Raw genomic sequence first — 115,343 nt, 5'->3', positions numbered from 1 at the left:
CGTTAATTCTCCTAAACTATTGATTCTTAGCTTTTTCTGTAAATCTCTCAAGGCTGCTTCACACTCGGCGTGGCGTTCATTATATTTGGAGTCAGCTAATTTTCTTGCTTTATTGGTGTTAATAATCAGGATGACGTGGTTGGATAGATGTATTGGAGCATATTTATACTCCAGGGTGTCACAGTTTAGTAACATGGCGTGGTTTTCCTTACCCATCCCAACTGCAAATTGGTCCATAATCCCACTGTTCACACCGATATAGTGATTTTCCACTTTTTGTCCAAGTTTTATTAATTCCATGCGATTTATCTTCTCTGCATATAATCCTTCAACTAACACTCCGGTTGCCAGTTCAATCGAGGCGGAAGAGGAGAGGCCGGCTCCGTTTGGGATATTTCCGTAATAGAAAATATCGGCGCCACTCGAAATATGAAAACCATTTTCTATTAAGTAAAGAAAGATCCCCTTTGGGTAGTTCGCCCAGTCATGCTTCTCATTAAATGATAAATCGGAAAGATCACATTCTATCATTCCTTTCTCCGGGAAATTCATCGAGTAAAAGCGTAACTTCTGATCTTCCCGCTTTGTCCCGAGGCAATAGGTTCCATAGGAAATGGCGGCGGGGAAAACATGAGCCCCATTATAATCTGTGTGTTCACCTATTAGGTTAATCCGTCCTGGGGCAAAGAAGATTCTTGGTGCCTTTGTTGTATGAAAAATGTTTTGAAAATCTTTTGTAAAATTTTCTGCCGTTTTCATTTTGACCTCCTACTTTTTTTAAAGTATTGATAATTCAATTGATTGATAGTACAATAGTTATTACAAAATAACTTTATTAATTAATTTAATTAAGTTAACCTTAGTTTACTATTATTTTTTTCGTAACGCAACAGGGGGATAATAAATTTAAAAAATGTAGGCGTTATCACTATTGAAAAATATTTAATTGGAGGTTAATATGTCGCATCTAAATGATTTTCAACTATTATCCGTATTAGAAAAGAATCGCTTGAAAGAACGTTCATCCTTTATGTCATACGCAAACAAACAAGATGCACTTACGTACGAAAGAATTCATGCTAATGGTTTTCAACTATTGAATGGACAATGGAAGTTTCATTACGCTGAAACACCAGATACAGCTCCTGTTGATTTTTATGAAGATGATTATGATGTGAGCGGGTGGGAGGATCTACAAGTGCCATCCAACTGGCAAATGAATGGCTATGGAAGGCCGCATTATACGAATGTCTCCTATCCTTTTCCTGTAGATCCGCCATTTATTCCATCTGAAAATCCTACTGGGTCTTATCGCAGAGAGTTTTATGTGACAGAACAGATGCTGCAAGTGTTCACAATTCTTCGCTTTGAAGGAGTGGACAGTGCCTTTCATGTTTGGGTGAATGGTGAATTTGCCGGGTTTAGCATGGGCAGTCGCTTAGCCTCTGAATTTGATGTTACTTCTTTCCTTCGTGAAGGAAAGAACACCATTTCCATTCGGGTATACCAATGGTCGGTCGGGAGCTACCTTGAAGATCAAGATATGTGGTGGCTAAGTGGAATCTTTCGGGATGTTTATTTAATAAGAAAGCCTGATGTGCATGTTTATGATTACTTTGTGAAAACTGCTTTTGACAAAAATTATGAGCATGCGGTACTGCACATAGATACAGAGCTTCATTCACGACTGAAAGATTCTAGTTTCTTTCGCATAGAGTATCAATTATTAGATGCTAGTTTTTCATATATCACAGGGGACAAATTGGAAGGTGTACTGGATAAAAAGGAAGAAACATTATCAGCGAGGATCCCGGTAACAGCTCCGAAAAAATGGACTGCGGAGACACCATATTTATATCATCTGCTCCTTCTGTTAAAGGACGAAAATGATCAAGTGATCGAGGTTATTCCGACAAGAGTTGGATTTAGGCAAGTGGAAATGAAAGATGGGCTTATCCAAGTGAATGGTGTACCTATTTTATTTAAAGGTGTCAATCGTCACGAACATCATCCTGATTTAGGCAGAGCTGTGCCAATCGATTGGATGAGGAAAGATATTGAGTTAATGAAACAGCATAATATTAATGCAGTTCGTACGGCACATTATCCGGATGATCCCCGTTTCTATGATTTATGTGATGAGTACGGATTATACGTTATTGATGAAGCGGATTTGGAAACCCATGGATTTGATCGAGTTGGGAATATTAGTCAATTAAGTGAAGATCCGGATTGGGAGGATGCCTACTTAGATCGTATGAAGCGGATGGTTGAAAGGGATAAAAATCATCCATCCATCATTATTTGGTCCTTGGGTAATGAATCCGGTTTCGGTAAGAACTTAATAAAAATGTCAGAATGGACGAAACAAAGAGATGATACGAGATTAATTCATTATGAAGGCGAGACTCGTTCCATCATGACGAAATTCAATAATGATCCTCGTGAATTAAATATAGCAGCGGACATGTTCTCTACGATGTATAGTTCAGTCGAGCTCCTTGAACAATGGGGTGAAAGAACGGATTTACAACAGCCGCATATTTTATGTGAATTCGGCCATGCGATGGGGAATGGACCAGGTGGATTTAAAGAGTATTTTGAAACATTTTACAAGCATGAACGCCTACAAGGTGGTTTTGTCTGGGAATGGCTGGACCATGGCATACGCCAATATACCCCAGAGGGTGAAGAATACTTCGCGTATGGTGGAGATTTTGGGGAAAAACCACATGACTCCAATTTTGTTATTGACGGAATGGTTATGCCTGATCGAACACCGTCTCCGGCATTGCTAGAGTATAAAAAAGTAATTGAGCCGGTAAAGGTGGAGGCTATTAACTTGGAAGAGGGCACCGTTCGGATTCATAATCGATATGATTTTACCGATTTAAGTCATTTAACAGGTTCTTGGTCGATTCATGCAGATGGTGTATTGGAGAATTCAGGCACGATTAATCTTCCGGTTATAGAGGCTGGAAGATACCAGGATGTCGGACTATCTCTTTCTTTCGATGCAAAGGAAAATACGGATTACTGGTTAACGATAAGTCTAGCGGAAAAGAATGATACAAAATGGGCTAGAGCTGGCCATGAAGTAGCATGGGAGCAGTTCCTGATTCCTGTATCTGCTCAACAATCGGACGTGCCGTCTGCAGTACGTGTAGATGTAACTTCACCGTTAAGTCTTGAATCGTTTTCGAAAACCAACCAGTTACTTGTAAAGGGAGATTCTTTCGAGTTGATGTTCAATCAAAAGAACGGAGAAATCGAATCTTGGAAGTATCATGGTTTAGAGCTACTTGAAAAAGGGCCTTCGATTAATTTCTGGAGGGCACCAACGGATAATGATCGAATTGGCCAGGAAGAATTTAAGACTCGGAGTGAAGAAAAAGCATGGAAAGATAGTGGTGTGCATATGATGCACCAACGACTGGTTGATTTTAACTATGCGCATACCGATGAAAAGGATTCCGTCATCGTTACAGTAAATAAGAAAATATCCCCACCTGGTTCTAATTGGGGATTTGAAACGTCCATTACGTACGAAATTGACAAGACAGGAATCGTTACTGTAAAAGTCGATGGTAAAAAGTTCGGGGAAGGTTCTCTTACATTACCAAAAGTCGGACTACAGCTATATTTGAAAAAAGCTTTCGATCAAGTTGACTGGTATGGACGGGGCCCTGGTGAATCGTATGTGGACAGCAAACAAGCGAATCGGTTCGGAGTATGGTCTAAAACGGTTAAAGAGTTATTTACACCGTATGTTGTCCCACAAGAAAACGGCAACCGTACCGATGTGAAGTGGGTGACGCTGACAAATGAATCAGGTGCTGGTTTATTAGCAGCTGCTGATTTATTCAATTTTAGCAGCCATTATTATACAACTGAAAATCTAGAGAACGCGCGTCATACGACAGATCTAGTGGAACAAGATTTCATCGTATTAAATTTGGATTATCAGCAGAATGGTCTTGGGTCAGCTAGCTGTGGACCCGGTGTACTTGAGAAATATGAATTGAAAAATATCGACTTCCAATTCGCATTCCGTCTTGGCGGTTTTTCGAAGAATGAGATTTCTCCGAGAGTATTGTCGAAAATGGTATAGAACTGGGTCAGCTCCCACTGTCTAAGATGATTGATAAAATTGGTAAAATAACTGTTTATGTTGAAGTTCAGGAACAAGAATGGGAGTTCTTGTTGAACAAGCTTGGATTTGTATTAAAATTCGGGCAACTAATGGGACCCGATGCTTGGATAGAGGTAGGTCGAAATGATGATGATTTGCCATTATCGTTCTTTATTCGAAGTCTGCAATGGAAAAGCTTTGCATGAATCAGACTATGGTAAAGGCAAGTATTCCCTAAATTAAAAAGTCAAAGAGACTGGGAGTTAACCCCGGTAATTAGAAAGAGTGGTACTCGCCAATAAGTTGATGAGTATCACTCTTTTATGACCAAAATAAAAGGACAGCCTCTGATAAAAATAAAGTATCCATTCAAGAATCTGCAAAGGTGCCCCTATGTTTAAACATTCCATCAAAAATCAAGTTGTTTTGCCGTTAGATTTAGAAATGAAATTGCAAAAAATGATATAGCCTATGCGGGATGCTATCGAACTTCTACTCCAGAACCAGTTCATCACAGAGATACCTTCTTTGGTATATTTCTTCACTATATAATAAAAGGGTACCAGAATGATCGAATTGATTAGTGTGGAGAAAGAATTCGAATACCCTGTTTGCTATAATCCTCTATTATATTAGATGGTAGCGAGTTATCCGAAACGATTAGGTCAATATCCTTTAGTGGGCAGATGTTAATATAAGAAGATGTCTCAAACTTGGATGAATCGGCGACCACTACTTTGTACTTGGCCCGCGAAAGAATCGTTCTGATCACCCCGACTTCATGCATTCTAAAATCAGTTAAACCTTGCTCTAGAGATAATCCATTCACGGTGATAAACGCGATATCAATATTAAACTTAGAAATAATTTCTTCACATTGAGTACCATATAACGTGTATTCTTCTGGATTAAAGAAGCCACCAGAGAGAATCACATTGAAATCTTTATTTGCTGAGAGAATGGTTAGAATACGAAGATCGTTTGTAATAATCGTTAATCTCTTAAACTTCTCGACAAGAACTTTTGCAAGTTCAATCGTTGTCGTCCCACCATTTAGTGCAATAGCCTGGCCTTCTTGTATTAGTTCAATGGCTATATAAGATAATTCTTGTTTTTTCTCGAGGTTTTTAACTTCTCTTTCAAAAAAATGCTTGTTAAGCACATTATCATTATTTTCGACGAGAACGGCTCCTCCATGAACTCGTTTTAGTACCTCTTTTTTCTCTAGAGCCTCTAAATCCCTTCGAACTGTATCAATAGAAACTTCCAATAAATTAGCAAGCTCGGAAGCTTTTGCGGCTTTTTGCTGTTTTAAAAAAGATTTGATCATTTCATGTCTTTGCTCCTGTAACACTATTCACCTCTCCCATCTTCCTTTATCGCAGGTTAACTGTCTGTAAGCTCCCCAATGCGTGAAGTTTCACTTTATTTAATAAATACCTAAACTATAACATATCCAAAAATAAATGCAAAACAAAGCAAAAAAAAGCAATTTGTAAAGTAAAAATTGTGTGCTTTTATTGTAAAAAGCGTAAATGTTATGTTAATTAACTGTAAAAGCTATTGCAAAACCGCAAAAAACGGATTAATCTTGCATTGTGAAGCAAAATGGAGCAAAAAAATGAGCGGAAAGAGGAAATCACTCTATGGGAAACTATTACAATCCTGTCAGAATAAAGATAGGTACGTTAGGCGTCTTGGAAGATGTACTAAAGACGATGAAACCGAAATGTGACAAGATGCTCCTTTTACATCGAGGAGGGGACTTTAGAGAAACAGAAGCAGGGCATGCTTTATTTAAGATTCTTGAGGAATATGAAATTGAAGAATTAGCAGTAGAGGTATCCAACCCGGATGTGGAGGACTTGTACCACTTCTATAGAAGAATACAAGACTTTGATTATCAATGCATTATAGGAATTGGTGGCGGTAGTGTACTTGATCTCTCGAAATCATTAGCTGCCTTAAAGAATGTGACAATAGATTCTGTCTCTGCTTTACGTAAGATGATACAACAAAAGCAATATGTAGAAAATCAAAGCATCGTACCATGGATTGGAATTCCTACTACTTCTGGTACTGGTTCTGAAGTAACTTGTTGGGCAACGATCTGGGATCACGCTAACGGAGTGAAACTCTCCGTTGATTCGGAAAGTTTATATGCACATACAGCCATCATTGACCCATCACTAACAACATCATTACCGAAGAGCTTAACGGCTTCGACTGCTCTAGATGCCTTATGTCACGCAACGGAGGCGTATTGGTCAAAAAACTCTAATGAAGTTTCAAGAGTTTATTCAATAGAAGCAATCAAAAAGATCGTAAACCATTTCAAAGAAGTGTTAGATCGGCCAACGGATCCCAGTTTTAGGAAAGAAATTGCTTTAGGAAGCTTATATGCGGGACTAGCTTTCAGCAATACAAGGACAACAGCATGTCATTCGATATCCTATCCTCTTACATTAGAACTAGGGATGGTACACGGAATAGCAGCAAGCATCACGTTAGGTAAAGTAATGGAAAAGAATTTCGACTCTATTATCGAGAGCGGTAAGCTGCTTGGAGCATTTGGAGTAAACAACCCCAACGAGGTGCAGGAGCTGATACAGCATTTTCAACAGATAGCAGGGTTCAGAAGCAAGCTTAGAGATTACAATGCGAATGAAGAAACGATAGAGAAAGTATCTGCAAATGCCTTTACAAAAGGGCGAATGGATAATAACCCAGTTGCTTTAACACAGGAAGATGTCAAAAGAATTCTACTATCAATTTTTTAAGGATGAGGAGTGTAACTTATGAAAACGAAATTAGTATTAGTTCTGCTTTTAGTGTTCACAGTATTGTTAACGGCATGTAGTGGAGGGAATAGCGGATCGGCGAAAGCGGATGATGTGATTAAAATGGTTTGGTATCCAAATGAATCTGGTCAAGATATGAAATCATCTCGTGATGAGATTGGAAGAATGGTTTCGGAAGCGACAGGTAAAGAGGTAGAGCATCAATTAACAACAGATTACTCTATTGCAATTGAAACATTAGTCAACAATAATGCAGACCTTGCATTCACGGGTGCACAAGCTTATGTGGAAGCGAACAAAAGAAATGATGCAGTTAGAACGATCGCTGTAAAAACGGGTGAATCCGGAACATTGGATGATGCGATGTACTATAGCTGGTTAGCAGTGAATAAAGACGAGCAAGATAAGTTTAAAGAAAACGGAGAATTCTCTCTAGATAAGATTGCAGACACAAGATTCTCTTTCGTTTCAAACAGTTCTACATCAGGCTTTAAAGTTCCTGCTGCAAGTATTATTGACCATTTCTCCCAACAGGATGAATATGCAGATCTAACAGAAGTAGATTTAATGGAAAGCGGAACACTGTTCTCTCAAGTATTATTTGGTAACTCCCATCAAGGTTCTGCGGTGAATTTATTATCTGGTAATGCGGATGTTGCCGCATTCTGTGACACTTGTGTGGAAGACTATGTAGAGCTAGCAGATGGGGAAGAAAATACAGAAGGTGCTGTCTATACCGTGAAAGAAGGTGCAGCAGAGCCATTCAATACCGTAGAAGGTAAGGAATTCACATTAATGAACGCTACCCCAGTATTGAATGAACCGTTTGTAGTGAATATGGATGTTATCGGACAAGAGGATTTTGAAAAAGTTCAAGAAGTATTAACTTCAGTTGAATTCGCAAATAATGAAAAAATCTTTGCTCCAGAAGGTTCAGATCAGAACGCTTTATTCACTAAGAGTGGAGATGAAAGACTATTACCAGTAGAAGATGAATGGTATGACCCAATTCGCGAAATGGCTAACTAATACACTTGTTTACGAACAGGGGAGAATAAAAACAGTAAGCGTGTGTGAACGTGATATACGCACGCTTGCTAATAAGCTCTAAGAAGGAGTAGTACACATGGCATTGTTAAAAGTAGAAGGACTTGGAAAATCGTATACAGCTGACAAGAAAATATTAAAGAACATAAGTTTTGAAATAAAAGCAGGAGAACTTGTTTCGATTATCGGTCCTTCTGGTGCTGGTAAATCTACCTTGCTGCGTTGTATCAATCGAATGGTTGAATTTAATGAAGGAAAGATTATTTTTAACAATCAAGAAGTTGGTAATTTGAATAAAAAAGAATTACGTCATTTGCGAGCAAACATTGGAATGGTATTTCAGCACTATAATCTCGTTCCTCGTCTGACCGTGATTGAGAATGTACTGCATGGCCGATTTGGTTATAAAACAACAATGCAGGGACTTCTAGGGAGATACACAGAGAAGGAGAAAGCAGCTGCATTTCATCTGTTGGAAAAGATGGGCATTCATGAGCATGCATACAAACGATGTGATCAATTGAGTGGTGGTCAGCAGCAGCGTGTAGGGATATGCCGAGCGCTTATTCAAGAGCCGAAGCTTATCCTCTGTGATGAACCAATTGCTTCACTTGATCCGAATTCTTCTAAGATTATTATGGACCTTTTAAAATCTATCAGTACTGAAATGGGTATTACTTGTTTGGTGAATCTACATCAAGTGGACGTAGCGCAGTATTATTCAGATCGCATCATCGGCTTGAATAAAGGTGAAATTGTATTTAATGGAAACAGTACTGAGCTACATGAAGACAACATTAACAGAATCTACGGAACGAAAACGGAAGATTTAATAACATCGTAAGGAGACATGACTGTGAATGAAAAAACGATGCGAAAAAGTAGATGGCAGACAGTAATCTTTCTTCTCATCATCATTACCCTAACCTATTTATCATCTATTATTACATCATTTAGCTTTGCAGATGGGTTAGCGACAATTCCTGAAGCGTTAGGGTGGATGACTTCTAATTTGATGGTGACAGGTGAATCCCTTGATAAATTGCCAAACATCCTCGAGAAACTTGCGGAAACGACCTTCATGTCGATCGCAGCAACAACGATAGCAGCTGTAGTTTCACTCTTCCTAGGTGTACTAGGTTCAAAAACGACGAAAGTAAATAACTTTCTAAGTGTATTTGCCCGTTTTATTGCTTCCGTATCAAGAAATATCCCAGTCGTTGCATGGTCTTTGGTTTTGCTCATTTCTTTTGGGCAAAATTCGGTAACAGGCTTTCTTGCTCTATTTGTTGGGACAGTAGGATTTCTAACAAGAGCATTTATTGAAAGTATAGATGAAGCGAGCCAGAGTTCAGTGGAAGCATTAACAGCAACAGGAGCAACCTATTTCCAAATTGTTGGAAAGGCTGTTATTCCACAGTGTTTGCCACAGATGATCAGCTGGGTGCTGTTTATGGTAGAAACCAACATTAGAAATGCTACATTGGTAGGAATTTTAACAGGAACGGGAATTGGCTATACCTTTGATATGTATTATAAGATGTTAGATTATAATGCTGTCGCACTTGTGACATTAACGATTGTCATTACCGTTATTATGGTGGACCTAATTTCAAATTATGTACGGAAGGTGATTCTATAATGGAAGCAACCTATATAAAAACAAAGAAAGACGGCCGTATTGTTATTAAATCAGGCAACAAAGGAGATAGAGTCTTAAAAGGCACCATCGTTGTTCTAAGCATTTTGACAGTGATTTCCTTTTTCTTCTTTAACTATGCAGGACTGGAATTAGGCTCTGCGATTAGGGAAACAGCGTATAACTTGAAAGTGATGTTTCTACAGCCAGCATTAAGTACAATAAGTTTATCGGAAGCTATTTATCAAGTGGGGGTAACCCTTAGCTTAGCATTCTTAGCGACGGTGATTGGCGCAGTGATTGCCTTCTTCCTTTCCTTGATGGCAGCAACCAATTTATCCCCGGTATGGCTAACACGAATTGTGCGTGTATTCGTAGCATTTATTCGAGCTGTGCCAACCGTATTATGGGTGTTAATCTTCGCGATTGCAGCTGGGTTGGGAAGTGAAGCAGCAGTTCTTGGGATGTTATTCCATTCAATCGCTTACTTGGTAAAAGCATTTTCCGAGGCATTTGAAGAAATCGATAAGGGGATTATAGAAGCACTGCAATCTACTGGTGCAGGCTGGTGGCATATCGTCAAAAGTGGTGTCTTACCATCTACTTTTACCTATTTGTTATCTTGGATCTTCTTGCGGTTTGAAATCAACTTCGGGGTAGCAGTAGCAATGGGAGCGGCAGCTGGAGCAGGCGGAATTGGATTTGATTTGTTTATGGCTTCTAGCTTCTACTTCGATATGAGAGAGGTTGGCTTTATCACTTATGCGATTCTTATCGTTGCCTTTCTACTAGAAGTTATATCAACTCGTATGAAAAAACGTTACTTCCCAGCATCTTCTAACTAATGGGGACAAAAGGAGAATAGATGAAGAATATGAATGCTTATAAACTTTTAACACCTGGTCCTTTGACGACGACAAGCAGTGTGAAAGAGGAAATGCTGATGGATCGTTGTACGTGGGACAGTGAGTATAAAAATATGACACAGAAAATAAGAGCGCAACTTCTCCAATTGGCAAAAGTAGATCCAAAAGATTATACAGCGGTTCTCATGCAAGGAAGTGGGACGTTTGCTGTAGAGGCTGTAATGAATACTACTATCTCGGGTAGCGACAAGGCATTGATTATCACCAATGGTGCCTACGGGGAGAGAATAGTTACGATCGCTCAATATATTGGACTAGCTTTTAAAGAATATAGCGTAGCTTATGATGAGCATCCAAAAGAAGAGGAAATTAGGAATTTATTAAAAGAAGACCAAGATATTACGCATATCGTCATGGTTCATTGTGAAACAACAACAGGCATACTAAATCCGATTGAGATGGTTTCTGATTTGTCCAAGGAATTCGGAAAAACGCTAATCATAGATGGTATGAGCAGCTTTGGCGGAATGGAAATCAACGTTTCAGAACTTGGGATAGATTATTTAATCAGCAGTGCGAATAAATGCATTCAAGGCGTTCCTGGTTTTGGTTTTGTCATTGCTAGAACAGAGAAGCTCATCGCTTGTGAAGGAATCTCGCGCAGCTTGTCATTCGATCTATATGATCAATGGAAAGTCATGAACGAGGATGGGAAATGGCGCTACACCTCGCCAACCCATGTTGTAGCGGCTTTCTCTAAAGCGCTAGATGAGTTGGAGGAAGAAGGAGGCATTCCATCAAGGTATTCTCGCTATAAGAATAATAATAGAATCTTAAGAGAGAGACTTAGTAAGCTAGGATTCCAGACTTATATAACAGATGAAAAACAATCACCCATTATAACCACTTTTCTTTTTCCGAATGAAACCTTTTCGTTTGAAGACTTTTATGCCTATGTCAAAGAGAGAGGGTTTGTGCTTTATCCCGGAAAACTAACGGACGTTAACACATTCCGGATAGGAAACATTGGTGAGATTTATGAAGAAGATATAACAACATTGTGCAATGTAATCGAAGAATATTTAGGAGTGATGACAAAATGAACAAAGTTGAAGGAGTAATTTTTGATTGGGCGGGGACAACGGTTGATTTTGGATGTTTTGCACCGGTAAATGCATTTATTAATATTTTTAAAGATGAGGGTATTGAGGTGACAATGGAAGAGGCAAGAGCACCAATGGGACTGCTTAAGATTGATCATATTCGTGCGATGCTGGATATGCCTAGAATTTCCGCTTTATGGAAAGAGAAGTTTGGAAGAGGGTATAATGAACAAGATGTGGAAAAGTTGTATGCTAATTTCGAAAAGGGGCTTATGGCTTCCCTATCAGAGTACACAGATCCTAAGCCGGAGGTTGTTGAGACAATTAACACCTTAAGAAACAATGGGTTGAAAATTGGTTCTACATCCGGATATACGCAAATGATGATGGATGTAGTCGTTCCAGAAGCAGCGAAAAAAGGCTATAGTCCAGACTTCTATATCACACCGGATGATACAGATTCTCTTGGCAGACCATATCCTTATATGATCTATCGAAATATGGAAAAGTTAACATTATCAGCAGCTAAGAACGTTATAAAAGTGGGAGATACTATTCCTGATTTTGGAGAGGCAAACAGTGCCGGTGTTTGGGCAGTAGGCGTTGTGGTTGGCAGCTCGGAAATGGGGCTGAGCTCAGAGGAGTTCGATGCGTTGTCTAAAGAAGAGCAAGAGGCTATTATTGAGACAACAGCACAAACATTTTTACAAAACGGAGCGGATTTTACCATTAATACAATGGGTGAACTGCCACAATTAATAGAGAAAATTAATATCCTTATTGCGGAAGGGAAAAGACATAACGCTAAATAAGTATAAGCTATTCTTCGGTAATTGCAAGTAAGAGCAAACCTTTTGAACTGCCTCTGTCAAATAGACAGCAGAGATAATAAAATTGATATAAGCGACCATAGCCCAGTATTACATGGGACTCTGGTCGTTTTTTTACTTGATATCTATCATGATTGTAAGAGGGAAGGTATTCGTTTGTAACATTGGATAATTCCTTCTATGTATGATCTTCCGTTTTGTAGGATCTTGTTACTTCACAGTTATATCCACGTGGATGTGATTCTTTGGGCATAAAAAAACTCCCCCTAAGGCACAAAACAGATTATTACTTATTAATCTGTTTACCTTAAGGGGATTATATCAGTTCTCACTAAACTTAAACTTAAATTGGCTTTTTGGTAGGAGTCTCCTAGTTTCAATAATACTGGTACTGAAACACTGGAACCTTCTTGTGTCTTTCCAAACTCAGTCACTACAAACAGTACCTAAAAAGGGTGACCAACATAGGTTAATTAACTTAAAGAAATATAAGATTTACTGAAAGTGCCATTCAAAAGCTAGCTTCAAACAAGTTTTTTCCATTATGGATAATTGTGTCATTATAATATTTTCTATAGATAGCAGTACATCTCTTACACAGTCTAAGCTACTCTATTAGAAGGTACTTCAATATCCGTAAGCAAGTTTTCACTGCGATTTTTATTCCCCTTCAGAAGAATAAAGCAGCAATCAGAATGGCCAATGCGATACCACCCATATGAGATACTTGGTAAGATAAGCCAAAACCAAGATCGCTATCATATAAGATATAAGTTAAAATCATATCTGTAATGAATAACGCTGGAACAAGATCGATGACAAAATTTTTCTTCTTTACATAGAGATACACCGCGCCAATCCAAAGGGCAAGTGCTGCTGTACCTTGGTTGGCAAAGGAGAATTAACGCCACAAGATATTAAAATCAATGGTTGTTAGCCAGTATGAGATGACAAACATTGGTATGGCAATCGCTAAACGCTTAACAATTTTGCTTGGGTCCACGTTAATATAATCGGCAACGATATTTCGTGCTGCACGAAAGGCCGTATCACCTGAAGCAATAGGAAGCACCACTGCACCGAGTACAGCAATCGTACCACCAACTGCGCCAAGTAAGGTCATGGAAACCTTATTAACTACTAGGGATGCTGTTCCTTCATTAATTAACCCTTGCAGGCCTTGGCCATCAAATAGACTCATTGCTGGTCTGTTCTATATCAACAAACTAGCCAGTAGAATCAGTCTATAAACGGGTACTAACTAATCTTCAACCGTTCAACTTTTTAAATCTCTGGAGCAACTTTGAGTCGATGATGCTCAAGATTTCAGGGACTCTGATGGACTTTCATTCTAAGTCGATCAACTTGTTGAGATTTCGGAGTAACTTTTAGGAGATTAGGATTAACCTTTATGGAATTAGATCAACTTTCTTCAATATGGTGTACTAGCAGTCAATTAAAAAGAAGGTTCCAATAAAAATTTTAAAAGCCGATACTTTATCGGCTTTTTGCAATCCCGTCCTCTACACATTCTATAAACTGCCTAGAATCATCCATCTTAAAGTAAAGAGAGTCAACCATTTTCCGCTTACCAAAGAATTGATACACTTCAACGGATTTATTAAGTTTAACCACATAAGGAATTTGTTCTTTTTCCAGTCCATGGAGTGCAAGGGAAATACCTTTCTTGTCTTGGTCGACTTCTTTTACGGTCTTTGTATTTTCGCAAATCATTTCCATGTCTTGAAAAGAAATAAATCCATATTGCCGAATTCCCTTTTGGAAACGAATCCCTTCTCGATCTACAATGACTGGAGAGAGGCGAATAGCTTGATAGTCTGCAATGATAAACAACAACGCATAAATATCTATTGCTGTAATAATCCAGGCAAAAACATGGCTAAATTGCAAGACTATGAAGTGAATTGCTATTATTTCAATCAGCATCGCATGAACCAACATAAGAAACACACCCAAATATGCACCATCTTTATGAAAGGTAAAGGATCGAACACTTGCACCTTCTAGAACAGGAGCCTTTCTTCTCCAGCTAAATATACTGTAATAGATTGCTGCGATATCCGTAGCTAAAACACGCAGTAATAGTAGATACTTGTTTAATTTGCTGTTTTTAAATGCAAAGGTTCGCTGAATAGAGGCAGTGAAACTTAATAAGAAGTGATAATGGGTATTTTTCTCTGTTTCGAAGTTGTTTAGAAAGGCAGGCAATTTCCTTAAGATCATAGCAAAAATGAGGACTTCAACCATAATGATGAGTGCCTCGAGAGTAATGATGGAGTAGTTGAAATAACTAAGATAACCGTTCGCTTCACTTGGTATGATCCAATTAGCAAGCAACAGACCTAAGAACATTAGAAAAAATAATACTAGAACCGAACCCCTTTTCCGAGATCCGAAAAAGAAGAGAACAATCGGTAAAACTACAACAAGATCAATCGCAGTACCGAGACCAAGAACATCATTAACTGGGCCGGCAGCTCCGCCTTGCATAATCAGCAGATTGGGAACAAGAATCAGCATAAGGAAAATTAAGATTCTTCCAATGAAAACCTGGTTAATGGAAAATGATGTTGTCATTGCACTCCCTGCTTTCTTTGTATATTTACTATTATTATACTGAAATATAGGGAGCAGGATACGCTTCTGTTTTGATTGTTTGAAATTGTTCACAAATTCATCTGCTAATGAACCTTCAGTGAGTAGGCTGAGTTTATCTCCAATTGTTTATAATATTAATCTTCAAAAACAAAAAGGACACCTTTAGATAAAATTAAGGTACTTACACCTTAACTATCGGAGGTATCCTCTAAAAGTAAAAGAGGAAGGTCTAAGCTGATTAGCTATTAAAATGAAATAACCCCTAGCAAAATTGCGGCAATCGTCATGACGATGCACGACCCATAAGCCCATTTGAAAAGGAATTTTTGATGATCCCCAAAATCTACCCCAACTAATCCAATAAGAACAAAGGTGGCTGGAACTAATGGAGACAATGGAAATCCAACGGTAGAGTGACCTAATAGTGCTGCCCTTCCTATTTCAACTGGATCGATCCCAAAACTTGCTGCTGTTTGACTAATGATAGGAAGAATTCCAAAATAATAGGCATCAGGCGAAAAGACGAAACCAAGTGGAATACTTGTAAGCGCCACGACTAAAGGCAAATGTGCTCCAAGCCATTCCGGAATAACCGAAACAATTGTAGCAGCCATCGCGTCCATCATTCCAGTTCCACTGAATACACCAGTGAATATTCCTGCTGTGAAAACTAGCGTACTAATTAACACAAAGTTATTTGCATGACTTAAAATCATCGCTTGCTGATCTTTTGGTTTAGGGTAGTTTACAAGCAAAGCGATCGCAAACGCAACGGCAAATAAAATTTGAATCGGTAATACTTGCATGACTAACATGGTCATAAGCACAAGCGTTAAACTTAAGTTAAACCAAAACATTTTAGAAACACCCTTACCTGCTTCTGCTGCAGCAGCCATTTCCGGTGATTCCATAAAAGCTTCCGGTTCAATAATTCCTAATCGTTTCCGTTCCTTCATGCCCAGTATATAAGCTGAAAAAAGTGTCCATATGAGTCCAGCAATCATAATCGGGATAAGCGGTATAAATAAATCATAGACTTCTACTTGAAGGCTGGCTGCCGCTCTTACTAACGGTCCACCCCAAGGAATAATATTCATGATTCCAGCAGCTAATGAAACGACACATGCCAATATGAGGCGATTCATCCCCAATCTTTTGTAAAGAGGAAGCATTGCTGAGACGGTAATCATGAATGTGGAGGAACCATCTCCATCCAAGCCAACAACGATAGTAATAATAGCAGTTGCCAAAACAACTTTTAACGGGTCACCCTTCACTAAACGAAGTATTCGCGCAACGATTGGATCAAATAATCCAACATCAATCATCAATCCGAAGTAAAGAATCGCAAAAACGATCATAATGGCTGTAGGTGTAACGGTGATAATACCATCCATCATCATCTGTCCCATTTCTTGGCTAAACCCACTAATTAGGGCAAAAACAACAGCAACAAGGACAAAGGCCACAACAACGGAAAGGCGTTTCGTAATGACTAAAAATAGAAACGTAGCAATCATCAAAAATCCCAGAAAAGACAGCATTAAAATTTCCCCCTTTTAAACAACATAGAAGTTAAATGTTTAGTAGAATAAGTTAAATAATTTCAGTATTCAGATAGACTAAAGAAAAAAGTTTTCTGTCTGTTATCCTCTCCCCTGTTGTTTTATCATCTTTAAATCCCATAATCAGTCACGTTATCTGAAATTTCGATGATTTTAATATTATACATGGAAAAATAAGTTTTTAGTATAGAATATTTTGAGTTTTTTTAAAAGAAGTGATTGACGGTGTTAAATCTTTCTTTCTGAATTACTAGTCTAAATAATATAGACGAAATTTTTTAAAGTAATGAAAGATGATCTAATGGGTTCAGTTAAACTGGTTTACTGTATGTGAGGATCTTCTTATTGAGAAAACAAGGGCAATCATAATCAGTTGCAGAGTGAGCTAGGAGAGTATAGGGTTGTGGCCTGATTTATTGGAACTTGATCTCTGTTTTTATTCTGTTGAGGTACGTAACTGGATCATTTTACCTTTGTGATTATGTGAAATCGCTTAAAAGCTCTGCATAGTCTAAATGCAGAGCTCTTTAAAAAACATATATATTTATCAAAATTAAATATAACGTTCCACTGTCGACGCGGATGATAAGGAAGTATCGAAACGCGATGGATTACGCCGTTTCAATTTTTGCTCTATCTCCTTACTTTGTACGTGAAGCGGATTGTGCTAAGCTATTCGACAAATTTTCTGCAACTTCTTTTTTCTTTACAAACAAGAAATAGGAAGCAATCGTTATACCGACAACTAGCAAAGTAAGTACTGCCTGTAATCGTAATGATTCAATGAAGAACATAGCGATATAGATGCCTGAAATACAGATGATCGTCGCATAGGTAAGATAAGGGAATAGCCACATCTTAATTTCTAATGCCTCAGGGTTCTCAAGTTCGAGTTTCTTTCGCATTCGTAATTGAGAGACGGCAATCACTAGATAAACAAAGAGAGCAACAGCACCTGATGAATTGACAAGAAATAAAAAGATCTTATCTGGTGAAATATAACTGAAGATGACAGCAATATAGGAAAACAATGTACTAAATAGAATCGCTCTAGCAGGTACGCCTTTTTTACTCAATTTCAAGAATGCCTTTGGTGCTTCTCCTTTTTTTGCCATTCCATATAACATACGGGAATTCGCATATAATGCAGAGTTGAGACAAGAAAGGACGGCGGTTAACACAACAAAGTTCATAATCTGTGCGGCTGCTGGTATTCCAATATAATCGAGAACTGCGACAAATGGGCTCACAAGTATATTCGCTGAATTCCAAGGTAATAAAGTAACCACAAGGGCAATAGAACCGATATAGAAAACGAGAATTCTCCAAACGACACTATTGGTCGCAATGCGAACAGATTTTGCCGGTTGCTCTGATTCTCCAGCGGCAATGGCCACAATCTCCGTTCCCATGAAAGAAAAGATAACCACAACAATCCCCATTAGAACGGCGCCAAACCCAGTTGGCAAAAATCCGCCATTGCCTAATAGATTTGAGGTGCCAGGAGCATCCACTCCAGGATACCATCCAAATATAACGGAAAGACCAAGGACAAGAAATAGTCCAATACTAATAACTTTAATAAGTGCAAACCAGTATTCAAATTCTCCAAAGGATTTAACAGAAAATAGATTGGTAATCGTAAGTAAAACAGTTAATATGAGTGCCATTAACCAAAGAGGGAAGTCAGGAATCCAATAGTTCATGATTGCAGCACCAGCAATTGCTTCAATTCCAATAACTACAACCCAAAAGAACCAATATAACCATCCAATGGTAAAACCAGCCCATGGTCCAATGGCTTCGCTCGCATAGGTTGAAAATGAGCCACTTGTAGGATTGGCTGCAGCCATTTCGCCAAGCATTCTCATAACAAAAACGACAATTAATCCTGCAAGTGCATAAGAAAGAATTGCTCCAGGTCCAGAAGAATTTATAATGGCACCACTACCCATAAATAATCCTGCTCCAATAACCCCAGCAATCGAAATCATACTAATATGTCGTATCTTTAAATCTGATTTTAGCTCACCTTGCTGTTCACTCATCAAAACTCCTCCTTGAAATTTACTGTAATTCATCACGGGATTGGGATTTAAGCGCTTACAAAACAGCGAATTAACTTACACTTGTTAAAATTAATCATACCTAAATTATGACAAAAGAGTCTATAGACAAACTGTAATAGAGCAGGAAATAATAGTATACAAAATGTTAAAGAGACATAAGGAGAGTAGTAGAGTTCCTGCTACTCTTAGTAAACTTCGGATATATCATTAAGAAGACGGTCTATGATAGAGGGATCCATCTTTCCATAGTGATAAGACCGGCAACAAGGTCAGTTGCATTTGAAGTATACACCATTCATCAAACTTCTTGAAATAACTCGGTAACAATGGAAATAAACTTTTCCGTTGCATGTGATACGTGACTTCCTGTCGCTAATGCAATCATCCGGTAAGCATCTTCCTCTAAATCCAGTGCTGTTATATTCGATGTACGATTCTTGAGGACAAGCCCAGGTCGAATATTAATCCCTAGGTTAGCCTGAACTAAAGCAAGAATCGATTGATCATCTGAAACCTCGTAAGCAATAACAGGATTAAGATTATGGCTGCTGAAAAAATTTGATATTTCACTGTCCCAGCCAGCTTTTGGTTTAATCAACGGATAATTTTCAATTTGACTTATTTCCATCACTTCTTGTTTACAAAGTGGATTATCATTTGAAACAATGCAATAAAGTTTATCTTTTTGCAGTGGTACATAATCAAGTTGACTTTTGTCTGAAACGATGGAAAAGCAACAGTCTAACTCGCCTGATAACACTGCACTTTCCAAGCTTAGATAATCATCCCCCTCATATATTTTAATAGTAATTCCAGGAAATTCCTCCTTAAAAACTGTAATAATCTCTGGAATCCAGTTCGTGGTAACGCTTGCGAAAGTGCCTACATGAATCGTTCCCTTTTCAACCCCTTTTAGAGCAGCAGCCTCTTGGAGTAAATTATCATAAGCATTCGTTACTAACAGGGAGTGCCTATAAATACTTTCGCCTTCCTTCGTTAGCTTAACACCAGAGCGATTTCGAACTAATAGTTTTACATCTAATTCTTCCTCTAGATTTTTAATGGCATAGCTAATCCCAGATTGAGAAAGATTCAGCTCAGTAGCAGCTTTCGTTATATTTTGTAATTGGACGACCTTGTTTAAAATTTCCAAGCGTTGAATACTCATTTCGTACCTCCAATCATGAATAAATTTGATGGTAAGTATTTGAAATCGTTATTTTACTAATGACGATTTATAATATAGCATAAATATAGAGTTAATTCAAAATAAACTAAAATGTATTCGTTTTCAAAGGTGGAATTTTTTATGGAGAGGGGAGTTTCGAAAAATGCTAAATACAGTTAGCCATGATAAGTCTGTTCTTCGCGATAAGGATTCTGTTGAAAGAATGTACATTAACGGGGAATGGATAGTAAGCACTTCAAGTAAAGAGAGCGAGGTAATCAACCCTGCAAATAATGAAGTTATCGGCAGGGTGACACAAGGTACAGCAGAAGAAGTTGATGCAGCGGTAAAATCTGCAAAGGAAGCTTTTTATAAAAAGGGATGGAAGACCACATATGCAAGAGCGAGGGCAGATTATCTGTTGAAAATTGCAAGCAAGCTAGAAGAACGAAAAGAAGAAATAGCGATGCTTGAGACTTTAAATAATGGGAAAATCTTTAGTGATTCTCTTGTGGATGTGGAGGATGCTATCAATCAATTCCAATACTATGCAGGTCTTGCTACAAAGCCTCATGGTCAGACATATGAAGTACCAGATGAAATTCAGGCGATGGTTATTCGTGAACCGATTGGTGTTGTCGCAATCATTGTCCCATGGAACTACCCACTCGTAATGGCAGCACAAAAAATGTCAGCAGCTTTAGCGGCTGGGTGCACGGTAGTTGTGAAACCTTCAACTCAGACCCCACTTACATTGATTCGACTGTTTGAAATCATCGATGAAGTAGGACTTCCGAATGGTGTTGCGAATTTAGTGCTTGGATCAGGGTCAATGGTTGGAAATGAGTTAATCAATCATCCCGACGTTGAAAAAATCTCGTTCACTGGTGGGACAGCGACAGGGAAGCAAATTATGAAAGATGCTGCAAATACTTTAAAGAAGATCGGCTTAGAGCTTGGTGGAAAATCGCCAAATATTGTCTTTGCTGATGCAGATTTTGAAACAGCAGTAGATTATGCGCTGTTAGGAATATTTGCAGGGCAAGGTCAAGTGTGTTCAGCAGGCTCACGCTTACTCCTTGAAAAGAGCATATACGATAAATTCGTACCAGAGTTAGTTTCCAGAGCAAAAAAGATAAAGATTGGACCAGGATGGGATGAAACAACAGAAATGGGACCACTGATTTCTAAATCACATCTGGAGAACGTGCTAAATTATGTGGAAATCGGCAAAGGAGAAGGCGCGGAGCTTTTATGTGGAGGTAGACAAATCACAGAAGGTGAACTTGAGAAAGGGAACTTTGTGGAACCGACGATTTTCACCAATACAACTCCGGATATGCGTATTGTTCAGGAGGAAATATTTGGACCAGTTCTAGTGATTCAAGTGTTTGAAACGGAAGAAGAAGCAATTGAATTAGCAAATGGTACTGACTTTGGCCTTGCAGCAGCAGTGTTTACCAATGACGGAGCAAAAGCACAACGCGTGATTCGTCAGTTACAAGCAGGAATTACATGGATCAATACGTACCATCCAACCTTTAATGAAGCGCCATGGAGTGGCTACAAACAAAGTGGGATTGGTGGAGACTTAGGAACATACGGGTTTGAAGAATACTTGTATAAAAAGCAGGTTAACATCGCCCTTGAAGTCAAACCTTCTGGATTTTATAAAGGTTAAATAGGTAGGGGAGATTAGCTAAAGAAAGGGGGGAAAACCTCATGAATTTCGATGTGATCGTGATTGGAGCTGGAATTATTGGTTGCAGCACGGCTTATTATCTATCAAAAGCCGGATACAAGGTTGGTTTAGTAGAAAAGGGAGATATTGCTCACGGAACATCAAGTCGCTGTGATGCAGTAGCGCTTATAAGTGATAAAAAACCCGGTATGGATACAGAAATTGGTTATCGAAGTATTGAAATGTATAAAGAATTATCGAAAGAACTATCATTCGACTTTCAATTTGCATCGCGTGGCAGTTTATATGTATGTGAAACAGAACAAGAATTAGAGATCGCGACAGGATATGCAGCCCAGCAAAATCGTGATGGGTATCGATTGCAGATTGTTGATCAGAAGGAACTGCTTGAAATAGAACCAAAATTAGCGAAGGATTTAATTGGTGGAATATGGACAGAAGTGGACTCCACTATGAATCCTTACTTAGTTTGCTACGCCTTCATCGAGGAAGCAAAGAAATACGGTTTAAGTTTATTTACGAATCATGAAGTTCGTGAAATCAGCCGTGGAGTTAAAGGACAGATTGAAAAGGTGATCACGGACAGAGGAATATTCCAAACGGAAAGAATTGTAAACTGTGCTGGTGTTTGGGCCAGTAGGATTGGTGACATGGTTGGAATTGATATTCCTATCCGGCCAAGAAAAGGAATGATTCTTGTCACTGAAAAGACAGATCAGATTGTCAATCAAAAGGTGCATGAGTTTGGTTACATGCTATCTAAATTTGAGGATATCAATTACAAGCGAAACGTTAGCAAACTAGTGGAAGATCATAATATTGCTTTTACGATAGAACCTACAGATGCTGATAACTATTTAGTAGGGGGTCATCGTGCATTTAATGGATACGATATCCGATCAGAAAATCAAGTAGTTAGAGGAATTGCGGAACGAGCGATGCGCTTTTTGCCAGAGTTAAAGAATGTAAGTTGTATTCGAACATATGCAGGTGTTAGACCATGGGTAATTGACCATTTGCCAATCGTTTCTGAAGTAGAAGAAGTCCCTGGGTTCTATATTGCCGGTGGACACGAAGGTGATGGAATTAGTATGGCGCCAATAACAGGGAAAATGATTACACAGTTGATTTCAGGAGAAGAAACGGATTTTGATATCAGTCGTTTAAAATTCTCGCGTTATCAAGAAGCGATTATTTCATAAGAAAAAGGATAGGAGGAATAAATAATGAGTATTGCACCAAAAGGACTTATTGTACCATTAATCACGCCATTTCATGAGGATGAAAGTATTGATTTTCAGGCATATGAGGAAGTAATTGATTTTCAAATTGAAAGTGGAATCCATGGGCTTCTGGTAGGAGGGACTACAGGGGAATATCATGTGATGTCATTAGAGGAACGTAAAAGCTTAATCAAAGCCGGCTGTAAATATGCTGCAGGCAGAGTTCCTGTTATGGCAGGTGTTGGGGGCCCTACTGCCCAGGAGACAATTGAACTTGCCAATTATGCTGCTGAATGTGGTGTAAGATGGGGACTTGTACTCCCTCCATACTATCATCAGACAAGTGAAGAAGGAATCCGTGATTTTTACAAAGAAATAGCAGAAAAGTCAGATATCGGTATTGTTATCTATAATTATCCTGGAGCGACGAATGTTTGCCTTTCACCAGAACTGATTTACGAGTTAAGTCAGGAAGAAAACATTGTAAGTGTAAAAGAATCAGCTGATTTTGGACACTTCTGTCAGGTTTTGGCTCTGACAAAGGATGTTGAAAACTTTACGGTATTTACGGGAGAAGAACCGTTTATCCTTCCTTCTTTATCTATTGGGGGACAGGGGGCATTTGGGATTCTTATTAACTTGCTTCCTAAGGAAATGGTAGAACTTTATGAATTAGTCGTTGAGAAGAGCGATTTACAAGCTGCGCGAGAATTAAATCAAAAACTATCAGGTATTTATGGATTAATGGAAGCGGAAGGAAATCCGTATCCAGGACCGGTAAAAGCAGGCCTTGACTTGGTTGGAATCAAAGGTGGAAAAGTGAGAAAGCCTTTAACACAACCTACTGATGATATCAAATTACGAATTAAAGAAGAACTAACAAAGTTAGGATATAAAGTTAAAGAACAGGATAAATCTGTTATTCCGAGTTAGTGCTTTTCAGATATAAACATAGTAATAGTTTCGGAGAGTGCATATTCTCCGAAACTATAAGGGGGAGCCATCGTTGAATTTAAATACATTAACAAGTGAACATGGGGATTTAGGGAAGGAAAAAGAAAGCAATATTATTACGATGAAAAAAGGCCACTATGTAGCGGGTTATTCAGTTGGAATACTCTATTTAGATGATTGCTGGTACCCTGTTCTGCCAGGAAATGTTGCTAATTTAAGCACTTATGATTTTCCTGTGCGGCTAAAAGTAGTGCCAAATTGCAATCAAGAAAGAATTCATGTAGGAGATCCTACCTTAGTGGACGATATTATAAGGGCAGCAAAAGAGTTTGAGGCAGAAGGAGCACGCGCGATTTGTGCGGCATGTGGATTTTTTGGCAATTTTCAAGAGCAGGTTGCAAATGCTGTTGACATACCTGTCTATCTATCAAGTGTTATTCAGTTACCATGGATAAAGGCAGGGTTAAAAGCAGACCAGGAAGTTGGTATGTTGACCGCGGATATTCATGGAATTACAGATCATTTATTTAGAAGCTGCGGTATAACTAATCCGGATTTTGTTAAAGTCAAAGGGTTAGGAGATTTACCAGAATTTTCGGCTATCATTGAGAGCAGAGGAAGTTTTAATAATGACATTGTTCGAGAGGAAGTTGTTCAAGCTGCCTTGGACCTCTTAAAGAAAAATCCGAATATCGGTGCAATCTTACTAGAGTGTAGTGATTTGCCACCGTATGCCTCTGACATCCAACGTGCAACAGGGCTCCCCGTTTTTGACTTTATTACAATGATAAATTGGGCGCATATGGCAACGACCCAGAAACCTTATCAGGGTTTCATTTAATAGGAGGGTTATGTAATGGCGGGAGAGAAGACAATCGTCTGCAGATGTGAAGAAGTAACGTTAGAGACAATCGTAGACACTATCGAGCAATATTCTTGTTCTTCAAGGGAAGTTAAATTACGTACCAGAGCAGGAATGGGGTATTGTGGTGGAAGAACGTGTCGGAATGTCATTGATCGAATTGTTGCTGCGACAAACGGAGAACCAATTAAAGATGAATTGCAATTGAGCTATCGGTCTCCGATCCGCCCAGCCACTTTTGAAGTACTTGGGGGTGGACATGAGAATGAGAGTTGATCATCATCCAGTTTTAGGGAAACAAACAGATCGAAAACAGGTTACTATCTTCTTCAATGGGAAACCCTATGATGCGTATGAAGGAGATACAATCGCATCCGCAATGATGGCACAAGGTGTATACGCGCTTCGTCAGCACGAAGTAAGTGGAAACGCACGTGGAGTATATTGTAATATCGGTCATTGTTATGAATGCCGGGTAAAAGTAGAGGATAGAAAAGTAGTTCGGGCGTGTCTGACAACTGTCTATCACGGCATGGAAATTGATTCACTATCTGGTTTTAGTGAAGGGAATGAATGAAGGTGTGGAATTTACTGATTGTAGGAGCTGGCCCCGCTGGCTTAAATGCTGCCATTGCAGCTGCTGGAGAAGGCTTGAAGGTGAAAATCATTGACGAGTTTAACAGAATTGGCGGCCGATTACTAGGACAGCTTCATCAAGAACCAAATGGAGAATGGTGGAATGGAATAGATGTAGCGAATCGACTGCATGAAAAAGCAATTACTTTAGGAGTGAAAATAGAATCTGGTGTATCTGTTTATGACTTAGAGCAATCCGAGTTTGGATGGAAGGTCTACACATCAGAGGGAATGGAAAAGACGGAAAAGCTGCTTTTAGCAACAGGAGCGACGGAAGTTCCAACTCCAATTCCTGGTTGGACTATTCCTGGAGTGATGTCGATAGGTGCAGCTCAAGTGATGGGAAATGTACATCGAGTGAAACCTGGCAACACATGTGTCATTATTGGTGCTAACGTTCTTTCGATTGCGATAGCAAACGAATTAAGACTTTGTGGGGTAGAAGTAAAAGAAATTGTTATTTCGCAACCCAACTCTAGTTTGACTCACAGTGGGACTCCTGAAAAAGTAATGGAATCCTTATTGCAGCTTACCCACTTGGCTCCGTCGGTACTGCTACGACAAGCTGGAAGGGTTGCGAAATATATACATCCAAGTCTAGCAGTTAAATTTTATCCTAAAAACGGTATGAATATCTTGGATATTCCAATTAAAATCAAAACGGCTGCAACAGAAATTATAGGGGATAAAAAGGTAAAAGGCGTAAAGACAGTGAATATTAGATCAAACGGGGAAATAATTCCGAATACGGAGAGGATAACTGAAGCTGACTTTGTTTGTATAGCAGGTGGGTTAGCTCCATTACCAGAATTGGCAGCGCTTACTAGTTGTGAATTTAAATTTGTTCATGAGCTGGGGGGGCATATTCCACTTCATAGTGAACGAATGGAGACAAATGAGCCAAATCTCTTTGTCGCAGGGAATATAACTGGAGTTGAAAGTGCAAAAGTGGCAATGGCTCAAGGAACTGTAGCAGGTCTTACCATTGCATCTGAAATAAAAGGTAACAAGAAGCATTCCGATTCTGCTATAGAAGAGGCTTTATTGACAGTAAGAAAGGAAAGGGAAGAGGCTCTGATCCAATTTCAACCGAATATTGCCAGAGCACGGGAATTAATCTATCAGCAGTTCGAATTAGATTGGAAAGCAGAGAGTCCCAAACGATCCATCTCATAGCCAAAGATGGAGAGCTCAAATTTAAAATGAGGTGAAGAAATGAAAATTTTAGTTGTAGGAGCAAGCGGAACAATAGGAAAAGCAGTAGTGAATGAGCTTAAAAGCGAGAAAGTAGAAATTGTTACAGCTAGCCGCAGCAGTTCTGAAGTATCCGTGGATATTACTTCTACCAAAAGCATCAAGCAAATGTTTGAAGAGGTTGGTCAAATCGATGCACTTGTATCTACAACAGGAGCAGCCCATTTTGGATTAGTGGAGGAAATGACTCCTGAACAGAATCTTATTTCAGTAAATAGTAAGTTGTTAGGACAAATAAATCTGGTGCTTCTTGGCTTAGAATATATTCGAGACTATGGAAGTATTACATTAACCACTGGTATCTTGATGGATGATCCACTTGTGAGTGCAGCATCATCCGCTATGGCAAACGGTGGTGTTCGTGCTTTTGTAAAATCAGCCGCAATTGAGCTTCCGAGGGGAATTCGTATTAATAGTGTAAGCCCAAATGTACTTGAAGAATCTATTGAAAAATACGGTTCTTTATTTGTAGGAGCAGAACCTGTTAAATCGAAAAGTGTGGCATTGGCTTTTAAAAAGAGTATTTTAGGAGCGCAAACAGGGCAGAGCTACAATGTTTACTAGATGTGATTATAGTAGCTTTCTAGAGGACATAATCTGACAAACAATCATTAGTCTATTTCATTAATGTACATGAAAAAGATATAACTATCAGATAAATGAAGGATCATATGTGGAATCATGTGATTCCTTTATAAGAGGGGGGCTGAAATTGGAGTATAGTACTGTTGTAATTACTGGCGCTGGAAGCGGCCTAGGTGCATCTTTAGCAAAAAAATTTTCACTGTTGGGTAGTCATGTATGTTTATTAGGCAGAACAAAGAAAAAGCTAACAGTCACGGCTTCAGAATTAAAAGGTGATTATTCCATTTATGAAGTAGATGTGAGATCCAAAAAAAGTGTAAGAAATGTTATGGAAGAGATAAAGCATAATCGTGGCTCCATAGATTGTCTGATTAATAATGCGGGAGTAGGAATCTTTAAGTATTTAGAAGAGCTAAACGAAGAGGAAATTATTCAAATGCTTGATACAAACTTAAAGGGTACCATATTCTGCACACAAGAAGCATTAGTATACATGAGAGAACAAAATAAAGGACAAATAATAAATATTGTCTCAGGGTCAGGAAAAGTAGCGAAGGAAACGGAAAGTGTTTATAGTGCTAGTAAGTTCGGAGTTCGTGGGTTTTCTGATGCAGTTACAGCGGAATTGTCGAATACGAATATTAAAATTCATTCTGCTTATATGGGAAATATGAAAACAGAACTATGGGAAAAAGACATCGATGAGGAAAGGTTGGCACAATTTATAGATCCTGATGATGTGGCTGATATCATTATTGATAGTCTGAAAAACCAAAACAAGATGTATGTAAAGGATATTACCATTCTAAATCATAACTACTAAAACTCTAAATACTGAATACTTATTCAGTTAAAGTAGTATGTAAGGCCAAAGTAAGTTTTATAGAGTAAATACAATTCTAAACGAAATGAAAATATAAAGTGTTAATTTTAGTTATTTCACTAGAGAGAACAGTATACTACCAAAAATTAGAATATTATTAATAATAAAAATGATTAAAGAATTCTAGTTTGAAATGGGTAATCTAAATCATATGTTAATAGGAGGTTATCATGGGAGAATTAGTAGGGTGGATTAGTGGATTAGTCTGGAATCAATATTTCATTTATGCTTTCCTAGCAATCGGATTATTTTTTACCATCATTACCCGCTTCGTACAAGTAACCCATTTTAAAGACATGATTCAATTAATGTTTAACAGAGAGGATTCAAAAAGTGGTGTATCCTCTTTTCAAGCGATATCGATGTCATTAGGAAGTCGAGTAGGAACTGGGAATATTGCTGGGGTCGTAACAGCAATTGCTTTAGGGGGGCCTGGTGCGGTTTTTTGGATGTGGGTGATGTCATTCTTAGGAGCAGCCACTTCATTTATTGAAATCTCCCTAGCACAAATCTATAAGAGTAAAATAGACGGTGAATATCGTGGTGGGCCGCCTTATTATATCGAAAAAGGACTAGGATTTAAAAAGTTAGCTATTGCATACGCGATCCTGACCATTGTAGCAAATGGCTTTCTATTAATGAACATTCAATCGAATACCATTGCAGTATCGATGGAAGGAGCATTTGGAATTCCGCCATTTATTGTAGGCTTGTTTTTAGTTGCAATACTGGCATTGATTGTTTTTGGTGGTACAAAAAGGATAGCGAAAACTGCAGAATTTATTGTACCGATTATGGCTATTGGTTATATCGTTGTTTGTGCCATTGTATTAATCGCAAACTTTACTTTTATCCCTGAAGTATTTCAGTTAATTTTCTCCAGTGCTTTTGGCTTAAACTCTACGTTTGGTGGATTAGTTGGCTCTGCGGTTGCTTGGGGAGTACAGCGAGGATTCTTCTCTAATGCTGCTGGCTCTGGTGGTGAAACCTATGAAGGAGCTGCCGCAGAAGTATCTCACCCTGCCAAACAGGGGCTCGTACAGGCATTGGCGGTATATATCGATACATGGGTTATTTGTTCTGCGACAGCTTTTATGATTCTGATTACAGGTATGTTTAATGTTCATCCAAGCGGTCAAGATGCAGTTGTTACAAATGTTCCGGGTGTAGAAGCTGGCGCTATAAATGTTCAACTTGCTGTTGATAATGTTCTTCCTGGATTCGGCTATCCATTTCTTGCATTTGCTTTACTGTTCTTCTGTTTTACCACAATGGTTTCCTATTATTATAAATCAGAAACATCATTAGCGTATATCATCAGCAAGAAGAAGATAAGTAAACGATGGAGTGGGAGTCTATTAAAGTTTTTAGTGTTAATTTTTGTATTTACTGGATCCATTGTAGCTACAAGTACGGCATGGGCATTAGGTGATATCGGTTTAGGAAGTATGGCATATTTAAATATTTTCGCCATAGTTCTCCTTAGAAAACCAGCGTTGAAGGTTTTAAAAGATTATAAGGAGCAAAGAAAAGCTGGTATAGACCCAGTATTCGATCCGATCAAGCTTAATATTAAAAATGCAGATTTTTGGGAAGAACAGGTGAAAAATAATAATGAGCCCACTGATGAAAAGATCCGAATAATATAAAGGTGGAAAGGAGTAGAGGATGATGCGATTGAAAGATAAAGTAGCAATAATTACGGGGGCTGGCTCTGGTAATGGTGCAGCAATAGCTAAAGGATTCCTCAAAGAAGGAGCGAAAGTTGTATTCGCGGATATCAATATTAGCGGTGCAGAGAGAGAAGCAATCAATTCTGGGTATGAGCAAGAACATTGGCTAGCTGTAGAGGTAGACGTAGCCAAAAAAGACTCGGTTGAAAATTTAATCCAACAAACATTGTATGCGTTTTCCAATGTAGATATCATGGTGGCTAATGCTGGGATTACTATCAGAAAACCATTCTTGGAATTATCTGAAGAGGATTACGAAAAAGTAATGGATGTCAATGCAAAAGGGGTATTCTTATGCAGTCAAGAAGCTGCACGAGTTATGGCTAAACAAGGAAAAGGTTCCATTATTCATGTCTCTTCTACTACTTCTGTATTAGCGGAGCCAAATGCTGTTCAATATGGTGCCTCTAAAGGCGCTGTCGCTTCGATGACGAGGCATATGGCGTATGATTTAGGTGGTTATAATATTAGGGTGAATGCAATAGCACCGGGTACAATCCAAACCAACTTAACGGCAGGGCGTTTACTGGATGAAGAAGTTGCTAGAAAAGAAGCCGCACTTACTATGTTAAATCGCATTGGAAAGCCAAATGATGTGTTGGGTGCTGCCATCTTTTTAGCATCTGATGAATCTTCTTTTATAACGGGTACTCACTTATTTATTGATGGGGGATACTCAGTTAAGTAGTATCTAGCAACAATATTGATTTGGTATACGAGGATAATAGACTAGGCTATCTGTTATGAACAGCGTCAAATCTTTTATAAGTTTTTTATCTTAAGTAAAAGAAATTAGAAGCAAGAGATGGTTGTTTAGTAGCAGATAGCCTTTTATTCCAATAAGATTAGAATTATACCAAGTTTTATTTTTACTTTCGTCCTCTCTTTTTCTAAATTGAACGGTATCAAAGATAAACTTAAAGCTTTCTGATTAAGAGAGAAGAGGTGGAGGTCAAGATGAGAGGACTAAATGAGAATTCATTATGGTTTGTTTGTTCCATCACTCTAAACGCTTTAGGAAATAGCTTTATGATCGTAGCTAATTTAGGAAGTGCACCTTGGGCAACTGCTGGAGAAAATCTAGTGCATATCTTACCGTTTTCCGTTGGAGTATGTATTATTATTTTGAACTTTTTCTCGTTTGTATTAAGTTATTTTATGAAGGTAAAATTTACCTTGGCAATGATTATCAAAAGTATGGCCCTAACTATCGTGTTTGGACTATTAATCGATTTGTTTATCTATATCCATCAACATACATATGTGCCAGGGGAAATGACAATTCGTTACATATACTTAATTATCGGTCTTAACCTTATTGCAGTGGCTTTATGCATTTACTTTCAATCAAGCACTGTATATTTGCCAGCTGATTATTTGCTGAAGGCGTTCGGAAAGCTAATGAACAATTATACAACAGGAACCATCTTGTGTACGGCCATTCCGTTATCCATAAGTCTCGTTATTATTCTTTATCGAAACGATGTTACTGGTCTTGGTCCAGGTACGTTTTTATTTATGGCTGGGATTGGGTTTTTAATTGATCAGTATAATCGTTGGATAGTGATTCCTCGTACTTCTACGCAGAATATGCACTCGACATAAGGTGGTTTTGAGTTTGTTTCGGGGGGTAGAGTGTAGAGAAGATGAGTTCATTGTATTCGGTATTTAAGCTGGTAGCACATTATGGAGTAATAAATCAGAGGAGAACCGGGCTGATTTTTGCTCGGTTCTTCAATCTAAGATCATTGCTTAGTAAATTCACTAAAATTACTATTGTTATTAAGGAGAGCGTAAGCACATGTCGCCATCTCAATCGCCTGCCGTTTCATAGGCTCCATAAAATCTTCTCCTAGTAACTCTTTGATTTTATCTAAACGGTGATAAAGGGTTTGCCGGACAATAAAGAGACGGTCAGCTGTTTCTTTCTTGGAGCCCATTGTCTCGAGGAATACGGAAAGAGTTAATAATAAATTTCCATTCATTTTTTCGTCATATTCCAATAGTGGCCCTAAGTATTCTGCTGCATAGGATTCTAACTCTTCTTGACTAAGCTTAGATAACAGACGATAAACCCCAATTTCTTCATAGAATAGAGCCTTCAAAATCTGCTTTTTCTGTATAAAGAGGACGTTGTTTGCTTCTTTATAACAGCTAGCTACATTTGCGTAATCTTTTTGAAAACTACTAATTCCGATATTGCATTCATTCCCATGAAAAATGTTCTTTTCATAAATATGGTTTATTTCTTTAGACACTAGAATAAAACGATCTGTATCTTTTTGGGCATTGCTGTTCTTATAGAAAGAAGCAATTACTGCAATTTTATTTTTTGTTACAGACATTGCGGGAAAGAAGCCGTATTTCTTAAATAACGATCTTATTATTATAGACTGTTGAAGCTTTATTTCTTCCCAATCATCTTTATTGAAGTATTCTTCATGGGTATGATTTTCAACGAGAATCAACCTGTAATAAAGATTCTTAGCAGGAGCAGGCAGAATCTTATGAGCAATAGATGATTCGTATTCCTCACCGTGTAATAATTTCTGAACGATTTCTTCTTCTTGATTCTGTTTTCTTTCCTCTATTGTTCTGTTTCTAAGGAGAATTTGTGCAATGGCTAAGGAAGCACGATCCAGTACCGAAAATGAAAATTCATCCAAGTTCTCTGATTTCTCTTGTAAACAAAGATTCCCCCATGAATGCCCGAGTCCTTTAATCGGAAAGGCGGTATAATATTCGTTATCCAATAAAAAATCCTTATAGGCTTCTATGTTCATTGATTTGTTCATAAAAGATCGAATCGTTTCCAATCGTTCATTGTTTTGAAGAGGAGAGTAATACGTTTTTTTATCATCGGTAATTAGCAGAACAGTTGTATGAAAATGTTCATGCAGCTTTTTAATTATTTTTAAAACTCCGTTTGGTTCTAGTGATAGTTCGTTAAATTGGTTGGAGAGATGATGAAGCTGTTTCAGCATTTGATGATGCTGGTTAATAATAATAGTATGCAGGTCTTGGGTGATATCTACGAATTTAACAATGTGTGGAAATGTAATGATAGGAAAATGATGTTGATCAGCAGTCTGGATAATTTCAGGGTTGATTTCTTTCACATGCGTTCCTAATTCAATACATATCCCTGCAACATTTTTCTCTATTAATCTTTTAATCTTTGGTATTCCGGCAGGTGAATCAAATGCGATGTTAGATCCTGTGGTTAGAATCAATTCCCCGCCATTAATAAACTCATCAAATTCATCCATCTCTAAAATATGAGTCCATTTAATTTCCCGATGTTTGCCATTTTCCCCAGCTATTAATTTCGCATGTTTAAATATATCCCTCTTTAATATATCATTTACGGTCACTGTCCAAACCTTCATGGAAAGCCCTCCAATGTGTAAAAGAAATAGTGAGATGATTTTACTTTATGTAAAGTGATAATATTCTTAATATAACATAAAATAAGTATGTAATAGCAGTTAAGTGATGTCAAATATAAGAATTGGACCATATGAAATAACGAAAAGACGTTTAAAGGTAGACACTTCGTAAAAAAGCAAATATAAGAATGGAAGGAGCAGGTAGGCATGGAAACTATTGAAATGCAATCACTTGTTGAAAAGGACCGTAAAAATGTATGGCATCATATCTCACCTTATAGTGCAGAGAATCCTCCAATGATCGTGGAGGAAGGAAAAGGTTCTTGGATTACCGATCATAATGGAAACAGGTACCTGGATGGAATGTCTGGATTATGGTGTGTCAATGTTGGCTACGGGCGAGAGGAATTAGCGCAGGCTGCATATGACCAAATTAAAAAAATGGCCTATACTCCAATGACCCAAAGTCATCTTCCAGCAATACAGTTAGCAGAAAAATTAAATGAAATGCTTGATGACAACTATATGATCTTTTATTCCAACAGTGGTTCAGATGCTAATGAAGTAGCCTTTAAGGTCGCACGTCAATATCATCAGCAAAATGGGGATGCCAATCGTATTAAAATTCTTTCCCGCTATCGGGCTTATCACGGCAGTTCCATGGGAGCACTCTCAGCCACAGGGCAAGCATTAAGAAAATATAAATATGAACCACTTTCTTCAGGATTTTTACATGTTGCTCCACCGGATAATTATCGCAAACCAGATAATATATCAGTTGAGGAATATAATTTACAAAGAGCAAGAGAAATAGGAGAAACCATCATTTGGGAGCAAAAGGAAACCATAGCGGCGGTAATTATGGAGCCACTAATCACTGGTGGAGGCATTCTTATTCCACATCCTGTTTATGTACAAGAAGTGGAAAGAATTTGTAAACGCCATGGAGTGCTTCTCATCATTGATGAAGTAATTTGTGGATTTGGCAGAACTGGTAAAACCTTTGGACATCAACACTTTAATATTAAGCCAGATATGATTACCATGGCAAAAGGGTTAACCAGCGCGTATTTGCCTTTATCAGTAACCGCTATTCGAAAGGACATATACGAGACCTTCAAGAGCAAGGAAGAAAATAGCCATTTTCGTCATGTAAATACATTTGGCGGAAATCCAGCCGCATGTGCAGTAGCCTTGAAGAACATTGAGATTATGGAAAAGGAAAATCTAGTTGATCGATCTGCAGAATTAGGGGAACGTCTCTTGAACGAACTAGATGAATTGAAAATTCATCCATATATTGGAGATATCCGTGGGATTGGTTTAGTCGTTGGAATTGAAATTGTCGAGGATAAGCATACCAAGGAACCCGGTTCAAAAGAGCGCGTTGGTAAGCTGATTGCAGATTGTAAGGATAGGGGACTAATTATTGGGAAAAACGGAGATACCGTTTCCGGTTATAATAATATCTTAACGCTTAGCCCTCCATTATCATCTAAAGATGAAGATATTGAATTCATTATTTCAATTTTAAAACAAGTTTTTAACGATAATATGTAGCAAGAAACCTTAAGAATAAGGGGTGTCAAAAAAGGCAAGAACAATGAATCATCCATGGCGATGTTCCTTATCATTGGTTGCAATTTCCTGGGAATTAGAATATTGTGAAGCTAGTAAACTATTTGATTATTAATAGAAATACAAAAGTGCTAGGAGGATTCCAATTGACACAAACAACAGTAAAAGAAGTTAAAAATTATATAGGTGGGAAATGGATAGAAGCTAAAACAGATAGAACGGAACCTGTGTACAATCCGGCAACAGGCGAAGTGATTGCACAAGTACCTATTTCAACACACGAGGATTTAGATCAGGCAGTACAGGTAGCGGCAGAAGCATTCGAGTCTTGGAAAGAAGTAGCTGTACCCCGACGAGCTCGAATTCTATTTAAATACCAGCAACTACTAGTAGACAATTGGGAAGAACTAGCAAAGTTAATTACCATTGAAAACGGAAAAAACTTTACGGAAGCATACGGAGAAGTTCAACGTGGAATTGAAAATGTCGAGTTCGCAGCAGGAGCACCGTCTCTTATGATGGGAGAGCAGCTCCCATCGATTGCAACCGACCTAGAATCTGGTGTATATCGTTATCCAATAGGTGTCATTGGCGGGATTACTCCATTTAACTTCCCAATGATGGTGCCGTGCTGGATGTTCCCGATGGCAATTGCTACAGGAAACACGTTCGTATTAAAGCCATCTGAACGCACGCCACTATTGGCAAATCGCTTAGCAGAATTATTAGAGGAAGCTGGGCTGCCAGCTGGTGTATTTAATATTGTTCACGGAGCACATGACGTTGTGAATGGACTATTAGATCATGAAAAAGTAGCAGCGATTTCCTTCGTAGGATCTCAGCCAGTGGCCGAGTATGTTTACAAACGTGGAACGGAAAACCTAAAACGTGTTCAAGCTCTGGCTGGTGCGAAAAACCATTCCATCGTATTAAGTGATGCCAATCTAGAAAACGCAACGACGCAAATTATGAATGCTGCATTCGGTTCTGCAGGAGAGCGCTGTATGGCAGCATCCGTAGTAGCAGTAGAGGAATCGATTGCTGATGAATTCATTTCATTGCTAACTCAAAAAGCGGATGAAATTGAAATCGGCAATGGGTTAGATGAAGGCATTTTCCTAGGACCAGTCATTCGTGAGCAGCATAAAGAACGGACACTAAGCTATATAGAGTCTGGTGAAAACGAAGGGGCAAAACTGGTCCGAGACGGAAGAAATGATGAAGCAGTTAAACAACAAGGATACTTCGTTGGACCAACGATTTTTGATGGTGTAACAACTGAAATGAAGATTTGGCAGGATGAAATCTTTGCACCAGTATTATCGATTGCACGTGTGAAGAATCTTGACGACGCGATTTCTTTAACCAATCAATCACGTTTTGCAAACGGAGCTTGTATTTTCACAAGAGATGGTGGAAATGTTCGCAAGTTCCGTGAAACAATTGATGCTGGCATGCTCGGTGTTAATATCGGTGTACCCGCACCAATGGCATTCTTCCCATTCTCCGGATGGAAAGATTCCTTCTATGGTGACTTGCATGCTAATGGAAAAGATGGATTGAACTTTTATACACGGAAGAAGGTTATTACGACCAAATGGGTGTAAATTAGTAAATTTGTTGAGGTCATTAAATAAATAGTTAAAAAGATGAGTAGGATTATTAAATCTTACTCATCTTTTAAGTTGTAGCAAACATTGGTAGATTTTATTTATATGGATAATTTATATACCATTTAACTGTTTATAAACCTGATAAACATAGAACAGATATCGATTATGTGAAATTGAATCTTCATTATGGTGTATGATGATAGGTTGAATTTTATGAGTTAGATAACTCCGTGATACTCTCGAGTATTCCCACAGATGTTTAAAAGATGGTCTTGTAACGAAATTTTCCAAATAGGCTGATCGATGACTTCCAGGTCTTCTTACGTCATTTAGAACTTGAATCATTTCTTCAGCTGTTCTTATTCCGAATCCATGTCCAAAATAGGTGCCATCTTCTAGAACAACAGCATTTTCTCCTCTCCACCAAGCAGTTTCCGGATCGAAATCTGGATTATTAAAGTAGACGACATCTCCAGGTAAGAAATGACTCGTTCTATGATTGCGTGTTCCAAGAATTGCATGAGAATGCCAGCTGTATAAATAGAGATTCTGAAATAAATGATTAAATACAGCTTCATCTATACTGTTCAAAACGGCATGGTAATAGATAATCACCATTGCAGTAGCACATTCAAACGCATATTGGGAACTATTGATGAATATGTCTCGAATGGCATCAGATGGTTTTACACCGGGCTTTAATTGGAATCCCCCGATGTCGGTCAATAGCCAATACTGGGGATTACAGCGAGAGTTCTCAAAGATATCAAACTGTGCTTTGCCTTGATTCATAGCTTTTGCACTTAATATGATGTTTTTACGCAACTTAATTTCAAATGATAATTGATCTAGAGATTGATATGAATAAACGGCAGGATCTTCTTGCATTCGTTGAATGAAGATACTTTCCATAGTATCTGGTGGCCACATGTCACTTTGTTGAAAATTTTTTCCCGATACTTGTATCAATAATCTTTACTCCAATCTAACATCAATTTTAATAATATCAGCCTATTCATTTTTCTTTCTAAGGTGTATAACCAACATAAACAAATATGGTGTTGGTTAGGCAGTGAATGGATTGCCATGCTTCCGTTTCCAGCAATACCTTGGATGCCCGCTTCCGAGTTTCGTTAACCTTTTCAGCTAATATGTCCGAACCCCTCCCAAAATTCTATTTACTACTAACCTATTATCTTGTATAATATATAAAACTATCAGAATATTGGTATTATAATGGGGGGTCACGGGTTGAAGATTGAGGCTACTGAGACATATAAGAGAGATCGGGAAACAGTGATTCAATTAACGAAAAAGCTTGTGCAAATTCCTAGTGTATATCGGGAGAATGCCCCCGAAGGAAATGAGTCCAAAGTTGCCACCTATGTCGCTAATTACTTGCAAGAGATTGGAATCGAGACACATATCCAGGAGGTAGTCCCAGGCAGACCAAATGTAATCGGTATCATCGATTCAGGTAAACCAGGAAAAACCTTATTATTTGAGGGCCATACAGATGTTGTTACAGCAGGTAATCCTGATACATGGAAATACGATCCATTTAGCGCTGAAATCGTGGATGGGAGAATGTATGGACGTGGCACCAATGATACAAAGGGGAATCTAGCATGCATGATTACAGCTGTACAATCACTCCTATTAGATAAAGAAGAATTTACAGGTAAAATTATTCTTTGCATTCCATGCGATGAAGAGGGATTGATGATTGGCATCAAGGATTTTATTAAACGCGGATGGGCAGACGGTGTGGATGGTGCCATTATTTGTGAACCGGAGGAAAATCAGGTTTGTATCGCCCAACGAGGAGCAATGCGGGTTCAAGTTGATGTTTTTGGAAAACAAGCCCATGGTGCTATTTCGTGGAGTGGCATTAATCCTAACATTCGCTTAGCAAAGCTCATGGTTGAACTAGAAAACCTAGAAAAAGAAGAACAAGAAAGATATGGCGAAGATCCATACTTAAAATGGCCTTCGATTACTCCGACGATTGTAAGGTCACATGTAAAGGGAGATCCACAAATAAATGTAATCCCTCATCACAGCATGATGACATTAGATATTCGGACCATTCCGGCCCAGAATCATGATGAATTGCTGCGGCGAATACATGGAATTATCGACAAGCTAAAAGAGAAAGATCCAGATTTTCGAGCAGAACTAACAGTCTTAGATAATCGTCCAGCAACCTCAACTTCCAAACAGGACCCTGTTGTACAGGCAGTATATAAAGCGGTTCAAAACGTAACAGGAAAAACACCCAAATATAACGGGGTGCCAGGTGCAACAGACGGAACATTTTTACACGTGCATGGTATACCAATTGTAACCATAGGTGCCGGTGATCGCGATATACCACACCAAATAAATGAATACGTTGACATAGATGAATTAGCAGAAACGACGGCAATTTACCGTGAGGCAGCATTGCAATTTTTAACTAACTTGAGGTGAAAGCATGGAGCAAAAAGAGAAACTTCTGGAGATAAAAGATCTAAGAGTCTACTTTGAAATAGCGCCTAGTAGGATGGCAAAAGCTGTGGACGGGGTTAGTTTTCATTTAAATAGAGGAGAAACCGTTGCATTAGTAGGGGAATCCGGCAGTGGAAAAAGCGTGACCTCTCTTTCTATCATGAAACTCCTCTCCATTCCTCCAGGAAAAATTGTAAGTGGTTCCATTGAATTAGAGGGGAAGGACCTGCTGAGACTCTCCGAGAAAGAGATGCGAAAAGTCCGTGGTGATGATATCGCAATGATTTTCCAAGAACCAATGACTTCTTTGGATCCTGTCTTTAAAATTGGTGATCAAATTATGGAGTCCATCATCCATCATCAACGAATTTCAAAAAAAGAAGCGAAGGAACGTGCACTTGAGTTATTAAAACTCGTCGGAATAGCAAACCCGGAGAAGGTCATTAAGGAGTATCCACATCAATTATCAGGTGGAATGCGGCAGCGGGTCATGATTGCAATCGCGATGTCGAATAATCCAAAAGTTCTTATTGCCGATGAGCCAACTACCGCTCTAGATGTCACCGTGCAGTCCCAAATTTTAAAACTTATGCTTAAAATGCAGGATACGTTTAACTCTTCCATTCTATTAATTACGCATGATATGGGAGTTGTCGCGGAGACGGCTGACCGGGTGCTTGTGATGTACGCTGGTCAAATCGTGGAAGAAGCGGAGGTAAAGGAAGTTTTCTTAAATCCACAGCACCCCTATACGAAAGCATTGCTTAAAACCATGCCCAGTTTGGAAAATAATGTAAGGAGATTGCTGTCCATCCCTGGGAATGTACCGCCTTCACATCAGTTTCCTAAAGGCTGCAGATTCGCGGATCGCTGTGAATTCGCAATGGATATTTGTCGTGATTCCGCACCGGAACTAGAAAGTGTATCAGAAGGTCATCACGTCCGTTGCTATATTCCCTTTAAGAAGGGAGGAGAAGCCGTTGACAAAGAACAAAGAAGTGTTACTAAAAGTTTCTAAGCTGAAAACCTACTTCCCCGTGAAAACAAATAAATTCGGAAAAAAGCCTGTCTTAAAAGCTGTTGATGATATTTCTCTCTTTGTTTATAAGGGGGAGACGCTCGGCATTGTGGGGGAATCGGGCTCAGGAAAATCAACATTAGGCCGGACGATATTAAAGTTAGTCGAGCCGACAGAAGGTGAAATTATTTTCGAAGGCGAGCCCATCCAAGAACAGAAGGGAAGCAAATTACAGCAAACCAGGAACCAAATGCAAATGATCTTTCAAGATCCTTTTGGCTCCTTAAATCCAAGAATGCGCATTGAGAAAATTATTGAAGAGCCAATCAAAATGCATACGAATTTGTCCAAAATCGAGAGAAAAGCTAGAGTGCGAGAATTAATCGGAAAAGTAGGCTTATCAGAAGAAGCACTGAAAAAATTTCCCCATGAGTTTTCTGGAGGCCAAAGACAACGTATTGGTATTGCCCGAGCTCTTGCGATTAATCCGAAATTCATTATTGCTGATGAACCGGTAAGTGCGCTCGATGTTTCGATTCAATCCCAAGTGCTGAATCTGATGATGGATCTACAGGATGAGTTCCGTTTAACCTATTTATTTATCTCTCATGATTTAAGCGTTATTAAGCACATTAGTGACCGAATCGCCGTCATGTATTTAGGAAGAATCGTAGAAATGGGAACGAAAGATGCCCTTTATGAAAATCCATTGCATCCATATACAAAAGCGCTTCTCTCGGCGATCCCAGTCGTTAATTTTGAAAAGAAGCGGGAGGAAATCGAAATTACAGGAGAGCTGCCTAGCCCTGTTGATCCGCCAATCGGCTGCGCCTTTCACACAAGATGCCCATTCGCGATGGACAGATGCAGGCATGAAAGACCACAGCTTAAAAATAGGAATGAAGCCCAACAGGTTGCCTGTTTTTTATATGAGGATAGTGAAGTAAATAAAGAGTCCAGTATTCTGGAAGTTTGAGGGTGATTGGATTTGCGTGAATATAACAATATTACAGACGTTCCAGGCATTAGGGTAGGAAATATAGAAAATCACCAAGCTTTAACAGGATGTACGGTTATTTTGACAGAGAACAGTGCGAGCTGTGGAGTGGATGTCCGTGGTTCTGCTCCAGGCACAAGAGAGACAGATGCACTGGACCCAATCAATGCCATTGGGGAAGTACATGCGATTTGTTTGTCAGGTGGCAGTGCCTATGGTTTGGAAGCAGCATCTGGCGTAATGAAATTTTTAGAGGAACAGGATATCGGGTTTGCAGTTGGAACTGTAAAGGTGCCGATCGTCCCGAGTGCCGTCATTTTTGACCTTCACATTGGCGATCCGAAAGTGCGCCCCGATTTGGAGATGGGCTACAAGGCCGCGAGCCAAGCACGGGCCGGAGACTTTCCACAGGGAAACGTTGGAGCTGGCTGTGGAGCTACAGTTGGAAAAATTCCTGGGCCTGATAAAGCGATGAAATCTGGGTTAGGCAGTACCTCAGTGCAAGGGGCAGATGATTTAGTTGTGGGGGCCATTGTTTCCGTCAATGCAGTAGGTGATGTAAGGGATCCAGAAACAAACAGGATTATTGCCGGGGCAATCCATCAGGAAACGAAAGACTTTATCAATAGTATCGATTACATAAAGAAAAACCCTGTGATAGTAGCACACGCTGGGGCAAATACAACCATAGGTGCTATTGCGATGAATGCAAAATTGACAAAAGCAGAAGCAAAGAAAATTGCAGGACTTGCTCAAAATGCTCTAGCAAGAACCATCTTTCCTGTTCACACAATGGCAGATGGAGACACAATCTTTGTGTTAGGGACAGGCACCAAAAAATATTCAGTGGATTATCTAGGAACGCTCGCTGAAGAAGCCATGGAGAAGGCCATTTTAAAGGCAGTGAAAGCAGCGGAACCTGTTCATGATATGGAAAGCTATTCAAGCTTAAAAATAATAAAGGGGTGAGTAGAGTGTTAAAGAGAAAATATGTCTTATCATTCATTTTAATTATGGTATTGCTTACTATTAGTGCGTGTTCCGGTGGCTCTGAAAGTGAGAGTGGAGAGAATGGGACATCATCGGAGAGCGGTGATGGAACTGTAGCAACGTCAGGCGGTTCATCCAATGGGGCACAGGAGATCACAGTAAGAATTAATGATGATCCAGACTTTTTAGACCCACATCATGCAACCGCATCGATTTCCTTTCAAATGATTCTGAATATGTTTGAAGGATTATTTATACCGCAAACAGATGGTTCTCTGACAGAGGGACTAGCAGAAAGCTATGAAGTATCAGAAGATGGTTTAACTTATACTTTTAACATTCGCCAAGGCGTGAGATTCCATAATGGTGAAGAGTTAACAATGGATGATGTGGTGTATACATTTGAACGTTTAATGGGGCTAAATGGAGGAGAAAAATTATCCAATAACTTTGATAATGTAGAATCCATTGAAGCAGCAGATGATACGACATTTGTAATGACATTAAAGGAGCCAAACTCGAACTTTTTATATTCCTTAACAGCATTACAATCTGCCATTGTACCGAAGAGCAATGATGGAAAACATAATGAAAGTCCGATTGGAACAGGACCATTTGCCTTCGTGAACTATGCACCAGGAGTAAATTTAGAATTGAAAAAGCATGAAGAATACTGGGAAGATGGACTGCCTTACTTGGATAAAGTAACATTCGCCTTTCAATCAGATGACCAAGCGGCAGTGATGAACCTTTTAGCAGATGAAGTTGATTTGACAGGTGTTCCTGGACATCGTGTTCCAGAAGTAGAAGGGACCTATAATGTCACACATCAGAATAACAACTCATCTTTAATAATTACATTTAATGAAGAGAAAGAGCCATTTAATGATGTGAAAGTCCGCCAAGCGATCAGCTATGCCATCAATAAACAGGATGTTATTGATTCCGTATTCTTTGGCTATGCGACGCCAACAGGTTCCAATATGAGTCCTGCCATGGGCGATTATTATCTTGATGGGCTTCAGGATGTTTACAAGCGAGATGTGGAAAAGGCAAAGGAATTACTGACTGAAGCAGGTTATCCCGATGGTTTTAAAACCAAAATCACCGTGTCTTCCCATAACGATATCTACTCCAGTATTGCTCAAATTGCTGTGGAAAACTTGAAAGAAATTGGCATCGATGTAGAGATTGAAGTTGTCGAATGGGGAATTTGGCTAGAACGTGTTTACTTTGGCCGTGATTATGAAATGACAGCGATTGATTTAACGGGTCGTCCATCTGCATATGAAGTGCTAAATGACTATGTATCGACCAATGATGCTGAAAACTTCTTCCTATTTAAGAACGAAGAATTCGACCAAGTAATGGCTGATGTTCTCCGTGAAACAGATCGCGAGAAACAAATAGAGTACTATCACCGCGCTCAAGAAATTCTCAATGAGCAAGCGGCAGCGGTTTACATTGCCGACTATCAAATCCTCTGGGGATCGAAACAAAATATTACGGGACTGAAAAGTTATCCATTCTGGTTCCATGATATGAAGGAAGTTAAATTCGAATAGTAAAGGGCTGGTACGATGTTCTATTATCTCCGTCGCATCTTTTTACTCGTCATAACGGTAGCACTTGTGTCGGTCATTACGTTTGCAGTTTTTCAAATATTACCAGGTGATCCAGTGCGAACGATGCTTGGAACAGAGGCGGATGAGACGCAAATTGAGAATTTAAGAAATGAGTTAGGCTTAAACCGGCCTTTATATCAACAGTATTTCGATTGGATAGGTGGATTATTTACAGGAGATTTAGGGAATTCTATTCGTTTTTCCATGCCAGTAAGTGATTTGCTGATGGAGAGATTGCCTGTAACGTTATCTGTAGCGAGTATGGCACTAGTGATTGTTGTACTCGTTGCCCTTCCTTTAGGGATATTTGTAGCAAGACGGCAAAATAAAGTGAGTGATGTCGTATTATCATCGGTTACACAACTGGGGATGGCAATTCCTTCCTTCTGGCTCGGAATGATTCTCATTTTGTATATAGGTATGAATGTCGACTTTTTCAGAATTAATGGATATATTCCATGGTCAGAAAGTATAAAAGGGGCATTAAGTACCTTGGTTTTACCAGCGCTAACCATCGCTATCCCGCAAATAGCGGTGAAGTTTCGGTATGTCCGTACGGCTATTTTAGAGCAAATGGAGCTCGATTATGTGCGGACAATCCGAAGTAAGGGGTTACCGGAGAAACTTATCGTCTATAAACACATTCTAAAAAATGCGCTCATTCCAATTCTTACAATCTTTGGTTTAATTACGGCAGAAGTGGTAGCAGGAACAATCATTGTGGAACAGGTTTTTGCCTTACCAGGGGTAGGTCAACTGTTAATCACATCGATTAGTTATCGCGACTTTCCGTTAGTACAAGGAATTGTCATGTACATTACCATTACCGTCGTTTTGATCAATTTTATAGTGGATATGTTATATTCTGTCATTGATCCACGAATCCGGTTACGTTAGGAAGTGAATCATGCAAAAATATAAGAAAAACATAAATCTCCTATTAGGAGCTGGTATCCTTCTGCTGTTTTTTGGAATGATGGTTGTCAGTTACTTTTATACTCCTTACGATGTCAATTCGATGGACATACCTAATAAACTGCAAGAGCCAAGTAAGACGCATATTTTCGGCACCGATGAATTCGGACGCGATATTTTCAGTCGGATTCTTAAAGGGAGCCAGACTGCATTTATAGTTGGCTTGCTAACGGTTGCAATTGGTGCATTTTTCGGTGTGTTAATCGGGGGAATTGCAGGTTATGCAGGAGGCCTCCTTGATGAAGTGTTCATGAGGATTATGGATGCACTCATGGCCTTTCCGGGAATTATCTTAGCTCTAATGCTTGTTGCTGTTTTCGGACCAGGAATTATCAATACGTCGATTGCTCTCGGAATCATCGCGATACCAAGTATAGCGCGGGTTACAAGGAGTGGCTTTGTACAGCAGAAGGAATCTGAATATGTGACCGCGGCAAAATTAATCGGGGTAAAACCTTATAAAATTATGTTCAAGCATATTTTGCCTAATATTTCATCGCAAATTATTGTTGCTTTATCGATTGCCTTTGCGATTGCCATGCTCGCAGAAGCAGCACTGAGTTATTTAGGCCTTGGAGTCCAGCCGCCAGACCCTAGCTGGGGCAGAATGCTAAAAGATGCTCAAAGCTTTTTAATCAGCTCACCATGGTACACCTATGCTCCAGGGGGCGCGATTACATTGTTGGTGTTAGGATTATATCTCCTTAGCAATGCAATCAGAGATATCATGGACCCTCGGTCAAAGTAATTGGTTAAGAAAATACGTCAAAAAATAATAGAACCGCATGCAATCAAAATTTGATTTCATGCGGTTTATAATTTGGAAAGGGCTGAAGTAATCCATTCGTAAATTAGCTTATATAATTTGATAAACGCTTATATATTCAGTAAAGCGCTTATATATCCGGAAAACCGCTCATAAATTCATAAAACCGCTCATATATCCAGAAGATCGCCCATATCCCATATCCATTCCATCATTAGGATTTTGCTTTACATTAGACACTTTAATCCCTGCCATATTTCACTGCAATATTTTTTAACTGTACATAATTACGCAGTGCTTCAAATCCTTTTTCTCTCCCAATACCACTCTTCTTATAGCCTCCGAACGGCATTTGAATGCCTCCACCTGCTCCGTAATTATTGATGAAAACTTGGCCTGCCCTCACTCGCGAAGCAGTATAGTGAGCTGTATCAATATCCTGCGACCAAACCCCGGCAACTAACCCATAATCCGTGCCATTTGCGAGTTTAATTGCTTCTTCGATATCATGAAACGTGAATATCGTTAAAACTGGGCCAAAGATTTCTTCTTGTGCCAGCTTGCTGTCTGGGCTTAGACCGTCAATAATGGTTGGGGTAATATAATTTCCGCCTTCTGCATTTTCTACATTAGCGGCTGATCCACCGAAAAGAATGCTTCCTTCCTTTTTCCCGATTTCTAAATAGGCTAGGATTCTTTCATATTGACGTTTATTGAGAATCGGGCCAATGTCAGGGTCATCGATACCTTGGCCAATGGTCAGCCTTGCAAATTTCTCTACTAACTTATTTAAAAATGGTTCCCTTACTCCATCGTGTACGAGTAGTCTTGAACCTGCCGAGCATGTTTGACCGGCATTTTGAATAATGGCATTCACAACGCCTGTGGCAGCTTTATCAAGATCCGCATCGTTGAATACGATGTTCGGAGACTTTCCACCCAGCTCCAGCGTTACTGGTGTGACGTTGGCAGCCGCAGCTTGCATCACGGATATTCCGGTGTTTACGGACCCGGTAAAAGTTATTTGATCGATATCTTTATGGGAAACGAGATAGCTGCCTGGCTTTGCACCTAACCCGGTTACATGTTGAAAAATCCCCTTAGGCAACTTGCTCTCAGCAAACCATTTCGCTAAAAAATTGGTTGTCAGTGGTGTATCCTCTGCACTCTTCACAATCACAGCATTCCCTGTCGCAATTGCTGCTGCAACACTGCGAGCCGTAATCTGAATCGGATAATTCCACGGGATAATATGGGCGGTTACCCCCATCGGCTCATAGACCGTTACATCAAGCAGCCCATTTTCAATTGGGATGCTATCACCCATTAGCTTATCAGCCGCTCCCGCATAAAATTCAAAGTACCGAGCTGCTGCTTCGATATCGTTCCGAGCTTGGGATATCGGTTTTCCGACATCAAGACATTCCAGTTCTGCTAGCTCTTCCTTATTTTCACGAATATAGTTTGCAAGCTCCATTAGCAATTGTCCACGCTCATATGGTTTAAAATCCTGCCATTCTTTGCTTTCAAATGCTGCACGAGCAGCTGAAACTGCCAAATCAATGTGCTCATGCTCAGCATTAACAATTTCAGTAAGCTTTTCTCCGTTGGAAGGATTATATACCTCTATCCATTCCGAATTAAAGTCTCCAACCCATTCGCCATTGATTAGCATTTTTACTCTTTCCATTTCTCTCCCGCCTTCTCTATAAACTTCTGCCGCCATCAACATGTAGTGTTGTTCCAGTTACCATTTTCGCACCATCCGATAATAAATAATGGACTGCTTCCGCAATATCGGTTGGCTGGATTAAGTTACCAAGTGGCACGCTTTGCGTGAAATCTTTCCTGCTTAAGCCGCCAGCTTGCTGTTTCTCTGATGAAAATTGCGGTAACATCTTGGTTTCTGCTGGTCCTGGATGAAGAACATTTACTCGTATATTATCTGGAGCACCCTCAATGGCAAGTGCTCTAGAGAATGCTTCTACTGCTCCTTTTGATGCAATGTACGATTGAAGGCCAGGTCGAGGTCTTGCAACCGAAACAGAACCAACGTTAATGATTGATCCACCGCCCCCCTTTTTCATATACGAAACTGCTTCTTTGCTTGTCAGAAATACTGCTGTTGCATTGATTCCAATCACTTTATTCCAAAAATCCAGCGAAACATCTGAGATAGGCATTGAGGACTGAGCAATCCCAGCAATATTAACAAGTCCGTCGATCTTGCCAAATTCCTCATAAACTTGTTTGAAAAGTTCCTTTACCCGAGCCTCATCTAAAAGATTAGCTTCCTCTTTACGAAAATTATCATCTGAAATATGGCTCATCCCATCCAGTGAAATATCAATCCCGACTACTTTCGCGCCTTCTGTAAGCAGTTTAGAAGCTACTTCACTTCCCATGCCACCGCCTGCACCAGTTATCACATATACTTTTCCCTGATGGTTCATACTTCCACTCCTTTTAAGATCTCACTGACAATGGCATCACCAAACGCATCTGTTGTCCCATTTCCGCCTAAATCGGGTGTTAATGCCTCTCCTTTTTCTATCGCTTTTTCAATGGCAGCCATGATTACAGAAGCCAGATCTGAATAACCTAAATGTTCAAGCATGAGACCAACACTCCAAATTTGAGCAATTGGATTTGCAATTCCTTTCCCCGTAATGTCTGGCGCCGACCCGTGAATCGGCTCAAACATCGATGGATAATCTCCTTCTGGGTTGATATTTCCTGAAGGTGCAATCCCGATGCCACCTGCAACCGCAGCCCCTAAGTCTGTAAGGATATCGCCAAATAGATTGCTTCCGACGACAACTTCAAATTCCTCTGGCTTTAATACGAAAAACGCTGCAAGGGCATCGATATGATAAAGATGGAATGGAATGTTTGGATAATCACGGGAAATCTCACGAACAATATCATCCCAAAATGGCATCGAATAGTTCATGGCATTGGATTTGGTCGCGACAGAAAGCTTGCTTTTTCCTTTTTGCTTTGCATATTGGAAGGCATATTTCACAATTCTTTCTGTACCAAATCTAGTGAAAACACTGTTTTGGATAACTGTTTCATGGGGAGTGTTCTCATGCAGCTTCCCACCGCTATTGGAATATTCTCCTTCTGTGTTTTCACGAATAACAATAAAATCGATATCTTTCTCCGTTTTATTGCGGAGGGGACTTTCTATTCCTTTTAATAGTTTAATGGGACGTAAATTAACATACTGCTGAAAGGCTCTGCGAATTGGTAAAATCAGCTGCCAGACGGAAATATGATCCGGAACTTCTGGTGCTCCTACAGCACCGAAAAGAATAGAATCATAGTCTTTGAGAATATCCAGACCATTATCTGGCATCATTGTCCCTGTCTTTATGTATCTTGTACAGTTCCAGTCAAATTCCTCTATCTTAAATGAGAGACCCCCATGCAAATTCTCCATGGCTTTCAATACTTTATAGCCCTCATTCATCACCTCTGGGCCGATGCCGTCGCCAGGAATAGAAGCAATATTGAAATAATTCATCTTTTAAAACCCCCTTCTTCAGATAAATTAGATGTATTATGTATATGGTATAAGACAGGTTAGTAATTGTAAACAGAAATATTAAAAAATTCATTGAACTATATAGAAGAGAGAGTTATATAGAAACATCACTAGTATGCCAATTAGGACTGCTAATTGCTCTCTAATACTCCATTTCTCTCAATCTTTTTTCATAGACAGTTCTACAACTATATTCTTTATGACAAATCTATTTGTGCCATTTTAATAACTCTTTCCATATAAATTGCTATCGAGATAATTTCTCTACCCACTTCTTTCCTCTCTAGTTTTCATATGATAAATAAACAGAAGAAAGGAGAAAGCAAAATGGATTCTAGTTATTCAAAGAAAATGTATGATTTTATAGTTGTTGGAACTGGACCAGCTGGTGCAGTTCTAGCTAAAACTCTAACAGATAATAAAAAAACTTCAGTTTTAGTCCTTGAGGCAGGAGAAAACAATGATAGAGACCGACCAATTCGAGATTCTAGATTTGCTCTCGAATTAGAAGACGAATTTTTTCCAGAATATTTTTGGCAAGGGGAAGGAGTACCTCAACCAGAGGTAAATGATCGAACTTTTGAATGGACTACGGGGCGGCTCTCTGGGGGAGGATCTTCCATAAATGGTGAACAATATGTTAGACCCACACCAGCTGTTTTAAAAGAATGGGACCGGCTTTTAGGTTCCATGTGGTCACCTGAACAAGCAATACGTAGCTTTAAACAGTTAGAAAATTTCCATGGTATAACAAATAGTCTTGAATTCCATGGATTTAATGGTCGATTAAATATCAGGCAAGCTCCTAACAATCCACCAGATATGACAAAAAAATTAGTTCTAGCGATGGAACAAGCGACAGGTTTTAATCGAATTCTAGACTATAACGATCCAAGAACTCCGATTGGACCTTTCACTCGATGGCAACTATTTCAAAAAAATAATGGACAGCGTGAAAGTTCTTCTACTGCATTTTTATCTTCAGACATTATAACTCCTGAAGGACATGGGGTGAATGGACGTAAATTAATGGTGATTTATAAGTCAACGGCTCTTCGTCTTTTATTTAGGGAGAAAACGGCAATAGGGATCGAATTTTTAAAAGAAGGTAGAAAGGTTAAAGCTTTTGCCCGTAACAGAGTAATTATATCAGCAGGTATAAACAGTGCCCACCTGTTAATGTTATCTGGAGTCGGACCATCACATGACCTGCGTCAGGCCGGTATTCCTGTTGTTATTAACAATCCAAATGTAGGGAAATATTTGACGAATCACACCCTAAACACCGCTACGTTTTCCGTTAATCAAAAGGATCTTCCACAGCTTCAAAATGATCCATTTTCCCTTTATACAGGAGGTGCCTTTTTACCAAATCCATTTAATAGGAATAATAATCGTCGACGAGGAGTTCAACTAGTTGGGATTGTATCGGAAGGCAAATTAAATATTGTTATTATATTTTTGCAACCAAAAAGTCGAGGATCGATTAAAATACAAAATAATGATCCATTGAAAATAGTCCTCGCAGATGAAGGCTTCTTAGAAAATGACTATGACTTAGAAGCAATAAAAGCCATTTACAGAGTTTATATTAAAGGTATTGCGGAGCAACTTTCAAAAATTGACAAAAATTATCAGCTTGTCAATCCAACATTTGAAACCATTGAAAATGATGAAGAACTTGAAAACTTTATTAAGGAAAATTTTGATCATAATCACCATCAACAAAGCTCTCTTCGTATGGCTCCCATTCATCATGGCGGTGTAGTAGATCGGTATGGCAATGTCCATGGAGTCCATCATTTAATGGTTGCTGATGCACAGATTATACCTTTTACAGTTGATGGTAACACGTCTGCAACTGCATTCCTTATTGGGCATATTATTGCAAGACATTTAATTAGGGAGTATCGTCTAGAATAATAAAATATTAGTTTAGTTTTGGAATATAAGGGGGGTTGCCTTCGGTGACTCGTCTACACTTGTCTAACATCTCCGAATACACTATCTAGTAAAAAGGAGGTGGTTTAAGTGAATAAAAGAGAATCAGATCACAGGTTCGATTCTCGTTCAACTTGTCAAAGACTTGCAGATATTATTGGCGGTGAAGTTGTCCAATCGAATCCTTGTACGATTATACGTCTTCGAGATATCCAAGCAACTATTTTAGGTCGTCGCACTGTATCTCCACTTGCTCTTCCATTTTTGTTATCCTTTGAAAGAAATGGACTTAATCTAGGTGAAACGGTCCTCCTTCAAAAAGAGGCAGATCCAATGATGGATGCATTACGAAGAAGAGGACTTATCGTAACAGCACTTCATAATCATTGGCTGTTTGAACAACCCCGGTTAATGTATATGCACTGGGAAAACGTTGGAATGAGTCCATTCGAATTTGCTAGAAAAAGTTTTGAAGCAGCAAAAGAGGCAGGCCTTAGATTTGTATAATATATTATTTAAGGCCAGTTAAAAGTCGATAAATATCGACTTTTTTATAGTCTAAGAAATGATAAAAATGAATGACCTGTGGATAATTCTTATGATAAAAAAATCCACGTCCAGCTCCAGCGCCTTTGTTCTATCGTATGATTTGTACCGAAAAGACAGATAAAAGGGGTTCTGCCATCGGTAACTCGTCTACACTTGTCTATCATCTCCGAATACACTATCTAGTGAAAAGGAGGTGGTTTAAGTGAGCGGAAGAGAATTTGAAAGAGAGCCTCGTTCAAATTGTCAAAGACTTGCAGATATTATCGGTGGTGAAGTTATTCAATCGAATCCTTGCGTAGTTATGCGTCTTAGAGATATCCATGCAACCATTTTAGGTCGTCGCACTTTATCTCCATTAGCACTTCCATTTATGTTGTCCTTTGAAAATAATGGACTAAACTTAGGTGAATCGGTACTCCTTCAAAAAGAAGTTAATCCAATGCTTGATGCTTTACGTAAAAGAGGACTTATCGTAACAGCATTTCATAACCATTGGCTGTTTGAACAACCAAGGTTAATGTACATGCATTGGGAAAATGTTGGATTGAGTCCGTTTGAGTTTGCTAGAAGAAGTATTGATGCAGCAAGAGAAGTAGGGCTCAGATTCTTCTAAAGAACAGATAAGGCCTTTCTAAATGATGAAGGCCTTTTTTATTGTCCAGGCAAGTGCATAATTCGATCACTTCTTTGGGGAAGTAAAGCATGTAAAAAAATGGCAAGAGTATAGCCACCTCAATCTATTCTTTGAATTTCCAACTACTTCCCTTATACTTTTTCTAACAATACATATAAAGGACTGAATATCTATTTTGTGAATAAGCAGGTCGATTTAGCGATTTAGAAGGGACATTACCATCTCTATAAAAATATATTTTTAACTCACTTTCCACATTCTATTGACTACAAGATATGGTTTTAGGATAAAATTAGGATGGTAATATTTGAAAATGTGCGAATAGAGGGGGATGTTATGACTATAATTGACAAATTAAATCTGAAAAAATATGAAAACATGGCTGTTCTTCATCAGCCGAGTGATTATCATATATTTACTGATTACGGAACGGCGTTGTCAGGAGCTCACGATGCGATATTTATCTTTGTAGAAACGGTTAATGACATGGTCAGCCATACGGAAAGAATCATTCAAGGAGACCACTTACTTGAAAAAGGCTACCTATTTTTTGCCTATCCTAAAAAAGGGAATAAGCGGTACAGCACTTTTGTTCATCGAGATGAAATCTTTCCAGCCATGAAAGTCGGTGAAGATGGCTATGTGGGAGAGAGCAGTTTGAAGTTTTCCCGCATGGTGAGTATGGATGACGTCTTCACAGTAGTTGGCTTAAAGCGGGAAAAAAGGAAGCCTCAAAAGTCCTCGCCGGCGAGTCAGCGTGTAGCTGATTATGAGGATCGGGTAGCAGATATTGAAAGCTTGCTTATAGACTATCCAAATGAGCTCCAATTTTATAAAGAATTAACATCAGGGTATCAAAAAGGCTGGGCCCGTTACGTATTTTCTGCAAAGCAACCAAAAACAAGAGAAAAAAGACAGGCACAAATGATAGATATTTTGTCACAAGGCTATAAAAGCCTTGATTTATATCGTCAGAAAAAGAAATAGAGTGCTTCATGTGATCGATTGCGAAACAAAATTAAAAAGTATTTTCTCGAATAAGGAAACCTTGGGAAGCCCCCAAGGTTTTCTTAATCTCTTTCTCTCGCTCTCTGCGTATCTCTTATATTTTTCTGAACGGTGATTGCAGCAAATAAGCTGAGAACAAACGCCATTCCGTAAAAACCCTTTTCACTTAAAACGATACTTCCTGCATTGTATAGTCCAATTCCCATTAATGAAATAGATATGATAAGTGCTAACCAACTAATGCCATAATAAATACTAGTAACTGGAACTCCTTCCTCTTTGTCTCTTACTGCTTTTTGCAGGGAGACTGCTGCATATAGCCCAAATACTAAAACAGCAAAATAATACCCTTTTTCGTTTAATTGCATCGCAGCATTAAATAAACCGATGAGATAGGCTGCAATCCCTATTAAGAGGGCTGCCCATGAAGCCCCTTTAAAAGCAGAAGTCGGCTCACCTTCTTTTCTTTCCGTCTTTCTTTCTGGGTCGATTTGGTTCTCTTTATCTAATAGAACCTCATTTTCACTAGGCATGGACTGTTTCTCCTCCTTTTAATTTTGAGGCACCGCCTGAATATGTTGTGCCTATTCTATATCCATTATATAGAAACTTTTTGTAAATATTAGATAATTTTTTACTTTTTTCTTATTTTTAGAAAAAACTCAACATCAAGGATCATGAAGCGAAACACAAACCATGAAAGTAATAATATTTATTACTAGTAATCTAGGGCGTGATGCAAAGATAATGCATTTGGAAATAGAAAACTATTTACAAGAATATTTCTTATAGAGTAAAATACTTATTAAGTAATGCTATATTACTTCGCTTAATCTTGTTCTTTAAGAGCGGGGGACCCAATATAATAGCGGAAATTCCGCACGGGTGAATCTTCTAAAAAGATGGGCTTCTAGTTTCCCCTGAGTCCTAACCCGAAAGCTAACCTCGTCAGCGTTCAAGAGGAAACAAAATGAGTCTAGGAAAATATGAGAGAATACAGTCAAACGACACTGCCCGTGTCTTTTTTTACGTGAGAAATAATAAGAAAAACTTATAGTCGCTAAGGAACGAGCGATTGTTAGTTTTTCTAATATTCTTGAATTCAATTATATATTCTAGTCATCTTGTTCTCCTTGCCTATGCACTGTTTTTTAAAATCATCAAGAAGGTAGGGTAAACTATGAGGAAATTCAGATTAAGTTTAGCTAGTCAAATTTTTATCGGTCTTATTTTAGGTATTATTGTCGGTGGTATTTTTTATGGAAGTGAAACAGCACAAAGTATCTTACAACCATTTGGGGATCTTTTTATTCGATTAATTAAATTGATTGTTGTTCCAATTGTACTATCCAGTATCATTGTAGCTATTGCAGGTGTCGGTGATATTAAATCTGTTGGTAAGCTGGGAGCAAAATCATTAACTTATTTTATCGGTATGACTTTGATAGCGATCGCTGTCGGCCTTATTTCTGCCAATATATTTCAGCCTGGTGCTGGTCTAAATATGGACGAGCTGGAGCAAAGTGATATTTCTAACTATGTAGACACATCGGAAGAACAAGAAGGAAAATCTATCGCTGATACACTCCTTCATATTGTTCCTACCAATCCAATTCAAGCTATGGTGGAAGGGGATATGCTAGCAATTATCTTCTTTGCTGTCGTATTTGGTATAGGAATTGCAGCGATTGGGGAGAAAGGAAAACCAGTACTGCGATTCTTCGAAGGTATGGCACATGCCATGTTCTATGTTACGAATCTTTTTATGAAATATGCTCCAATTGGTGTCTTTGCATTAATTGGTGTAACGATTTCCAAATATGGTTTCACATCCCTTATTCCTTTAGGTAAGTTAGCACTTACGGTATATGGGACAATGATCTTCTTTGTTATTGTCATATTAGGGCTGATGGCCAAAATCGTTGGATTTAGTATTTTTAAGTTAATAAAAATGATAAAAGAAGAATTACTTTTAGCATTCTCCACTTCAAGTTCAGAAACCGTACTTCCAAGAATTATGGATAAAATGGAGCAAGCTGGAAGTCCGAAACACATCGCAACGTTTGTTATTCCAACCGGTTACTCCTTTAATCTGGACGGATCAGTGTTATACCAAGCAATTGCAGCATTATTTGTTGCTCAAATGTATGGCATCGAACTAACTATTGTGGAACAAATTACACTGATGTTAGTCTTGATGGTCACATCAAAAGGGATGGCCGGAGTACCTGGAGTATCCTTTGTCGTTCTATTAGCTACATTTAGTACGATTGGTTTACCAGCTGCAGGGTTAGCATTTATAGCAGGTATCGACCGTATTCTTGATATGGGACGGACTGCAGTTAACGTAGTAGGTAACTCCATAGCAGCGATTGTTATCGCTAAATGGGAAGGTCAATTTAACCCTCCGGTTGAAGAAGAGATGGAGCAAGCTTCATAATCCTTTTATACTTAAGAAAACACTCACTAATATTGGTTCATCCATATTAGTGAGTGTTTTTGTATTATCAAAGGAATGAGCAACTTATAAAGAATCCTTGATTCCCCGTAAGCGCAGGAGGGTACTGTGCCAATTCATTCATTTTTAATTTATTTCTTTCGATAGAAAAGTCTTTGCCTTTTACAATTATAATCTGTGCTCTATTTTCATCCATCATTAGAAAAATTCCTTCATCACAAAATAATTCCTTTTGTAAATAAAAATTAAAAATTAAAATTTCCCTTGCCCCTGACCTCGGGTTAACCCCTTATAATGAGATAAAAAGAAAGGAAAGAGGAATGTATGAATCAATCAAGAAGAGAAATATTTATCGTTCAGCTCATGCTTGGCATCTCGCTAATTTTAGGTTTTTTTCCACCCCTCATCATGTTTTTATTATATAAAAAAAATCCATTTTATCGAGAGTCGAGCAGGAAAGCTTTGAATTTTCATCTCACTATATTTCCATTTTTCTTTATAAGCTACTTTTTACCTTCTTGGTACACTAAAATAATATATGTTGTCTTAGTTGTGGAATTGATTTTTATAGTAAGTGCAATGATTAGAATAGCTCGGAATCAATCACATACGTATTTTATTTCGATTCCTTATATCAGGAAATAAATGAGTCTGGGGGAATGAAAGATGGAAGGCAGTTTAACTATTGGTCAGCTAGCTAAAAGCGCAAACGTTACTTTGAGGACTTTACGATATTATGACAAAATCTCGTTGCTGAAACCATGTAAATACGATGAGAATGGGACTCGCCTATACAGTTATAAGGATTTAGATAAGCTCAAACAAATTCAATCATTAAAGTTTTTAGGACTGTCTTTAAAAGAAATTGACGATATATTAAAAAATAAAAACACTGATATAGAATACCTAAAAGAAACAATCTATTATAAAAAGCAAAAATGTATAGAGGAAATAGAAGAGATACAAAAAACCGTTGAAAAGTTAAATATGATGAACGCTGTTATTAACGGGAATAAAGAGATAGATGTAAGCATCTTTTGTTTTATCTTGTACTCTATGATTTGGGAAGAACAGCATTATGATGCTAATAAATTTGAGCTAATCAATCCAGAAGAACGCATAGAGATGAATAAGACGTATTTTAATTTGTTTTTAGAGCTAAAGCAATTAGTCAACAAAAAAATCCCATATCATTCACCGGAAACTCAAGACTTAATGAAAAAAATTCATGTCACCTTATCAGATACCTTATCACTTCAAATAGAAACGGTTAGACCATCAAGTGTAAATGATTTTGAGTTATACAATCCATTTACGGAAGAAGAAAAAGAATATTTAAAGAAAGCATATGAATTTGCTAGTAAAATGAACGGAAATTAGTTTACGAATTTTACAATCCACTCTTACAACTGGAGGGAATTGAATTTGTTACAAGAAATCTTTCAAACGGGATACTGTTCCCCCGCAAACAAGAGTAAGGGTGATCAGGATTCTCGACCCCATAAAAGGCGAAGTCAGCAATCCTACGCTACTAGAAAATGGTCAATTCAGAGTAGTAAGGCAAACTTCCATTACTTCAGAAGTCGAATGGTGTGTAGCTTATGCGGACTTTACCAACAATCAGTTGAAGGCATCTGTTTTCGATTTGAGTTTACCTGAACCGCATAACGAGATGGTAGCAACCACCGTTTACGCAGTTAATCCTTCTGTTGCAAAGTATAGGGGAAATTATCGCATCGCATATGGGGACGAAAATCGACTCAAATTCGCCTCTCGCGATCGAACTGGAATATGGATGGTTGAGGTTATTGATCCTGAAGGCGGTGGCCTGCCATGGCTGGTGTATGATGAAATCCCTGGCAATGCTCATATTGCCTATACGGTTGGAAAGACGTTGAAATATGCCAAGGGAACGGAATAATAAAAACACTTCTATTTCGTACCATGACCATTTTTGACGAGATTATTAATAATATAAATAACAAAAGAAAACATTGTTATTTATATAATACTCATAATTGTTGTAAAGTATCGTCGTTACACTGGATGAACCACTACACCAATACTTTTGTCATAATGGGAGGATTAGCAAATAGATTCCTCCCTAAGATTTTATGGGATAGGAAAAAGACTTCGTATTTTTGCTGCTATCAATGATACGACGAGGTTGGATATAGTCGAAAATGCACTTTATGACTATCTCGATAAAGAAGAGAATTAATCTATATTCGTTTGCGAAATAATGTATCCATTATCATAATAACTACTTTTAACCGGTAGTTTAGTAGAAAGTCATCCATTTGTCTAATTTAATGAGAATTAGGTAAGGGGTTCTCTTTTATAATGAACATTCGTTTGGACTTATAAAACTAATACGACTTAGAAACACAATATATTTGCCTAAAAATCTAGTTTATATCCGTAAGATTGTAGGAAAGTAAGATGCTTTCTATATTTCTTATTTACTGTATTTCTATCTTACTTTCTTACTATGTAAAATAGGAAGTTCTTAAAAATTCAGTTTGAACGGTTTATATACCTTAAAAATCTTAACTTTTTCGTTATACATTTTTACGATAAACTGTATTTACATTTATACAGATTCCTGTATTTACGTTTTTACAGGTCAATACACATAAATGTAGATACAGGTATACAGAAACCTGTGTTTTTATAAAAAAGAATCGCTCGAGCTTAAAGCGATTCTTTTTTCAAGGTAGGGGAGAGGAGACCACCTATTTTATCTCCACATATAAAAATGTTCGTGGACAAATCCTCAATCTCATCATTCCCGATATTATTGCTACTAGTTTCTTTTTGATAGTCTACCATGTTGTATCAAGAAATACATTCCTTGATTGTGCTATATGCTCTGACTCGATTTTCTCTTTTAATAATCGAAGGCTGATTCGAATATACCTTGAATGCAGTCATCCGGGATTGGCTAAAAAAGACCAGGAATGTCTACATCATAGAAACTCGTAAAAGGCTTCGTATTATTGCAGCTTTTAATGATACGATAATGTTGGCTGTAGTGGAAAAGCGCTCAATGAGTATTTAGATAAAGAAGACAAATAAACTGTATATACTCTAATACAGTTTTACAGTAATACATATTTAAATAATTCTTTAAAGAAGACCTAGAATAGAGCATAACTAACCTGCTTTTTTGTTATCTTAATATTTCTACATAGAAAAAAGAATCCGATTATCTTAAATATATTGATACAAAGAGAGAGTTTGTGATGAATTACACTTAAACTAAAGGGGCAGTTTAGTTCAATAAGGATACTACTATTAACGTTAAAATATATATAAAATTTCTTCTAAGAGAGGTAGTTTTTATGAAATTGGAAGATAGACAATTTGCTGTGAATGCACTCCGACAAATGTTTATTGGAAGCCAATTCGATGGGATTAAATTTGGTTTAAGTTCTCCAACAACATTTCTTTACTTTGTGCACTATTCAACTCATGAACCTGATTTATTATGGATAAACATTGATACAAAAAAGTGGTTTGTTTTTCCTTTTAATACCATTCCTAATTCTGAGAAAGAGTTGGAGGAACTTACAGAGGAAGAACAGTATAATTTACTTTACTCTATAAGAAGAGAACAAGTAATAGACATAAATTTGGGAGATGTTTCTCCTCATCTTTATATAAAATTTAAATTCTATCTCTAAAAATACTTTTTGAATTTAAGAAACACAAAAGAGCCTATTTTCTCTACAGCTTCTGAGAAAATAGGCTTGATTTTGTAACTTATGCTTTCAGCTAAATCAGCTAAACGATTTGCAAAGGCATTTTATTGAGCTTGTCCTTCCACTTCAAATCCCAGAACTATTACTGTCCCGTCATCTTTAATTTCAATTTGTTGACCTTCTTGAACTGCTTCCAAAAATTCGTCACCGAGCTGGTCGATGGCTACAATTTTTTTGCCGTTCCATACTTCTGCAAGGATGATTCCTGCAGCTGAAATAGAGTCAATATGATCTGCGTAAAGCATTGCTGCAGGGGCGATACCAACATCTGCTGCACATTGGAGAATCATGCCTCCTGTAGTAGAACCGATTGTTTTAGGTAAGCAAACGATTTTTTCGCCTATTTCTTTCTTATATAAATCTGGGTTGTTTTGGTCGTTACATATTGAACTTCCAGTCGTTAATCCTCTAAAAAACGTTGCTAATGTATTAAATCCTTGGCGAGTTACCACAGTCTCCCCTGTTAAATTACCTCCAAGTACTACTCTTCCTGTAAAAGTTTTCATGTTCTCTTCTTCCTCCTTAATAATTTTTACCGTTCACGATGATATTCAAGACTTCTTGATCCAAGAAGAAACGTGCTGTTGAATAAGTTCTCATCTTATTTGAATTCGTAATGATCGGGTTTTTGGAGTTTTCTGGGTTGTTCATATACATTACCGGACAAGTAAATGAAAGGCTAACCCCGTTGTTAATAAGCGTTTCATACGCTTTTTCGTCTTCTTTGAATTTGGAAATGACATCTGGTGCTGCACTTAAAATAGTTCTAATGGATACTTTCTCTTTACCAGCTTTCTTCAAAGTTAGGTCGATATTGTCGTTCCAAGTATAGATTTGATTTAATGAAAGGTGAGGGCATCCGATAAAGCAAAAAGCAGGTTCAGCGCTCATGTCATCCCATAATACTGGATAAGAAGCCATTACTTTATTTAGTTCTTCATCATCAATTACATATGTTTGATATCCTTCTACTAATAGATCTCTTCCTTGATCAACCGCTTCAGGAGTCACGTTTTCAATGTGGTAGAGTCCAACAGCGCCATTGGAAGCAGTGGCAGCACCCATATCCTTCAAAAAGTCTTTCATTGTGTTATTAAGCTCGTTACCTAATAATTTATCAAGACCAGTAATATAAGGAGTATCTTCAACTACCTTCATGCCAATAGCACTTCCAAGAAGCATCGGATTTGGAGTTTTTGACGTTTTTACTTCGACTAACCATTTAGCTTTTCTTCCTTCTTCTGTTAAAAAACCGAACTCAGGAGTTTTTCCTAAAATACCGCATAGTAATTCGATTATTCCTGAATTACGATTTGATTTTGCACCAATAACCGAGTTTGCAAATACAACGGCTGAAGACTCTGCCCAAGAAAGAACTTGTCCTCTTTCAGGAACATTTCCGACTTCTTTCATATAAGCAGCGCAAGAGAAAGCATCTTTATCTTTCAACCCTAATTTTTGCAACTGTTCTTCATATTGTTCTTGGTGTTGATATAAATCTAAAGAAACTTTTTTCGAGGCTTCTGTAGTTTCAATATTTTCAAAGTCAACCGGTCTTGGGTCAACAGTGAAAGGTTCTTTTGTTTTTAAACCCGCACCAATTAATTCATCCATCATGTTGAATACCGCGTCAAAGCCTGTCATACCGAAGGAAGTAACAACGTGAATAGGACCATCGATTGGAACTAAACGCTTTGCTCCAAATGCTTCTCCAAAAAGAACAATGGATTTAAGAACCTTTTGCATGGCTTCTCCTTGTTTGCCATCAAGAATATCTTTTTCTTCTTGCGTTAGTTGCATCTTGTAATTATTCATACTTATCTTCCCCTCTATATTAGTAAATACTTTATAAAAAAAGGACTTCCTGAATTCAATTGTACTCCTGACAATTTATACAATCTAATATATAATTAACTATAAATATATAGGTTTAAATAAATATAAGGTGTGAATCAAATAAGATGGAACTACTCCAATTGAAATATTTTCAGACAGTAGCATATATGGAACACATTTCTAAAGCAGCCAAAAAATTAAATATAGCGCAACCCTCATTAAGTCTGATGATTAAGCGATTGGAAGACGAAATGGGAACTCGATTATTTGATCGTAAAGGGAGAAATATTCAACTGAACGAATCAGGAAGGATTCTACTTAGACACGTAGATACAATTTTTGCTGAAATTGAAAATGCTAAAAGAGAGATACAGAATAGGGAAGATATTGCGCATGAAAAAATCATCATTTCGATTTCTAACCCCCGTTTCCTTTCAGGCATGTTGATGGAATATTTCAATCTACATCCTGATGCTTCAATACAGCAATCTCTTGGAACAAGGGAATCTATTAGTATCCAACTAAAAAAAGGAGAAATTGATTTAGGTATTGCGGGGCCACCAATTAAAGATGAAGCGATAGAAAGCTGTATCCTAATGGAAGAAGATATTGTATTAGTTATTCCTGAACATCATCATCTTGCCAGCAGAAAAGTTATCGACCTAAAGGAAGTATCTACGGAATTTTTCATATCATTAGCAGGATATGATGAGTACAAGAACACTGTAAATCAGCTGTATGAAACTGCAGGCTTCAATCCAAAATTCCTTTTTGAAGTGGACTATGACTTACTAATTGAAATGTTTCAGCTCCACAAATGTGTAGGGTTAATTCCGATTACCTTATGCGAGAAATATGGATTGAGCTATGTAAAAATTTCCGATCCAAAGGCTAAATTTACTGTCGGATTATCATGGGCTAAAGAAAAATTTCTTTCACAAAACGTAGAGGAGTTTAAGGAGTTTGTCCGGACGTATTATAGAAATAAATAACTTGTCATAGAATTTTGTGACACCTCCTTGAGAGTTTTGATAACGAGTTGAGTCCTTATTCAACTATAGGGTGCGTTAATTCAGAAGGGTTAACGCTATTTTACATAGAAGTTATTGTACTATAGGGGCAGGTAGCGAATAAGTATTTAATGAAAATCGGTTCATGTTCCAGACGGCCGCGGTAGTTAAATAAGGAGACCGACTAAATGTCGGTCTCCTTATTTCAATTTGTTAATGGTTGTATATAGTTCTATCGCGGAAGGAATCGCAGGGGATGAAAAAAGAAGAATTACTTGTTAAGGTTAAATTGATATGAACATAGGAGGTAAGGACAAAAATGACGACATTACTGGAAGAAATTAAAGCTTATAAAGAAGCATTTAAGCAAAAGGCTCCGGAGGAAAAGCAGAAATTAATGGCGCAAGCAACCAAAGAATTGGAAGAATCCGGAGTAGCACAGGGACTGAAAGAAGGAGATCAAGTACCGGATTTTAAGCTTCCGGACGCAACAGGAAATACGGTGTCCATTACTGAAGAGCTTTCGAAAGGCCCTGTAATCTTGACATTTTATCGAGGTGGCTGGTGTCCTTTCTGCAATCTTGAATTAAAAGCTTATCAAAGAGAATTGGATACCATCAAAAACGCTGGTGCAACGTTAATAGCCATCAGTCCAGAGATACCAGATGCATCCTTGTCCACTAAGGAAAAAAATGAGCTTGAATTCATTGTTCTCAGTGATGAAGGCAATAAAGTTGCTGAACAATTTAATTTGGTATTTAAAATGCCGGATTATTTAATTGAAGTATATAAGGACTTGGGATTAGACGTTGAAGGCCATAATGGAAATGACGCTTGGAAACTCCCGAAACCAGCTACATTTGTAATCGATCAATCAGGTAAGGTTGTATTTGCAGAAGTAGATTCGGACTACACAAAACGTGTAGAGCCGTCTGTAGTAATTGAAATTGTAAAAAACATCTAATACAACGCACCAGGAAAGGATAGGATTAAAAAGATGAATACTTTTCAAGCAATGGTATTGGATCAAGTGAATGATCAAACAAAATTAGAAATAAAACAATTAAGTATGGATGATCTGCCACAAGGGGAAGTGACCATTCGAGTTGCTTATTCTAGTGTGAATTTCAAGGACGGGTTAGTCGCCATTCAAAATCAGTTTGTAGAGACCTACCCTTTAGTACCAGGGATAGATCTAGCTGGAACGGTTATAGAGTCAAAAGATGAACAATTTAAAACAGGTGATGAAGTAATTGTGACAAGCTATCAATTAGGAACAGGACATTTTGGCGGATTTAGCGAGATTGCTCGTGTACCTGCAGAGTGGGTTGTTCCTCTACCTAAAGGATTATCTCTAAAAGAAGCCATGATTCTTGGAACAGCCGGGTTTACCGCAGCATTAGCCGTTCAAAGACTTGAAGATAATGAATTGGAACCTGGTCAGGGACCTGTTTTGGTAGCCGGTGCTACAGGTGGAGTCGGTAGTATTTCCGTAAATATCTTAGCTAAAAGAGGCTATGATGTTGTAGCCAGTACAGGCAAATCTAATGAGGAAGCATATTTGAAAGGATTAGGGGCCAAACAGATTATTAAACGTAATGAAATCATAGATACCGACCAAACGCCAATGCGTGAAGAAAAATGGGCTGGTGCTATCGACCCTGTAGGCGGGAAAACTCTCCAGTACATATTAAGTACATTGAAATATGGCGGATCTGTAGCTACATGTGGTTTAACAGGTGGGGTAGAAGTTTCTACAACCGTTCTTCCTTATATTTCAAGAGGTGTCAATTGGCTCGGTATTGACTCGGTCGAATGTCCAATGAAACAGCGTCTAAAAGTTTGGAATCGCCTAGGAGATGATTTGAAATCAACAATGTTACATGCAGATATGGTAAATGAAATCTCATTAAAAGAACTGCCGGAAGTATTAACTGATATTTTAGAAGGAAAAGTACGTGGCAGAACACTTGTTAAACTATAAAGGGAAACTACATTCAAGGGGGGGCCGGCGCATAAGATTGCAACTTGAATTACTTGACTTGCAATTTTGCGATGAACTTGCGAATGGCGGTACGTGTTAGTACTGCTATAGACGCTCGCGTCGTTAGTCGGCCTTTCCTCTCCACTGAATGTTCATTCCTCAGACTTGAAGTTTCTCTTGCAGAAATTCGATCCATTTTTGGGTGGCAAGGGAAACATAGCTGTTTTTTGACCAGGCAATACCAATTTCCCAATGTACCTCAGGTTCGACAAGTGGTAGAACATGTATCCCTTTTTCTTTAACCATAATTTTGATCAGGGAACTTTGAGGTAAGATGGCAATACCTAAATTATATGAAACGAGTTCTAAGATAAATTTCCATTGGGAAGTCTCACTTATAATTTCGGGAGTAAAGCCTAAACGATTGGTTTCCCACATAATCATGTCGTTTACGGTGAAACCTTCCCGCAGCATGATGAATTTTTCATCCTTTAAATCCGCCCATTTCACCTTCTCCCTGCTTGCAAGCGCATTGTCTTGGTGGACTAAAAGTCTAAGGTCGCCTTTTAAAAATGGGAACGATTCAAATTCTTCATTAGCAGGAAGATTCATCAGACATAAATCAAGGTCTCCCTGTAGCAGTGCGTTCTTTAAATTTTCTGCACTGTCCTCGATAAATGTAATATATATTTCCGGATAGCAATGATAAAATTCTGCGGTAATCCGGGTCAGAATTTCAGTCCCTACCGATGTGAAGATCCCCATTTTGATTTCACCTTTCAGCCCATTTTTAATATCATCCAATTCCTCTTCAAAATGAATCAATGTAGTGGAGAGTCTCTGACTGAGTTGAAATAGTAAACGGCCAGCATCCGTTAGTTCAAATTTGCGTGTCGTACGGATCAATAATTTTGTACCAAGCTCCTTTTCCAGTTCTTTGACCACATTACTAATCGTGGGTTGTGATATAAATAATGATTCAGCAGCTTTTGAGAAACTCCCATGTTTTACGATTTCTGAGAAATATTGAATTTGACGTAATTCCATCATGACACCTCATTTATAGATTTAATAAATAAATGTTATAAAATATATCTATTTTTTAATATAAGCATAACTCATTTATAATGAAAGGTGGAGTTTTAGATAACAATAACAACTAATACATGTAGTTAAGAATGGGAGATAGAAGAATGGATTTTAAAAAAGAAGCATTAGTAGGAACGTGGAGTCTAGTTTCCTACCATGTGACAGACGATCAAGGGAACAAAACTTATCCAATGGGGGAGGATTGCTCTGGATTTATTATGTATCATCCTGACGGCTATATGTCCGCACAGATGATGCAGCAAGGTAGACCAGCATATGCATCTGGATCTCTTCATACTGGAACGCAAGAAGAAATGGCAGCAGCTGCTGAGGGTTACCTGGCATACTGCGGACCATACGAGGTAGATGAAGAAAAGCAAATTGTGACACACCATATGTCTGTCAGCATGAATCCGACCTGGCTAGGCGATACACAACCTCGCTATGTGAAGTTAAAAGAGGATGATACGATTGAAATCAGCAGCCCGCCAATTATTGTTGATGGAAAAGAACAACAAACAACATTAGTATGGAAACGGACAAAATAAATAAATTAAGACGGTTGTTATGAGGCAAATGGAATCTTTTCTTTAGCCTAGGGAATAGAAAAACGATATATGTTTTGGCTTAACAACCGACAATGAATTGGAGGAGACAGGATGACTACACAAAAAGAGCGGACAGTTATCGTAACAGGTGCAGCCCAGGGAATTGGATACGCAATTGCAAAATCCTTTGTTGAAAATGGTGATTTTGTTGCAATTTTTGATTTGAATCTGGACGCTGCAGAAAAAGCATCGAAGGAATTAGGTAATGCTAAAGGCTATTCCGTGAATGTTGCAGATGAAGAGCAAGTGAAAGGCGCAATCAATGAACTTATCGATGAACGGGGTTCATTGGATGTTGTCGTGAATAATGCCGGGCTTCAGTTCATCTCTCCTGTGGAAGACTTTCCATTAGAAAAATGGAATCTATTATTGGATGTCATTTTGACTGGAACGTTTCTAGTAACCAAACATGCATTGCCTCAGATGAAACAACAACAAAAAGGCCGTATCATTAATATTTCATCTGCTCACGGCAGAATCCCGGATGCTTACAAATCTGCGTATGTAGCTGCGAAATTCGGTGTTGTCGGTTTTACACAAACAGCGGCGTTAGAGACAGCGCAAGATGGAATCACTGTGAATGCCATCATGCCAGGACCTGTGCGTACGGAATTAGTAGAAAAGCAATTACCTAATCTGGCTGAACAAGATGGTACAACCGTAGAGGAGGCGTTAAACCATCATATCCTTGGGAAACAATGGATGAAACGTCTACTTGAGCCTTCTGAAATTGGGGCTACTGCTGTATTCTTAGCCTCAGATGGGGCAGCCGCAATTACCGGGGAAAGCGTCGGCGTCACAGGCGGTATGTAATAATTGATGCACGGTAGGATATCAAAAAGAGATTTTCAATGGGGCAGGAGGAATAAATATGAAAGCAATCACAGTTAAACAACCAGGCGGAGCAGAACAATTACAAGTTGTTGAGCATGAAAAACCAACAACCAAGGACGGGGAATTATTAATTAAAGTAGAGGCAGCAGCTGTTAACCGAACAGATATCGTTACTAGACAAAATGGATCTAGTTACATGAAAAACCCAATTCTCGGTGTCGAAGTTGCTGGAGTTGTTGCAGAAGCGGGAGCAGGTGCAAAAACAGCGGTCGGTACACGAGTGATGGGACTTGTGCATGGTGGCGGTTATGCAGAATACGCTGTCATGCCGGATGAGTGGGCAATGAAGATTCCAGAAAATCTATCATTTGAAGAAGCTGCTGCTATTCCTGAAGTGTTTTTGACTGCTTATCAAACGTTATTTTGGATCGGTCAATTACGTCCTGATGAAACCGTGTTGATTCATGCGGGTGGCAGTGGGGTCGGAACAGCGGCGATTCAGCTTGCCAAACAAATTGGACAAGCGAATGTCATCACGACAGCCGGTTCCAAAGAAAAATTAGACTTTTGCAGGTCTCTAGGTGCAGATATTGGTATCAATTATAAAGAACAAATCTTTGACGAGGAAGTATTGAAGGCAACCAATGATCAAGGAGTCGATTTGATTCTTGATTTTATTGGAGCTTCCTACTGGAATAAAAACCTTACCAGTATAAAAGTAGACGGGCGTTGGGTGTTGATCGGAGTTTTAGGTGGTGCGGAAATAGAAGGGTTCAATTTAATGGATGTCATCGGAAAACGAATTCAACTGACCGGAACCTTACTGACTCCAAGAAGTGATGAATATAAATCAGCACTCACAAAAGAATTCTATTCTAAGACCCTGGAGCTCTTTACTGATAACAAGCTTAAACCAATTGTTGATCATGTCTTCCCTCTTGATCAAGTTCAACAAGCGCATGAACATATGGAGAACAACAAAAATATCGGAAAGATCATATTGAAGATGAATTAACAGCTATTCATATTGAAAGGCTGAACCAAAAGTTTCCATAAAACTTCTGGTTCAGTCTTCGTTTTAGTTATACGTATCATCTTACAATGCTTTTACACTCACAGTTTTAATGTGAAGTTTGTCCGCCATCAACTGTAAATACTTGCATATTACAGAAACGAGCTTCATCAGAGGATAAATAGAGTACCATAGATGCAATGTCTTCTGGTTTAGCTGCAATACCCATTGGGACGTTTGCGATCACTTCAGCCCATTTTTCAGGAACGTCTTTCCATACCTGTGTCAATTAGGTGTTTCAGTTAAACCTGGTGCTACCGTATTGACACAGATTCCATCTCTGGCATGGTCAAATCCTGCAGATTTAGACATACCGACAACCGCGTGTTTTGCAGTTACATATGGTCCCATTACAGGATCCGCAATAAGCCCTGCAATAGATGCTGTATTTACAATGGTGCCTCCGCCGTTTTTAAGCATATGCTGCAGTTCATACTTCATACAGAGGAATACGCCTTTTACGTCTACAGCAATGACTTTATCAAAATCTTCTTCTGGAATATCCGCAAACTTATTTTGTTGGCTTAACACCCCCGCATTATTGAATGCATGGTCTATTCTGCCGTACTTTTCCACTGTTTGATTTACGAATGCTTGGACATCTTCTGATGAAGCCACATTCGTTTTAACGAAAATTGCCTCTCCACCCATTTCTTCGATTAAATGCAGTTGTTCCGACAGCTGTTGATACAGATATGATGAAACGTATCGAATCGAATACAAACCCAGAAGATGCAGCTGCTGCTAAAAAAGCAATTGAAGCTTCTATTCCGATGGGTCACTATTCTACTCCAGAAGAGATTGCAGATTTAATGGTGTTCTTATCTTCTGATAAAGCCTCCTTCATTTCTGGTTCTTATTATCGAATTGATGGTGGCCAATCTTCTACTTCCGCATAACTGATTAGAAATTCAATATTGAAATGTACCTCGAATAATGGATAATATATAAAAATTCCATTATTCGGGGTTTCTGTGTTCAACTTTAAGAAACCCAAAGAATGTGTAAGAGAACGGCGAAAAAATTACGAACAGTTTAGGAAATGGGCTTTCTTTGGGCATCACTTTTTATCTGATTTCGTTTTTCGCTCAAATTTATCGTTTAAAATTTTTTGAACCTATTTTTACTTTTATGGAACTTATATTTATCTCTCCCACACTTATATTTAAGATTATTTGTAAGGAAATTCATATTTAAGTCCGTAAGAATGTAAGATACTTTCTATATTGCTTGTTTACTATATTTCTATCTTACTAAGTTAAATAGGAAGTTCTTTAAAATTCTGTTGTACGGGCTTATAAACTTTGTAGATCATAACTTCTCCGTTATACTTTCTTACATTTTTACAATTAACTGTATTTACGTATTTACATATTTACATATACCTGTATTATTGTCTTTACAGCTCGATACATTTGATATTACTAAATTTATAATAGCTCTAGCTCTAATCTAAAAGGGTGCCTGTTACTACTGGCACCCTTAAAATTATTTTGCTGTTTTTTTCATTTTATTTGCACTAAAGATTTTTAAAAAAATGACCTATCTTGGATTTACCGATTTAAGCCATAATTTTTTCCAATAAACGGGTGCTTACATGTCCGTTTGAAAAATCTTCATCCTGCAAAACTTGTTTTAAAAATGGGATTGTTGTATGGATTCCTTCAATCATAAATTCATCTAAAGCGGTTAACATTCGCCGAATGGCATGTTCGCGTGATTCTCCATGAACAATGACCTTTGCAATCATCGAATCATAAAAGACAGGGACCGTATATCCTTGATAACAATGAGTATCTACCCTTATTCCTGGCCCCTGAGGGATTTCCCATTTGGTAATTAAGCCTGGAGTTGGCCGGAACCCCTCCTCCGGTGCTTCCGCATTAATTCGGCACTCGATCGAATGACCGATAAATCGAATGTCGGATTGAGTAAATCGCAGTTTTGCACCGTTAGCTACATGAATTTGTTCCTGAATTAAATCGATCCCTGTAATGGTTTCTGTTACCGGGTGTTCCACTTGAATTCTAGTATTCATTTCAAGGAAATAGAATTTTTCTTCATCCTGGTCGACGATAAACTCAACCGTGCCAGCACTTTCATAGGAAATATTTTCAGCAAGCTTTACAGCTGCATTGCGAATATCCTGGCGCAGCTCTTCGGAAATCATCGGCGCCATGGCCTCTTCAACGAGTTTTTGATGACGGCGCTGTGTCGAACAATCCCGTTCACCTAAATGAATTACATTCCCATACTGATCTCCAAGGACTTGTACTTCAATGTGCCGTGCATTGGCAATATATTTTTCGACATACATGGTCCCGTCTCCGAAAGCAGCCTTCGCTTCTGCTGATGCAGATTCAAAAACAGTTTTCACCTGTTCATTGTCGGTGATAATCTTCATTCCACGGCCGCCGCCTCCGGCTGATGCTTTCAACATGACCGGCAATCCTATTTTATCAATCATCTGAATCACTTCTTCATAAGAAGACACTTTTTCTGAACCTGGAAGAACTGGGACATCACTTTCTTGAGCAATGGCGCGGGCGACTAATTTGTTCCCCATTTTCAAAATATGATCTGGCTTGGGTCCTACATATACAAGATTATTTTCAGTACAAGCTTCAGCTAATTCCGGTACTTCCGATAAAAATCCGTATCCTGGATGAATCGCATCCGCTCCAACTGCTAAGGCAGTTGTGATAATGATTGGAATGTTCAAATAACTCTTCGCAGCATTTGCTGGGCCGATGACAACTGTTCGATCCGCCAATTTGGCTCCTAAACTATTTTGATCTGCTTCAGATACAGCAAGAATCGTTTCAATTCCCATCACCTTACATGTGCGAATAATTCGGACTGCAATTTCGCCACGATTAATAATAAAAATTTTTGAAATACTCATTTTGAATTCTTCCTCCCCATTTCCTCTTTGTTTGAAAGGTTAAAGATCCATTAGTGGTGGAAAAAAGCTCCTTCTTTGATGATGGGTTTATTTTTGTTTTACAGAGAATAGAGGTTGTCCGTATTCAACGAGTTGAGCATCTTCAACATGGATTTCAACAATCTCCCCTGCGACACCTGATAATATAGCACTGTATACTTTCATAATCTCGATTAACCCAACTGTCGTATCCTCTTCGACACGATCGCCTACCTTAACATATGGGGCCGCGCCTGGTTCTGGTTGTGAATAGAATAAACCTGTTGTTGTTGCCTTAATTGTGACAACACCTTTTTTTACTGGAGTTGGTTTATCAAGTACTGCTTCCGGAGTTGGTTGTTCAACTGTTGCAGCTGCTGCTTCTTGTTGAGTTACTTGTACGGATTCAGGTTTTGCAAGGTTTAATTCAGTGACTTTTCCATTATTGTTGCTTGCTTCAACCGATTCTGTAACGCCATTTTCTCCAATCACAATTTTCAGATCTTGATTCTCCAGCTTTAAATAATTGAAAGGGGACCCCTCTAATTTCTCAATAAGGGTTGTTAGATTTTCCACATCTTGCTTATTAATAATACTTAGCAGATTTTTGCTCATTTTTCTTCCTCCTCAATTTAAAATAAGATGTATATTTTTTATTTATTTGTTAAAAGCAGTGAACCTTGGTGGCCTTGTATTTGAACATGTTTAATAGTCGATTGTTTGCTGAAACGATCTAATAGTTCTAGTAAAGGGGTGGAAGCTGAGAAATATTTCTTATGCGGTCCTGCTTTCCGCATCTCTTCAATATCTTTTGTTCCTTTCATAATATATCGAAGCATGAACTCCTCATCTGAAAGGGTTGGACCGCCAAATTGCTCTTTCAATTTCTTAACTGGAACATCTTCAACTGGCTCATAGTGCAATTCTTTTGCACGAGGTAAACTTAAGAATTTATCTTTTAAATTTTGATCCATCATTAAATAACCTGAATCTTCGCTATACACACCAGCAGCTAATTGAATTAATTCATCAATGACAACTTTATAACGTTCCCCAGTAGCGATATTGATGGCTGCTTGTGTCACCATGAATTGTGAATATGGTGTAATCATCACCGGATAACCTAGTTCTGCACGAACTCGTATTGATTCTTCAATGACTTCATCGACTCTATTTTGAAGATTCAAAGATTTTAACTGATGGCTTAGATTAGAAATTACACCGCCAGGTACTTGATGAATATATTGTGAGTAATCATACTCAAGAGGTGCACCAATTGGTAAATCTTCTTGTTTGGCAATATTCATAAGACGATCTGAAATCTTTTGTATACGTTCCAAATCTAAGTCATGTTCTAAATTTAAATATTTTGCATTGGAAACGGTTGTAAAAACGGAGGGTTGACCTGAACCATTTGCCAATGGCGGAATCCCTGTATGTAGTGTACGAACCCCCATTTTCATTGCTTCAACATACAGCTCATCTGCAAGTCCCGTTGTACAATGAGTGTGGAATTCAACTGGGATTCCATTTGAATTTTCTATAATAATTGGTAATAGCGTTCTGAGACGTTCAACTGTTAACAAACCAGCTGCATCTTTAAAATAAATGACATCTGGCTCATTCTTTACCACTTCTTGCGTTTTCTTCACAAAGTATTCATCCGTATGTCTTGGAGAGATACTGTAAGCGATGGCATGGGCGATTTCCATTCCTTTACTGCGTAAATAAGGCAGAAACCACGGGAAATCTGTTTTTAAATTTCCAAAAATATTAGCCATGGTCTGTACGCGGTTAATTGCACCCCGTTCAATTAATAAATCATAGAACAGCTTGGAAACAGATGGTGGAGTTTCTAATAGCTCAAAAAGAACAAGGCCTGGTTCACCCATAAATGCTTTTTTCGCATTCGGCATTTTCTCCCCAACTATTTCTGCTAACAAATAGGGATCTTCTTTTAATTCACGGATGATTTTTTTAAAATTGTAAGGCATTAATGGAACTTCTACTACGTGAAACCCTGCTTGATCAAGATCTTCTGCAACCGCTTCTACCATGCCCGTTCGCGATTCAGATGCCCAGATACTTTGGGTTCCATCCCTTAGTGTTGTATCTACAAATTGCAAATCCTTAGCCATTATTTTCCCCCTTAATGAACGTTTTTTTAAGCGTTTTCATTTCGAAATTAAAATGGAAACAAGAAAAATTCCTTGTCGACGTTCTGGTTTTTTCAATTGAAAGAGGATAGGGAATAATTATTTGATTTTAAGTAATCAGAATTTTAAAGGCGGGTATTCCCTATACGTATAGATGAACCATTGATAGTTATTTTATTTCTACTTAATTTGTTCTATATAACTCCAATCATCTTTTTTCTGGATACCTCTAATTTAATTGATCCAAATTTTTAAGTCATCCTAGTAGTGTAATCGTTATCTATTTTGGCAAATAATAAAAGCTCTCTTTCCTAAATCCCTCCTTATCCCATAGAAAGTTATTGTTCTGATAAGGTATAATTTTATAAAGCGGAATATACATTCCGTATTATAATCTATAATATTCGCTTCCAGTAACATAGTCAAACATTTTTTTTAACATCGGTACTTTTTGCTTTATAATAAAAGCCGTAAGTACTCGGTTAAATTACTTATGATGAAGGGAAATAAATGAAAAATATGAATAGTGAATTTATCATTTCTTCCAGAAGAAAAGATGCCAATAAAAATGCTGCTAAAATCCTTGAAGCAGCTAAAAAAATATTTGCTCTTAAAGGCTACGAAACCACGATTGAAGAAGTTGCATTAGAGGCACAGGTAGGGGTTGGAACAGTATATCGGCGATTTAATAATAAGCATCAATTAGCAAATGCCGTTGCTTATGAAGTCATTTCAGAAATTTATGAAGAGCAGGAAGATATTTTGAAATCCAATCAATCAACAGTAGAGAAGTTTAAGAAGGCATTTGCTTGCTATGCAAAAATCACTGCAAAATATGGGGAGATTCATCCCATGATTGTAGATTTATTAGTCACGGAGCGAGGTGAGGAAGAGTTTAAAGCATCCTTTTTAACAGGATTAAAGAATCTATACGCTGAGATTATAACGAATGGGCAAAATGAAAACATTTTTAGGCAGGGCGATCCAAGGTTGTATGAAATTTTTCTCCAAAATATGATAAATCCTCAAATGGTCAAAAAGATATCTGAAATTATTCCATTAGAAGAAACACCAGGTTTCTTAGCTGATTTGGCTCTCAATGGACTATTGAAAAAAAAATAATAGAAGCATTGGTTTTGTCTATGAGGTGTCCTGTCAGTGACCATGCTTTAAGTGAATGAACGTAAACCTCAACTAAACTACACTTGCAGCAGATGGGAATTAGTTAATTTGTATCTCAATAGTTAACAGGATATGGCAGAATCCTATCAGCCTGCATGCCGCAACACAGGACAAGTGGGGTTCACGCAGGCCTCAGCTTTGTCAGTTCTAATTATATTTATCGTATTTTTTAAAACCAAAGATCATTTAAATGGTTGTGCCTCATTGATTGTTTACTTTATTGGAAAGTTTAACACTAGCCTCTTTAATGGTTTGGACATTGTTCTGTATTTGGGTTTTAGTACCTATCATTTCGAGTGCTGCAAGGGTTTCATTTTGTTTGTTTTTTATTGGTACAGCTATCGTTGTGATTCCTATGTGGTGATCGTCGTTACTTTGAATATAACCATTGGTTTGCAGCTCATAGCGAAGTTTTGAAACAATGGATGGATCCTTAATCAATGTCATGATATCCGTATCGTTTTTACTTACTAACAATACTTTCCCTGCACTGGTGCTTAGAAAAGGAGATTGCTTTCCAATGTAACAAAACTTGCTGAAAAGGGGATTATCTACTTCAATAGCATTTAGATAAAAGGCAGCTTCTTGAAAGATAATAGCCAATGAAGCTGATAAATTTGTACGTAATACAATTTCTTCTAAGATGTCCTGAGATAGATGAAATAAGTCCATTTCTTTTCTGATCGTAGATTCTAATGCGCGAATAGAAATACCTAGTCTGTATTTTTTGGAAAGGGTATCTTTTACTACAAATCCGTCTGACCGCAACGTTGTTAATAAACGATGTACAGTACTTGGGGCAATCGATAGTTTTTCAGCTAGTTCGTTTAGATTATACTCTGGTTTTTCAACAGAGAAGGTATTCATTAGTCTAAGTGCATTTTCCAGCGATGAAAACCTTTTTCTCTCCATTTACTACCCTTCAACTCCTTTTATATAACCAAGTTTTTCAGAGATTAGGTTACTGCAATGTAACAAATCATTTAAATGAATCGAGAAGCTGATTTTGTTGTTGCGTCCTGTGATGCTGATTGCTGCAATAACTTCTTCAGAGTAATCAAATATAGGCACAGCAATACTCGTAAACCCATCTGATAATTCATCGGTACTTTGTGCATAACCTTTTTGTACGATCATATTTAAATCGTTTTTTAATTCATCGATTGTCTGGACGGTTTTGGAGGCAAATTGTTCGAAGCCCTGATCCTTTATTTTTTTTAATAATTCCTGTTGTACAGGTTCTGGCTTATAGGCTAATAATACTTTTCCGCAGCCCGTACAATAGGCAGGATTTCGTTTTCCAACATGTGAAGCCAGACGGGAAGAATGTAAGCTTTCGAATTTATCAAGATACAAGACATTTGTTTCTTCTAATACCCCTATATGAACATTTTCGTCGTACTTTTCTGCTAGTTTCATTAAAATGGGCCTAGCCTCTTTATGGATCTCCATGGTCGTCGTCAATACACCGGATAATCTGACAATTGTTAAGCCAAGTCGATATTTTTTAGACACAGGATTCTTTTCTAAATAACCATATTCCGTTAAAGTGCTGAGCAGCCTTTTCGTATGACTGATATTTAATGACTTTTCTTTTGCCAGTTCAGTTAAACTCCATTCCGGTGAGTTGACAGTAAAAAGTTGTAATAGCTGCATCGCATTCTTAACGGTATGGATGATATATTTTTCATTTACAGTATTCACTTTATGTATAATGTATTTTTCATCCATAGCAATCGTCTCCCTCCATACTAGATGACAAATTTTGTGAATAAATTTTTTAGTCCGCTATACGAGAAGTAGTCTTATATCATGCGGAAGTTCAGTTGGATTGAATCTATTCTAACAAAATATTTCCCGTTTTTTCATCCATTTGAAAAATTATTCTTTTTAAAGTATTGTCACATAACAGAATTATAGTATTTATATATGACCAAATATTGTGATAATATGAGTACAAGTTTTAATTAGTTGACAATCGGAAAAGGGGGATGGAAAGTTTATAGAAAAAATGAATGGCAGACCTAAGAACAATTGAGGAGAAATAACACATATAATTGTTACCGTTTACAATTAGTGTTCATGCTAAGAGGAAAGGTGAAACTTCTTGACCAAGATTACGTAAGGGGCTTTTTATAAGATAAATTCTATGAATCAATCAATTGAAAGCGCTGTTATTAAAAGTATTTTGCCCTTTACATTCACCCGGCTTAAAGTCGTTGCCTAATATTCAGGGAGCGATCAGATGAAATCATATTAAAAAATTTAAAAGGTGGGACTATTATGGAAAAATTAATTATCACGGTAGCTTCAACAGGAGATTTCGCAACGAAGGATCATACGCCTTACTTGCCTACAACACCAGAGGAAATTGCTGAATCTATTTATGAATCATGGAAAGCGGGTGCTGCCATTGCACATATCCACGTCAGAGACGACGAGGGGATCCCAACACTTGATCAAGCTAAATATATTGAAGTCGTAAAACGGCTGGAAGAGATGAACTGTGATATTATTATCAATTTTACTACAGCCGGTGGAGAACTTAAAGATGTAACAAAACGCTTTCCGATTGTTGAACTACAGCCTGAAATTGCCTCCTATGATGCGGGATCTTTCAATATAGGGCCAAATGTATTCATTCATACTCCGGCAATGCTGGAGCAATTGGCTGAGAAAATGTTGGAAAATAACGTGAAACCGGAACTGGAAGTGTTTGATGTTGGCATGATTCATAATGCACTAAGAGTGGCCGAAAAAGGCCTTATTAAACCACCATTCTTTTTCCAATTTGTTTTAGGAGCAAAAGGTGGAATACCTGCTACGCCAGAGAATCTGATGTTTATGAAAAATAATATTCCTGAAGGTTCAATCTGGTCAGCTATCGGAGCAAGTAAAGATCAATTAATGATTAATACAATGTCCATTCTGCTTGGTGGACATGTTCGTGTAGGGATGGAAGATGCTGTTTATTACAGGAAGGGTGAACTAGCTACATCGAATGCCCAATTTGTTAAGAGAATTGTAGAATTGGCTAACATACTAGGGAGAGAAGTGGCAACACCTGATGAGGCTAGAGAAATTATTGGCTTGAAAGTAAAGAAAGCCGCACAGACAAAATAAGGGAATCTTCTCAGCAAGTAGGATGATAAAGGATAGAGGAGTGTTGAAGAATGATCACCGAGTACCAGTTTAAAGTAAGGTGGGGGGATACCGATGCTGCGGGAATTGTGTTTTACCCAAACTTTTATAAGTGGATGGATGAAGCAACACATGAATATTTCACCGCGATCGGATTCCCAACCTCTGCTTTATACACAGAGCAGCAAATCGCCACTCCATTACTTGAGGCGAATTGCCAATTTAAGAGTCCGCTATTATTTGAAGATCACGTAACCGTCCGTAGTTCAGTTGTAGAATTGCGTAAAAAAGTGTTCAAAATCAGCCATCAATTTGTAAAAGATGAAGAAACCGTAGCAGAAGGCTATGAAGTTCGTGCTTGGACATCATTTAAAGAAAAGGCTAAGGCTTGCCCGATACCGGAGCATGTCAGGGATAAAATGATGCCTGGACATGCTGATGCCATTAAAAGCTGAAGGAAAAAAGACAGCCAAAAGAAAACATAATTAGTTATCTGGATCATCCGATTGTCATTCTTTAGAATAAAAGGATGTCCAAAAGAAAATGAAGGGCATCCTTTTTAAAATAGAATAGAATTTTAATTGATTTAGATAGATGGTACGAGCCAAATGAAGCAGAAATTTAAGAAGGGGGCATTTTTATGAAGATCATGAACTCATTTAAAGAAGCCGTTCAAGATATTAAGGATGGTTCTACATTAGTTGTTGGCGGCTTTGGTCTATGCGGGATTCCTGAAAAAGCGATTGCGGCTCTTAGGGAACAAGGAACAAAAGATTTGACGGTTGTCAGCAATAACTGCGGAGTGGATGATTGGGGACTTGGCCTGTTATTGGATAAAACAACCAGGCGGAGCAGAACAATTACAAATTGGGGAACATGTAAAACCAGCCCCAAAAGACGGAGAATTATTAGTCAAAGTAATGGCAGCTGCTGTTAATCGAACTGATATTGTGAATAGGGAAAGCAGTTCGGGATATTTGCACAATCCTATTTTAGGTGTTGAAGTAGCAGGAATTGTTGAAGAAGCGGGCGCAGGTGCAGAAATAGCAACTGGCACGAAAGTTATGGGACTTGTGAATGGAGGCGGTTATGCTAGTGGTTCTTTTTCGAAGTTTAGTGTGATAGTTTTACTTAGATTAACACTCACTGCAGTTTCAACGTTAACTAATTCTGTAGATGGTATAGAATCCGCTTCTATACTTATCATTTGTCCTGTCACGGAATCTAAATAACACCAACTATAACCACCTTGTCTTGTCTTAACTATTTCTTCGCCAAAAGTAATTGTTAGTGAAGGTGGTTTCTCGTTTTGGGTCAAATTAACTTCTTGAGATTTTCATTTGAAGCATCATCTTGCTCTGGGTTGCTTTCATTTGAATTACTACAAGCCACTAAAGCAAAAATCATAAAACCCACACTAGTTAAATAAATTTTTTTCAAAATATCACCTCTTTAAAAACGTTAATTTTATATTAAAGTTTCAAAATCCTTATTAAACTAAACTGCCAGTTAATTTAAGTGTAATTATTCACAAATTACATCTTTTTTATTTGAATGCTATAAATTTAGAGATAAAAACATAACGACAGCTACATGCTTATTTCCAGGTTTTTTTCTTTTGATTTACTCATTTCGTTAATAGGTTTCTCCTTTTCATTCTCTTTGTCATGCTGCTTATTTAACTTCCTTTCCATGTCCTGAAACTTTTTCAACTCTTGTTCTAATTTTTTAGGGTTCCTTTGTATAGCATAGATTGCTTTATTAATCTGTTCCGTTTTTATCTTTCCTATTTTTTGATTCAGTTTATACTCTAATCGATTCACTTGGTCCAATGCACTTATATTTCCCTTTGGACTGTGCTCAAGATGTACTCTTAGGGCATCTATCTTATTTTTTGTTTCGACAACTTTTAATACATAATAGCTCGGGTTCTTTTTTAAAACATCTATGGATTTCAATAAATCTTTCTCTTTTCTTTTATTTAAAGCATTGTCAATTTTTCGTTCGACACGATGAATCTTTTCTATTTCAGTTTTATATTTGATGGGGTTTTGATTTAATTCCTGTTTTAATTCATTTAGCTTATCTTTGGTAGAAATAAGTTTTTTAAGCGATAAGGTATTTGATCGAACTCTTTTCTCGTTGCTTTGCTCAGTTGTAGTTTTCATATCTTTTGATAGGGTGGGGGTTCCTTGTTGTCTGGATGGAGAATAATTTTGAACTTTGTTTAACAAATCTTCTATTATTTCATAGAGTTGTTATTCACATGATTTTTTTTATCCATTTTATATCTCCTTATTTAGTTTAATCAAAAAGCGATATATTAAGTAAAGCTCGATATGATATAAACTCTCTTGTGGTTTTAAACATGTTATATAATTGTATAAAAAGTTTAACAATTATCCTTTTTTGGGTATATATCACTAACTAATAAAAGGGGTAAAGGTCATGTTGAAGCATAAAGATATTACTATGTTTAAGATAGATTTAATTAAATTGATAGCTGAATACAAAAGGTGTGAAATGACTGAGATAAAAGAACAAATTAAACAAGAAATCGATATTCTGGTAGACATACTTGGTGAGCATAAGTAAACTGAAGAAGATATTTAAACAAATATCTTTTCTACTAGCATTGCTATCTCCTTCCATCCCATTCTCTCAAATGCCTTTTGCATCAATTCACCGTTCCTTTACTTTAATACAATGCAGGATATTTAGATGCAATAAGGACAACCCATTAAATACTGAATATCAATTCATCCCCTAAAATTAAGTAGCAAGGAATTCTATTATTTATATTTAAGAGGTTTGTTTGTATTAATGTAATTTGCAAAGATATTAAAAAGCTCTTCGCGTTCTTCTATGGATAGATGTTCCAGTTCAAAGTATTTTTCTGCTAATGCATCCGTTTGAATTAATCGATGTGCTCGTTTTTTACGCTCTTTCTCTTTGGCCAGTTGCTCAATATATCTTCTTTATCGTCCTTCTTTGAGTTTCTAGCAATGGTCATTGATGGGCCCGATTATAGGTGCTAACCATATTAGTGCTTTCGTGTCCATTATTGGTGGTGCTGCCAAAAAACAGATCGTCATATGGCAATTAATAAGCATTTTTTTGTGGGGCATAGGTACAGGGGTAATATTAACTTTTGGCATTGATCTTTATCATTTTGTTAAATGAATTAATTTTATTTAAGCTACTTTACGGTAGATTGTTATTTGAGTAATAGATTTATTATAGTAATAAAACAGTAGAACCCTCGGAAACGAAAATTCTTTGGAATTCTCCTTCGACTTCCATTAATCTCCATATAGTTGGATAAACAAAGGTTGGTTTATCTACGATTAATGAGTTTCAAAAAATTCAGGATGGCGGGGAATAGGTATCAATATAATTTTAGTCTTTCTTATTGAGTAGGGAAGTAATGGTTGTAAAACCCACTAACATGAGGATATGTAGTGGGTTTCTAATATATAGAGGACTTATAGGTTTAAAACATCCCATTCCTATTAGGTGAATCCTTAGGTACCGCTTGCCCTACATCCCAAAGCTCAACAATTTTTCCTTCTTCAAACCGAAAGATATGTACAACTGCGCCTCCTAGATCATCATGGTTCTGCTTCACATGGGAATGAACTGCAACCGTATCATTCTCTTGTATAGCAAGTTTGACATCCATGATCTTGTTAGGGTTTTGGGCAGCACTTTCTAACATCCCGTTCATGAGTGAATCTGCATCACCTTTGAAATAAGGATTGTGATGGCGAAAATCAGCACTTACGTAATTCTGATAGGCTTCTTGAACCTTTCCAGATGCTACTAGCTTCAAAAAAGACATTGCTTTGTCTTTGAGAGGTAACTGTTCTTCTTTGTTCATTACTATCATCCTTTCTTCCTTTTAAGGTTACTTGAAGTATAAAGGATAGGCAACTCGATGACAAAATTTTAACAATTAGATTAAAGGCAGGATTTATAGCATTTCGGAGCGCATCAGCAAGTATATAATAATTGTAATTAACAAATAATAAGGTGATAATAAAGATGGATTTCCTTAAAAGAATAGATGTAAAGGGGGATATTTATGATCATTAATAAAGTTGGAAAAGTTACTGTATATGTAGAGGATCAGGAACAAGCAAAACAGTTCTGGATAAATAAGCTTGGATTTGTTTTGAAGTTCGAACAACCAATGGGCCCCAATGCTTCTTGGATAGAGGTAGGTCCAAGCCATGATGAATTCACGACAATCGTTCTTTATTCGAAATCAGCAATGGAACGGCATAAACCTTCCAAAGTGGCACATCCTACTATTCTTTTCAGCACAACGGATATTGAATCATCTTATGAGAAACTAAAGCAAAATGAGGTGAAAGTAGGAGAGTTGTTAAAAATGCCGTATGGAACCATGTTCACTTTTTATGACCAAGATGGAAATGAATATTTAATAAGAGAAGACAAATAGAGTATCTTGATTGGTAGTAAGGTAAACCAGGGTTAGGCAAGGTCCCTAATCCTTAGGGGTCTTTGAGCTGTATGCTTTTTTAACCTATCATCATTATCGTTATCCGATTTAATATAAACTAATTCACCAGAAACTACATCAATGAAATATCGCTCTAATTTACATCCTCCATTTACTTATACTCAATAAAAAAAGATAGCTATCTCATAATTTTTTCCAGGACTATTTATTTTTGCAGAATTCCTCATTTCCTACTAGAATAATATATAAGCTGAACCGTGTTAAAAGAACGCAAGAATATAATCAGCGGGAGGATAATATGAAAGATTTTGTCATGCTATTGGCTGAGATTGTAAATGAAATCCACGATATATTAATAGAGATGTTTGGTTTACATATGACAGATAAAGAGCTACATTTCTGGATCATCGGGATCATTGGTATGGCTACTTTCTTTGTCGTTTATTTCTTCTTTAAACTGATTGAAAAGATGAAGTGGAGCATCACGATTCTCTCGTTTATTTATACATTTACCGGAATGTTTGTACTCGTATTTGCGATTGAACTGCAGCAAGCAATTACAAATCGCGGGAATATGGAATTTGCAGATGCTATCGCTGGGTTATGGGGATTTCTCGTTTTATTTATTATCTATGCGCTTATTGCGATTGTCTTCGTTATAATAAAAAAGTTTTTTAACAAGAGATAGAAATTTGAATAGAGGTCTTACTGCAAAGGTTCTGACCTCAGCAGTACATTAATTGATAAAAGGACGGCATTTGCATTGTGTTTCAGCAAAGGCCGCCCTTTTATTTTATAAATAAATCAACTGAACAAATTGTTTATGCTTTTTACTGATGTTTCGTATCTTTAGAGTGACCCGAAGAAAACCAGCCTATTAACACAATCAATACTAATACCGAGTAAAAGATAATTTGCCAGATAGTGGAGTGTGGGAAGCTTTCAGGAATCCAGGCAATTTGAGGATGAGCCATCACCATCACCGCTAATTTAACACCAACCCAACCCACTATGATAAATGCTGCAGCCTCAAGTGTTGGCCGTTTTTGCAGAAGGTTTACAAAGAGATTTGCTGCAAAACGCATGATGATAACCCCAATCATCCCACCTGAAAATACTACAATAAATTGCCCTGTATCCAGACTTCCAATATGACCAAGACCTGTTGGAGGCAGTGTTACAGCTAGAGCAACGGCAGCAAGAATAGAATCGACCGCAAAAGCTAAATCAGCAAATTCGATCTTCGTAACTGTCCACCAGAATTCTTTTGGTGTTGCTTCGCGCAATGGATTAATTTCTTCCTCTTGGACACGTTCTTCCGCACCATGGTTTCTTTTATAATCATAGAGATTTTTAATAGACATGTACAATAAATATAATGCTCCGATTGCTTGGATCTGCCATACATCAACGAGTAAGGAAATGACAAACAGTGCCCCGAATCGAAGAATGAAGGCACCAGCCAAGCCGTAGAATAATGCCTTTTTCCGTTGTTTAACAGGCAAATGCCTTACCATAATGGCTAAGACTACTGCATTATCAGCGGCAAGTAAGCCTTCTAAACAAATTAACACAACCAATACGCCTAAATAGGCGATAATTAAATCTGCTCCCATTTTTTCCCCTCCATTTTTACAAAAAAAGACCTATTACCAGTCAAATTGGTAAAGGTCTCACTAACAACGTTCGTTGCCAAATAAACCGGAGATTTCTCTCGTGTTGACGACTTATTTGTACAGTTACTCTCCTTTAGAAAGCACTAAGGCTGATATAATTAAATCATTTTATGTTGAAAACTGTCAAATTTTTTGATTCTTGGTTTGGGAGTAACTTAGAAAAAGCATGCTGTGTAGGCACAGCACGCTTTCCTATTAGAAAGATGGTATAGTCAACAAATTAATTATTTAGCTTTTGATTCTTTTCCCATAGAGTCAAACAATTGTGTAGAAGATAAAGCGTTGAATGGTAAAGTGACATTGTGTTTAAGCCCTTCGTTATAAGCCGCTTTTAAGTCTTTAAGTAAAACAGTCAAGGCAGTGTCTGCTGTCCATTCAGAAACATCGCTCCAATTTCTAGCTACCCAGCTATCACCAGTACTTACTTTTACTAAACTTAGTACTTCTTCTTCTGGTAGGTTATAGTTTTTAGCTAATTTAAGTCCTTCTGCTAGTGCATTCATGTTAATGCTTAGAACTGTAAGAAGTTCTAAGAAGCGGGAGTATGGCGCTGAAGCCTAATACTAGGAAGGGGAAGTAGTATATATGGAATGAAATGAAAAAACCATCTGCATGTAATGATTCTGAATGATTCAGAATAAATCAAATCCATGCTATAGTTTTAGTAGAATTATAATCTAGAAAGGATGGGTAGTATGCAATCCCTAAAGGGCAAAAAGGCATTAATCACGGGAGGCAGCAGAGGAATAGGACGGGCAACCGCATTGGAGCTTGCAAAAGAAGGGGGAGAGGTTGGCCTGGTTGCCAGAACGGAGAATAGTTTTGATGTTATACGGAAGGAATTATCACAATTAGGAGTGAAATTTGCTGTGGCTGCTGCTGATGTATCAAACGAAACCGAGGTACAGCATGCAGTGGGGAAAATAGAAGCAGAGCTTGGTGCAATCGATATTCTTATCAATAATGCAGGAGTGGGAGCTTCTGGATCGTTTATGGAGCTTTCAACGGACACGTGGAAAAAATTATTGGATATCAATTTGATGGGGATGGTTTATGTAACAAAAGCCGTTCTGCCATCCATGATAGAGAGAAATAAGGGGGATATTATTAACATTTCCTCCATGTCTGGTCTAAAAGGGACTGAAGGGTCGAGTGCCTATAGTGCCTCCAAGTTTGCTGTCATTGGCATGAGTGAGGGCCTCATGCAGGAGGTTCGCCGTCATCAAATTCGCGTGAGTGTTTTGACGCCAAGCCTCGTTGAAACAGACCTGACAAGAGATGGAGACCAGCGTGATCCTGATCGATTCACACAGCCAGAGGATCTTGCAGAATATATGGTAAGCCTTCTTAAGCTTGAGCAACGGTCATTTATCAAGACTTCTGCCATTTGGGCGACCAATCCGTTTTAGATTGTTATAAAGGTCAGTTATAAGCTTTAGATCGTGATAGACAAGCGGGAACAAGCTCTAGTACAATGCTTTATTGATTTCATGGAATTAATTATTGAAGAGATTGATCATACCCCTTTACCTATAGCAATAGTTTGTATAGCTACCCATCAGAATTTATAACGGAACATTTACCATACCCTGCGTCCAAGGAGATGTTTTATAAGAACTAGGGTCAGCCTGTTCTTTGAGAGAGGTGCACCTGTATCTAAATGAACACAAGCAAAAAGACAAGGTTAAAAATTCCTTGTCCTTTTTATAAAGGATAGAAAAAGTTAGAATCCCAATCTTTTCAAATTTACCCATTTACTTTTTAACTTTGAAAAAAAGTTTCCTATAGAATATTCATAGGAAATCATGTATTCTTTTAAAAGTGATGAAAGGTAGAGAGAGGTATGTTATGGTAAATTCAGATTTTAATAGGAAAACGATTGTTGTCCTTTTACTCGCTGGAGCATTTATTGCTATATTAAATCAAACGTTAATGATTACAGCGATCCCTCCAATTATGAAAGAAATGGGGATTACAGCAAACAGTGCTCAATGGCTAACAACAGTCTTTATGTTAGTTAGTGGAATAATGATACCTGTCAGTGCATTTTTATTAGAGCGATTTTCCACCAGACAGCTCTTTATTACAGCAATGAGTATTTTTACAGCTGGTACGTTAGTAGCGGGATTGGCCCCCAATTTTTCGGTGTTGTTAGTTGGGCGAGTGATACAGTCCATTGGAGCAGGAGTAATGCTGCCACTGATGCAAACGGTATTTTTACTGATTTTCCCTGTTCATAAACGGGGTGCAGCCATGGGGCTAATTGGATTAGTCATTTCGTTTGCCCCTGCAATTGGTCCGGCGTTATCTGGTTATGTGACAGAGCATTATTCGTGGCGTGTTTTATTCTTTATCATTCTACCTATTGCTATTGTTGATATTATTGTCGCATCGTTTGCTTTAAAAAATGTAACGGAATTGAAAAAGCCGAAATTAGATATTCTGTCTATTATATTATCTTCTTTTGGGTTTGGTGGCCTATTATATGGCTTCACCTCAGCGGGGAACAACGGTTGGTTATCTGGCATAACTATTTTGTCCTTGCTTGTTGGTGCTGTAGCTCTTACTTTATTCGTTTTAAGACAGCTTAAGTTAAAGCATCCAATGTTAGAGTTTCGGGTATTCACGTATTCTATTTTCCCGTTGGCTGTTGCAATTGGGATGATTACTTTCATGGGATTAATTGGAGTAGAAACGCTCATTCCGCTTTATATGCAAAATATGCGTGATTTTACTGCTTTTGAAGCGGGTCTTGTCTTGTTGCCAGGGGCAATCATTACCGGGCTTATGTCTCCGATAACAGGAAGGATATTTGATAGATTTGGTGCAAGAAAGCTTGTTATAGTCGGTTTATTTATCATTACGGTATCCTCCTTTGCTTTTATTAAGTTAGACACCTCCACGTCCTTTAAATTTATTACCATGATGTATGGCGTGAGGATGTTTGGATTATCGATGGTGATGATGCCGATTGCTACGGCGGCATTAAATCAGTTGCCTAAACGATTGCTTCCGCACGGAGCAGCGATGGATAATACGATGAGACAAATAGCGGCATCTGTAGGAACGGCGATCCTAGTTACTGTTATGACTAATTCAGAGACAGCAGCAGGAAGTAGAGGGGTTGTAAATCCGGATATCTATGGTGTAAATATCGCACTTATGGTGGTTGCGTTACTTTCACTGGCAGGGTTAATCATATCCTATTTTATAAAAGAAAAACAAGAAGTACGGAAAAGCAAGATAAAGTATGGTTAAGAAAAGATGAATTACTAAGTTTTTATGTAAAAAGGAAGCAAAGGGAACAGTCCCTTATGCTTCCTTATTTAACATCTCATAAACTTGATTTACGTCTTTATCACCTCTGCCAGAAAGGTTAATAATAATCACGTCATCTTTGTTCAGTTCTTTAGCTAGTTTAATACCATGGGCAATAGCATGAGAGCTTTCTAGTGCGGGAATAATGCCCTCTACTTTAGATAGTTCCTGAAATGCTTCTAATGCTTCTTGCCCGGTTGCTGTAACATATTCACCTCTGCCAGTGGAATGTAAGTAGCTGTGTTCTGGTCCAACACCTTGGTAATCCAATCCAGCTGCAATCGAGTTTGTTGGTTTTAGCTTGCCATTTTCATCGAATAATGTGAGAGATTTATATCCATGAAAAACAGCAGGAACTCCCTCTGAGATGGAAGGTGCCTCCGCGGGTTCGACACCGATTAGACGAACTTCTTTGTCTTCCAAATAATGAGCAAATGCTCCAATAGCATTACTCCCGCCCCCTGTACAAGCAACTATAGCTGTTGGCAGCTTCCCTTCTTTTTCTAGAATTTGCTTTTTGGATTCTAAACTAATAACAGACTGAAAATATTTAACCATTTCTGGATATGGATATGGGCCAACCGCAGAACCAATTAAATAAAAGGTATCTCCCTGGTTTTTAACAAGATCTTCAAAAGCCTCATCTACAGCTTCCTTTAATCGTCCACGGCCTTTCTCTACCGCAACCACTTCTGCTCCCAATAATTGCATGCGAAAGACATTTAATGCCTGCCTTTCTGTGTCAACTTTCCCCATATAAATCGTACAAGGCAATCCAACCATAGCGCTGGCGGTGGCAGTTGCAACGCCGTGCTGTCCTGCTCCTGTTTCAGCGATAATTCGTTTTGCACCCATTCGTTTTGCCAGAAGAATTTGTCCAAGGGCATTATTGATTTTATGGGCTCCCGTATGGTTTAAATCTTCTCGTTTCAGATAAATTTTTGCTCCGCCTATTTTATCTGTTAGATTCTTTGCAAATGTAAGCGGGTTTTCGCGTCCTACATATTCTTTTAGGTAATAACGATACTCCTCGAGAAATTCTTTGTCCCCTTTATACTTGTTGAATTGCTCCCCGATACTGTCCAAGATTACTTTTAATTCATCGGGGACGAAACTACCACCAAACTCTCCAAAATAGCCTTTCTCTGCTGTACTCTCAAATTTACTCATTCTAGACTCAACTCCTAAACTATTGGTGTGATAGGAATTATTATACAGGAAATGTTAGAAGATTTTAAATAGATTTCTTATTTTTGTGTAGTTCCCAAGGAAAAGCATCACTCACATTTTTGTATTAGAAAGATCATCTATTCTTTCATATCTGGATTAAGGAATATAGTCTTAGGAAATGGTCAAAAATAAATCGCTGCATTGAGGTTAGATGCATTTTTAGAAGATGGCGGGTTATTTTGTAATGGCAGCGAATTTTATCGCTGAAGAAAATATGAAAGGCGTGAGCTTCGTCCATTTTGCAAATTTATTATCTTAGAGATGTGTCTTCCTTATTTATTCCGGTAAGAAATTTATTTGGCTCCAATTTAAGGGGACGATTCTTACTTTGCATCATATCGAGTGAATAAGAGGAGAAAACCGTCTTGAATTTTCCTATGAGATTATAAGGTTAAAAATATGTAAATTTTTATCTTACAATACAATAAAATACTTTGTCAACCTTAAATTTGCTTTATTTATAAAAACATGTTACAATTATCTTACAATTATTAGTTGAATCGTATTTCAATCTCTTATGTCATTTGCCGAATAGAGAGTTTGGATACGGTTTTTTATATGTATTAGCACTTAGATCAATATGGAAACTGACCTGTGAATGGAGCACATCTGTTAGGAGGAGAGGAACTACAGAAAAGCTTTAGCTTTGAAAGAGGTGAATCTGTCTTGGCAGGAAAGAAAATATCTTCCTATTTCTTTCTATAAAAGTGTAACGAAGGAATTCGCTTAACCATCAGCGGATTTTCAGTTTTTTAAGATGAGGTTATTGACTTAACGGAGTTTTATCTCGATAGGGAGGAAGCATATAATGAATTTAATCAATAAAGAAGTGACACACAGGAGTTTTGGCAAAGGTAATATCGTTAAACAGGATGATACTGTCATAGAAATAAATTTTGCAACGGAGAATAAAAAGTTTCTTTTCCCCGATGCTTTTGGCAAATTTTTAAAATTAAATGATAAAGAAGCTGCTCATTCTGTTGAAAGAGTCATACAGAAACTGGAAATGAAACGGAAGCAGGAAGAACAGGAAAAGGAAGAAGAAAAAGAATTACGACGCAGAGAATATCAACGACGTTTAGAACATGAAAGACTAATGAAGAATCATAAACTTCATCCATCCTCCCAAATGGTTTTCTGGTGTGATGATGAGGAACAGAGTACATTCTTAAAAGAATGGAGAGTTTTTACTGGTGTAGTAAAAAGCGGTAATAACAAAGGCAAGCCAAACAAGCCTTCCCGCTTGCATAAAAACAGTGCCTGCCTTTTGACGACTAGAGATTCCAGCAAGCCTGAAGAAGATAGAAGAATCTTAGGTGTTTACATGGTGAATGAGAATTTTATTGGGAAGCTATGTGAAGATGGATATATTCCTGCTCATGCAGAATACAGAATTCAACTTACAGAACAGGAAGCAGATAAGATACTATTCTGGGATTACTATGCAAATGAAAAAAACCCTGAAAAAATAACATGGAATACAGGGAAATATCGTTATTTTGATAATATAGAAATGGCACAAATTTTACTTGATATCGTTGGTTTGAAGAGTAATCCAGAGGAAAAAGAACTGGCAAAGAATTTCTTTGAATACTATTGTAAGATGAATAATATTTTAGAGGAAGAAGTACCAAAACCTAACGGTGCACTACTGCGTGTATAAACTCATATTCAAGAAAAGGAATCACCTAAGGTCTAGACTTAAAGTGATTCCTTTTCTTTTGTTATGCTAGAAACATCTTCTCCAACTCTAACGGTTCAATATAATTCCCATCTTTATAAGCACGCATATTACCGCCGGAAATTTCATCAATGAGCACAATTTGCTTGTCTTTACCAGTTCGTCCAAATTCAAATTTAATGTCGTAAAGATCAATACCTTTTTTAGCTAGCTCTTCTTTGACGACAGCGCCAATTTGCTTCGTTAGTTCTTTTAACACGTGGTATTCCTCTTTTGATAAAATACCAAGCATATCTAACGCATCCTCATTTATTGGAGGATCTTGGCGATCATCATCCTTCAAGGTAACTTCTACGAAAGCATCAAGAGGCTGCCCTTCTTTGGCATATAAGCCATATCTGCGTAAAAAGCTTCCGACTGCTCGATATCTGCAGATGACCTCAAGACCTTTACCGAAAACTTCAGCAGGTTTAACGGTCATCGTAGCTTGTTCAATATCCGCATTAATATAATGGGTTGGAATTCCTTTTTCCTTTAGAATTTCGAAAAAGAATTTGGTTAATCGTAAGCCTGCACGGCCTGCACCTTCGATTGTTAGTCCAACTGTATTGGCACCTGGATCAAAAACTCCATCCACACCGGTGACATCATCTTTAAATTGAAGCAAATAATTTCCATCTTCTAGTTCATAGACATCTTTTGTTTTTCCTTTGTACTTAAGCTTCATGTCAAATCTCCTTTATGTAATGAGCATATAGTTTGAACGAATATATTATTAATCATAATTATAAATTGATAGAAGTACAAGAGTCTTTAAGTAGATCATACATAATAATAGTGGTATTGACACTTTTTTTACTGCCCATAAGTATAAGAAATCATAATCGTTATCTCTAAGTTAGGTCATACCCTTGTGGTGCTAAAACTCAGTTGGTACTGAAAGAGAAACCCCACTGAGTGAGGTTTGTTAATTATTATGAAGAATAAAGGTATTTCAAATTTATGTTAAGATGATAATAGAGATAAATACATAGTTTGTGAAGCTTTACGCTTCAATTAGCGGGGCAGAATACTTGAATAACTTTATTATGATAGATGAAGCAGAGGGTATAGCGTGTGAGGGATATTATATATGATTAAATTTACTGGTATTACAAATGAAAATAAAGTAGAAACAAATACGCATATAAATGATACAAATCTCAGCAAATATAAATGGTTTTGGGTGGATTTTAATGAACCTACTGATGAAGAAATAAAACATCTTTCCACTACTTTTCACTTTCATCCTCTTGCGATTGAGGATTGTGTCCAAAGACTTCAAAGACCGAAATTGGATTATTACGAAGACTATACGTTTTATGTCACTCATTCTGTACGAGATGCAGAGAATGAGATCGTTAGAGAAGAGTTGAACTTTTTTGTAAGTGAAAATTATATTGTAAGCTTCCATCGGCTGCCTGCTAATGAAGTTACCCAGGTCTGGGATAGGTTGCTTGCTGGAAAAGACACTGAGAAGTGGGACGCCTATTATGTGTTTTATGAGGTTTTAGATAAAATAGTAGACAATTATTTTCCTCTTATTTATCAAATTGAAGATGAATTAAATAAAATAGAGAACAATACACCGAAAAAATCAATGAACAACTTAATGAATGAATTGTTTGATACAAGATATAAGTTATTAAATCTAAGGCATACCGTTAATCCAATGCGTGACTTACTTTATAGAATGTTGAATTCCCATCATTTGAAGGAGATTAGGGATAGGAGAGAATATTTCTCTGATATATATGACCACCTCCTTAAACTGGCAGAAATGGTAATGTCTAATCGCGAACTAACAGCTGATATAAGGGATAGTTATCTATCTCTTAACTCTCATCAGACCAATAATGTAATGAAAGTCTTAACGATTATCACATCCATATTTTCCCCTTTAACACTTATTGCTGGTATATACGGAATGAATTTTGAGAATATGCCTGAATTAACTTGGGGATACGGCTATTTCCTTTCACTTGGTTTGATGGGGATCATTGGTGTTTCCATGTATCTATGGTTTAAAAGAAAAGGATGGTTTAAATAACATTTTTTCGATGAATAGATAGAATTAAAAATCCAATTTTTCTTCCTTGTTATTCTTGAGGTAGAATAAATGCTGAACTCAAATGGAATTCCTTCTATTAATTTTTTTCTATAAGACCCGTGAGCTTGCAGATTAAATACCAGTCTCCTAATTAACATATAGGTCTATCTTTTTAAAAACAAGGACATAGTATAACAAGTAAAATTTATAAATACTTAACGTTTCGGAACAGGAAAATGGCATTAAGAAATAGAAAATATGTGAATAACAATAAAAAGCTAAAACTAGGAGGAAATTATGGGCAGATTAGTTCATTTTGAAATACATGTGGATGATATGGAACGTGCGAAGAAGTTTTATGGAGAGGTATTTAACTGGACCTTTGAAGACTGGAGTGAATATGCTGGAATGCCTTACTTTGGAGCTGTAACGGGCGATAAGAGTGAGCATGGGATTGATGGTGCTTTAATGCAACGTCAAAGCCCACCCCCAGAACCGGGCCAGGCTTTAAATGGCTTCGCTTGTACAATGGGAGTAGCTGATTACGATGCAACAGAAGATAAGATACTTCAACATGGAGGCAAGGTAGCATTGCCTAAATATGCATTGCCGGGAATGGCATGGCAGGGATATTATATGGATACAGAAGGTAATATTTTTGGTATTCATCAGCCTGATGAGAATGCAAAGTAATTAGGAATATCAGATGCTGTTTATAATCTTTTTAAGATTAAAATAGTGGAATTTCAATGAGCTAAAATATTGGTTTGGATCATTGAAATTAAAGCCTTTCGCTGTATCTTAGCGAGAGGCTTTTTCTACTAGCAGTTGCATTTAGGGATTCTCGATATAATGACAAGAACATATAGAGTCTAGTTAGATGTATATCCTTTTTTTTCAGTAAGCAGGTTTTTATAAAATGATCATTGGTGATAGCTCATCACAAATGATAGTATTTTCCTTTAGTTGTACAAATCCACACGACGATCCTCATAAACAGGAATTTCCTTCCGCACACGGCTAACCTGATTTATATCTAGTTCTGTATAAAAAATTCCTTCTTCTGTTTTGTTGCATATAAGCAAATCTCCCCAAGGAGCAATTACCATGGAATGACCATTAAACGCATTATTGGGGTCGGCCCCAACGCGATTCACGGCTACAATAAAACATTGATTTTCAATTGCTCTCGCTTGGAGAAGAATTTTCCAATGATCAATACGTGCTTTGGGCCATTCTGCAGGGATAAACATTACCTGAGCTCCACTTAGGGTATGTTTTCGTGTCCATTCAGGAAATCGTAAATCATAGCAAATCATCCCACCACACTTGATTCCGTCTATTTCAAAGACATTCATTTTCTGCCCAGGATTCAAATATTTGTGCTCATCCATAAGCTTGAACAAATGAGCTTTGTCGTAATCCGCGATAATCTCTCCGTTTCGGTTTGCAATGTACATGGTATTGTAAAATCCATCTTCTTTTTTTGTGGAAACAGATCCAGCAACGATGTTTACTTGATGCACTTGAGCTAGCCTACTAATCAAGTCTTGTGTCTTCTCGCCATTTTGATCTGCTAGTTCATCCAGTCGTTCAAGGGCATACCCTGTATTCCACATTTCTGGTAAAACAATAACATCAACGTTCTCTTTTGCAGCTTCTTTAATATATTGTTCAACGTGTGCAAAGTTCTTTTCTGGCTCGCCAAATATAATATCCATTTGCACGATTGCAATTTTCATTATTCGCTCACCTCTAGACATATTTATTTAAAGGATATAGAATTTATAATATTATTGCAATTCATTTCGTTGAAAGGTGGGACCACCTTGTGGAATATTCGAATCGTTTAAAGGAATTACCGGAGCAATTTTTCGCAAGCCTTGTTAGTAAAGTAAGCAGGGCGGTAAATGAGGGGCGTGATGTAATTAATTTGGGACAGGGGAATCCAGATCAGCCTACGCCAAAGCACATTGTGAAGGCATTGCAAACAGCAGCGGAAGATCCAGACAGTCATAAATACTCGCCATTTCGGGGTCTTCCGGAATTAAAAGAGACTGCTGCCGATTTCTATAAGAGGCAATATGGTGTGGAAGTAAATCCAGAAAAAGAGGTCGCCATCCTTTTCGGTGCAAAAGCTGGCCTTGTGGAACTGCCAATGTGTCTGCTTAATCCTGGAGAGCTTATGCTATTACCTGACCCAGGTTATCCCGATTATCTGTCTGGAACAGCTCTGGCTGGGGCGGAGTATAAGACATTCCCGTTAAAAAAAGAGAATGGTTTCCTTCCCGATTTTCAAGCCATCCCTATGGACCAGAGGGAGGCTGCAAAGCTGATGTATTTGAACTATCCTAATAATCCGACAGGGGCGGTTGCTAATCATGCGTTCTTTGAGGAAACAGTGTCCTTTGCTAAAAAGCATGAAATAATGATAATCCATGATTTTGCCTATGGAGCGATAGGATTTGATGGGAAAAAACCTGTTAGTTTTCTTGAAGCGCCAGGTGCAAAAGATGTGGGCATTGAAATGTACACCTTATCAAAAACATATAATATGGCAGGCTGGCGTGTCGGCTTTGCGGTTGGAAATCCGGTGATTATTGAAGCGTTGAATCTCATTCAGGATCATTTATATTGCAGCTTATTTCCGGGTATTCAAAGAGCGGCAATTGCTGCATTATCTGATGATCAAGGCTGTGTCGATGAACTGGTTAATATGTATGAGCGCCGCAGGAACTTACTCTTAAAGGCATGCCATGATATTGGCTGGAACGTGAAAGCTTCTCAAGGGTCCTTTTTTGCTTGGCTGCCAGTACCAGATGGATTCAACAGTGAGCATTTTGCTGATTACTTACTGAAAGAAGTGGATGTTGCGGTAGCACCGGGAAATGGATTTGGTCCACATGGAGAAGGGTATGTAAGGGTTGGGTTATTGGTAGAGGAAGAGCGTCTGATTGAAGCTGTGAATCGTATTGGGAAGCTTAGGTTGTTTTAATGTTCTTATGATCTAGGAAACGAATGGATTGTCTCTGATCATTGAGGGAGTTCTGTATAGTTGGGTTAACTTTGAAGTTTGGGGAGTAACTTTTTAGAATTTAGAGTGACTTCTACCTTAGTTAGGTCAATTTTGATATCAACTCGTTTAACTTTAAAAAATAAGGAGCGACTTTAGATGATGTTCGCTCAACATTAAATTAAAAGGAGCAACTTTAAAAGATAGGATATAATTTTACCTGAAATGCTCGGTATTTCTTAGAAGTTGTCCCATCTTTAATAAAGTTGCTCCAAATCTTATAAAAGTTACCCGGGGTCCATTAAAAGTTGCTCCAAGTCTTGTGAAAGTTACCCGACATTCGTTAAAAGTTGCTCCTCATTCATAAAAGTCGCCCCATACGGGCAAAAGTCTTTCTCACCATTAGTAATTTAAACTCGTACCAGGACCAACCGGAATCCCTAGTAAATACCATATAACAAAGAAGATGGTCCAGCAAATCAGTATAGCAATCGAGTACGGGAGCATCAAGGATAAGACGGTTCCGACCCCATTATTTTTCCCGTAACGCTGAGCAAATGCAACGATCAGCGGGAAGAATGGCATTAAAGGAGAAATGATATTTGTTGCTGAATCACCAATTCGGTATGCCGCTTGGGTTACTTCGGGAGATATCCCCATTTGCATAAACATTGGTACAAATACAGGAGCCATGATCGCCCACTTTGCTGAATCGGCAGCAATAAATAAGTCGATGATTGCTGAAATCAGGATTAATGCGACAAGTAAAAGCGCACCCTCTAATTGAATCGCCTCTAACACGCGTGCACCTTTTACCGCAAGGATTGTACCCAAATTAGTGTAATTGAAAAATGCCACAAACTGTGCTGCAAAGAATATCATGACGATAAACCCAGCCATTGTCTCCAGTGAAGAAGTCATCAGATTGGCAACATCTTTATCGTTTTTAATTTCTTTTGTAACAATTCCATAAACTGTACCAGGCACTAAAAAGATCAGCATCATGAGAAAAATAATACTGCTCATGAAAGGAGAAACAATCAGACTTCCATCTTCGCCACGAAGCGGGGCATTTTCAGGAATGACAAGCAATACGATGCTAATGATGGTAAGCAAAAGAGAAATATTTGCCCATTTTAAGCCTTTCTTTTCTATGCTGGAAATTCCGCTATGATTTTGGATGGGATCATGGTGTTCATACTTACCTAGCTTAGGCTCAATTAGCTTATCCGTAATCAGTGTGCCAATAATAACAATTAAGAACGTAGAAGCGAACATAAAGAACCAGTTATCTGTTGGATTGACCACATAACTTGGATCTAGAATATGGGCAGCTTCTGTAGAAATTCCACTTAGTATCGGATCATTGGTACCTAAGAATAAATTTGCAGAGTAGCCCCCTGCAACCCCCGCAAAAGCAGCTGAAAGACCTGCCAGCGGGTGCCGTTTAAAGCCTAGAAAGATAATAGCTCCGAGCGGTACAAGCACAACATAGCCGACAGAAGCAGCTACATTCGATAACACTCCCATTAGGACAACGATAGGCGTTACAAATTTTTTGGGAGCCTTTGTCACAGTATTGGTCATTAAGGCGCTAATATAGCCTGTTTTTTCCGCAACACCTACACCTAACATCGCAACTAATACCGGTCCAAGTGCTACAAATGACGTGAAATTAGAAACAATGCTCGAAAACATGTAGGCAATACCTTCAGGAACTAGCAGACTGACTGCTTCGATGGTAAGCATTTCTGTTTCCATTGTTTCATTGTTTACACCTTCAAACGTCACACTTGTGCCCATCAAATAAAGAATATGGGATAATGCAATAACAATAAGAGTAAATAGAATAAAAATAGTAACAGGATCTGGTAATTTATTTCCTTTTTCCTCGACTACATTTAGAAATCGAATGGTTTTTTTGTTTTTTGTATGATTCATGATGTCACCTTCTTAAAAATTTCTATTCCAAAGTATATAGATAGCCATTAAAAAAGTCTATATTTTTGTTTGAGTACTAAACTTTCCCTAAGCTTTTTTGCGAACGAAAGAGACGAGGTACCTGTTCCACATTACACTAAAATATTCGGTAAGCAAAGAAACAGCCAACCTTGTCATTACAATACCTCTCCATACCTAATTAACAGAAAATTTACAATTAAGCTATATACAAAACTAATGGTATTAGTTAAAATGAAACTAATGCCATTAGTTTATGGAAAAAAGGAGTGGATGAGATGTTTGCGGGTCACTTCGGATTAGCGGCTATCGTAAGGGGGAAGGTTCCACAGCTTCCATTATGGTCATTGCTCATAAGTACGCAGTTAATGGATATTTTATTTTTCCCACTTTTACTAATTGGCGTGGAATCGATGGAAGTAATAGAGGAGAGCGGATTGACGGTTATACATGCTTACTATTCACATTCATTAGTAGGAGCAATCATTCTTTCCGTTTTGGCAGGGCTTATTTCAAAACGTTTTTGGGGAAGTAAAGGTGGGGTGATTATTGGTATCCTAACATTTAGCCACTGGCTACTAGATGTCATCGTTCATCTTCAGGATATGCCTATTTTAGCCGGGAATATGTTGAACTTGCCTTTACTCGGTCTTAGTTTGTGGAGTATCCCAAAGGCTAGTATTGCACTAGAGAGTTTGCTTGTTTTGGTAGGTGCTATTTTTTATTTTAGTTATTCATTAACATTAAAAAAATATAATTTAAAGCAGAGAATAATGCAAGGAGGTTTCATTGCAGTCATTCTCATTTCTTCACTGGTGTTTAGTATTTAAGTTAAAATTTAATATGAATGTAGGAGTGGGTATATTGAAGATTACAAAAGAGGGGAATTTGTATCAACTTACTTTCTTTCCAGGCATTTTTCCGGTGAATTGTTACCTTCTGGAAGAAAGTTCAGGCCTTACGCTGATTGATGCAGCTCTGCCCAGCGGTTTTAAAGGAATAATGAAGGCTATAAAGCAAATTGGAAAGCCACTGACAAACATCGTTTTAACCCATGCGCATGGTGACCATGTAGGCGCTCTTGATGACTTAAAACAGGCATTCCCTGATGTGCCAGTATCTATCTCTGTACGCGATAGTCGTTTATTATTGGGTGATAAAACGTTAGATTCGCAAGAAGCCCAGCTCCCGATAAAAGGGGGTATACCCAAAAATGTTAAAACAAAGCCCGATTACCTGCTCCAAGAAGGAGAGCGCATTGGTTCCTTACAAGTAATCGCAACACCTGGTCATACACCTGGTTCCGTTTCGTTTTTTAACTTGCATAGTAAACAAATTATTGCTGGAGATGCCTTGCAAACAAAAGGGAGAATGGCAGTATGTGGCCAGATTGTTCCTTCTTTCCCATTTCCAGCGTTTGGCACGTGGAACAAAGAACTAGCAATAGAAAGCGTGAAAAAGATCCTAGATTTGAAGCCAAGCTTATTGGCGATTGGACATGGAAAAATGATAGATAACCCTGTAAGCTCCATGCAGGTTGCCATTAAACAAGCGGAAGGAAATATGAACAAAAAAGAAGGGAGAAAAAATGTCATATAGAGCAGGATTAGATAAACAAAAGATATTGGAAACAGCAATTGATATAGCAGATAAGGAAGGAATAGATGCACTTACCATTGCAGCACTCGCTAAAAAATTTTCAGTTCGTTCACCCTCCCTTTATAATCATATCAACGGGCTGGAGGAATTGCGAAACGAATTGTCCCTCTATGGATTAAATGAGCTTTACCAACGGTTGGATAGGTCAGTAATTGGAAAACAAAAAGGGGAAGCAGTGCATTCGATGGCAGATGCTTATTTAACTTTTGCAGAGTCGCATCCCGGATTATACCGATTCACTTTAACCGCACCAGATCCAAACGATACTTCTAAGCTGGAGACAGGAAATAACATCATCGCATTAATTAGCGAAGTACTTCGAGATTATGGTCTGGAAGAGAAAGCTGTAATCCATGCAGTTCGAGGTCTGCGCAGCATTTTGCACGGCTTTGTAACATTAGAGCAAATAGAGGCGTTTAAACTTCCTATTAGCATTAAAGAGAGCCTTCATATAACGATTAATAGCTTTTTAAATGGACTGCAAGAAACGGGGTATTGCTAGAGAGACTGGGATATAGGTTGACAACAAATTGATTTTAGTACTGCTAGTAATTTCAAAGGTGTGTAAATGCTGGGATATTCAAGTCGAACAAAATCTGATTACGCATGGTTTCTACCTGTTAATTAAAAAGAGGCAAACCTATACTCAGGCTTGCCTCCATCTATTTATCGCAGGTTAACAGGCTGTAAGACCCCATTTCAAGAATCCAAGTAGAATACCAGAATTGTAAGAGTGGGACTAACAGCCAATAAACGCCCGATTCGTTTAAGGGCCTTTGGGTCATGTCATACCCTTGTGGTGCTAACCCTCAGTGGGAAATGAAAAAAACCTTCACTAAGTGAAGTTTCACTTTATTCCCCTAAATCAACATTATGGTAAACTTGCCCGACATCTTCTAAGTCTTCTAACGCGTCAATCATTTTTTCAAATTGTTCAAGATCTGATGCTGGAAGTTCTACATGATTTTGTGCGAGCATCGTTATTTCTGCAACAGTGAATTCGGTAATTCCTATGGATTGGAATGCTTCTTGTGCTTCATGGAACTGGTCTGGCTCCATGTAAACAATCACGGATTCATCTTCTTCAGCGATATCGCGGACGTCAACGTCTGCTTCCATTAACAGTTCAAGCACGTCATCCTCTGTTTTACCTTCTACACCGAGTACAGCTACATGATCAAACATGTAGGCAACAGATCCACTTACACCCATATTACCGCCATTTTTACCAAAAGCAGCACGAACCTCTGATGCAGTCCGGTTGACATTATTGGTTAACGTATCAACAATGACCATCGATCCGTTTGGTCCGAAGCCTTCATAACGATTTTCATCATAATTCTCTTCTGAACCACCTTTTGCTTTCTCGATGGCGCGATCGATAATATGCTTTGGTACACTATACGTTTTCGCTCGCTCGAGCACTACTTTTAAAGCCTGGTTTGATTCGGGATCAGGCTCACCTTGCTTGGCAGCAACATAGATTTCTCGACCGAATTTTGCATAGATTCGGCTTGTATTCTTATCCTTTGACGCTTTTTTATCCTTAATATTATTCCATTTACGACCCATTTTCGTCCACTCACTTTCTGTGTGTCTAAATAAAACTATAAAACTTTTATAGTCATTTTTCCAGTTTTTTTTAATAACCATTTTCACCACATATGAAGTCTTATGAAATCAAGGCTTATTAAATTTGATTACATGGACTTTATTTTATTAATTTCTGTTTATAAGTTAAAATTAAAATAAGTGTGAAAAATCTGTATTCTAATAAGGGAAATATGTAAAAGTAAACATCATTTGGAATAGGGAAAGGAGAAGGGATATGACCTTAAAAACAGGAGATATCATTACATTTGAACGTACGTTTACAGTAAAAGATGTCGAATTATTTACAGAGATTTCAGGTGATGAGGGGATTCATCATAAAACTCCAGATGAGCAGGGAAGGCTTGTTATTCAAGGGTTATTAACGGCCACTTTGCCAACGAAGGTAGGTGGAGACCATAATGTCCTGGCACGTACGATGAATTTTGAATTTATAAGACCTGTTTTTACGGGGGATACCATCATTTGTGAAGTGAAAATTGACCAATATGAAAAGCAGGAAAATAATAGAACAGCGATTACGTCATCCTTTTTATGCAGTAATCAGAAGGATAAACCCGTACTAAGGGGAACCTTTGCTGGAGTGATATTAGCAAATCAAGATTAAAAAGGATATCATCTAATGTTCCATTGGCACGGATGCAGATAGGGAGGTTTGATTTTCCTATCTGCTGAACAATAAATAAATCACCTTCGTCAAATTATAAATAAATAGACACATCTCCATCTTCGCTTATTTCAACGGTTGTATAGCTTTCAAAGGTTTCCATATTGGTTATTTCATGATTAACCGGTTTTGCAAAGCTTTCCATGTACTTTTGGTACACTTGTGGGTTTTTAATAATGTGATAGAAAAAAATTTTCCTGCCATCTATTGTGTCACTGCTTCGAATTAAAAAATCATTCTTAAACTTATCTTTAAACCATTGGCGAGCTTCTTCATGATGCTGAAAATCAGGCATTTCTTCTGTGATGACTGCTAGATCAATGTTCAATTTAATCATCCCTTTGTTTGTATTTCATTATTTATAGTATGTTTAGTATTTGGTTTAACATTCTATTTCATGCAACAAGCTATAGAGATAACGCCTACCTAAGTGAGATGGAATTAATGCACTAAGATTTTTGCTATAATGAACTACTATTGATTCATTTTAATAATTAAGAGATTGAGTTTTGGAAAATAACTTCTTGAACAAATGGCAAAAGATAGGATATAGAAGAAAGGAATTGTTATAGAGGAAGTAAAATCCCAACAACAAAATAGTTAATCAAAATCTTTACTAGACTCCTCCAAAATTAAAATTCCAATTATTTCTGAATGTTGTACCTTATATAGGGACAGCCGTCTTTTATAATGTGGTGAAATACTGTAATATTCAAGTAATGGCCTGCGGTTTGCAATAAATGAAAGCGCCATCTATGGGGATCTTGAAAGTAAAGAGGAGGTTAAACTCAATGGAATATACTATATCCCGTTAGCCCGAAATAGGCGGGTATAGGGAGTTCCCATGCCACAGGAGTTTAAAAGAGTCTAATATGAGCTAGAAGAAGCTTAACATGATACAATGGATAAAAAATTTCATATAGTTTTACTGTTCTTCCAGCTGTCCACTTATTGCAATAAAGTCAATTGATAATAATTGGTTTCTTATTACCGATAAAATGAAAGCGATTACTAATGATGAGTGAATATTACTAAAGGAGTGAAGGTTATTTGGAAAAATACCTGCAGCTTGAACGTGATATAAGATTTTCTGATGATGGATTAATATATTCGGAGGATCACAGAGCAATAATGGTACCAACATCTTCATTCGGTATTTTAAGGAAAGATCTATATTCGAACATTGGAAAAGAGAGAGTGAAGGGCTTCTTGCTGCGCTATGGATTTGATCTTGGGCAAAAAGATGCAAAAATTATCCTGAAAAAGTTTAAAGGAGATACAATTGAATCCATTATAAAAAAAGGACCAGTCTATCATCAGTTGTATGGGCATGTTATTCCAACGGTTAACGATATTAAAATTGAAAAGCATGGAAATAAAGTCTCTACGTATTTAGAAGGTACATGGGAGAATTCCTATGAAGCGATGGAACATATTGAACAATTTGGAATATCTGATGAACCAGTGTGTGATACCTTAGTAGGGTATGCCAATGGATTTCTTACTAAGGTTTGTAATCAGACTGTACTGTTTAAGGAAGTTTGTTGTGTTGGAAAAGGCGACAAGATTTGTAAGTGGGTTGGAAGAACAGTAGATTACTGGACGAATGACATGAATGATGAATTAAAATATTACAAAGAAGAACCGATTGTAAAAGAGTTGGAATTAACCTATGAAAAATTACTAGAAGAAAGAAACCATCTAAAAAACGTTTCTATTATTCATAATAAATTAACAGAGGAAATTCTAAAAGGGAAAAATTTAAATTCTATCATGGGATTTGTATACAATTTAACGAATACAGCAATCTTGATTGAAAGTTCTGAATTGCAGCCTATTGCATCTGGTGGACTACCATCAGGGATATTGGAGGATATTAATCTTTCGTTTTTACAATATGTTCAATGTAAGGAATCTATGAAAAAAACATTCCATCGTACAAAAATAATAAAATTAGAGGATCATACTAGAATTACTACCCCTGTATTCCTTCAAGGAAAAACAATCGGATACTGTTCGTTTGTGTATAAGGAAGAGTTAGCAGAAGATAAAATTAGATTCCTTCAAATGATTATTGAGCGAATCTCTTCTATTTGCGCTTTGTATATATTAAACAAGAAAACAGAAACCGAGGCAGAAGATCGAATGAAGGGGAGATTTTTGGAGCGGATTCTAAATGGAGAATACACAAAAGAAGAGATACTTAGACAAAGCAGCTTTATTGGCCTGGATCTTTTTCAGCCTTATTACATCGTAGTCATTCAAGCACAAATGCCTAACCAAAATTATAAGGAAGAATTTACTTTATTGAAAGAAGTAATGAATAGGACATCCACTTATTTTCAAAAGCGACGAATAAATGTCCTTCTGGGGCAGTTGGCCGATGATTTCGTACTCTTATTCTTAAAAAGTGAGATAGCGGAAATAGGTATTCGGGCCACTTGTTCACAGTACTTAAATGATCTTACTAAGATCTATCCATCTGTTTCGTTCCGCGCGGGAATCAGTATGCAGTCGGATGAAATCGAAAAAGCAGCTGATAGTTACCACGAAGCACTTACTTCAAAGAGAATGTCAACGATATCCAATAATGTTATAGAATTTCAAACTTTAGGGATTTTAGGTCCTTTGATTAATTCTAATAATCAAAAGGAAGTAGAAAGAATTGCAATCTATACGATAAAACCTCTTGGCGATGACTTAGACGACCCCAAAAATTTGGAAATAATTAAGACGTTGTATGTCTACTTACTTCATGGTGGAAATTTAGAACAAACAGCCTCTGACTTAGCATTATCTTTAAGTGGACTTCGGTATAGAATCGGGAAAATTGAAAAGATAATGGAACAGGATTTAAGGAATCCAGAAGTATCTTACAAACTATTGTTATCCATCCAAGCATTAATATCTACTGGAAAAATAGATTTAATAGAATATTAATCGATAAATGTCTCCTCAATTGGAGGCATTTTTTTATAAACTAACAAGTTATGCTGAATTTTAACAATATTTAAACATAACATGTCGTTGTTTATGAAAGCGCTTTTAAATACAATGGATTTAAGAAATGTTATAACATTCAAACATTAAAAGTATTGGAGGATGAATAATGTTAACAGGTAAAGAGTATTTAGAAAGCCTAAGAGATGGCAGAGAGGTTTATGTAAATGGGGAAAAAGTCGAGGATGTCACCACGCATCCAGCGTTTCGCAATGCAGCGCGTTCTTATGCAAGAATGTATGATATGCTGCATGATTCAGAAGCGAGCAAAAAGCTGGTAACGGTCAACGAATTTGGAGATAAAACGCATTGGTTTTTTAAGACGCCTAGTAGTTCAGAGGATTTACTTCATACAAGAGATGCAATTGCAGAATGGTCTAAATTAAACTATGGATTCATGGGTCGCACTCCTGATTATAAGGCTTCGTTTATTGGTCACTTATATGGTTATGCAGATTATTATAAAGGATTTGAGGATAATGCAAAGGCATGGTACAGAAAGGGAGCAAAAGAAGTTCCTTTTGTAAACCATACCATCATAAATCCACAAGTAGATCGTTCCAAGCCACTGCATGAAAATAAGGATGTATTTGTCCGTGCGGTTGAGGAAAGAGATGACGGTATTGTGGTAAGCGGTGCGAAAATGGTCGGTACATCTGCTCCATTAACCAATTATAATTTTGTTGCGAACTACGGACCAAGAGACTTAGGAGGCGGGGATCAAAGTCATGCCCTTATCTTTTTTGTTCCAATGAATGCCCCAGGTTTGAAGATGATTAGTCGCCAATCCTATGAATTAAACGCTGCTAAGAATGGAACACCATTTGATTATCCGCTTTCAAGCCGCTTTGATGAAAACGATGCCGTGATTGTATTGGATAATGTATTCATTCCATGGGAAGATGTTTTGGCTTATAAAAATGTAGATGTATCCAATAATTTTGTGCCTCAAACAGCATTTGTAAATAGATTTTCCTTCCATGGTGCAACTCGATTAGCTGTAAAACTGAATTTTATGGCAGGATTACTGCTTAAAGCGACAGAGGGAGCAGGAACGAATCAATTTAGAGGGGTACAGGTCAATATTGGAGAGGTATTGGCACTGCGTAATATGATGTGGAGTCTGACAACCGCAATGGCAAGTGATCCTGATACAGGAATGAATGGGGTGGCTGTTCCAAATAGTGTTGCTGCAAACGCCTATCGCGTACTGGCACCAAATACTTGGGTCAGAGTAAAGAATATCTTTGAACAGGTAGTTGCTGGCGGATTAATCCAATTGCCGTCGAGTTCGAAAGATTTTCTGAATGAAGATTTAAGGCCACATATTGATAAATATTATCGTGGAACAGGTATTTCTGCTGAAGAACGCGTTAAATTATTAAAAATGGTCTGGGATGCGATTGGCTCCGAATTTGGTGGGCGTCATGAGCTTTATGAAATAAATTATGCTGGAAATACGGAAAATATTCGGATTGAGGCATTGAAGCAGGCTGAAGCATCAGGAGCGGCAGATGCATATAAAGCTTTTGCAGAATCAGCTTTGGCTGATTATGACCTGAATGGATGGACGAACGAAACGTGGGCAAATACATCTGAATTAGTAAGACAATAAATTTTCTAGGAGGATGTTAAAAATGGATGATCGTCAATTTAGAAATGCAATGGGAAAATTTGCAACCGGTGTGAACGTGATTACAACGGAAGTAGATGGCAATATTCATGGGATGACTGCGAATGCATTTATGTCTGTTTCCTTAGATCCGAAGCTTGTGGTGATTTCAATTGGAAAGAATGCTAGTATGTTGGAAAAAATCAGGAAAAGTAAGAAGTACGCTGTCAATATTCTATCTCACGATCAAAAAGAATTATCCATGATATTTGCTGGACAAATCAAAGAAGACAGGGATATTTCATTCGAAAGATTAGCAGATTTACCAGTAATTGAAGGAGCTAATACGCAAATTTCTTGTGAAGTGGTCAATGAGCATATTGAGGGAGACCATAGCCTCTTTATTGGAAAGGTGATTGGCATTAAGCTTGAGGAGTGTTCAAATCCATTATTATTCTACAAAGGACAATATACTTCTATAGAGAGGGCTAAATCAGCTGTTTAATTTTTAGAAAAATTATTATATTCGTACACTATACAGGGACAAAGGTATATGAATCTGTTTTAAATCAAATTAGGATATATTTAATAGCTTTTAAGAGCTTATAGATTTGAAAGCGATTACTAAAATGCGGGGAGGAATTAGTAATGAGTGAGTTTAAAGAACCAATTTTTGATTTAGCTCAGTTAGCGCATGTGGAACTTTTATCGCCTAAGCCAGAAGAAAGTGTAGAATTTTTTACTAGATTTCTAGGGATGAATATCACAGCCCGTGAAGGTCAATCTGTCTATTTAAAAGCGTATGAAGATACATATCAAAATACGCTAAAAATTACGGAATCCAGTGATGCTGGATTAGGTCATGTAGCTTGGCGGGCCATCTCTCCTCAGGCGTTAGAACGTCGAGTCGAAGCAGTAAAGGCAACCGGTTTAGGCAAAGGCTGGATTGAAGGGGATATTGGCCATGGAGCTGCTTATCAATTCACCACTCCGGATGGACATCCTATGGAATTACTATTTGACGTGGATTATTATCAACCAAAAGTAGAAGAAAAAACAAGACTTCTTAACCGTAATGTAAAGCGACCAGATCGAGGTGTGCCTGTACGCCGTTTAGATCATATTAATCTGATGACCGCTGATACGGCTAAAAACACGGACTTTTTAATCGATACTCTTGGATTTAGACTAAGAGAGCAAATTCAAGACAATGGAAATGTTTTAGGAAGCTGGGTAAGTGTTTCGAACTTAGTTCATGAAATTGCATTTATGCAAGAACCAAATAGAATCCCTGGTAAATTGCACCATCTATGTTACTGGTATGGAATTCCACAAAATCTTTATGATATCGCAGATCTTTTAAAAGACAATGATATTTTTATTGAGGTACCTCCAAATAAACATGGTATTAGTCAAGCGTTCTGTATGTATGTCCATGAGCCGGGTGGAAATCGTATTGAGTTATTCGGTGATGCTGGATATATCATTACGGACCCTACTTGGAAACCGGTTATTTGGGAAATGAAAGATACACCTGGGTATGGGGATACTTGGATTGGAACAGAGTTCCCTGAGTCCTGGTGGACACAAGGGACTCCAGTGACCGTACCTGCAATTGTCGAAAGTAAATAATGGGTTAGGAGACTTGGCAATCGTCAAGTCTTTGGGCGAATATCTTATATGTAAAAAAATAGATTTCTTTAAAAGAGAGACACTTTCTTTTAAAGAAATCTTCTCATTTACCGTTTCCAATAACCGAGTTTTTCGGATATTAATTCTCCCGCACGAATTAATTCGCGTGCAAAATATTGAATCCTGGGATTGGTAAAACGGTCACTTGGGCCTACAAGATTAACTGCAGCAATGACCTTTCCTGAGTGATCACGAATCGGAGCGGAAACAGAAGTAACATCTTTCCGGTATTCGCCTTTACTTACAGAATATCCTTGCTTAAGTATTTTATTTAATTCGTTTTGGAGCGCCTCTTGATTGGTAATCGTAGTAGAAGTAAATTTCATAAGGTTATCGCTCATTACCTTATCTACTAGGTGTCGGTCGCTATGGGCAAGTAAAAGCTTACCAGAGCTTGTACAGTGGATATGGTTATGATGTCCGGAATGGGAGCGTAATTCTAAGGAGTGACTGCTTTCTACTTTGCATAAGTAAACCACATCACTATCTTCTAACACGGCTAGGTGTGAGGTTTCCTTATGTGTATGTGCAAGCTTAGTGACAACTGGTAATGCTTCCTGGTGAAGATCAATATGCTCCAAAAAGATGGAACTTAATTCTAAAACAGATAGACCAAGTTCATACTTATTCGTTTCTTTATTTTTCCGTACAAAGCCATGGGAAGACAGAGTTGCTAGAATTCGCTGCACACTGCTTTTTCCAATGCCTAATTCAGATCCGAGTTCACGCACTCCTTTTTGTGGTTGATCCATAGAAAATGCGCGTAATATTCGAATGGCATTATTGACAGAAGAAAGTAATTGGTTTGGTTTACTTTGGTCCATATTATTTCCCCTTTTCAGCTAAATAAGAAAGTATAAAAATTTGACAGTAAATCTGCTTTATACAGGAAAGGCCACGTCCGGCTCCAGCGCCCAGCGACTAGCGAGACTTCCCTCACCTCCGTACGATAAGTCAACATCGACTTCCTTTGGTCGTCGTGTTTCCTTTATCTCCTACGGCTCAGTCCAGTCCGTACGTCGCTAAACGGGCGCTTGCGCCTTTGTTTATTAATTATATAAAAATATTCAGAAGATGTCCACTATACAGGGACAGTCATATTGATGGAATATATGCAAAATCCTACGATGAAGGTAATGATTTGAGAGGAAGGTGGAGAACGTGTCAAAAGTAAAAGCGGCTATTTTAGGGTCTGGAAATATCGGGACAGACCTGATGTATAAAATTTTAAAGAATGATGGAGCGATGGAAATAGCCTTAGTGGCTGGTATTGATCCTGAATCAGAAGGCTTACAAAGAGCAAAAGAAGCTGGAATTGCAGCAAGCCATGAAGGAATAAAGGGAATTTTAGCTGATCCAGATATAAAAATTGTTTTTGATGCAACGAGTGCAAAAGCGCATGTTCAAGCTGCTGAACAATTAAGGGAAGCAGGGAAAATGGCTATTGATTTAACCCCTGCAGCAGTAGGACCCTATTTGGTACCACCTGTTAATTTAATGGATCATATTGAAGCGAAAAACGTAAATATGGTTTCTTGTGCGGGGCAAGCAACCACACCATTGGTGTATGCCGTTTCACGAGTTGTTCCAGTTCACTATGCGGAGATGATTGCAACAGTGGCTAGTCGTGCTATTGGTCCTGGAACAAGACAGAATGTGGATGAGTTTACGAGAACAACAGCAAACTCACTTATCCAAGTAGGAGGCGCAACAAAAGCAAGAGCCATCCCTGTATTTAACCCAGCTGAACCACCAATTATCATGACGAATACAGTTTATGCTGCAATTACGGAAAAGGATTTTGACTTTGATGCGGTTAAGAAATCGATTGCCGATATGATCCAAGATGTTTCTGAATATGTGCCAGGTTATCGTTTGAAAGGGGAACCCATTGTGGATTATCGTGATACCCCATGGGGACGTTTACCAGTAGTTGTCATTATGAATGAGGTCGAAGGTGCTGGAGACTTTTTCCCTACTTATGCTGGAAATTTGGATATTATGACTGCATCGGCAAGAAGAGTTGGGGAACTTTATGCCAATCATTTCTTACAAAAAGAGGAGGTGCAGCAATGAAGATTCCTAGACTAACAGACACAACATTAAGAGATGGCTCGCACGCTATTAGTTATAGTTTCACAGCAGAACAAGTAAGAGAGATTGTACGTGGTTTGGATAAGGCGGGTGTTCCGGTAATTGAAGTTAGCCATGGAGCAGGTTTAAATGGTTCTACGATTCAACAGGGATTTTCTAAAACCCCAGAAGTTGAACTGATTAAAGCTGCTGTTGAAACAGCGGAGCATGCTAAAATTGCTTCATTATTTGTACCAGGAATTGGGACGAGTGAGGAATTAAAGGAAGCAGTAGAAATTGGAATTAAAGTGATTCGAGTTGCTGTTCATTGTACAGAAGCAGATGTAACCGAGCAGTATATTCGTTTAGCGAAAGAGTTAGGTATTGAGGCTGTTGGATTCTTAATGATGTCCCATACACAACCAGCAGAAGTACTCGTAGAACAAGCAAAATTAATGGAATCCTATGGAGCAGATTGTGTATATGTAGTTGATTCTGCTGGAGCTCTTGTGCCACAAGGGGTAAGGGAAAGAGTTTCCGCTCTTAAGAAGGCTTTATCTATCGAAGTCGGTTTCCATGCTCATAATAATTTAGGTTTAGCCGTGGGTAATACGATTGCGGCATTAGAAGCTGGAGCAGACCAGCTAGATGGAACAGTAAGGGCATTAGGTGCTGGTGCAGGTAATGCTCCAACAGAAGTAATCGTGGCTGCATTAAATAAGATGAACATCGATACAGGAATAAGTTTATCTATATTAATGGATTTAGCAGAAGAAGTGGTTGCTCCGATTATTCCAGCTCCAATTGTGATTGACCGTGATAACTTGTCTAGCGGATACGCAGGTGTATACAACAGTTTCTTATTGCATGTAAGACATGCAGCGAAACAATTTCACTTAAATCCAACTGAAATTATGGAAGAGCTAGGCAGGCGTCAAGCGATTGCTGGTCAAGAGGATTGGATTTTAGATATAGCCCTTGAACTAGCAAAAGAAAAAAAGTATCAGGTTATAAAGTAAGAAGGAGGGGCGTATATGAGCGTACTAGAAGCAGCAACAAGGTTACTTCAAGCGGAAGAGTCTAAAGTGGTTATCCCACCGTTAACAGAAACATATCCAGGAATGACTGTAGAAGAAGCCTACTATACGCAATTAGAGCTTGTTCGTCATAAGGTTAATGAAGGTGCAATTATAGTTGGAAAGAAGATTGGAGCAACGAGTAAAGCAATACAAAATATGTTTGGTGTCGAACAACCAGATTACGGACATTTATTAGACTACATGATGTATGTTGATGGAGATGAAATTGAATTAAAAAATTTTATTCAGCCCAAGGTAGAATTTGAGATTGCTTTTAAGTTAAAGAAAGATTTGAAAGGACCAAATATTACAGTAATGGATGTTTTGGAGGCCACAGATTATATCGCCCCAGCAATAGAGATAATTGATAGTAGAATTCAAGATTGGCAAATCAATTTTGAAGATACCGTAGCAGATAATGGATCTTCAGCAGCAGCTGTTATTGGTGGCACGCCAACTAAATTGGACGGTATAGATTTAACTCATATTGGTATGGTTGCTTATAAAAATGGCGATATGATCGATTCTGGTGCTGGAGCTGCAGTCTTAGGGAATCCTTTACGTTCCGTAGCTTGGCTGGCAAACTCGCTAAGTAAATATGATGTTTATCTAAAAGCTGGGGAAGTAGTGTTATCTGGTGCATTAACAAGCGCAGTAGAAATAGAGGAGCATGACACATTTACAGCAGAGTTTGACCATATTGGTTCTATTAGTGTGACGTTCAAGTAATAGTAAACGAGGTGAAATCATGATTAAAACAGATGTAGCGGAGATTATTGCAAAAGAGTTATTACAGGCAGAAAAGAGTAGAACCGCAGTTAACCAGTTTGTGGAAAAATATCCAGAATTAAATGAGGAATTAGCATATCAAGTTCAAGAAAGATTAGTAGAGATGAAGGAAAAAGAAGAGAATACAAAGCGAGTTGGCTGGAAATTAGGTTTAACAAGTAAGGCAAAACAAGAGATGATGGGGGTTCATGAGCCTTCTTATGGCGTTTTATTAGAAAGCATGCAAGTAAATGAAGGAGAACCAATCTCGATTGCTCCTTTTATCCATGCCAAAGCAGAACCTGAGATTGCTTTTATATTAAATAAGGAGTTAATCGGTCCCCATGTAAGCGTAGCAGATGTACTAGATACTACACAGTTCGTGGCTCCTGCTATTGAAATTATTGATAGTAGATTTTATGGGTATAAATTTACTCTAGCAGATGCGGTAAGTGATAATTCCTCATCTTCCAGATTTATTATTGGGGAGCGTTTTTACAGTCCTAAAGATGTGGATTTAAAACGGATGGGATTTGTCTATAGACAGAATGGCGAAGTTGTTGCAACCGGTGCCGGAGCGGCTGTAATGGGACATCCGGCAAGAGCCATTGCTTGGCTTGCAAATAAACTTTATAGAGTTGGTAAGAGTTTGAAACCGGGTGAAGTAATTTTAAGTGGTTCTCTATCAGCTGCTATAGAAATCTCACCGAAAGACCAATTTACTGCTAGTTTTGATGGAATCGGTTCCGTTAGTGCCATCTTTACAGAATAAAATAAATGTACAGGGGTGAAAAATATGCCATTTATCCAAGTGAATATTTTAGAAGGTAGAACACCAGAAACAAAAGAGCGTTTTATTCGTGAAGTAACAGATTTGGCTTCAGAAGTTTTTGATGCACCTAAAGAAAGCGTTCGCGTCATGATTAATGAAATGCCACCAGAACATTGGGGGATTGCTGGGGAATCAGTGAAAAAACGGAGGGGAAAATAACATGACAAGTGTAAAAACTGATGTAAAAGAAATCGGCCTATATATTAATGGAGAATATGTGCCAGCTAGTAATAAGAACACATTTGATGTAATGAATCCAGCCACACAAGAACTTATTGCACGTGTTAGTGAAGCAACAGAAGAGGATGTGGACCGTGCATGTAGAGTCGCAAGAGATGCATTTGAAAATGGACCTTGGAGAAGGATGACTGTACAGGAACGTGCTGCCAAACTGAGAAAAATGGCAGATATCATTTTAGAAAGAAAAGAAGAAATTGCGCGTTACGATGCAATGGATGTAGGTAAACCCTACGAAGCAACTGTAGGTCATGAGGTGGCACGTGCAGCACATAATATTCGGTTCTTTGCAGACTTTGTGGAAAAACAAGGTGGAGAAACCTATCCAATGGGGGAAGAATATATCAACTACACAAGATATGAACCAGTAGGTGTTGCTGCATTAATTACACCATGGAATGTTCCATTTATGTTAACCACGTGGAAACTAGGACCTTGTCTTGCAGGAGGGAATACAGCTGTTATTAAACCAGCTGAAAATACGCCTTTATCAGTTTCCTTACTTGGTGAAATTGCGAAAGAGGCGGGAATTCCTGATGGAGTGGTAAACGTTGTTCAAGGTCAAGGCAGTGTTGTAGGGAATGCACTGTCAACACATCCAGAAGTGGACTTAATTTCTTTCACAGGTTCGACGGCTACCGGTAAAAGAATTCTAAAGAGCGGTGCAGACACATTGAAAAAAGTATCTTTTGAATTGGGTGGGAAAGCAGCAAACATTATATTTGAAGATGCTGACCTTGAAAAGGCTGTTCCGGGCTCCATTCGTGCAGCGTTCATGAACTCTGGCCAAGTTTGTCTTGCTGGTTCTAGAATTCTTGTGCAACGATCTATCTTTAATGAGTTCCTTGAGAAATTTAAGGAAGCTGCTATGGCACTAAAAGTGGGAGATCCACAGGAAAAAGGGACAGATATGGGGCCATTAGTAAGTGAGGATCACTATAATAAAGTAACAAGCTATCTAGAGATTGCGAAAGAGGAAGGGGCAGAGCTTGTTTGCGGTGGTAAACGTCCAGAACTTCCTGAGTATTTATATAAAGGTTTCTATCTTGAACCCACGGTATACATCAGTAATAATCCAAAATCACGAATCTGTCAGGAAGAAATTTTTGGACCGGTGGTGACACTGATTCCATTTGATACAGAAGAAGAGGCACTTCAAATTGCAAATGATACGGACTATGGATTAAATGGAGTTGTCTGGACCGAGAATCTGCAAAGAGCACATCGTATTTCCCATCATGTTCGAGCGGGTACTATTTGGGTGAACTGCTGGTTTGTTCGCGATCTTCGTGCACCGTTTGGCGGGTTTAAAAAGAGTGGTATAGGAAGAGAAGGCGGACATCATAGTATGGAATTCTTTACAGAAGCGAAAAATATTTGTATCGCCTTGAAATAATATAGAAGCAATTCTCCTAAATATATTAGGTGGATTGCTTCTTTTATGAGTTCCGTTCCTTTAAAGTGTCTGAAGGCGAAAAAGAATCATGATTAGGATTCCCTTTGAATAAGATAAGATAGCATACACTGAAAGAAATCCGTTCCACTTGAGGGGGAACTAATTTGAAGCAAATTCTAATAAAATATGGACTAGTTATGGCAGGAGGGGCTATTCAAGGACTTGGAATGGGGCTGTTTTTATTTCCTCATTCCATTCCTTCAGGTGGTGCTGGCGGCATAACGGTATTGTTAAATCATTGGTTTAATATTGGAATGGGACAAGCACTTTGGATTGTAAATTTTACATTGCTGTTTGTAGGTATCCATTATTTGGGTAAAAGGTTTGCCATTTGGACGGTTATTGCCATAACCATGACATCACTTTCTGTTGTTTTTTTTGAACAATTCTCTATTCCAAACAGAAATTTATTATACGATCTTATTTTTGGCTCTGTGTTTTTAGGAACTGGAATAGGATTACTATTGCGCCAAGGTGTTTCTAATGGTGGAATTGGAGTTGTAGCCCTGATTATTTCCACTCGAAGAAAGATTCTGCCTGGACGGCCTTTATTTCTGATAAATATTATTATCTTTATGTTCACAGCAGTTATTGTTGACTGGAAATTAATATTTCTTGCCCTTATTAGTCAATGGATTTCTACCGTAGTGGTTGATTTAGTTTGCCAGGTATCCTTTCAACAATCCTATAGCCTTAACTGGAGGAAGAAACCATAAACAATCATTACAGATACTTGTATTGAATTCCCTTTTTCTTATGTTTTTTTCCATCTTTTCCTTTTACATGCAGTAATAATAATACGAGGAGACCAACAAGAAATGTTAAAGATGCAATCGATAAAAACATTCCGGTTCTTGACCAGTCCATTAAACGAGTAAATATAGGTGGACCTAATGCTACACCAATAAAGCGGACAGACCCATACAAAGAGGAAACGAAACCTCTGCGTTCCTTGCTTACAGAACCAGTGATTAAACTATTCACACATGGTAAAACAAGCCCTGCACCTACACTGCTTAAAGCCAGGACAATCAAAAAAGGAATCAGTTTTTCGAATAAAACTAGAGAACTATACGATATGGTCATAAATGCCAATCCGATTAAAGACAACCTTTTCATTTTCTCTAAGTTCTTTCCTATTCTACTTCCAGTAATATAAGAAGTAGTTACCATGACTAATAATGGAATAGCGAGAATGAGACCTTTAGGCACACCATTTATGTTATATTTTGTCTCTAGTACGTCTGACAAGTAAAAGAGAATTCCAAAGAGGGTAAAGAGACAGACTCCTCCAGCTAAATAGACAGTAAATAGCCATCTCCCTTCATGTTTAAAGACACTTAAGAGGCCCTTTACATATTTCCGAAATGGTGGAGGTGCTTGACGGTTGTCTTTTTCTTTCACAAAAATCCAAACCAAGATTACAGAAATAAGACTAATGATCGGAAATGAAAAGAAAGCAGCATACCAAACAATTAACGCGAGTAAAGAACCAAGGATAGGGGATAATACTTTCCCCAACCCATTAGAAGCTTCGAAAATCCCAAGAACTCTGCTTTGTTCCCCTCCTTTAAATAAGTCTCCAATCAACGCCATCGCAATGGGAGCTGTACCAGCAGCACCAATTCCCTGCAAAATCCTTCCAATAATAATCCAAACATAAGAGTTGGAGAAAAATGCAGCACCTAATCCAGCGAGTAATGCTCCAGCACCAAATAATAATAAAGAAGGAATGATGACTATCTTACGTGAAAAACGGTCAGAAAGGTAGCCTACAATTGGGATGAAAATAGCAGCTGCTATAGAAAATACCGTAATCGTCATACTTACTTGAAATTGGGAAAGATCTAGAGAAGATTTCATCTTTGGCAAAATGGGAATTAACATAGAATTTCCCAGTGTCATCATAAGCGGGATGGACCCAATTGCAGCAATAATCATCCCTTTGTTTTTCTTTTTCACAGCTGTACACTCCTCTCTATTTTACGTTAATAGGTGGTGAAACAATCCAGCCTTTTTGTTTTGCTATATCTAATAATTTTTGTTCATATTCTTCTCTTTGGGATTGAAACTCACTAAATAGAGACCGAATATCCCCATGAATAGAAAGGCCATTAATATAGCTGCAAAGCACTCTCCCTGTCATTAACTCCTTCTGAACAAGCACAAATATTTCTGGGTCATTAAAGCGTGCACCTGCCGGAATATCTTCTACATTCACATTTGGCCTATCGGGTGGAGCGGGAGGCAAACGAATACCTGCCTCTTTTAAAATAGCCTCGACTTGCTGTTCCTCCTGAGTGAAGCAGCTCTCCATCAGATCTTCTAATAATGTTCTTAAATCATGGTCACCG

The 115,343-nt window shown here is 38.0% G+C and carries 112 protein-coding genes, 1 pseudogene and 1 riboswitch (2 of these 114 running past the window's edge); of the genes and pseudogenes, 75 read left to right on the top strand and 38 right to left on the bottom strand.

Going from position 1 to position 115,343, the window contains the following annotated elements; all coding sequences use genetic code 11:
* A protein-coding gene (locus tag D8M04_RS13050) for a galactokinase (RefSeq protein ID WP_121523670.1) crosses the window boundary here: on the bottom strand, positions 1 to 759 show its 5' portion. 429 nt of this gene lie to the left of the window's left edge; the window shows 759 of its 1,188 coding nt (coding positions 1-759); its start codon is at positions 757 to 759; the stop codon falls past the left edge of the window.
* Positions 760 to 958: 199 nt separating this feature from the next.
* Here D8M04_RS13050 and lacZ point away from each other — a divergent pair, with 199 nt between their 5' ends.
* Together lacZ and D8M04_RS20585 are read left to right on the top strand one after the other, a co-directional pair.
* A complete protein-coding gene (gene lacZ, locus D8M04_RS13045) occupies positions 959 to 4,111 on the top strand; it encodes a beta-galactosidase, LacZ type (RefSeq protein WP_121523668.1) in 3,153 nt (1,050 codons plus the stop codon).
* A 92-nt stretch (positions 4,112 to 4,203) separates the two neighbouring features.
* The gene (locus D8M04_RS20585) at positions 4,204 to 4,338 is read left to right on the top strand and encodes a hypothetical protein (RefSeq protein ID WP_281277129.1); all 135 of its coding nucleotides are present in this window, start codon (positions 4,204 to 4,206) and stop codon (positions 4,336 to 4,338) included.
* Positions 4,339 to 4,712: 374 nt separating this feature from the next.
* Here the strand turns inward: D8M04_RS20585 and D8M04_RS13035 are convergent, their stop codons facing one another.
* Positions 4,713 to 5,462, bottom strand: a complete 750-nt coding sequence (locus tag D8M04_RS13035; RefSeq protein WP_147436810.1) for a DeoR/GlpR family DNA-binding transcription regulator — start codon at positions 5,460 to 5,462, stop codon at positions 4,713 to 4,715.
* A gap of 316 nt (positions 5,463 to 5,778) precedes the next feature.
* On the opposite strand from D8M04_RS13035, the gene D8M04_RS13030 reads away from it, so the two are divergent.
* From D8M04_RS13030 to phnX, 7 genes are all read left to right on the top strand, one after another.
* Complete coding sequence (locus D8M04_RS13030; RefSeq protein ID WP_121523662.1) at positions 5,779 to 6,912, top strand: phosphonoacetaldehyde reductase; 1,134 nt, start codon at positions 5,779 to 5,781, stop codon at positions 6,910 to 6,912.
* An 18-nt stretch (positions 6,913 to 6,930) separates the two neighbouring features.
* Positions 6,931 to 7,962: a PhnD/SsuA/transferrin family substrate-binding protein gene (locus tag D8M04_RS13025; protein ID WP_121523660.1), complete on the top strand. Its 1,032-nt coding sequence runs from the start codon at positions 6,931 to 6,933 to the stop codon at positions 7,960 to 7,962.
* A 97-nt stretch (positions 7,963 to 8,059) separates the two neighbouring features.
* A complete protein-coding gene (phnC, locus tag D8M04_RS13020) occupies positions 8,060 to 8,824 on the top strand; it encodes a phosphonate ABC transporter ATP-binding protein (RefSeq protein ID WP_121523658.1) in 765 nt (254 codons plus the stop codon).
* Positions 8,825 to 8,836: 12 nt separating this feature from the next.
* Positions 8,837 to 9,622, top strand: a complete 786-nt coding sequence (gene phnE, locus D8M04_RS13015; protein ID WP_121523656.1) for a phosphonate ABC transporter, permease protein PhnE — start codon at positions 8,837 to 8,839, stop codon at positions 9,620 to 9,622.
* Positions 9,622 to 10,464: an ABC transporter permease subunit gene (locus tag D8M04_RS13010; RefSeq protein ID WP_121523654.1), complete on the top strand. Its 843-nt coding sequence runs from the start codon at positions 9,622 to 9,624 to the stop codon at positions 10,462 to 10,464. Before phnE ends, D8M04_RS13010 begins: the two co-directional genes overlap by 1 nt.
* A 29-nt stretch (positions 10,465 to 10,493) precedes the next feature.
* A complete protein-coding gene (phnW, locus tag D8M04_RS13005) occupies positions 10,494 to 11,588 on the top strand; it encodes a 2-aminoethylphosphonate--pyruvate transaminase (RefSeq protein ID WP_121523965.1) in 1,095 nt (364 codons plus the stop codon).
* Positions 11,585 to 12,400, top strand: a complete 816-nt coding sequence (gene phnX / locus D8M04_RS13000; protein WP_121523652.1) for a phosphonoacetaldehyde hydrolase — start codon at positions 11,585 to 11,587, stop codon at positions 12,398 to 12,400. Before phnW ends, phnX begins: the two co-directional genes overlap by 4 nt.
* 688 nt (positions 12,401 to 13,088) lie before the next feature.
* Here the strand turns inward: phnX and D8M04_RS20460 are convergent.
* The 6 genes from D8M04_RS20460 to D8M04_RS12975 all read right to left on the bottom strand — a co-directional run bounded on the left by D8M04_RS20460 (position 13,089) and on the right by D8M04_RS12975 (position 19,839).
* Complete coding sequence (locus D8M04_RS20460; protein WP_246001241.1) at positions 13,089 to 13,268, bottom strand: hypothetical protein; 180 nt, start codon at positions 13,266 to 13,268, stop codon at positions 13,089 to 13,091.
* A gap of 51 nt (positions 13,269 to 13,319) precedes the next feature.
* Complete coding sequence (locus D8M04_RS20455) at positions 13,320 to 13,619, bottom strand: hypothetical protein (protein WP_246001240.1); 300 nt, start codon at positions 13,617 to 13,619, stop codon at positions 13,320 to 13,322.
* A gap of 296 nt (positions 13,620 to 13,915) precedes the next feature.
* Positions 13,916 to 15,016, bottom strand: coding sequence for a hypothetical protein (locus tag D8M04_RS12990; RefSeq protein WP_121523650.1), 1,101 nt, complete (start codon positions 15,014 to 15,016; stop codon positions 13,916 to 13,918).
* Positions 15,017 to 15,282: 266 nt separating this feature from the next.
* Positions 15,283 to 16,581: a CitMHS family transporter gene (locus D8M04_RS12985; RefSeq protein WP_121523648.1), complete on the bottom strand. Its 1,299-nt coding sequence runs from the start codon at positions 16,579 to 16,581 to the stop codon at positions 15,283 to 15,285.
* A 662-nt stretch (positions 16,582 to 17,243) separates the two neighbouring features.
* On the bottom strand, positions 17,244 to 18,650 hold the full coding sequence (locus D8M04_RS12980) for an amino acid permease (protein WP_121523646.1): 1,407 nt from the start codon (positions 18,648 to 18,650) through the stop codon (positions 17,244 to 17,246).
* Positions 18,651 to 18,969: 319 nt separating this feature from the next.
* On the bottom strand, positions 18,970 to 19,839 hold the full coding sequence (locus D8M04_RS12975; protein WP_121523644.1) for a LysR family transcriptional regulator: 870 nt from the start codon (positions 19,837 to 19,839) through the stop codon (positions 18,970 to 18,972).
* 163 nt (positions 19,840 to 20,002) lie between these two features.
* On the opposite strand from D8M04_RS12975, the gene D8M04_RS12970 reads away from it, so the two are divergent.
* The 12 genes from D8M04_RS12970 to D8M04_RS12915 all read left to right on the top strand — a co-directional run bounded on the left by D8M04_RS12970 (position 20,003) and on the right by D8M04_RS12915 (position 31,276).
* Positions 20,003 to 21,520 (top strand): aldehyde dehydrogenase family protein, encoded by a 1,518-nt coding sequence (locus D8M04_RS12970; protein WP_121523642.1) that lies wholly within the window; start codon positions 20,003 to 20,005, stop codon positions 21,518 to 21,520.
* Between the two features lie 41 nt (positions 21,521 to 21,561).
* Positions 21,562 to 22,743, top strand: coding sequence for an NAD(P)/FAD-dependent oxidoreductase (locus D8M04_RS12965; protein ID WP_121523640.1), 1,182 nt, complete (start codon positions 21,562 to 21,564; stop codon positions 22,741 to 22,743).
* A gap of 24 nt (positions 22,744 to 22,767) precedes the next feature.
* Positions 22,768 to 23,697 carry a 4-hydroxy-tetrahydrodipicolinate synthase gene (gene dapA, locus D8M04_RS12960; protein ID WP_121523638.1) on the top strand — a complete coding sequence of 310 codons (930 nt, stop codon included), beginning with the start codon at positions 22,768 to 22,770 and terminating at the stop codon, positions 23,695 to 23,697.
* A 73-nt stretch (positions 23,698 to 23,770) separates the two neighbouring features.
* Complete coding sequence (locus D8M04_RS12955; RefSeq protein WP_246001239.1) at positions 23,771 to 24,559, top strand: aspartate/glutamate racemase family protein; 789 nt, start codon at positions 23,771 to 23,773, stop codon at positions 24,557 to 24,559.
* Positions 24,560 to 24,574: 15 nt separating this feature from the next.
* Positions 24,575 to 24,856 carry a (2Fe-2S)-binding protein gene (locus D8M04_RS12950; protein ID WP_121523636.1) on the top strand — a complete coding sequence of 94 codons (282 nt, stop codon included), beginning with the start codon at positions 24,575 to 24,577 and terminating at the stop codon, positions 24,854 to 24,856.
* Complete coding sequence (locus tag D8M04_RS12945; protein ID WP_121523634.1) at positions 24,840 to 25,157, top strand: (2Fe-2S)-binding protein; 318 nt, start codon at positions 24,840 to 24,842, stop codon at positions 25,155 to 25,157. Before D8M04_RS12950 ends, D8M04_RS12945 begins: the two co-directional genes overlap by 17 nt.
* Positions 25,158 to 25,159: 2 nt before the next feature.
* Positions 25,160 to 26,392, top strand: coding sequence for an NAD(P)/FAD-dependent oxidoreductase (locus tag D8M04_RS12940; RefSeq protein ID WP_121523961.1), 1,233 nt, complete (start codon positions 25,160 to 25,162; stop codon positions 26,390 to 26,392).
* 39 nt (positions 26,393 to 26,431) lie between these two features.
* Complete coding sequence (locus D8M04_RS12935) at positions 26,432 to 27,034, top strand: short chain dehydrogenase (RefSeq protein WP_121523633.1); 603 nt, start codon at positions 26,432 to 26,434, stop codon at positions 27,032 to 27,034.
* 148 nt (positions 27,035 to 27,182) lie between these two features.
* Positions 27,183 to 27,878: an SDR family oxidoreductase gene (locus D8M04_RS12930; RefSeq protein ID WP_121523631.1), complete on the top strand. Its 696-nt coding sequence runs from the start codon at positions 27,183 to 27,185 to the stop codon at positions 27,876 to 27,878.
* Positions 27,879 to 28,108: 230 nt separating this feature from the next.
* Positions 28,109 to 29,587, top strand: coding sequence for an alanine/glycine:cation symporter family protein (locus tag D8M04_RS12925; protein ID WP_121523629.1), 1,479 nt, complete (start codon positions 28,109 to 28,111; stop codon positions 29,585 to 29,587).
* 19 nt (positions 29,588 to 29,606) lie between these two features.
* On the top strand, positions 29,607 to 30,359 hold the full coding sequence (locus D8M04_RS12920; protein ID WP_121523627.1) for an SDR family NAD(P)-dependent oxidoreductase: 753 nt from the start codon (positions 29,607 to 29,609) through the stop codon (positions 30,357 to 30,359).
* A gap of 269 nt (positions 30,360 to 30,628) precedes the next feature.
* Positions 30,629 to 31,276 carry a DUF6198 family protein gene (locus D8M04_RS12915; protein WP_121523625.1) on the top strand — a complete coding sequence of 216 codons (648 nt, stop codon included), beginning with the start codon at positions 30,629 to 30,631 and terminating at the stop codon, positions 31,274 to 31,276.
* 140 nt (positions 31,277 to 31,416) lie between these two features.
* Here D8M04_RS12915 and D8M04_RS12910 read toward each other — a convergent pair whose 3' ends face one another.
* Positions 31,417 to 33,060 carry a PucR family transcriptional regulator gene (locus tag D8M04_RS12910; RefSeq protein WP_121523623.1) on the bottom strand — a complete coding sequence of 548 codons (1,644 nt, stop codon included), beginning with the start codon at positions 33,058 to 33,060 and terminating at the stop codon, positions 31,417 to 31,419.
* 207 nt (positions 33,061 to 33,267) lie between these two features.
* On the opposite strand from D8M04_RS12910, the gene D8M04_RS12905 reads away from it, so the two are divergent.
* Positions 33,268 to 34,620, top strand: coding sequence for an aspartate aminotransferase family protein (locus D8M04_RS12905; protein WP_121523621.1), 1,353 nt, complete (start codon positions 33,268 to 33,270; stop codon positions 34,618 to 34,620).
* A gap of 164 nt (positions 34,621 to 34,784) precedes the next feature.
* Complete coding sequence (locus tag D8M04_RS12900; protein ID WP_121523619.1) at positions 34,785 to 36,245, top strand: CoA-acylating methylmalonate-semialdehyde dehydrogenase; 1,461 nt, start codon at positions 34,785 to 34,787, stop codon at positions 36,243 to 36,245.
* Between the two features lie 117 nt (positions 36,246 to 36,362).
* Here D8M04_RS12900 and D8M04_RS12895 read toward each other — a convergent pair whose 3' ends face one another.
* Complete coding sequence (locus tag D8M04_RS12895) at positions 36,363 to 37,220, bottom strand: protein-glutamine gamma-glutamyltransferase (protein WP_121523617.1); 858 nt, start codon at positions 37,218 to 37,220, stop codon at positions 36,363 to 36,365.
* 282 nt (positions 37,221 to 37,502) lie between these two features.
* On the opposite strand from D8M04_RS12895, the gene D8M04_RS12890 reads away from it, so the two are divergent.
* The 7 genes from D8M04_RS12890 to D8M04_RS12860 are packed head-to-tail and all read left to right on the top strand — an operon-like array spanning position 37,503 to position 45,094.
* Positions 37,503 to 38,723 (top strand): M20 family metallopeptidase, encoded by a 1,221-nt coding sequence (locus D8M04_RS12890; protein WP_246001238.1) that lies wholly within the window; start codon positions 37,503 to 37,505, stop codon positions 38,721 to 38,723.
* 4 nt (positions 38,724 to 38,727) lie between these two features.
* Complete coding sequence (locus D8M04_RS12885) at positions 38,728 to 39,759, top strand: ABC transporter ATP-binding protein (RefSeq protein WP_121523613.1); 1,032 nt, start codon at positions 38,728 to 38,730, stop codon at positions 39,757 to 39,759.
* Positions 39,722 to 40,735: an ABC transporter ATP-binding protein gene (locus tag D8M04_RS12880; protein WP_121523611.1), complete on the top strand. Its 1,014-nt coding sequence runs from the start codon at positions 39,722 to 39,724 to the stop codon at positions 40,733 to 40,735. Before D8M04_RS12885 ends, D8M04_RS12880 begins: the two co-directional genes overlap by 38 nt.
* Positions 40,736 to 40,747: 12 nt before the next feature.
* Entirely contained in the window at positions 40,748 to 41,725 is a 978-nt protein-coding gene (locus D8M04_RS12875; RefSeq protein WP_121523609.1) for a P1 family peptidase, read from the top strand.
* A gap of 44 nt (positions 41,726 to 41,769) precedes the next feature.
* Positions 41,770 to 43,311, top strand: coding sequence for an ABC transporter substrate-binding protein (locus tag D8M04_RS12870; RefSeq protein WP_121523959.1), 1,542 nt, complete (start codon positions 41,770 to 41,772; stop codon positions 43,309 to 43,311).
* 15 nt (positions 43,312 to 43,326) lie between these two features.
* Positions 43,327 to 44,268, top strand: coding sequence for an ABC transporter permease (locus D8M04_RS12865; RefSeq protein ID WP_121523608.1), 942 nt, complete (start codon positions 43,327 to 43,329; stop codon positions 44,266 to 44,268).
* Positions 44,269 to 44,278: 10 nt separating this feature from the next.
* Entirely contained in the window at positions 44,279 to 45,094 is an 816-nt protein-coding gene (locus D8M04_RS12860) for an ABC transporter permease (protein ID WP_121523606.1), read from the top strand.
* 259 nt (positions 45,095 to 45,353) lie between these two features.
* Here the strand turns inward: D8M04_RS12860 and D8M04_RS12855 are convergent, their stop codons facing one another.
* The 3 genes from D8M04_RS12855 to D8M04_RS12845 are packed head-to-tail and all read right to left on the bottom strand — an operon-like array spanning position 45,354 to position 48,641.
* Complete coding sequence (locus tag D8M04_RS12855; RefSeq protein ID WP_121523957.1) at positions 45,354 to 46,802, bottom strand: aldehyde dehydrogenase family protein; 1,449 nt, start codon at positions 46,800 to 46,802, stop codon at positions 45,354 to 45,356.
* A gap of 16 nt (positions 46,803 to 46,818) precedes the next feature.
* Positions 46,819 to 47,565 carry an SDR family NAD(P)-dependent oxidoreductase gene (locus D8M04_RS12850; protein WP_121523604.1) on the bottom strand — a complete coding sequence of 249 codons (747 nt, stop codon included), beginning with the start codon at positions 47,563 to 47,565 and terminating at the stop codon, positions 46,819 to 46,821.
* Positions 47,562 to 48,641: a tartrate dehydrogenase gene (locus D8M04_RS12845; protein WP_121523602.1), complete on the bottom strand. Its 1,080-nt coding sequence runs from the start codon at positions 48,639 to 48,641 to the stop codon at positions 47,562 to 47,564. Before D8M04_RS12845 ends, D8M04_RS12850 begins: the two co-directional genes overlap by 4 nt.
* A 348-nt stretch (positions 48,642 to 48,989) precedes the next feature.
* Between D8M04_RS12845 and D8M04_RS12840 the strand changes: the two genes are divergently transcribed.
* The 4 genes from D8M04_RS12840 (at position 48,990) to D8M04_RS12825 (ending at position 52,773) form a co-directional block, all read left to right on the top strand.
* Positions 48,990 to 50,585, top strand: coding sequence for a GMC family oxidoreductase (locus D8M04_RS12840; RefSeq protein WP_121523600.1), 1,596 nt, complete (start codon positions 48,990 to 48,992; stop codon positions 50,583 to 50,585).
* 108 nt (positions 50,586 to 50,693) lie between these two features.
* Positions 50,694 to 51,110 carry a DUF1259 domain-containing protein gene (locus D8M04_RS12835; RefSeq protein WP_121523598.1) on the top strand — a complete coding sequence of 139 codons (417 nt, stop codon included), beginning with the start codon at positions 50,694 to 50,696 and terminating at the stop codon, positions 51,108 to 51,110.
* A 244-nt stretch (positions 51,111 to 51,354) separates the two neighbouring features.
* Positions 51,355 to 51,765, top strand: coding sequence for a DUF1259 domain-containing protein (locus D8M04_RS12830; protein WP_121523596.1), 411 nt, complete (start codon positions 51,355 to 51,357; stop codon positions 51,763 to 51,765).
* 357 nt (positions 51,766 to 52,122) lie between these two features.
* A complete protein-coding gene (locus D8M04_RS12825; RefSeq protein ID WP_121523594.1) occupies positions 52,123 to 52,773 on the top strand; it encodes a YdeI/OmpD-associated family protein in 651 nt (216 codons plus the stop codon).
* Between the two features lie 83 nt (positions 52,774 to 52,856).
* Here the strand turns inward: D8M04_RS12825 and yiaA are convergent, their stop codons facing one another.
* Positions 52,857 to 53,327, bottom strand: a complete 471-nt coding sequence (yiaA, locus tag D8M04_RS12820; RefSeq protein ID WP_121523592.1) for an inner membrane protein YiaA — start codon at positions 53,325 to 53,327, stop codon at positions 52,857 to 52,859.
* 283 nt (positions 53,328 to 53,610) lie between these two features.
* Positions 53,611 to 53,763, top strand: a riboswitch (cyclic di-AMP (ydaO/yuaA leader).
* Between the two features lie 211 nt (positions 53,764 to 53,974).
* Here yiaA and D8M04_RS12815 point away from each other — a divergent pair.
* The 5 genes from D8M04_RS12815 (at position 53,975) to D8M04_RS12795 (ending at position 58,938) form a co-directional block, all read left to right on the top strand.
* On the top strand, positions 53,975 to 55,234 hold the full coding sequence (locus D8M04_RS12815; RefSeq protein WP_121523590.1) for a cation:dicarboxylate symporter family transporter: 1,260 nt from the start codon (positions 53,975 to 53,977) through the stop codon (positions 55,232 to 55,234).
* 342 nt (positions 55,235 to 55,576) lie between these two features.
* The gene (locus D8M04_RS12810; protein ID WP_121523588.1) at positions 55,577 to 55,897 is read left to right on the top strand and encodes a DUF4870 domain-containing protein; all 321 of its coding nucleotides are present in this window, start codon (positions 55,577 to 55,579) and stop codon (positions 55,895 to 55,897) included.
* Between the two features lie 21 nt (positions 55,898 to 55,918).
* A complete protein-coding gene (locus D8M04_RS12805; RefSeq protein ID WP_121523586.1) occupies positions 55,919 to 56,632 on the top strand; it encodes a MerR family transcriptional regulator in 714 nt (237 codons plus the stop codon).
* Positions 56,633 to 56,897: 265 nt separating this feature from the next.
* The gene (locus tag D8M04_RS19930) at positions 56,898 to 57,173 is read left to right on the top strand and encodes a hypothetical protein (protein ID WP_147436808.1); all 276 of its coding nucleotides are present in this window, start codon (positions 56,898 to 56,900) and stop codon (positions 57,171 to 57,173) included.
* Between the two features lie 1,423 nt (positions 57,174 to 58,596).
* Complete coding sequence (locus tag D8M04_RS12795; protein WP_121523582.1) at positions 58,597 to 58,938, top strand: hypothetical protein; 342 nt, start codon at positions 58,597 to 58,599, stop codon at positions 58,936 to 58,938.
* Positions 58,939 to 59,060: 122 nt separating this feature from the next.
* On the opposite strand, the gene D8M04_RS12790 is transcribed toward D8M04_RS12795, so the two are convergent.
* Together D8M04_RS12790 and D8M04_RS12785 are read right to left on the bottom strand one after the other, a co-directional pair.
* On the bottom strand, positions 59,061 to 59,522 hold the full coding sequence (locus D8M04_RS12790; RefSeq protein ID WP_121523580.1) for an aconitase X swivel domain-containing protein: 462 nt from the start codon (positions 59,520 to 59,522) through the stop codon (positions 59,061 to 59,063).
* Between the two features lie 16 nt (positions 59,523 to 59,538).
* Complete coding sequence (locus D8M04_RS12785; RefSeq protein ID WP_121523578.1) at positions 59,539 to 60,831, bottom strand: aconitase X; 1,293 nt, start codon at positions 60,829 to 60,831, stop codon at positions 59,539 to 59,541.
* A 161-nt stretch (positions 60,832 to 60,992) separates the two neighbouring features.
* Between D8M04_RS12785 and D8M04_RS12780 the strand changes: the two genes are divergently transcribed.
* The 3 genes from D8M04_RS12780 (at position 60,993) to D8M04_RS12770 (ending at position 63,846) form a co-directional block, all read left to right on the top strand.
* Complete coding sequence (locus D8M04_RS12780) at positions 60,993 to 61,844, top strand: LysR family transcriptional regulator (RefSeq protein WP_246001237.1); 852 nt, start codon at positions 60,993 to 60,995, stop codon at positions 61,842 to 61,844.
* A gap of 337 nt (positions 61,845 to 62,181) precedes the next feature.
* Positions 62,182 to 62,826, top strand: a complete 645-nt coding sequence (locus D8M04_RS12775; protein WP_121523574.1) for a peroxiredoxin-like family protein — start codon at positions 62,182 to 62,184, stop codon at positions 62,824 to 62,826.
* Between the two features lie 33 nt (positions 62,827 to 62,859).
* Positions 62,860 to 63,846: an acrylyl-CoA reductase family protein gene (locus D8M04_RS12770; protein ID WP_121523572.1), complete on the top strand. Its 987-nt coding sequence runs from the start codon at positions 62,860 to 62,862 to the stop codon at positions 63,844 to 63,846.
* 159 nt (positions 63,847 to 64,005) lie between these two features.
* Here D8M04_RS12770 and D8M04_RS12765 read toward each other — a convergent pair whose 3' ends face one another.
* Complete coding sequence (locus tag D8M04_RS12765; protein WP_222928589.1) at positions 64,006 to 64,893, bottom strand: LysR family transcriptional regulator; 888 nt, start codon at positions 64,891 to 64,893, stop codon at positions 64,006 to 64,008.
* A 146-nt stretch (positions 64,894 to 65,039) separates the two neighbouring features.
* Between D8M04_RS12765 and D8M04_RS12760 the strand changes: the two genes are divergently transcribed.
* The 3 genes from D8M04_RS12760 to D8M04_RS12750 all read left to right on the top strand — a co-directional run bounded on the left by D8M04_RS12760 (position 65,040) and on the right by D8M04_RS12750 (position 67,392).
* Positions 65,040 to 65,483, top strand: a complete 444-nt coding sequence (locus D8M04_RS12760) for a lipocalin-like domain-containing protein (RefSeq protein WP_121523568.1) — start codon at positions 65,040 to 65,042, stop codon at positions 65,481 to 65,483.
* Positions 65,484 to 65,594: 111 nt separating this feature from the next.
* Positions 65,595 to 66,356 carry a 3-hydroxybutyrate dehydrogenase gene (locus D8M04_RS12755; protein WP_121523566.1) on the top strand — a complete coding sequence of 254 codons (762 nt, stop codon included), beginning with the start codon at positions 65,595 to 65,597 and terminating at the stop codon, positions 66,354 to 66,356.
* A 58-nt stretch (positions 66,357 to 66,414) separates the two neighbouring features.
* Entirely contained in the window at positions 66,415 to 67,392 is a 978-nt protein-coding gene (locus tag D8M04_RS12750; protein WP_121523564.1) for an NAD(P)H-quinone oxidoreductase, read from the top strand.
* A gap of 106 nt (positions 67,393 to 67,498) precedes the next feature.
* Here the strand turns inward: D8M04_RS12750 and D8M04_RS20580 are convergent, their stop codons facing one another.
* Both D8M04_RS20580 and D8M04_RS20450 read right to left on the bottom strand, forming a co-directional pair.
* Entirely contained in the window at positions 67,499 to 67,678 is a 180-nt protein-coding gene (locus D8M04_RS20580; protein WP_121523562.1) for an SDR family oxidoreductase, read from the bottom strand.
* Positions 67,675 to 68,100, bottom strand: a complete 426-nt coding sequence (locus D8M04_RS20450) for an SDR family NAD(P)-dependent oxidoreductase (protein WP_281277128.1) — start codon at positions 68,098 to 68,100, stop codon at positions 67,675 to 67,677. The genes D8M04_RS20580 and D8M04_RS20450 overlap by 4 nt, the downstream gene beginning before the upstream one ends.
* On the opposite strand from D8M04_RS20450, the gene D8M04_RS12735 reads away from it, so the two are divergent.
* Positions 68,085 to 68,348, top strand: coding sequence for an SDR family oxidoreductase (locus D8M04_RS12735; protein ID WP_281277127.1), 264 nt, complete (start codon positions 68,085 to 68,087; stop codon positions 68,346 to 68,348). The two genes, D8M04_RS20450 and D8M04_RS12735, sit on opposite strands and share 16 nt — an antisense overlap.
* Before the next feature lie 662 nt (positions 68,349 to 69,010).
* On the opposite strand, the gene accC is transcribed toward D8M04_RS12735, so the two are convergent.
* The 3 genes from accC to D8M04_RS12720 all read right to left on the bottom strand — a co-directional run bounded on the left by accC (position 69,011) and on the right by D8M04_RS12720 (position 72,510).
* Positions 69,011 to 70,354, bottom strand: coding sequence for an acetyl-CoA carboxylase biotin carboxylase subunit (accC, locus tag D8M04_RS12730; RefSeq protein WP_121523558.1), 1,344 nt, complete (start codon positions 70,352 to 70,354; stop codon positions 69,011 to 69,013).
* A gap of 87 nt (positions 70,355 to 70,441) precedes the next feature.
* Complete coding sequence (locus D8M04_RS20575; protein ID WP_121523556.1) at positions 70,442 to 70,987, bottom strand: acetyl-CoA carboxylase biotin carboxyl carrier protein; 546 nt, start codon at positions 70,985 to 70,987, stop codon at positions 70,442 to 70,444.
* A gap of 38 nt (positions 70,988 to 71,025) precedes the next feature.
* Positions 71,026 to 72,510, bottom strand: a complete 1,485-nt coding sequence (locus D8M04_RS12720; protein WP_121523554.1) for a hypothetical protein — start codon at positions 72,508 to 72,510, stop codon at positions 71,026 to 71,028.
* Between the two features lie 528 nt (positions 72,511 to 73,038).
* Between D8M04_RS12720 and D8M04_RS12715 the strand changes: the two genes are divergently transcribed.
* On the top strand, positions 73,039 to 73,650 hold the full coding sequence (locus D8M04_RS12715) for a TetR/AcrR family transcriptional regulator (protein WP_121523552.1): 612 nt from the start codon (positions 73,039 to 73,041) through the stop codon (positions 73,648 to 73,650).
* A gap of 261 nt (positions 73,651 to 73,911) precedes the next feature.
* Here the strand turns inward: D8M04_RS12715 and D8M04_RS12710 are convergent, their stop codons facing one another.
* Positions 73,912 to 74,622 carry an IclR family transcriptional regulator gene (locus tag D8M04_RS12710; protein WP_121523550.1) on the bottom strand — a complete coding sequence of 237 codons (711 nt, stop codon included), beginning with the start codon at positions 74,620 to 74,622 and terminating at the stop codon, positions 73,912 to 73,914.
* Between the two features lie 3 nt (positions 74,623 to 74,625).
* The gene (locus D8M04_RS12705; RefSeq protein WP_121523548.1) at positions 74,626 to 75,441 is read right to left on the bottom strand and encodes an IclR family transcriptional regulator; all 816 of its coding nucleotides are present in this window, start codon (positions 75,439 to 75,441) and stop codon (positions 74,626 to 74,628) included.
* A gap of 552 nt (positions 75,442 to 75,993) precedes the next feature.
* Here D8M04_RS12705 and D8M04_RS12700 point away from each other — a divergent pair.
* The 4 genes and pseudogenes from D8M04_RS12700 (at position 75,994) to D8M04_RS12685 (ending at position 78,083) form a co-directional block, all read left to right on the top strand.
* Entirely contained in the window at positions 75,994 to 76,833 is an 840-nt protein-coding gene (locus tag D8M04_RS12700) for a beta-keto acid cleavage family enzyme (RefSeq protein WP_121523546.1), read from the top strand.
* Positions 76,834 to 76,886: 53 nt separating this feature from the next.
* A complete protein-coding gene (locus D8M04_RS12695) occupies positions 76,887 to 77,306 on the top strand; it encodes an acyl-CoA thioesterase (RefSeq protein WP_121523953.1) in 420 nt (139 codons plus the stop codon).
* A 185-nt stretch (positions 77,307 to 77,491) separates the two neighbouring features.
* Positions 77,492 to 77,683: pseudogene (locus D8M04_RS12690) on the top strand (CoA-transferase); the annotation flags it as partial.
* 88 nt (positions 77,684 to 77,771) lie between these two features.
* Entirely contained in the window at positions 77,772 to 78,083 is a 312-nt protein-coding gene (locus D8M04_RS12685) for an alcohol dehydrogenase catalytic domain-containing protein (RefSeq protein WP_246001236.1), read from the top strand.
* 82 nt (positions 78,084 to 78,165) lie between these two features.
* Here the strand turns inward: D8M04_RS12685 and D8M04_RS20570 are convergent, their stop codons facing one another.
* Both D8M04_RS20570 and D8M04_RS12680 read right to left on the bottom strand, forming a co-directional pair.
* Positions 78,166 to 78,291, bottom strand: a complete 126-nt coding sequence (locus D8M04_RS20570) for a hypothetical protein (RefSeq protein ID WP_281277126.1) — start codon at positions 78,289 to 78,291, stop codon at positions 78,166 to 78,168.
* A gap of 149 nt (positions 78,292 to 78,440) precedes the next feature.
* Positions 78,441 to 79,085 carry a hypothetical protein gene (locus D8M04_RS12680; protein ID WP_158595126.1) on the bottom strand — a complete coding sequence of 215 codons (645 nt, stop codon included), beginning with the start codon at positions 79,083 to 79,085 and terminating at the stop codon, positions 78,441 to 78,443.
* Positions 79,086 to 79,299: 214 nt separating this feature from the next.
* Here D8M04_RS12680 and D8M04_RS20030 point away from each other — a divergent pair, with 214 nt between their 5' ends.
* Complete coding sequence (locus D8M04_RS20030) at positions 79,300 to 79,446, top strand: hypothetical protein (protein WP_158595125.1); 147 nt, start codon at positions 79,300 to 79,302, stop codon at positions 79,444 to 79,446.
* Between the two features lie 898 nt (positions 79,447 to 80,344).
* Here the strand turns inward: D8M04_RS20030 and D8M04_RS12670 are convergent.
* The gene (locus tag D8M04_RS12670; RefSeq protein ID WP_121523951.1) at positions 80,345 to 80,731 is read right to left on the bottom strand and encodes a nuclear transport factor 2 family protein; all 387 of its coding nucleotides are present in this window, start codon (positions 80,729 to 80,731) and stop codon (positions 80,345 to 80,347) included.
* A 204-nt stretch (positions 80,732 to 80,935) separates the two neighbouring features.
* On the opposite strand from D8M04_RS12670, the gene D8M04_RS12665 reads away from it, so the two are divergent.
* Together D8M04_RS12665 and D8M04_RS12660 are read left to right on the top strand one after the other, a co-directional pair.
* Positions 80,936 to 81,316 carry a VOC family protein gene (locus D8M04_RS12665; protein WP_425464023.1) on the top strand — a complete coding sequence of 127 codons (381 nt, stop codon included), beginning with the start codon at positions 80,936 to 80,938 and terminating at the stop codon, positions 81,314 to 81,316.
* 319 nt (positions 81,317 to 81,635) lie between these two features.
* Entirely contained in the window at positions 81,636 to 82,025 is a 390-nt protein-coding gene (locus tag D8M04_RS12660; RefSeq protein ID WP_121523540.1) for a hypothetical protein, read from the top strand.
* Between the two features lie 142 nt (positions 82,026 to 82,167).
* Here the strand turns inward: D8M04_RS12660 and D8M04_RS12655 are convergent, their stop codons facing one another.
* On the bottom strand, positions 82,168 to 82,953 hold the full coding sequence (locus D8M04_RS12655; RefSeq protein WP_121523538.1) for a TerC family protein: 786 nt from the start codon (positions 82,951 to 82,953) through the stop codon (positions 82,168 to 82,170).
* 284 nt (positions 82,954 to 83,237) lie between these two features.
* Positions 83,238 to 83,522: an NAD-binding protein gene (locus D8M04_RS12650; RefSeq protein ID WP_281277131.1), complete on the bottom strand. Its 285-nt coding sequence runs from the start codon at positions 83,520 to 83,522 to the stop codon at positions 83,238 to 83,240.
* 186 nt (positions 83,523 to 83,708) lie between these two features.
* Between D8M04_RS12650 and D8M04_RS12645 the strand changes: the two genes are divergently transcribed.
* Together D8M04_RS12645 and D8M04_RS12640 are read left to right on the top strand one after the other, a co-directional pair.
* Positions 83,709 to 84,422, top strand: coding sequence for a 3-ketoacyl-ACP reductase (locus D8M04_RS12645; RefSeq protein ID WP_121523534.1), 714 nt, complete (start codon positions 83,709 to 83,711; stop codon positions 84,420 to 84,422).
* 439 nt (positions 84,423 to 84,861) lie between these two features.
* A complete protein-coding gene (locus tag D8M04_RS12640) occupies positions 84,862 to 86,271 on the top strand; it encodes a DHA2 family efflux MFS transporter permease subunit (protein WP_121523532.1) in 1,410 nt (469 codons plus the stop codon).
* Positions 86,272 to 86,325: 54 nt separating this feature from the next.
* On the opposite strand, the gene trpB is transcribed toward D8M04_RS12640, so the two are convergent.
* Positions 86,326 to 87,501, bottom strand: a complete 1,176-nt coding sequence (gene trpB / locus D8M04_RS12635; RefSeq protein ID WP_121523530.1) for a tryptophan synthase subunit beta — start codon at positions 87,499 to 87,501, stop codon at positions 86,326 to 86,328.
* An 868-nt stretch (positions 87,502 to 88,369) separates the two neighbouring features.
* Here trpB and D8M04_RS12630 point away from each other — a divergent pair.
* Positions 88,370 to 89,224, top strand: a complete 855-nt coding sequence (locus D8M04_RS12630; RefSeq protein WP_121523528.1) for a malate synthase — start codon at positions 88,370 to 88,372, stop codon at positions 89,222 to 89,224.
* 61 nt (positions 89,225 to 89,285) lie between these two features.
* Here the strand turns inward: D8M04_RS12630 and D8M04_RS12625 are convergent, their stop codons facing one another.
* Positions 89,286 to 89,969 (bottom strand): phosphoribosylaminoimidazolesuccinocarboxamide synthase, encoded by a 684-nt coding sequence (locus tag D8M04_RS12625; protein WP_121523526.1) that lies wholly within the window; start codon positions 89,967 to 89,969, stop codon positions 89,286 to 89,288.
* 405 nt (positions 89,970 to 90,374) lie between these two features.
* Here D8M04_RS12625 and corA point away from each other — a divergent pair, with 405 nt between their 5' ends.
* Together corA and D8M04_RS12615 are read left to right on the top strand one after the other, a co-directional pair.
* Positions 90,375 to 91,331 (top strand): magnesium/cobalt transporter CorA, encoded by a 957-nt coding sequence (corA, locus tag D8M04_RS12620; RefSeq protein ID WP_121523524.1) that lies wholly within the window; start codon positions 90,375 to 90,377, stop codon positions 91,329 to 91,331.
* A gap of 297 nt (positions 91,332 to 91,628) precedes the next feature.
* The gene (locus tag D8M04_RS12615) at positions 91,629 to 92,024 is read left to right on the top strand and encodes a VOC family protein (protein WP_121523522.1); all 396 of its coding nucleotides are present in this window, start codon (positions 91,629 to 91,631) and stop codon (positions 92,022 to 92,024) included.
* Between the two features lie 269 nt (positions 92,025 to 92,293).
* On the opposite strand, the gene D8M04_RS12610 is transcribed toward D8M04_RS12615, so the two are convergent.
* A complete protein-coding gene (locus D8M04_RS12610) occupies positions 92,294 to 93,073 on the bottom strand; it encodes a carbon-nitrogen family hydrolase (RefSeq protein WP_121523520.1) in 780 nt (259 codons plus the stop codon).
* An 89-nt stretch (positions 93,074 to 93,162) separates the two neighbouring features.
* Between D8M04_RS12610 and D8M04_RS12605 the strand changes: the two genes are divergently transcribed.
* Positions 93,163 to 94,326: a pyridoxal phosphate-dependent aminotransferase gene (locus D8M04_RS12605; RefSeq protein WP_121523518.1), complete on the top strand. Its 1,164-nt coding sequence runs from the start codon at positions 93,163 to 93,165 to the stop codon at positions 94,324 to 94,326.
* A 420-nt stretch (positions 94,327 to 94,746) separates the two neighbouring features.
* Here the strand turns inward: D8M04_RS12605 and D8M04_RS12600 are convergent, their stop codons facing one another.
* Entirely contained in the window at positions 94,747 to 96,285 is a 1,539-nt protein-coding gene (locus tag D8M04_RS12600; RefSeq protein ID WP_121523516.1) for an AbgT family transporter, read from the bottom strand.
* Positions 96,286 to 96,581: 296 nt separating this feature from the next.
* On the opposite strand from D8M04_RS12600, the gene D8M04_RS12595 reads away from it, so the two are divergent.
* Genes D8M04_RS12595 through D8M04_RS12585 form a run of 3 tightly spaced genes read left to right on the top strand, consistent with a single transcriptional unit; the run spans position 96,582 to position 98,464 of the window.
* Positions 96,582 to 97,133, top strand: a complete 552-nt coding sequence (locus tag D8M04_RS12595; RefSeq protein WP_121523514.1) for a permease — start codon at positions 96,582 to 96,584, stop codon at positions 97,131 to 97,133.
* Between the two features lie 34 nt (positions 97,134 to 97,167).
* Positions 97,168 to 97,902 (top strand): MBL fold metallo-hydrolase, encoded by a 735-nt coding sequence (locus tag D8M04_RS12590; RefSeq protein ID WP_121523512.1) that lies wholly within the window; start codon positions 97,168 to 97,170, stop codon positions 97,900 to 97,902.
* Positions 97,892 to 98,464, top strand: coding sequence for a TetR/AcrR family transcriptional regulator (locus D8M04_RS12585; RefSeq protein WP_121523510.1), 573 nt, complete (start codon positions 97,892 to 97,894; stop codon positions 98,462 to 98,464). The genes D8M04_RS12590 and D8M04_RS12585 overlap by 11 nt, the downstream gene beginning before the upstream one ends.
* Positions 98,465 to 98,814: 350 nt before the next feature.
* On the opposite strand, the gene D8M04_RS12580 is transcribed toward D8M04_RS12585, so the two are convergent.
* Positions 98,815 to 99,534 (bottom strand): YebC/PmpR family DNA-binding transcriptional regulator, encoded by a 720-nt coding sequence (locus D8M04_RS12580; RefSeq protein WP_121523947.1) that lies wholly within the window; start codon positions 99,532 to 99,534, stop codon positions 98,815 to 98,817.
* A 256-nt stretch (positions 99,535 to 99,790) separates the two neighbouring features.
* Here D8M04_RS12580 and D8M04_RS12575 point away from each other — a divergent pair, with 256 nt between their 5' ends.
* A complete protein-coding gene (locus tag D8M04_RS12575; RefSeq protein ID WP_121523508.1) occupies positions 99,791 to 100,180 on the top strand; it encodes an FAS1-like dehydratase domain-containing protein in 390 nt (129 codons plus the stop codon).
* Between the two features lie 94 nt (positions 100,181 to 100,274).
* Here the strand turns inward: D8M04_RS12575 and D8M04_RS12570 are convergent, their stop codons facing one another.
* The gene (locus tag D8M04_RS12570) at positions 100,275 to 100,568 is read right to left on the bottom strand and encodes a hypothetical protein (protein WP_121523506.1); all 294 of its coding nucleotides are present in this window, start codon (positions 100,566 to 100,568) and stop codon (positions 100,275 to 100,277) included.
* Between the two features lie 722 nt (positions 100,569 to 101,290).
* Here D8M04_RS12570 and D8M04_RS12565 point away from each other — a divergent pair.
* The 4 genes from D8M04_RS12565 to D8M04_RS12550 all read left to right on the top strand — a co-directional run bounded on the left by D8M04_RS12565 (position 101,291) and on the right by D8M04_RS12550 (position 106,484).
* Entirely contained in the window at positions 101,291 to 103,180 is a 1,890-nt protein-coding gene (locus D8M04_RS12565) for a XylR N-terminal domain-containing protein (RefSeq protein WP_121523504.1), read from the top strand.
* A 169-nt stretch (positions 103,181 to 103,349) separates the two neighbouring features.
* Complete coding sequence (locus D8M04_RS12560) at positions 103,350 to 104,855, top strand: 4-hydroxyphenylacetate 3-hydroxylase family protein (protein ID WP_121523502.1); 1,506 nt, start codon at positions 103,350 to 103,352, stop codon at positions 104,853 to 104,855.
* Between the two features lie 22 nt (positions 104,856 to 104,877).
* The gene (locus D8M04_RS12555; RefSeq protein WP_121523500.1) at positions 104,878 to 105,357 is read left to right on the top strand and encodes a flavin reductase family protein; all 480 of its coding nucleotides are present in this window, start codon (positions 104,878 to 104,880) and stop codon (positions 105,355 to 105,357) included.
* A gap of 143 nt (positions 105,358 to 105,500) precedes the next feature.
* Entirely contained in the window at positions 105,501 to 106,484 is a 984-nt protein-coding gene (locus tag D8M04_RS12550; protein WP_121523498.1) for a catechol 2,3-dioxygenase, read from the top strand.
* 107 nt (positions 106,485 to 106,591) lie between these two features.
* On the opposite strand, the gene D8M04_RS12545 is transcribed toward D8M04_RS12550, so the two are convergent.
* On the bottom strand, positions 106,592 to 107,368 hold the full coding sequence (locus tag D8M04_RS12545) for an IclR family transcriptional regulator (protein WP_121523496.1): 777 nt from the start codon (positions 107,366 to 107,368) through the stop codon (positions 106,592 to 106,594).
* Between the two features lie 337 nt (positions 107,369 to 107,705).
* On the opposite strand from D8M04_RS12545, the gene D8M04_RS12540 reads away from it, so the two are divergent.
* From D8M04_RS12540 to D8M04_RS12510, 7 genes are all read left to right on the top strand, one after another.
* Positions 107,706 to 108,620 carry an acetaldehyde dehydrogenase (acetylating) gene (locus tag D8M04_RS12540; RefSeq protein ID WP_121523494.1) on the top strand — a complete coding sequence of 305 codons (915 nt, stop codon included), beginning with the start codon at positions 107,706 to 107,708 and terminating at the stop codon, positions 108,618 to 108,620.
* Positions 108,617 to 109,636, top strand: coding sequence for a 4-hydroxy-2-oxovalerate aldolase (gene dmpG / locus D8M04_RS12535; RefSeq protein ID WP_121523492.1), 1,020 nt, complete (start codon positions 108,617 to 108,619; stop codon positions 109,634 to 109,636). The genes D8M04_RS12540 and dmpG overlap by 4 nt, the downstream gene beginning before the upstream one ends.
* Positions 109,637 to 109,651: 15 nt before the next feature.
* A complete protein-coding gene (locus tag D8M04_RS12530) occupies positions 109,652 to 110,425 on the top strand; it encodes a 2-keto-4-pentenoate hydratase (RefSeq protein WP_121523490.1) in 774 nt (257 codons plus the stop codon).
* A 19-nt stretch (positions 110,426 to 110,444) separates the two neighbouring features.
* A complete protein-coding gene (locus D8M04_RS12525) occupies positions 110,445 to 111,236 on the top strand; it encodes a 2-keto-4-pentenoate hydratase (RefSeq protein ID WP_121523488.1) in 792 nt (263 codons plus the stop codon).
* Positions 111,237 to 111,260: 24 nt separating this feature from the next.
* The gene (locus D8M04_RS12520) at positions 111,261 to 111,455 is read left to right on the top strand and encodes a 2-hydroxymuconate tautomerase (protein ID WP_121523486.1); all 195 of its coding nucleotides are present in this window, start codon (positions 111,261 to 111,263) and stop codon (positions 111,453 to 111,455) included.
* A 1-nt stretch (position 111,456) separates the two neighbouring features.
* On the top strand, positions 111,457 to 112,929 hold the full coding sequence (locus tag D8M04_RS12515) for an aldehyde dehydrogenase (RefSeq protein ID WP_121523484.1): 1,473 nt from the start codon (positions 111,457 to 111,459) through the stop codon (positions 112,927 to 112,929).
* Positions 112,930 to 113,093: 164 nt separating this feature from the next.
* The gene (locus tag D8M04_RS12510) at positions 113,094 to 113,705 is read left to right on the top strand and encodes a YitT family protein (protein ID WP_246001235.1); all 612 of its coding nucleotides are present in this window, start codon (positions 113,094 to 113,096) and stop codon (positions 113,703 to 113,705) included.
* Positions 113,706 to 113,712: 7 nt separating this feature from the next.
* Here the strand turns inward: D8M04_RS12510 and D8M04_RS12505 are convergent, their stop codons facing one another.
* Together D8M04_RS12505 and D8M04_RS12500 are read right to left on the bottom strand one after the other, a co-directional pair.
* Positions 113,713 to 114,930 carry an MFS transporter gene (locus D8M04_RS12505; RefSeq protein ID WP_121523943.1) on the bottom strand — a complete coding sequence of 406 codons (1,218 nt, stop codon included), beginning with the start codon at positions 114,928 to 114,930 and terminating at the stop codon, positions 113,713 to 113,715.
* A 37-nt stretch (positions 114,931 to 114,967) separates the two neighbouring features.
* Positions 114,968 to 115,343 carry the 3' portion of a DUF3231 family protein gene (locus D8M04_RS12500; RefSeq protein ID WP_121523482.1) on the bottom strand. It continues 128 nt past the right edge of the window, so 376 of the gene's 504 nt are visible here — the last part of the coding sequence; its start codon lies off the right edge, out of view; it ends in the stop codon at positions 114,968 to 114,970.

The sequence above is a fragment of the Oceanobacillus piezotolerans genome, assembly GCF_003665065.1.
Classification (GTDB): domain Bacteria; phylum Bacillota; class Bacilli; order Bacillales; family Amphibacillaceae; genus Oceanobacillus; species Oceanobacillus piezotolerans.
This window is presented reverse-complemented; position numbering and strand designations above follow the sequence as displayed.

What these genes read in the sequence shown, in the direction of transcription:
- D8M04_RS12845 (WP_121523602.1), bottom strand. Translation starts at nt 48,641, where the DNA reads ATGAATTATTTCAATATTGCTTCTATTCCTGGCGACGGCATCGGCCCA.
- D8M04_RS12630 (WP_121523528.1), top strand. Translation starts at nt 88,370, where the DNA reads ATGAATTTAATCAATAAAGAAGTGACACACAGGAGTTTTGGCAAAGGT.
- D8M04_RS20450 (WP_281277128.1), bottom strand. Translation starts at nt 68,100, where the DNA reads ATGGGTGGAGAGGCAATTTTCGTTAAAACGAATGTGGCTTCATCAGAA.
- D8M04_RS12610 (WP_121523520.1), bottom strand. Translation starts at nt 93,073, where the DNA reads ATGAAAATTGCAATCGTGCAAATGGATATTATATTTGGCGAGCCAGAA.
- D8M04_RS12840 (WP_121523600.1), top strand. Translation starts at nt 48,990, where the DNA reads ATGGATTCTAGTTATTCAAAGAAAATGTATGATTTTATAGTTGTTGGA.
- D8M04_RS12550 (WP_121523498.1), top strand. Translation starts at nt 105,501, where the DNA reads ATGAGTGAGTTTAAAGAACCAATTTTTGATTTAGCTCAGTTAGCGCAT.
- D8M04_RS12545 (WP_121523496.1), bottom strand. Translation starts at nt 107,368, where the DNA reads ATGGACCAAAGTAAACCAAACCAATTACTTTCTTCTGTCAATAATGCC.
- D8M04_RS13025 (WP_121523660.1), top strand. Translation starts at nt 6,931, where the DNA reads ATGAAAACGAAATTAGTATTAGTTCTGCTTTTAGTGTTCACAGTATTG.
- D8M04_RS12655 (WP_121523538.1), bottom strand. Translation starts at nt 82,953, where the DNA reads ATGGGAGCAGATTTAATTATCGCCTATTTAGGCGTATTGGTTGTGTTA.
- D8M04_RS20455 (WP_246001240.1), bottom strand. Translation starts at nt 13,619, where the DNA reads ATGAGTCTATTTGATGGCCAAGGCCTGCAAGGGTTAATTAATGAAGGA.
- phnX (WP_121523652.1), top strand. Translation starts at nt 11,585, where the DNA reads ATGAACAAAGTTGAAGGAGTAATTTTTGATTGGGCGGGGACAACGGTT.
- D8M04_RS12925 (WP_121523629.1), top strand. Translation starts at nt 28,109, where the DNA reads ATGGGAGAATTAGTAGGGTGGATTAGTGGATTAGTCTGGAATCAATAT.
- D8M04_RS12760 (WP_121523568.1), top strand. Translation starts at nt 65,040, where the DNA reads ATGGATTTTAAAAAAGAAGCATTAGTAGGAACGTGGAGTCTAGTTTCC.
- D8M04_RS12670 (WP_121523951.1), bottom strand. Translation starts at nt 80,731, where the DNA reads ATGAACAAAGAAGAACAGTTACCTCTCAAAGACAAAGCAATGTCTTTT.
- D8M04_RS12685 (WP_246001236.1), top strand. Translation starts at nt 77,772, where the DNA reads ATGGCAGCTGCTGTTAATCGAACTGATATTGTGAATAGGGAAAGCAGT.
- D8M04_RS12790 (WP_121523580.1), bottom strand. Translation starts at nt 59,522, where the DNA reads ATGAAAACTTTTACAGGAAGAGTAGTACTTGGAGGTAATTTAACAGGG.
- D8M04_RS12885 (WP_121523613.1), top strand. Translation starts at nt 38,728, where the DNA reads ATGGAGCAAAAAGAGAAACTTCTGGAGATAAAAGATCTAAGAGTCTAC.
- D8M04_RS13010 (WP_121523654.1), top strand. Translation starts at nt 9,622, where the DNA reads ATGGAAGCAACCTATATAAAAACAAAGAAAGACGGCCGTATTGTTATT.
- phnC (WP_121523658.1), top strand. Translation starts at nt 8,060, where the DNA reads ATGGCATTGTTAAAAGTAGAAGGACTTGGAAAATCGTATACAGCTGAC.
- yiaA (WP_121523592.1), bottom strand. Translation starts at nt 53,327, where the DNA reads ATGCCTAGTGAAAATGAGGTTCTATTAGATAAAGAGAACCAAATCGAC.
- D8M04_RS12965 (WP_121523640.1), top strand. Translation starts at nt 21,562, where the DNA reads ATGAATTTCGATGTGATCGTGATTGGAGCTGGAATTATTGGTTGCAGC.
- D8M04_RS12515 (WP_121523484.1), top strand. Translation starts at nt 111,457, where the DNA reads ATGACAAGTGTAAAAACTGATGTAAAAGAAATCGGCCTATATATTAAT.
- corA (WP_121523524.1), top strand. Translation starts at nt 90,375, where the DNA reads ATGATTAAATTTACTGGTATTACAAATGAAAATAAAGTAGAAACAAAT.
- D8M04_RS12645 (WP_121523534.1), top strand. Translation starts at nt 83,709, where the DNA reads ATGCAATCCCTAAAGGGCAAAAAGGCATTAATCACGGGAGGCAGCAGA.
- D8M04_RS12720 (WP_121523554.1), bottom strand. Translation starts at nt 72,510, where the DNA reads ATGGCTAAGGATTTGCAATTTGTAGATACAACACTAAGGGATGGAACC.
- D8M04_RS12765 (WP_222928589.1), bottom strand. Translation starts at nt 64,893, where the DNA reads ATGGAATTACGTCAAATTCAATATTTCTCAGAAATCGTAAAACATGGG.
- phnW (WP_121523965.1), top strand. Translation starts at nt 10,494, where the DNA reads ATGAATGCTTATAAACTTTTAACACCTGGTCCTTTGACGACGACAAGC.
- D8M04_RS12700 (WP_121523546.1), top strand. Translation starts at nt 75,994, where the DNA reads ATGGAAAAATTAATTATCACGGTAGCTTCAACAGGAGATTTCGCAACG.
- D8M04_RS12770 (WP_121523572.1), top strand. Translation starts at nt 62,860, where the DNA reads ATGAATACTTTTCAAGCAATGGTATTGGATCAAGTGAATGATCAAACA.
- D8M04_RS12910 (WP_121523623.1), bottom strand. Translation starts at nt 33,060, where the DNA reads ATGAAGGTTTGGACAGTGACCGTAAATGATATATTAAAGAGGGATATA.
- D8M04_RS13030 (WP_121523662.1), top strand. Translation starts at nt 5,779, where the DNA reads ATGGGAAACTATTACAATCCTGTCAGAATAAAGATAGGTACGTTAGGC.
- D8M04_RS12520 (WP_121523486.1), top strand. Translation starts at nt 111,261, where the DNA reads ATGCCATTTATCCAAGTGAATATTTTAGAAGGTAGAACACCAGAAACA.
- D8M04_RS12810 (WP_121523588.1), top strand. Translation starts at nt 55,577, where the DNA reads ATGAATCAATCAAGAAGAGAAATATTTATCGTTCAGCTCATGCTTGGC.
- D8M04_RS12980 (WP_121523646.1), bottom strand. Translation starts at nt 18,650, where the DNA reads ATGAGTGAACAGCAAGGTGAGCTAAAATCAGATTTAAAGATACGACAT.
- D8M04_RS12555 (WP_121523500.1), top strand. Translation starts at nt 104,878, where the DNA reads ATGGATGATCGTCAATTTAGAAATGCAATGGGAAAATTTGCAACCGGT.
- D8M04_RS12640 (WP_121523532.1), top strand. Translation starts at nt 84,862, where the DNA reads ATGGTAAATTCAGATTTTAATAGGAAAACGATTGTTGTCCTTTTACTC.
- D8M04_RS12855 (WP_121523957.1), bottom strand. Translation starts at nt 46,802, where the DNA reads ATGGAAAGAGTAAAAATGCTAATCAATGGCGAATGGGTTGGAGACTTT.
- trpB (WP_121523530.1), bottom strand. Translation starts at nt 87,501, where the DNA reads ATGAGTAAATTTGAGAGTACAGCAGAGAAAGGCTATTTTGGAGAGTTT.
- accC (WP_121523558.1), bottom strand. Translation starts at nt 70,354, where the DNA reads ATGAGTATTTCAAAAATTTTTATTATTAATCGTGGCGAAATTGCAGTC.
- D8M04_RS12795 (WP_121523582.1), top strand. Translation starts at nt 58,597, where the DNA reads ATGAAATTGGAAGATAGACAATTTGCTGTGAATGCACTCCGACAAATG.
- D8M04_RS12865 (WP_121523608.1), top strand. Translation starts at nt 43,327, where the DNA reads ATGTTCTATTATCTCCGTCGCATCTTTTTACTCGTCATAACGGTAGCA.
- D8M04_RS12525 (WP_121523488.1), top strand. Translation starts at nt 110,445, where the DNA reads ATGATTAAAACAGATGTAGCGGAGATTATTGCAAAAGAGTTATTACAG.
- D8M04_RS12585 (WP_121523510.1), top strand. Translation starts at nt 97,892, where the DNA reads ATGTCATATAGAGCAGGATTAGATAAACAAAAGATATTGGAAACAGCA.
- D8M04_RS12665 (WP_425464023.1), top strand. Translation starts at nt 80,936, where the DNA reads ATGATCATTAATAAAGTTGGAAAAGTTACTGTATATGTAGAGGATCAG.
- D8M04_RS12615 (WP_121523522.1), top strand. Translation starts at nt 91,629, where the DNA reads ATGGGCAGATTAGTTCATTTTGAAATACATGTGGATGATATGGAACGT.
- D8M04_RS12705 (WP_121523548.1), bottom strand. Translation starts at nt 75,441, where the DNA reads ATGGATGAAAAATACATTATACATAAAGTGAATACTGTAAATGAAAAA.
- D8M04_RS12575 (WP_121523508.1), top strand. Translation starts at nt 99,791, where the DNA reads ATGACCTTAAAAACAGGAGATATCATTACATTTGAACGTACGTTTACA.
- D8M04_RS12945 (WP_121523634.1), top strand. Translation starts at nt 24,840, where the DNA reads ATGAGAATGAGAGTTGATCATCATCCAGTTTTAGGGAAACAAACAGAT.
- D8M04_RS12985 (WP_121523648.1), bottom strand. Translation starts at nt 16,581, where the DNA reads ATGCTGTCTTTTCTGGGATTTTTGATGATTGCTACGTTTCTATTTTTA.
- D8M04_RS12595 (WP_121523514.1), top strand. Translation starts at nt 96,582, where the DNA reads ATGTTTGCGGGTCACTTCGGATTAGCGGCTATCGTAAGGGGGAAGGTT.
- D8M04_RS12920 (WP_121523627.1), top strand. Translation starts at nt 29,607, where the DNA reads ATGATGCGATTGAAAGATAAAGTAGCAATAATTACGGGGGCTGGCTCT.
- D8M04_RS12990 (WP_121523650.1), bottom strand. Translation starts at nt 15,016, where the DNA reads ATGACAACATCATTTTCCATTAACCAGGTTTTCATTGGAAGAATCTTA.
- D8M04_RS20030 (WP_158595125.1), top strand. Translation starts at nt 79,300, where the DNA reads ATGTTGAAGCATAAAGATATTACTATGTTTAAGATAGATTTAATTAAA.
- D8M04_RS12775 (WP_121523574.1), top strand. Translation starts at nt 62,182, where the DNA reads ATGACGACATTACTGGAAGAAATTAAAGCTTATAAAGAAGCATTTAAG.
- D8M04_RS12755 (WP_121523566.1), top strand. Translation starts at nt 65,595, where the DNA reads ATGACTACACAAAAAGAGCGGACAGTTATCGTAACAGGTGCAGCCCAG.
- D8M04_RS12505 (WP_121523943.1), bottom strand. Translation starts at nt 114,930, where the DNA reads ATGATTATTGCTGCAATTGGGTCCATCCCGCTTATGATGACACTGGGA.
- D8M04_RS12950 (WP_121523636.1), top strand. Translation starts at nt 24,575, where the DNA reads ATGGCGGGAGAGAAGACAATCGTCTGCAGATGTGAAGAAGTAACGTTA.
- dmpG (WP_121523492.1), top strand. Translation starts at nt 108,617, where the DNA reads ATGAAGATTCCTAGACTAACAGACACAACATTAAGAGATGGCTCGCAC.
- D8M04_RS12970 (WP_121523642.1), top strand. Translation starts at nt 20,003, where the DNA reads ATGCTAAATACAGTTAGCCATGATAAGTCTGTTCTTCGCGATAAGGAT.
- D8M04_RS12785 (WP_121523578.1), bottom strand. Translation starts at nt 60,831, where the DNA reads ATGAATAATTACAAGATGCAACTAACGCAAGAAGAAAAAGATATTCTT.
- D8M04_RS12625 (WP_121523526.1), bottom strand. Translation starts at nt 89,969, where the DNA reads ATGAAGCTTAAGTACAAAGGAAAAACAAAAGATGTCTATGAACTAGAA.
- D8M04_RS12715 (WP_121523552.1), top strand. Translation starts at nt 73,039, where the DNA reads ATGAAAAATATGAATAGTGAATTTATCATTTCTTCCAGAAGAAAAGAT.
- dapA (WP_121523638.1), top strand. Translation starts at nt 22,768, where the DNA reads ATGAGTATTGCACCAAAAGGACTTATTGTACCATTAATCACGCCATTT.
- D8M04_RS12860 (WP_121523606.1), top strand. Translation starts at nt 44,279, where the DNA reads ATGCAAAAATATAAGAAAAACATAAATCTCCTATTAGGAGCTGGTATC.
- D8M04_RS12805 (WP_121523586.1), top strand. Translation starts at nt 55,919, where the DNA reads ATGGAAGGCAGTTTAACTATTGGTCAGCTAGCTAAAAGCGCAAACGTT.
- D8M04_RS12850 (WP_121523604.1), bottom strand. Translation starts at nt 47,565, where the DNA reads ATGAACCATCAGGGAAAAGTATATGTGATAACTGGTGCAGGCGGTGGC.
- D8M04_RS12580 (WP_121523947.1), bottom strand. Translation starts at nt 99,534, where the DNA reads ATGGGTCGTAAATGGAATAATATTAAGGATAAAAAAGCGTCAAAGGAT.
- D8M04_RS12905 (WP_121523621.1), top strand. Translation starts at nt 33,268, where the DNA reads ATGGAAACTATTGAAATGCAATCACTTGTTGAAAAGGACCGTAAAAAT.
- D8M04_RS13035 (WP_147436810.1), bottom strand. Translation starts at nt 5,462, where the DNA reads ATGATCAAATCTTTTTTAAAACAGCAAAAAGCCGCAAAAGCTTCCGAG.
- D8M04_RS12915 (WP_121523625.1), top strand. Translation starts at nt 30,629, where the DNA reads ATGAGAGGACTAAATGAGAATTCATTATGGTTTGTTTGTTCCATCACT.
- D8M04_RS12870 (WP_121523959.1), top strand. Translation starts at nt 41,770, where the DNA reads ATGGTATTGCTTACTATTAGTGCGTGTTCCGGTGGCTCTGAAAGTGAG.
- D8M04_RS12975 (WP_121523644.1), bottom strand. Translation starts at nt 19,839, where the DNA reads ATGAGTATTCAACGCTTGGAAATTTTAAACAAGGTCGTCCAATTACAA.
- D8M04_RS20575 (WP_121523556.1), bottom strand. Translation starts at nt 70,987, where the DNA reads ATGAGCAAAAATCTGCTAAGTATTATTAATAAGCAAGATGTGGAAAAT.
- D8M04_RS12825 (WP_121523594.1), top strand. Translation starts at nt 52,123, where the DNA reads ATGACTATAATTGACAAATTAAATCTGAAAAAATATGAAAACATGGCT.
- lacZ (WP_121523668.1), top strand. Translation starts at nt 959, where the DNA reads ATGTCGCATCTAAATGATTTTCAACTATTATCCGTATTAGAAAAGAAT.
- D8M04_RS12815 (WP_121523590.1), top strand. Translation starts at nt 53,975, where the DNA reads ATGAGGAAATTCAGATTAAGTTTAGCTAGTCAAATTTTTATCGGTCTT.
- D8M04_RS12660 (WP_121523540.1), top strand. Translation starts at nt 81,636, where the DNA reads ATGAAAGATTTTGTCATGCTATTGGCTGAGATTGTAAATGAAATCCAC.
- D8M04_RS12710 (WP_121523550.1), bottom strand. Translation starts at nt 74,622, where the DNA reads ATGGAGAGAAAAAGGTTTTCATCGCTGGAAAATGCACTTAGACTAATG.
- D8M04_RS12750 (WP_121523564.1), top strand. Translation starts at nt 66,415, where the DNA reads ATGAAAGCAATCACAGTTAAACAACCAGGCGGAGCAGAACAATTACAA.
- D8M04_RS12530 (WP_121523490.1), top strand. Translation starts at nt 109,652, where the DNA reads ATGAGCGTACTAGAAGCAGCAACAAGGTTACTTCAAGCGGAAGAGTCT.
- D8M04_RS12560 (WP_121523502.1), top strand. Translation starts at nt 103,350, where the DNA reads ATGTTAACAGGTAAAGAGTATTTAGAAAGCCTAAGAGATGGCAGAGAG.
- D8M04_RS12600 (WP_121523516.1), bottom strand. Translation starts at nt 96,285, where the DNA reads ATGAATCATACAAAAAACAAAAAAACCATTCGATTTCTAAATGTAGTC.
- D8M04_RS12935 (WP_121523633.1), top strand. Translation starts at nt 26,432, where the DNA reads ATGAAAATTTTAGTTGTAGGAGCAAGCGGAACAATAGGAAAAGCAGTA.